Raw genomic sequence first — 111,148 nt, 5'->3', positions numbered from 1 at the left:
GTTGTACTTGGCCAACCGGTCCGAACGCGCCAGCGAGCCGGTCTTGATCTGACCGCAATTGGTCGCCACAGCCAGATCGGCGATAGTGGCATCCTCGGTCTCGCCCGACCGGTGGCTCATCACGTTGGTATAGCGTGCGCGGTGCGCCATATCGACGGCCCGCAGCGTCTCGGTCAATGATCCGATCTGGTTCACCTTCACCAGCATCGAGTTGGCGCAGCCCTTGGCGATCCCCTCGGCCAGACGCGCCGGGTTGGTCACGAAGAGGTCGTCGCCCACCAGTTGTACCTTGCCGCCCAGACGGTCGGTCAGCGCCTTCCAGCCTGCCCAGTCATCCTCGGCCATGCCATCCTCGATCGAGATGATCGGATAGTCGGCGACCAGGGCCGCCAGATAGTCGACATTCTCTTCGCTCGAGAGGGTTTTCCCTTCGCCAGCAAAGACATAATTGCCATCCTTGAAGTATTCGGTGGCCGCGCAGTCCAGCGCGAGGTGAATATCGTCACCCGGCTTGTAGCCTGCTTTCTCGATGGCCTTCAGGATGAAATCCAGCGCGTCCCGAGTGCTCGACAGGTTCGGCGCAAACCCGCCCTCGTCGCCCACACCGGTCGCCAGACCCGCCGCCGACAGCTCTTTCTTCAGCGTGTGGAACACCTCGGCGCCCATGCGCACGGCGTCGCGGATGTTTTCCGCCGCCACCGGCATGATCATGAATTCCTGGATGTCGATCGGGTTGTCGGCATGTTCGCCGCCATTGATGATATTCATCATCGGCACCGGCAGCACCCGCGCCGAAGTGCCCCCTACATAGCGATAGAGCGGCTGGGTGGTGAAATCCGCCGCCGCCTTGGCCACGGCCAGCGACACGCCCAGGATGGCGTTGGCGCCCAACCGTCCCTTGTTCTCGGTCCCGTCCAGTTCGATCATCGCGGCGTCGATGGCAACCTGCTCGGTCGCGTCAAACCCCACCAGTTCCTCGGCGATTTCGCCATTGACGGCAGCCACCGCCTCCAGCACGCCCTTGCCCAGGTAACGGCTCTTGTCGCCATCGCGGCGTTCCACCGCCTCATAGGCGCCGGTCGACGCGCCCGAGGGCACCGCGGCGCGGCCCATGGTGCCGTCTTCCAGAACCACGTCGACCTCGACGGTCGGATTGCCCCGGCTGTCCAGAATCTCGCGCGCGTGAATGTCGATGATGGTGCTCATGAAATCGGTCCCCGACTCTGCAATTGGATTGCCGCTCTCATAACAGCCGCAGGGCGAAAGTAAACCTCACCTGCTATCGCTAACACGCGCGAAAACGCGCAGTTAGGGCTAACAAATTGCTGTTTGCGCCAACAATCCACCGCGACCGCTCACCCCGCTGCAAAGGCCAGTTCCCGCGCCAGGCGCCGTTCGCGCAGAAAGGTGTAAAGCCCCGAGCCGATGATCAGCGCGCCGCCCGCCAGAGTGGGCCAATCAGGCCGCTCGCCAAACACCAGCACCCCGGCAAGCAGCGAGAACAACAGCCGCGTATAGCGGAACGGCGTCACGACCGAGGCCTCGCCCACCCGCATCGCGGTGACGATGCCGTAATAGCCCAGAACCCCGAACAGGATCGCGCCCGCATAGGGGCCCCAATGACCCGGCTCGACCGGAACCAGCGCAGTCCCTGAGACCAACAGTATCCCGCCCCCGCCAAGGATCAACGCCAGATAGGCCTGGAACGACACCACCGCCGAGGCTACATGCGCGTCGATCCGCCGGGTGATCAGATCGCGCGCCGCCACGCTGATGACCGAGGCCACGACAAGAAGCTGCGCAGGCTGGAACCCGGCCATGCCGGGGCGGATGATCATCAGGACTCCGACAAAGCCAACCGTGATGGCGCTCCAGCGGCGCCAGCCCACCTGTTCACCCAGAAACAGCGCCGCCCCCATCGTCACCACCAGCGGCATCGCCTGGAACACGGCCGCAACGGTGGACAGGTCGACCAGTGACAGAGCCGTGGCAAAGGTGAGCGCGCTTACCGCCTCGGTCGCGGCACGGATCAGCAGCAGGGGCGACCAGGCGGCGCGACTGAACACCCGCTTGCGCGTTGCCGCTGCCATGATCAGGAAGGTGGCGCCGCAGAACACGCCCAGCACCAGCAGGATCTGACCGATCGGCACCGTGACGGACAGTTTCTTGATGAACATGTCCTCGATCGAAAAAGCCGCCATCGCGGCGACAACCAGCAGGATGCCGTTTACGTTGTTCATAGGTCAAGGTCTCTCGCTGGCCGCAAGGGGCCGGGTCCACTTTCAGCCAAAGCGCATGCGCGCGGCCACGGCAAGCGCAATCGCGGCCCCCGTCATCAAAAGACGTGGACTGCCCCATCGCCCCCGGTGATGACGGGGTCACCCACGCCGCGCCTTCCCCTATGTCGATGAACCAATCCGCGCTATGCTAACGGCACGTGATGGCCCCCAATGGATTGGATTTGATATGACCCGACTTCTTTCCTATGCCGCGCTCTGCCTCGTGACCGCCACAACCGCCGAAGCTTGCCCCTGGGCAAGCGGCACCTTTGAATTCAGGGAACACGGCATCTACGGCAATTTCGCGGTCAATGGAGATTGCACCGAGCTGGTCTGGGACCGGCTGAGCAACGCGCCTGAGACCACGGCACTGGAGCGCAGCAAACATGGCTGGGCAGGCAAGCTCGCCAAGGCCGATGTCGAACTGCTGGACAATGGCGAAAACCTGCGGGTGACCGGCACCGGCGGCGCCATGCGTCAGGTCCGGGCCAAACCCGCAGACTGACGTCCCTTCATTTCGCCCAAAATACTCCGGGGGGCCTACAAAATTCGGCGAATTTTGTAGGCTGGGGGCAGCGCCCCCCTCCACCGTCGTCGAAATGCCTAGCCCTTGCGGATCGGCACGCCATATAGCTCCAGCTTGTGCCCCTTGAGACGATAGCCCAGCTTTTCGGCGATCCGTTCCTGAAGGGCCTCGATCTCGGGATCGCAGAACTCGATCACCGCGCCGGAATTCATGTCGATCAGGTGGTCGTGATGGTCGCGCTCGGCGTCCTCGTAGCGCGCCCGCCCGTCGCCGAATTCCAGCCGGTCGAGTATGCCCGCCTCCTCGAACAGTTTCACCGTCCGATAGACCGTGGCGATCGAGATCGCCGCATCCAGAGCCGAGGCGCGGGCATAGAGCTCCTCGACATCGGGGTGATCGTCGCTGTCTTCCAGCACGCGGGCGATGACCCGGCGTTGGCCGGTCATGCGCAGGCCCTTGGCCTCGCAACGGGCGATGATCGGTTGGGACATGGGGGCATCCTGTCTCGGCATTCGGGAATCCCGTTTACATGTTGTTGCGTCACAGGGCCAGCCGCGATTGGCGCAGGGCGGTTGACTTTTGCCGCGTGAACCGCCACATGGGCGCTAACGCCAACGTCCTCTGCCGCGTGAGCAGACAAGATAAGACGTGCGGGGCAAACCCGCCCGGCCCTCAAAGGAAGGGCCGCAACAGGACAGGCGCAACCGTTCCCACATTCACGCATGGGGCAAACCGCTGGACCGGTCCGGGGCATGAGGCTGCCGGATCCGAGGCTCCGCGGACCCGCTCGTGACGCCGTGCCATTTGGGGTGCGGTGCGAAAGGATTTTTGTGAGCGATTTTGACATGATGGGGCTCGATGACGCCCTGGTGAGCCGGCTGACCGCAATGGGCATCACCGAACCGACCCCGATTCAGGCCCGTGCCATCCCCGAGGCGCTGAACGGCCATGACGTGATGGGCCTGGCCCAGACCGGCACCGGCAAGACCGCCGCCTTTGGCGTGCCGCTGGTCACCCTGCTGGGCCGGGTTGGCCGCAAACCGGCGCGCGGCACCGTGCGCGGGCTGGTGCTGGCCCCGACCCGCGAACTGGCGCAACAGATCGCCGAGACGCTGAAGGCGCTGACCGAGGATACGCCACTCAAGGTGGCGATCGTGGTGGGCGGCGTGTCCATCAACCCGCAGATCAAGCGGCTGGAACGCGGCGTGGATATCCTCGTCGCCACCCCGGGCCGCCTGATGGACCTGATGGAGCGCCGCGCCGTCGATCTGGGCAGCTGTTCCTTCCTGGTGCTGGACGAGGCCGACCAGATGCTCGACCTCGGCTTCATCCACGCGCTGCGCAAGATCGCGGCGGTTCTGCCGAAAGAGCGCCAGACCATGCTGTTCTCGGCCACCATGCCCAAGCTGATGAACGAGATCGCGCAGAGCTATCTCAACAGCCCGCGACGGATCGAGGTCTCGCCCCCGGGCAAGGCCGCCGACAAGGTGACACAGGTGGTGCATTTCATCGCCAAGGCGGCCAAGACCGACTTGCTGATCGAATTGCTCGATACCCATCGCGACGAGCGCGCCATCGTGTTCGGCCGTACCAAATGGGGCTGCGAGAAACTGTCGAAGACGTTGGAAAAAGCCGGGTTCGCCACCGCCGCCGTGCATGGCAACAAGAGCCAGGGCCAGCGCGACCGCGCTATCGCCGCTTTCAAATCGGCGGATGTGCGGGTGCTGGTGGCCACCGACGTGGCCGCGCGCGGTCTGGACATCCCCGACGTGAAACATGTCTACAACTATGAACTTCCCAATGTGCCCGATGCCTATGTGCACCGGATCGGCCGCACCGCGCGGGCGGGCAAGGACGGCGCGGCGGTGGCCTTTTGCGCGCCTGACGAGATGGAGGAACTGGCCGCCATCCAAAAGGTGATGAAGGCGTCGATCCCGATCGCCTCGGGTCGCCCCTGGCAACCGATCGAGGATCCGGCCAAACCGGCGGCCCGCAAGGGCCCCGGCGGCAAACCCGGCAAGCCCGGCGGCGGCGGTGCCCGGCGCAACCGGCGCGGCGGCCGTGGCCGCACCGCGCGAAAGGCGGCCTGATCGCGCAGGGTGCCGCCCATCCGGCGGCACCGCCTCCCTCAGGCGCGTGGAATGTCAAACCCCGGCAGCGCCAGTTCAAAGCCTTCGAACCGGAAGCCTGGCGAGACGGTGCAGCTGACCAACGTATATTCACCCGTGCTTCGCGCCGCCTGCCACCAGCCCGACGGCACGATCAGCTGCGGCGCGCCCGCGTTCAGATCGGGCGTCAGCATGTGATCGCTGGCGGGGCCGGTATCGGACTCACTCATCGACAGGACCAGCGGCGCACCGGCATGCCAAAGCCAGATCTCGGTGGCATCGACTCGATGCCAATGGCTGCGCTCGCCCGATTTCAGCAGGAAATAGATGCAGGTGCCACTGGCACGGCCCGGATTCTGTGCAATCCAGGTCTGCCGGTACCAGCCACCCTCGGGGTGCGGTTCCAGCTCCAGTCGGCGGATGATGTCTTCGGCGCGCATATCTGCGGTCATGGGGTCCTCGCTTGGGGCTGGTCTTTTGTTCCGTCCAGCATATCTTGGCCCCATGACAATCGCGATCCCCTTCGACAACAGCTATGCCCGCCTGCCGGGTGGTTTCTATACCGCGCAGGCCCCCCAGCCGGTGCGCGCGCCACGCCTCGTTGCCTTCAACACCGATCTGGCCCGCCTTCTGGGCATCGCCCCCGGCGAGGTCGAGGAGATGGCGCAGGTCTTTGCCGGTAACGCCGTTCCGCAAGGCGCCGAGCCGCTGGCCCAGCTGTATTCCGGGCACCAGTTCGGCAATTACAACCCGCAACTGGGCGACGGGCGCGCGATCCTGTTGGGCGAGGTGCTGGGCAGCGACGGTATCCGCCGCGACATCCAGCTCAAAGGCGCGGGCCGCACGCCTTATTCACGGGGCGGCGACGGACGGGCCTGGCTTGGCCCGGTGCTGCGCGAATATGTGGTGAGCGAGGCTATGGCCGCGTTTGGCATCCCCACCACCCGCGCGCTGGCGGCGGTCGAAACCGGCGAGACGGTGCGGCGCGAGAGCGCCCTGCCCGGCGCGGTGCTGACACGGGTGGCGCAGAGCCATTTGCGGGTGGGCACGTTCCAGGTCTTTGCCGCACGCGGCGAGATTGCGTATCTGAAACGGCTGACGGATTACGCCATCGCCCGCCACTACCCAGAGACCCAAGGGCCTATGGGTCTGCTTGCGGCGGTACGCGATGCCCAGGCGCGGCTGATCGCGGCCTGGATGGGGGTGGGCTTCATCCACGGGGTGATGAATACCGACAACAGCTCGATCGCGGGCGAGACCATCGACTATGGTCCCTGCGCCTTTATGGATACCTATCACCCCGACACGGTCTATTCCTCGATCGACCGCTACGGGCGCTATGCCTATTCCAACCAACCCGATATCGCGGTCTGGAACCTGGCACAGCTGGCGACCGCACTGATCCAGCAGGCCGAGGACAAAGAGGCCGCCGTCGAAGAAGCCACTGAGATCGTGCATGCCATGCCCGCCCTGCTGGAGCGCGAGTGGTTACGCGTCTTTGCCGCCAAGATCGGCATTTCCGCCCCAAGGGAAACGGACAAACCGCTTGTGACCGATCTGCTCACCCGCATGGCACGCGAACAGGCCGATTTCACCAACACGTTCCGCACTCTTGGCAGCGATCGAGCACGCGATCATTTCACCGATCCCGTCGCCTATGACAGCTGGGCCGCGGATTGGCGACAGCGCATCACGCAAGAGGCCGCCCCCGAGGCGGTGATGCGCAGCATCAATCCCGCCTTCATCCCGCGCAATCACCGTATCGAACAGATGATCGCGGCGGCGGTCGAAGGCGACTATACCCTCTTCCAGCGGCTCAACACGGTACTTGCCCGCCCTTACGAGGATCAGCCCGATCATTTCGACCTGACCCGCCCGCCAACGACAAGCGAGATCGTCCCCGCCACGTTCTGCGGAACCTGATCCTTCGTTTCGCTCAAAATACTCCGGGGGGCCTACAAAATTCGACGAATTTTGTAGGCGGGGCAGCGCCCCGATGTCGCAATGCAGGTCATCACGTCTGCGCTACATGTAACAACCCGGTCCCCGAACGGGGACCGGGCCTGAACAGTCAAACCTTGCGCAAGGTTACATGCGCGAGGCGACGTTTTCCCAGTTCACCAGATTGTCGAGGAAGTTCGACAGGTACGCAGGGCGCTTGTTGCGGAAATCAATGTAATAGGAATGCTCCCACACATCACAGCCCAGCAGCGCGGTCTGACCAAAGCAGAGCGGGTTGACGCCGTTCTCGGTCTTGGTCACCGCTAGCGAACCGTCGGCATTCTTGACCAGCCAGCACCAGCCCGAACCGAACTGACCAGCACCTGCGGCGGAAAACTGCGACTTGAACTCGTCGACCGACCCAAAGCTCTCGACCAGCGCCTTTTCCAGTTCGCCCGGCATCGTGCTCTCGCCCGGGCCCATCATTTCCCAGAATTGGTTGTGGTTCCACAGCTGGCTGATGTTGTTGAAGATGCCGTTCTGCGCCACGGCGGTCTTGTTGTAGGTGCCGGTGATGATCTCTTCCATCGACTTCGATTCCCACTCGGTCCCGGCGATCAGCTTGTTGCCGTTGTCGACATAGGCCTTGTGGTGCAAGTCGTGGTGATATTCCAGCGTCTCGGCGCTCATGCCCTTGGAAGCCAGCGCATCATGTGCATAAGGAAGGTCGGGAAGTTCAAAAGCCATCTTGGCCCCCTGTTGAAATTTCTGTTGCGGTCCCAAGGTTACATGCTTCCCGGGCGGGCAGAGGTCAAGGGCCGAGACGGCAAAAGCGGGGTATTGGGCACATGTTCACCGGATTGCGCAAGATGGCCTATCGGGCGCGCGGCTATTATGTGGGCGCGCTGAATGGCGAGCCCTTCCGGCTTGATCCCTATCATTCCAAATTCTGGCGCAAGGCCACGGCGGGCGGATGGGAGCCCGAGACATTTACCGTTTTAGACCAATACCTGTCGCCTGATCGCGACTATGTCGATATCGGCGCCTGGATCGGGCCGACCGTCCTTTATGCCGCGCGCCGGGCGCGCCATGTCTGGTGTTTCGAACCCGATCCGGTGGCGCTGCGCCATCTCTTGTGGAACCTGGAGCTGAACGACATCCGCAATGTCTCGGCATTTGGCGTGGCGCTGTCGGACGGGTTCGGGCTGGCGCGCATGGCCTCGTTCGGGGGCGAGGCTGGGGATTCGATGACCTCACTGCTGGCTTCGGGGGCGCATGGCACAGAGGCTTTGACCATCGGCTGGGGCCAGTTTGCACAGACGGTCGACCTGTCGGGCGTCTCCTTGGTCAAGATGGATGTAGAGGGGGCCGAATTCGGCGTCGTGCCTACACTGACAGACTGGCTGCGCGCCCATCGTCCGGCCTTTTACTTGTCGACCCATGCACCGTTTCTGGAGGAAACGAAGCGCGCACCGGCAATGGCAGAGCTGGTGCGAGATCTGGCATTCTATTCCGAGGCCACCGACGAGACCGGCGCACGCGCCGACCTTATCGCACCCGAGGCACAAACCCGCTTTCGCAGTTTCCTGTTCAGCGGCTGAAGGGGTGGATCAGACGCCCCTTGGGAGCTTCGACCACTCAAAGGATCGTACAGAACACGCCGTCGCTCCAGATATCGCGGACGCAAATCCTCTCCTTTCCAGGCAAATGATCGCTCCGAAAAAAAGCCCGGCCCCCATCAGGGGCCGGGCATCTCAATCGCTGGCGAGAAAGCCGCCGAAGTGCTCAGAACATGCCGACAGCGCTTCCCGGTTGCGCGGCCACTTTCAGCAGCTTGAACACGTAATCGGCGACCGACCGGAAGCAGATGATGCAGAAGCTGCCATCCTCCTCCATCCAGAAGGCACCGGCCACCTGCGCCAGGCGCGAGCGGCGGAAATCGCCGGGGCCGAAGGCGCCCGGGGCGAAATCGACCGGGGCAAGCTTGGCCATCACCTCGCGCGCGTTTGCGCCCGAGACACGGAACATGGCGCGGGCATCCGACACGTCCACCGCCAAGCTGTGGGCGTCGCCCAAGGCCTTGGTCATGGCGGCCAGCTTGTCGCCGACCTCGGCATGGGGCACCAGCACCAGCAGCTCGTCGGGCGACATCCAGCACAGACCGCTTTGACCCGCCACATTGGCGCGGCGCTGGCCGGGCATGTCCTGCCCGGTGGCGCCGGTGGCCGCTGCGATGACCGGTTTCGAAGCCAGATCGCCCCGCAGTGTGATCATGCCTTGCAGGCCGCATTCCTCGACCCGCACGATGCCGTCATAGGCGGCACCCATCAATGCGCTGACAGGTTTAGACATTCTGTTTCGCCCCTTCCTTGTCATAGAAAACCGGGTCCACGATCTTGGCCTTGTAGGTCTTGCCGTCGGTGCCGGGGAATTCGACGATCTCGCCCATCCGGTCCGGCCCGTGCTGGATCAGGCCCATGGCGATGCCACGGCCCAGGTTCGCCGAGTAATAGGTCGAGGTGACCCGCCCGATCATGTTGCGCTGACCATTGGCGTTGACGCCCTCGCCCACCGCATAGGCGCCATCCGGCAGAACCGAGCCGTCGACCGTTTCCAGACCCACCAGTTTCCAGCGGTCGCGGTCGGCCATGTGGCTGCGTTCCTGCGCGCGCTTGCCCAGGTAATCGTCCTTTTTCTTGGACAGAGCCCAGTGCAGCCCCAGATCCTGCGGGATCACGGTGCCGTCGGTCTCGTCCCCGATCATGATGAAGCCCTTTTCGGCGCGCAGGATGTGCAGCGTCTCGGTGCCATAGGGCATGACGCCGAATTCCTTGCCCGCATCCACCAGCGCCTCCCAGAAGGCCAGACCCTGGCTTGCCGGAACCGCGATCTCGTAACTCAACTCGCCCGAGAACGAGATGCGATAGGCCCGCGCGTCGAACTCACCGATCCGCCCGTCGCGCCATTCCATGAAGGGCAGCGCCTCGGCCGACAGGTCCATGCCGCCGCCCGCTTTGGCGTTCAGCTTTTCCAGCACCTTGCGGGCCTTGGGGCCGACCACGGCGATCTGGGCATATTGCTCGGTCACGTTGGCGACATAGACTTTCCAGTCCCACCATTCGGTTTGCAGCCATTCCTCCATGTGACCATGGATGCGCTCGGCGCCGCCGGTGGTGGTGTGACAGAGGAACGTGTCCTCGTCGATCCGCGCCACCACGCCGTCATCGATGAGGAACCCGTTTTCCGAACACATCAGGCCATAGCGGCATTTGCCCGGTTTCAGCGTGCTCATCATGTTGGTGTAGAGCATGTCGAGGAACTTGCCCGCGTCCGGCCCCTTGACGATCAGCTTGCCCAGCGTCGAGGCATCGAGCAGGCCGAGGTTCTCGCGGGTGTTCTTGACCTCGCGATTGACCGCGTCATGCACGCTTTCGCCCGGACGGACATAGGCAAAGGGACGGCGCCACTGGCCGACCGGTTCCCAGTCGGCGCCATTGGCGTTGCTCCAGTCATAGATCGGCGTCTTGCGCACCGGCTGGAACACCTCGCCGCGCGCCTCGCCGCCGATGGCACCCATCGAGATCGGCGTGTAAGGCGGGCGGAAGGTGGTGGTGCCGACCTGCGGGATATCTGCATTCAACGCATCAGCAAGGATCGCCAGGCCGTTGATATTGCTCAACTTGCCCTGATCGGTCGCCATGCCCAGCGTGGTATAGCGCTTGGTATGCTCGACGCTTTCATACCCCTCGCGCGCGGCCAGCTGCACGTCCGAGACCTTCACGTCGTTCTGGAAGTCGAGCCAGGATTTCATCCGCAGCTGCACCTCGGCATTGGCGGGCATCAGCCAGACCGCTTCCATCGCGTTCTCGCCCTCGGCCGCGCCCTCGGGCGCCTTGGTGCGCTTGGGGGCAAAGCCCGCCGCCTTGGCCGCGGCCTTGCCCGCGGCATCGGCGTCGGCCATCACCTGATCCAGCGCCAAGGGGCCATTTGCGGACCCGGCAGCCACCACATAGCCCTTGCCATCAGCGCCCAGCGGCGGGCGGTCGGGATCGGGGCGGAAATGCGCATTGGCGCGGTCCCAGATCAGCTTGCCACCGCAATGGGACCACATATGCACCACCGGCGACCAACCGCCCGACATCGCGACCGCATCGGCCTCGACCTCTTCGCGGGCGCCGCCAACGCCGTCCTGGTTGCAGATCGAGATCTTCCTGACCCGCTTGCCGCCCTTGACCTTGGCAATCGCCTTGCCGGGATCGACCCGGATGCCCAGCGCGCGCGCTTCGTCGGCCAGCGCTCCGCCACCCTCCTTGCGGGCGTCGAGAATGCGCAGCACATCGACTCCGGCCTTTTTCAGGATGATCGCGGTGCGGTAAGCATCGTCATTGTTGGTGGCAACCACCACGCGCTGGCCCGGGGTCACGCCCCAGTTCACCACATAGTCGCGCATCGCGCCCGCCAGCATCACGCCGGGCACATCGTTGCCGGCAAAGGACAGCGGCCGTTCGATGGCTCCGGTGGCGCTGACGATCTGCTTGGCGCGGATCCGCCACAACCGGTGGCGCGGCCCGGGCACGCCGGGCGTATGGTCGGCCACCCGCTCGTATCCCAGCGCATAACCGTGGTCATAGACACCGGCGCCCATGGTGCGGGCGCGCAGGGTGACGTTGTCCATCGCCTCCAGCTCGGCCAGGGTGCGGCTCACCCATTCGTCGGGCGACAGGCCGTCAATGGTGCCGCCATCGACCGGCGCGCGGCCGCCCCAATGGGCGGTCTGCTCAATCAGCAGCACCCGCGCGCCGGAGCTTGCTGCCACCTTGGCTGCCTGCAACCCGGCCACGCCGCCGCCGATCACCAGGATATCGGTATGGACATGGAAATGCTCATAGGTATCGGCATCCACCAGCTCCTTGTTGGGCGCCTTGCCCAGACCGGCCGAGCGGCGGATGATCGGTTCATAGACATGTTTCCAGAACGGCGCCGGGTGGATGAACATCTTGTAGTAAAAGCCCGCCGGCAGAAAGCGCGACAGATAGGTGTTCACCGCCCCGATATCGAAATCGAGGTTCGGCCAATGGTTCTGGCTGGCGGCCTTGAGACCATCGAACAGCTCGGTCGTGGTGGCGCGCTGGTTCGGCTCGAACCGCGTCCCCTCACCCAGACCGACCAGCGCGTTGGGCTCTTCGGCACCGCTGGCCACCACCCCGCGCGGGCGGTGATACTTGAACGAACGGCCCATCATCATCTGGTCGTTGGCCAGCAGCGCCGAGGCGAGCGTATCGCCCTCATACCCGCGCATGGTGGTGCCGTTGAAGGTAAAGGTCACCTGTTTCGAACGGTCGATCAGGCGGCCCTGTTTCGCGAGACGGGTGCTCATCTTACGTGAACCTTTCGCAAGAGAAAGTCATGACAGAGGCGGACATCAGGAGAATTCCCTCCAGCTCCAGCCGGGACGTTTGGCGCTGATCGCGTCGCGGATTTCCTGCGGCGGGCCGCTGACCTGCGCCTTGTAGGTGCCGAACACTTCCAGCGTGGCGGTACAGCGGGCGGCATGGAACCACTTGCCGCAGCCCGAGGCATGGCGCCAGCGTTCCAGATGCACACCCTTGGGGTTTTCACGAGTGAACAGATAGCCATGAAGCTCGTCATCGCTCGAGCCCGGGCCAAAACGCTTCAGATGCGCTTCGCCGCCCGCGGCGAGTTCGGTTTCATCGGCCTCGACCCCGCAATAGGGACAGGTAAGGATCAGCATGTCTTCATCCTTTCGGCGGCAGGCCGGCCGCATGGGCCAGCGAGAATTCGGTCAGTTTTGCGCGCAGCGCGTCGTCTTCAAAGGCGCCGGCGTCCAGCTCCACCATGCCGCCCATCGGGCGGCCGGTGAACGAAAGCGGTTGCGCGCCCAGTTCCAGCGCCGCGCCCTCGCGCGCCTTGCCGGGGCGGTACATGGCGCCGTCGCGGGTGACGCCGCAGACCATGTTGCCATGCAACAGGAAACACAGCCCGCCGAACATCTTCTTTTCGGACAGGCCCGGCTCGACGCCCAGATCGGCGCGCATCGTCTCGGCCAGGGCTTCGGAATAGGCCATCACGCCCCCCTCGCGTCTGCGCGGCGATCAGAGTTTTCGACGAAAACTCTGCACAAGATCTTTCGGAGAAAAATCTTGGTCAATGCGCCACCCCTGCGGCCACGCTCTCGTCGATGAAGCGGCCTTCCTTGAAACGGTCGAGCGAGAAGGCCTCGGCCAGCGGCGAATGGCCCGTTGCCATCAACTGTGCCATGGCCCAGCCCGATCCGGGGATCGCCTTGAACCCGCCAGTGCCCCAGCCGCAGTTGATGAAGCAGCCGCCCAGCGGCGTTTTCGAGATGATGGGCGAGCGGTCGCCGGTCATATCCACGATGCCGCCCCATTGGCGCAGCATCTTGAGCCGGCTGATCATCGGGAAGGTCTCGACCAGGGCGCGCACGGTCTCCTCGATATGGTGGAAGCTGCCGCGCTGGGTAAAGTTGTTGAACCCGTCGGTGCCGCCGCCGATCACCATCTCGCCCTTGTCGGATTGCGACATGTAGCCATGCACCGTGTTGGCCATCACCACCACGTCCATGCAGGGTTTGATCGGCTCGGACACCAGCGCCTGAAGCGCCAGCGCCTCGACCGGCAGGCGGAAGCCCGCCATCTCGGCCAGCTGGCCGGAATGACCCGCCACCACGACGCCCAGCTTGCCGCAGTCGATCGACCCTTTGGTGGTATCGACACCGACGACCTGCCCGCCCTCGCGGCGCACGCCGGTGACCTCGCATTGCTGGATGATGTCCATGCCCATGGCCGAACAGGCCCGCGCATAGCCCCAGGCCACCGCATCGTGACGCGCGGTGCCGCCCCGCTCTTGCCAGAGCGCGCCCAGCACCGGGTAGCGCGGCCCGTGCAGGTTGATGATCGGCACGAGTTCCTTGACGCGCTCGGGGCTGATCCACTCGGTCTTGACCCCTTGCAGCGCGTTGGCGTGCGCGGTGCGCTTGTAGCCGCGGATCTCGTGCTGGGTCTGGGCCAGCATCATCACACCGCGCGGGCTGAACATCACGTTATAGTTCAGGTCCTGGCTCATCGTCTCGTAGAGCGAGCGGGCCTTTTCATAGATCGCCGCCGAAGGATCCTGGAGGTAGTTCGAGCGGATGATGGTGGTGTTGCGCCCGGTATTGCCGCCGCCCAGCCAGCCCTTCTCGATCACGGCCACATTCTGGATGCCGTAATTCTTGCCAAGGTAATAGGCGGTGGCAAGCCCGTGACCGCCAGCGCCGACGATGACGACGTCATAGCGCTTCTTGGGTTCGGGCGAGCGCCAGGCGCGCTCCCATCCGGTGTGATAACGCAGCGCTTCGCGCGCAACGGCAAAGGCGGAATAGTGCTTCATGTGCGAATCCGATCCGGTTCGTGACTTGGTGGCAGATATGCCGTGCCCCCCCAGCATAGCCCCGTCCCGGACCGCCGCAATATTGCGAGATTGCGACATGGCACCGCCTCGCGTCCTTTTGCCCCTTTTTTCAGCGCACAGGCAGGTCTAGATGAAGGGCAACAACGCGGAGCGCTCATGACATTCTGGATCCTCGTCACCCTGATGGCCCTGACCGTGGCGGCGCTGCTGGCGCTGTCGATGCTGCGCGCACGCGCTGCGGCGGAACCGGCGGCGGCCTATGACCTGCGTGTCTATCGCGATCAGCTTGCGGGCGTTGACCGCGATCTGGCGCGCGGCGTGATCGACGCCGCTGATGCCGAGCGCATCCGTACCGAGATCTCGCGCCGCATCCTGGCCGCCGATACCCAGATGCGCGCCGAGGCCGAAGGCGCCGGGCAGTCCCGCCGCAAGGTCGGGCTGGCGGCACTGGTTGGTGCGGTGGTGATCGTGGGCGGCACGATGACGCTCTACTCCCGGCTGGGCGCGCCGGGCTATGGCGACCTGCCGCTGCAACTGCGCCTCGACATTGCGCAAGCCAACCGCACCGACCGCCCCGGCCAGGCCGAGGCCGAAGCCCGTGTGCCACCGCAACCCGCGCTTCAGCTGGAACCGGGCTATGCCGATCTGCTGGAGAAACTGCGCGACACCGTGGCCCAGCGCCCCGACGATATCCAGGGCCATATGCTGTTGGCCCAGCATGAGGCCAATACCGGCAACTTCCAGGCGGCCTATGCCGCCAAGGGACGCGTGATCGCCCTGCTTCAGGGCGATGCCAGTCCGCAGGATTTCACCGAACAGGCCGAATTGATGATCCGCGCCGCCGGCGGCTATGTGTCACCCGAGGCCGAGGCGGTGCTGTTCGAGGCGCTGCGGCGTGACCCGGAATACGGGCCCGCGCGCTATTACTGGGGCACCATGCTGGCCCAGATCGGGCGGCCCGACCTGGCATTCAACACCTGGGCGCGCACGTTGCAGACCGCTCCGGCGGGCACCGCCTGGGGTCAGGCGATCCGCGATCAGATAGGCGAACTGGCGATGCGGGCCGGGGTCAACGACTATACCCCGCCTGCCCCACCGGCCGACACCGCCTCTCTGCCCGGCCCGCGGCGCGAGGATGTCGAAGCCGCCTCCGAGATGGACGCCGAGACCCGGGCTGAGATGATCCGGGGCATGGTGACCCGCCTGTCGACCCGGCTGGCCACCGAAGGCGGAACGCCGCAGGAATGGGGTCGCCTGATCGGCGCCCTTGCCGTGCTGGGCGAAACCGACCGCGCCCGCGCCATCCTGGAGGAGGCGCGTCAGGTCTATGGCGAAAGCGCGGATGCGCTGGTGCTGATCGAAAGCGCCGCGCAAAAGGCGGGGCTGGGCGAATGATCTGCGACACGGTCGAGGAATTCGCCGCCGCCCTGCCGCCGTTCAGTGCGCTGGCCGGGCTTGATCTGGGCGACAAGACCATTGGCGTTGCCGTATCCGACCGGATGCGCGGCGTGGCCACCCCGCTGGAAACCATCCGCCGCAAGAAGTTCGGACTGGATGCCAGCGCCCTGCTGGCAATTGTCGAGCAGCGCGAGATCGCCGGCATCGTTCTGGGCCTGCCCCGCAACATGGATGGCAGCGAGGGGCCGCGCTGTCAGTCGACCCGCGCCTTTGCCCGCAACCTGAGCCGCCTGACCGAGGTTCCGATCACCTTCTGGGACGAGCGCCTGAGCACGGTAGCGGCGGAAAAGGCACTGCTTGAGGCGGATACGACACGAAAGCGTCGCTCAGAGGTGATCGACCACGTCGCAGCGGCCTATATCTTGCAAGGGGCGCTGGATCGCCTGCGCAATCTCTAAGGGGCTTTGGCCGATGTCCGACATGGTCTGGAAACGCAACGAGGTCGACAGCCCCTGCATCCGCATCTGCGTGGTGCACCCGACCGAACGAATCTGCACGGGTTGTTTCCGCACCATCGACGAGATCTCGCGCTGGTCGCGGATGCAGCCCGAAGAGCGTCGCGCGATCATGGAAGAACTGCCAGGCCGCGCACCCCAGCTGCGCAAACGGCGAGGTGGTCGCGCCGCAAGACAGGCGCAGGACTAAGCCGCAGCGCTAGACCTGCGCAACCCAATCTTCGACGCCATTGCGCAGCTCGGGTCGGAAATAGACGATCATGCGACCATCCGGCCCTGCATCGGTTCCGTCTGCCCAAGGCGCGACCCCGTGCAGGCAATGACGGTGCAAGAGATAGGCCTCGCCCGGGCGTGCATGCAGGGCGATTCGAGGGCAGGTTTCGAACACTTCGCGCCGCGCCGCCTGATAGGCCTCGGTCACATCGACCCGGTGCCAGTCCTCAGGCGGGTGTCCCTCCATCGCGCGCGCCAGCGCCGGGCCCAGGATGCGGTGGCTGCCCTCCCACAGGATCAGCGGCGCGGCCTCGGGCGGCGCCTCGGTCAGCGGCAGGCCAAGGATCCAGCCATGCGGCTCGTCGACATGGCGGCGGCGGTCGGGGCCCTCGGGTTTCAACCCGTCCACATGCGCCGCCCCCCGGTTCAGGCGATAGCGAAACGCCGCCTCGCCCTCGCCCCGGCGCGGGCGGGGATAGCCGGGATAGGTCACCGAGACCTGACCGCGATGCAGCGGTAACATGCCCAGGTGACGGGTGATGAAGTCGATCGCCTGGCCCGCCAGCGGCGGACCGTCCCCCACCCGGCCCGTTTCGTCATTGTCCAATGCATCGACGCCGATGAACCAGGTCCCCTCGCAATCGAGCCATTGGGCATGGGCCGGGTCCGTCACCGCCCGCCGCGCGGCGGGCAGCACATGAGCGACCCAGTCCGCCAGCACCGGGTCGAACGGAAACCGCAGCCAGCCCCGGCGCAGAAACGCCTCTACCATCCCAGCGCCTTGCGCAGCATGTTGAGCGCAACCAACGTCAGGAACACCGCAAAGATGCGTTTCAGCGGCTTGGGGTCCATCGCATGGGCCAGTTTCACCCCCCAGGGGGTGGTGATCAGGGTCATGCAGATGACCACGCCAAAGGCCACCAGATTGACCGCCCCCACCGTCAGCGGCGGCCGCTGCGCCGGGTCGATCTGCAAGAACAGGAACCCCAGCACCGAAGGAACCGCGATAATCACGCCAAAGCCCGCGGCGGTGGCGACCGCGCGGTGAATGGGCGTGTTGTAAAGGCTCATCAGAGGCACGCCAAAGCTGCCGCCGCCAATCCCCATCAGTACCGACAGAAAGCCCACCATGGGCGACAGGATCAACCGGCGCGGACCGCCCGGCATCGCCTCGCCCAGCCGCCAATGGGCACGGCCCAGCCCCAGATAGGCGCCGATCACGATCCCCAGCACGCCAAACAGCGCCTGCAACGCGACCGAGCGCAGCGAGGCCGCCACCATCACCCCCAGAACCGCGCCCACCGCGATCCCCGGCCCCCAGCCGCGCAGGATATCCCAATCCACCGCGCCCTTCTTGTTATGGCTCAGGACCGAGCGCAGAGAGGTCACGATGATGGTGGCGAGCGAGGTGGCCAGACACATCTGCATCAACTGCGGCCCGCCATAGCCCAGCGTCTGGAACGCGTAGAAGAAGGCCGGGACCAGCACGATACCGCCCCCCACGCCCAGCAACCCCGCCAGCACCCCGGCCAGCGCACCGATGACGATCAGCAGGGCCAGCATCTGCATCAGCAGCATCATGTCGGGCATCGGTCGGTCTCCGCGCTTTGGTTCTGACAGGGGTACAACGCCAGCGTGGCAAGGAAAAGCGCTCTTGTGGGGCTATGAGCTTGTCCAGGGTCACATGAGTTTGACTGGAGCGTCATCGGCAGACTGCGTATGCAGCGCGAAATGAAGAATGGCCGCTTAGAGCCCAACCGGTGAATCCGGATTTTCTGCTGTGTGCGCTCGCAGCGTGAAATCCACCGAATGAGCGAAACACCTCATACCGCAACGCAGCCGAAGCAGCGGCCATTGATGCGCAGCGCAGCGAAGAAATCTGTGGCATGGAACAGGGTGCGGACTTGTCTGTCATTCATCTTTCGTTCTTCGCTGACGCAGTAACGCTTCTTGCTTGAGGCATGTCTATCGCTGCAATGCTGCCCATGTTGCAGAAGCGATCATTCCAATATGAATTGCACTGATCCTGCGCGGCTCGGTAGCGCGATCCGGAACGGTGTCAAAACACGAGAGAAAGGATACATGCCCACGACAAGTCACGCGCCAAGAGCAGCTTCGATAGTATCAAGGCCAGCGCATCTCATCTCTCCCGATGGCCTGTGCCAACGCCCGGCCTCTCCAGCGTTCAGAGATTGGCGACGGAAACCGCCGGGCGGCGCGCGAACCAGTCTGTCGCGTCTTCTAACTGGGCCGACAGGTTCAGCAGAATATCCTCTCGTGCCAGCGACGTCGCGATCTGCACACCGGCCGGCAGCCCCTCGACCAGGCCGGTGGGCACGGTGATCGCGGGTTGGCCCATCACGTTGAAAGGCGCGGTCGCGTTGAAGCGGCTGAAGAGCTCATCATAGAACCGCCGCGCGCTCCAGTCGGGATGGTTCTGTTCCAGCACGCCCAGCGGAATGGGCGGAGCGGCAAAGGGCGGCAGGATCACGGCATCGTAGCCTGCAAAGAACGCGCCCATCTGGTGACCGGTCATTCCCATGATCTGCACCGCTTCCATCATGTCTACCGCTGACATGGCCTGGCCGTCCTGGATCCCCTTCAATGTGCAGGTTTCGTACACATCCGTGCTGGCCGGAATACCAAAAGCCGTCGTGAGCGTCTGAGAGGCGGCGGCCAGCGTGGCCATCCAGAACCGGTGGTTCGCCCTGTGAACCTGTTCCTGGTCCGGTGGGATGTGGTCGATTTCCTCGACGTTGTGGCCAAGGTCGGCCAGAAGCTTTCCGACGCGAACGACCTCGGCCGAGATACCTGCATCGGTCGGGGCGGTGCCCTGAAAACCGGTTGGCGCGATGGCGATCCTGAGGCCCTGCATCGGGCGCTTAATGCTGTCGCCATAGGGCGTCTGCGGGTTTGCGAAAGGGATGAACGATCCCACCTTGGGGCCTGCAACCAGATCCAGAAGGGCGGCGGCATTCCGCGTCGTGCGGGTGACCGCGAATTCGTGCCCGAGCCCCAGTATGACAAGCTGGGCATCCGGGCCGAGCGGCGTGCGCCCCCGGCTGGGCTTGAGCCCGACAAGCCCGCAACAGGCGGCGGGGATACGGATGGACCCGCCGCCGTCATTGGCATGCGCTACGGGCACAACCCCGGCGGCCACGGCGGCTGAGGCACCACCGCTGGAGCCACCGGTGGTGCGGGACGGATCCCACGGGTTGCGGCTGGGCCCGGTGGCCAGGGACTCGGTCGTGGCGTTGAAACCGTATTCCGGTGTGGTGGTGCGCCCCAGAGTGTTCAGCCCCGCCGCCTTGAACCGCCGCATCAATTCACCATCATGCGGCGCGACATACACGTCGTTGCCCAGCAAACGCGTGCCCATCCCCTGCGGCACCCCCGCCGCCGTCATCATGATATCCTTGATCAGAAAGGGCACCCCGGCGAAAGCGCCGGAACTGTCACCGGCAATGGGCGGCTCGATGGCATCCACCATGAAATTCAGCTGCGGGTTCACGGCGGCAATACCGCGCCGCGTCGGTCAGCTCGTCCGCCGAAACCTCTTTGCGGGCGACCAGTTCGGCCAGTCCCGTGGCGTCATAAGAGGCGTATTCGCTCAGCTTCATGTTCATCTCTCCTGTCTCTGGGTCGAACGTTGTCGTTGCGTGGCGTTAGTCCGAGGCCTCGGCCTGGCCGAGCATTTCGACCATCCGGTCGCGCATGATGAATTTCTGTGGTTTGCCGGTGATGGTCATCGGCAGCTCCGTCACGATGCGGACATGACGGGGCACCTTGAAATGAGCGATTTGCCCCTGGCAATGGGCGCGCACGTCTTCGGCGGTGATCTCGCGACCTGGTTTGGCGACGACCCATGCACAGACCTCTTCGCCCATTCGTGCGTCGGGAATGCCAAAGACCTGGACCTCTTTGATGTCAGGATGGCCGAACAGGAACTCCTCGATCTCGCGCGGATAAACGTTCTCGCCGCCCCGGATGATCATATCCTTGACGCGCCCGGTGATCGTGCAGAACCCTTCCGCGTCCAGAACGGCGAGATCGCCGGTATGCATCCAGCCGTCGCGGATCGCCTCGGCGGTGCGTTCAGGGTCGTCCCAATAGCCCTGCATCACCGAATAGCCGCGCGTGCACAGCTCTCCCTGAACGCCCACGGGCACGGTCTGCCCGGTGTCATCGACGATCTTGACCTCCAAGTGGGGGTGGATCCGACCCACGGTTTCACACCGCTTGTCGGTGCTGTCGTCAACAAAGCTTTGAAAAGACACGGGCGAGGTTTCGGTCATGCCGTAACAGATCGTAACCTCGCCCATGTGCATCCGGTCGTTGACCTGTTTCATCACATCGACCGGACAGGGAGACCCCGCCATGATACCGGTGCGCAGCGACGACAGATCGCGCGGAGTTGCGGACAATTCCTGCAACATCGCCACGAACATGGTCGGCACACCATAAAGCGCCGTGCACCGTTCCGCCTCGACCGTGTCCAGCGTCTGTTCCGGGTCAAAGGCCTCGCCCGGAAACACCATCGTCGCGCCCTTGCTGACCGCCCCCAGCACGCCCATTACCATGCCGAAACAGTGATAGAGCGGCACCGGAATCGCGAGCCTGTCCCGCTCGGTCAGATTGATCCGGTCGGTCACGAACCGCGCGTTGTTGACGATGTTGCGATGCGTCAGCGTGGCCCCCTTGGGTTGGCCCGTCGTGCCCGAGGTGAACTGGATGTTGATCGGATCGTCCGGGTGCAGCACCTTGTCGAGTTCCGGCAGGCGGTCACGGTGTTCAGCGCCACCCTTGCGGGCAATTTCGCCAAACGCCCATTCACCGGATTGCGCCGTGTCATCGCCCATGACGATCACATGCCGCAGTTCGAGGAGCTTCTCTGCCCGCAGCCCGCCCTTCTCGCAATTTGCCAGCTCCGGTGCAAGGGTGCGGATCATCTCCAGATAGTCCGAGGTCTTGAACGCGGGCGCCAGCACCAGCGCCTTGCAGCCCACCTTGTTCAGGGCATATTCCAGTTCGCTCAGGCGATAGGCCGGGTTGATGTTGACGAGGATCACACCGATTCTTGCGGTGGCGAATTGCGTCAGAACCCATTCGATGCGGTTGGGCGACCAGATGCCCAGCCGGTCCCCCTTTTGGAGCCCAAGCGCCAGAAACCCGCAGGCAAGGTCATCCACCGCCTGCGCAAACGCGTCATAGCTTAGGCGCCTATCCGCAAAGATCAGCGCGTCACTCGCTCCGCCGCGCAGAGCAGCCTCGCGCAGCAATTGCGGGATCGTTGCGTCGGTAAGGTCCGGCTGGTGTCCCCCCTTAACATGAGAAAGACCATCCCGGGCAGCCAATACGGCAGCCTCGTTTTGCTTTGCCATCTCCTAAGCCTCCCAAGTTGTTTCGCCGCCGCACAACGACAGCGCGGCACGGGCCGTGTCGATTTCTTCTGGCGCAAGCGCCTCGAGGTCCCGGTCCAATACCACAATATCGGCCTGCATGCCCTGCGCGATCCGGCCCAGGCGGTGTTCATCGAACCCCGCGTATGCGCCACCTGCGGAATAGCCATACAAGGCCTCTGTCAGAGACAGTCGGTTGTCCGGGCAATCCGTGGTCCACCTTTGCCGAGTCATCGCGGCCTTGATGCCGCGCATCGGGTCTATGTCCAACACGGGCCAATCCGACGAAAAGGCAAGCGGGACACCGTCGTTCAAAAGGGCGCGCACCGGAAAGGCCTGCGGCCAGCGCCCCTCGCCAGCTTTGCTACGCCACGGCTCCAGCGGGAAATCCATGGCGCCCGGCGGATGCGGCGGCTGCATGGATGCCACGACGCCCAGTTCGCGCAGGCGATGGGCATCGGCAGGGTGCAAGAGCTCAATATGCTCGACTCTGTGTTGGCTGTCACGTGCGCCATTGGCCCTGCGCGGCCTCGTACCCATCCAGCACGCGCCGGACGGAAGCGTCACCGATAGCATGAACGCTGATTTGCACCCCCCGCCTGTCGGCTTCGATCGCGGCAGCGGCGAAATGCTCGGCCGAATGCAGGGCCTCACCACTCCAACCGGGGCGGTCGGCGTAATCGCCGACCAGAAAACCTGTGCCGCTGTCAATCACCCCGTCCATGAACATCTTGATCCGCCCTGACCGCAACCGGTCAGAGCGATAGGCTTCGTGCATCCAACTGGCCTCGTCCAGCGCGCTCAGCGGTTTTTCCGGCGTCAGGTGAAACAACACTTCGGTGCGGCAGATCAATTCGCCCCGCTCCTCCAGATCACGCAACAAGGCATGCTGATAGAGATTCCTGTCCAAATTGTGGAGGCTGGTGAAGCCGTAAGAGGCGCAGTATTCCAGCCCTTCCTTCATCACGCGAAGATCGTCATCGCGTTGGGCCGCGGTCAACCCGTCACCGGGTTCAAGCCCCATCAACCCGAGGTTTTCCCGCCCGCCGGAAGAGCGTAGCGACAAGACCGGATCAATCGCCGCCTGTTCGTGCAATTCGCCGGTGGCCGTGCCGTCGGAGGCCATGACAATTTCATTGCCCGTGGGCGGGTCGCGCCCTTGCAACACACCCGCACGCTCCAGCGCCGCCGTATTGGCCCAGGCGGTATGATGATCCCCCGCGATCAGGATCAACGGGCGGTCGCGCAGCACCTCATCCAGCAAGTGCCGTGTGGTGGCAACACCATCGCCAAACAGGGTATAATCCGCCGCCTTGCAGATCAGCAGCGCCGCATCGGGGTTGGCCGCCGCATAGGGATGCAACCTGTCCCGCAACGCCGCCGCCCCGCGCACAGTGTCGAGATGCAGCATACGCAGGCCAGCAGCCCCCAGGAAAAGATGCAAATGCGCCTCGACCATGCCGGGCATCACCGTGTTGCCCTGTGCGTCAAAGCGGCGTGTGTCGGGGCCTGCCATCGCCGCGATCTTGTCCCGCCCGCGCACCGCCAGGATTGCCCTGCCCCGCAGGGCGACGGCTTCGGCGCGCGGAGCGGCTGCATTCATGGTCAGCACTCGGCCGTTTTCGATGATGACATCGGCTTTGGTCATGGCTTCGACTCTTCTTCGTTTTTCGAAGCCTTTCGGCCCAGCATTTGGCGAAGCTGCCGCACTGACCCGGCCAGCCCCTTGGGCATCACCACGACAAATACAATCAGCGCTACACCGAGGATGAGATCACGTGCATCGCCCATACCCTTGGAAAATTCGATGATCAGCATCATCGTGCCCGCACCGATGATCGGCCTCCAGGTCGATCCGATGCCGCCGACGACGACCATCGACAACACGAACAGCAGCGTCGAGAAATCGAACAGGCTGGGCCCGGCGGCGCGGAAATGCCCGGCATAGGTCGCCCCGGCCAACCCGTTCAGAAAGGCCGAAATGGCAAAGGCGGCAATCTGGTATTTCCGGCGGTCGATGCCGCGACTGCTGGCATAGCCAACATTGTCGCGGATCGCGCGAAACGCCAGCCCCAGCCGCCCGTGGATGATCACGACGATGCCCAGGATCGTCACCGCAAAGGCCAGCAGAGCGACATAGTAATTCCCCAGAATCCATTTGCCCCGAAGCACTTTTCGGAACCCGAAATCCTCGAACTGCGAGAAACCCGCCGCCCCGCCGAACGTTTGCTGGCAAGAGTTGCGGACCATCGTGAAACACTCGGTCTCGGTGATGATCAGGACATGAACCATTCCAACGATGGCATAGGTCAGCAGGGCAGAATAGGCCCCCGTCAGGCGCAGGCAGGCCAGCCCGATGAAAAACGCAAGGATCGCCGAAACGATGGCTGCCAGCGGCAACGCCGCCCAGATCGAAACACCAAGATAGGAAGTGCTCATGGCGGCGGCATAGGCACCGGTGGCGAAGAACAGCATCTGGGCCAGTGAAAAGACGCCGGCATGCCCCATCAGCAGGTTCCAGTTCATTGCGACCATCGCCCAGAGAAAGAACAGGATAACCTCGCCCAAAAGGTATCGCTGCGTCATGATCAGGGGCAGCGCGGCAAAGCCCGCGACGATCAGCACCGACACCAGAAGATGCCGTTTCAAGGAATGTGACTGGTTCATAGACGCACCACCCTTTCGCGGCCAAACAGCCCTTGTGGCCGCCAGATCAGGAGGAGGATGACCAGCATCAGCATGGTCGGAAACCCGAACCGCCGCCGAAGTAACACCCGATCGCTGCCTCCAGCAGCGCGAGGCCAAAGGCGCAGACACCCGCGCCCCAGACATTGCCCAGCCCGGCGACCACGCAGATCACGAAGGCCTTCAGCAGTGGGTCATCCCCCATCTGCGGCGAAAGCGTCGACTGTGTCGAAATCATCAGCCCCGCGACCCCGGCCAGCATCCCCGCCAGTGCCATGACCTGCAAAAACTCCGTGTCGGCCTTGACCCCCATTAGCATCGCGGCTTCGCGGTTCATCGCCGTCGCCCGGATCGCCCGACCAAAGCGGGTGTTCATCAACAGCCACGCCGTCCCCAGGATCAACGTCAAGGCCACCGCAACATTGGTAAGCGCCTGAAGCGTGATGCTCACGCCGCCAAGCTGGGCAAGGCCCTCGACCCGGACGACCTGCGGATAGAGGTATCCGCCATAGATCTTGATCTCGATGTCCTGCAACACGACCCCAAGCCCTGCGGTCGCGACCATGACGTTCAATCCGAAATCCGGCGTGCCCAGCATGAAGCGCATAATCAGAAGATGCGTCAGCACACCGATCAACGCGCCTGCGACAATCGCGGCCACAAACCCCAGAACCAAGGGCAGTTGAGACGCATTCGCCGCCGAATAGGCGACATAGGCGCCCAGCGTCATGAACAGCCCATAGGTCATGTTGAACATGCCCAACGTGCCAAAGATCAGCGACAGCCCGACCGAGGCCAGCGCATACATCGCGCAAGGGTCACGCCGGTAAAGAAAATCTGGATGAGCACATCAATGGGTCAATGCCCTCCAAGATATGTCTTGAGAATGTCGCCCGAGTCCCGCGCCTCGGCGGCGCTGCCCTGCCAGACGATATGGCCAGCATCCATCAGGCAAAGCCGGTCCGCAAAAGGCATGAGTCGGCTTGGGTTTTCCTCGACCTCCAAAAACGCCTTGCCACGGCTGCGCAACTGGTCCAGCGCGACATAGATCTGTTCGATCACCAGCGGTGCAAGGCCCAGCGACGGCTCGTCCAGCATGATCAGCCGCGCATCCGACATCAGGCCACGCCCGATCTCCACCATGCGCCGTTCGCCCGCAGACAGGCCGCTGGCAAGTTGATTGCGCCGATCCTTCAACTTGGGGAACAGCTGATAGGCATCGGCCAGACGCTGGGCGATCTCGGCCTTGTCCGACGCCAGATAGGCGCCCATCAAAAGGTTGTCCTCCACCGTCATCTCGGTGAAAAGCTGATCGCCTTGCGGAACGTGAAGCAGACCGGCCTCGACGCGCTTTTGCACCGACATCCGGCTGACGTCCTGCCCTTCGAATGTGATCTTGCCTTGGCGAAGAGGAAGGTAGCCGGAAAGTGTTCGCAACAGTGTTGTCTTGCCGTGCCCGTTGGGGCCGGTCAACGCCAGCACGCCTTGCTGTGGAATCTCGATTGAAACGCCGTTTAGCACGGGCCGGTTCAAGTAGCCTGAAACCAGATTTTTACACGATAACAATTGGGTCATGCCGCGCCTCCAAGCCCGGCGCTGCCCAGGTAAACCTCGGCAACGGTCTTGTCATTGGCCAGCCCACCGGGCGTTCGGTCATAGATGATGCGGCCCAGATGCATCATGACTGCGCGGTCCGCGACCGCGGTCAGGAAACGCATGACATGTTCGATGAAAACCAGCGTCATGAAGCGTGATTTGAGCGTGAGCATCAGTTCGATCAATTCATCAATCTCGGGCGGCGTCAGGCCGCCAACGGGTTCGTCCAGCAACAGGATGTCCGGCTCGCTGATCAGGGCCATGGCGATCATCAGTTTCTTTCGCGCGAGGATGGGAATGCCCGCAACCGGTTCCGACGCGATGTCGGCCAGCCCGACCTCTTCCAGAAGCGCCTGTGTTGCCTGGCTGTCGGCCCGCGCCGTCAGCAGCCATCCCCCGGCGCCGCGGCGCCCTAAGGCGCGCGCGGTCAACAGGTTTTCAAACACTGTCATGTTGTCGAACCCGGAATTCAGTTGGAATGTCCGCGCCATGCCAAGCCGGCACAGACGATGCGGGGCAAGACCGGTAATATCCTGACCCTGCAAGCGAATTGTTCCGTCGGTGGTTCGCGTCAGCCCGCTGATCAGATCTGAAAAGTTGTTTTCCCCGCTCCGTTGGGGCCGCCGATGCCGATAACCTCGCCACGGTCGACGGCGAATTCCACCCCGTCGACCGCGGCAAGGGCTCCGTAGCGCTTGGTCACGCCACGGAGCTCGAGGAAGCCATGTGCATCTTCGGCCGTCAAAGCCTCAGCCCTTCAACCAGGGCGGCATCTTGAAGCCGGCCTTCTTGTAGGGCGGCGGGGCGATCAGCACGCCATCTTCCGCCTTGTCGAAGATCTGGCGGAAGATATGCGGCATGCCGAGGCTTGGGTCGTTGATTTCGGTCGGATTGCTCCAGGCCGATTGCGTATCGGCATGGAACGCATCGTCCCCACCGGCCCGCGATAGATCAGCGACCGCAGGCGGTCAGCAACAGCCTTGTTTTGCACATCGTCATAGGGCGCGCCCGGCCCACCGGCGAGAGCGGCGGCAATGGAATAGGCATAAAGCGCCGAATAGGTCTGTCAGCCGCTGGCAGTCGATGACAGATCGCCATGCCGTTCCTTGTAGGCCTTGGCGAAGGCGTCGCCCATTTCATCCTGCAAGGTGCCAAGCACTGTCGCGTAGGTCACACCGACCGAGTTGTCCCCTGCAATGTCGCGGAACGCGGCCAGCGAAGCGCCATATTGCAGATAGACAAGACTGTTCGTCGGGTCGGTCATGAACTGGTTCATGAACAGCGCCTGATCCTGCGGATAGAAGTGCGTGACGACGATCACCACCGGGGGATCGGCGCGCAGCTTGGCCAGGGTCGGTCCCCAGTCGGATACCGGAATGGCCACCGTTTCATTGAGCGAGACATCATAACCATATTCACCGGCCTCATCGCGGATGGCATTGGCGATGTTGACCGAATAGATGCCCGGCCCGGTGATGATCGCGATCATGTCGTTGGGTCGGCTGAATTCTCCATTGTCCTCGATATCCTTGAGGAACTTGAGGAAGCCGCCGCCATACAGCGTCTCGGGCGGATCGTACTGGAAGGTGCCCCAATACCGGTCGGGATCGGATTTCGCCAATTCGTTATGCACGGCCACGGTGTTGGCATGCATCGCGATGATTCCGGCATCGGCGGTCACGTCATGCAACGCGGTGCCGTTTTCCAGGTTATAGCCCGTAATCAGGGCGCTGGCGTTGTCCCGGTCGATCAGCCGCTGGGCGGACTGGATGACAACATCGCCCCCCTTGCTTTGCGTGTCGGCAAAGACCAGCTCGATCGGACGGCCGAGACATCATAGCCGCATGGCAATACGATCAGTTCGGGCGCGAATGCGTCAAGTGCTGGAATGACGATCTGTTCGAAGGCTTCGCGATAGGCGCCCGAACCCGAACCGGGTGGCAGCAGGACGTTGATATTGCTGTTGCCCGCGCCCTTGAGCCCGATACCGCCCGAATCCAGCGGAAAAAGGTTGTCCTGATGTAGCGATATGGTCAGCACGCCGGGATCGTCGAGGAGTATGGCCTCGGTTCCGTTGCCGTGATGCACATCCCAGTCCACAACGGCGATCCGCGTGAGACCATAGGTCTTCTGGACATGCCGAATGCCCAGAGCCGCATTGGCGAAAAGACAGAAGCCCATCGCCGCGATGGCTCCGCCCACTGCCAGGCGCGCAATCTCAAGACTGGCGGGACCAGCCGGGGTCAACTCGCCGGCATCGCCGCCACCCCGTTCGCAGACCGCCGACAGGTGATCGATATGACTCTGCGGGTGGACCGTCCGGATGACTTCGTCCGAAGCGGGTTCCGGCCTGACATGTGAAAGGTGGTCCCACAGACCGGTCGCCAGAACCAGGTTCTGAAGACGACGTTTGGTTTCAGGGTTCTCGAAATGCTCAGCTGGCTGAGCGGTCAGACTGGGGACCATAAACCCGCACCAATTCTGGGTATCATGCCAATAGTAGAGCTCGGATGTGATCAAGGCAGTGTTCCGCGCACAGGTCGTGTTCTTGTGATGCAGAACGCCATCCTCCCTCTGTCGGGCTTTCAGCGGGGAGAAGTTTCAACAATACTACCAGAGGAGTATTGCAGGCGGAAATCTATGGTGATTAGGAATTATTCCAGAACGGAGGACGAAAAGATCCTGCAAGGAAGTTCGAAAGAGTACGAATTCTTCGGTCGCCTGTGTGCCGTGCGAACGATGGACGAGTTCGCACGCGAGGTAGTGCCGTTCTGCCGCGAAGTCTTTTCGACGCAGAGTGTTCTGGTGCTCCGATTCCATCGCGCCGCCACGCCCGAGCCGCTTTTCAGATGGGTTATGGAAAACCGCCTGGAAGTACTGTTCGACCGCGACTACACCCAGTTCGATTATATGCTCGACCCGTTTTACAAGCTGGCCCTTGAAACCGAGAACTGGGTGGCGTGTCCGCTTCGGGAAATCGCGCCGGACCGCTTTGAAACAAGCGAATACTATTCCAAGTATTTCGGGCCGATGGGATTGGTCGACGACATGGGTTTCGTCGCCCGCCTCGATGACGACACTTCGGTGAACTTTTCAATCGGCCGACACTCCGGGAAACGCCGGTTCAGGGCCAGCGAGATCACTCGGTTCAGGGCATTGTCAACCGTGCTCGTGCCAAGCCTGCTATCGGTCCTGATCACGCCTACAAAGCGGGATGCCGATACTCCGATCTCGCTTGAACACCGCTTCTAATGGTTTCCCGGAGCGGAGAAGAACAAATCTCCGTTCGCGAGGCCGAAGTGGCAGCCCTGATCGTGCAGGGCCATTCCAGCCGTGCCGTCGGCTACAAGCTCGGGATATCAAGTAACACGGTCAAGGTGCACCGGCGCAATCTCTACAAGAAATTGAACATTTCATCTCAAAGCGAACTGTTCGGGTTGTTGACCCAAAATGCATGACTGAAAGTCAGGGATCTCGGTAAAGCGTTTCGAGATTGATTTCGGGGGCGGGTCGATCTCGACAATCCGGCGATATCAAAAAGTTACGAGTTCTGCAGAAGATCAGAGAATTTAACCTGCTTCGATGCACAAAAACCGCCTGCCCAGGGAGCGGGTTGTTCGGCAGATCAAATCGGATTGCCCGGCAGGAATTGGTTAAAGGTAGGCAATGCAGAAACGCTCTTTGATCAAAGCAAGGTCAAGTTTGCCGACCTTGTTTTGCCGGGACGTTTCGGCCCAATTCCCCAGGGGAAAACCAGCGGATCAGCTTTGCCTGCGTTTCTCTGACATTCTTCGGGTAGTGCGAAACGCCGCTTGGGCAATGCACCGTATCGCCGGGCCCAAGAGTGTAATGCGCATCACCGATCCTGACCTCAAGCTGTTCTTCGATGGTGTGAAAGGTCTGATCTTCTCATTTGTGATAGTGATCGGGATTGAACGCGCCCGGGGCGATGACGCCGTTGCTGATGACATGTTCGGCGTTCGTCGCGTCCCTGCCAACCACGAGCCTGGTGAACTCGTTCCCGGCCATCATTTAGTTCTTGCTGTTGTTCCGGCCGGTCAAGACGGTTTGTTTTCGCTTTCCGGCCTGCACGCGGTTATCGCTTCATCGCCTTGCGTTCAGGATGCGACAGCTCGAATATCTCTGCCAAGGCGCCCGGCGGCGCGTTTGAATTCGGATCGTGCCACGGCGCGACGGTGCACTTCGTCTGGCCCATCGGCCAACCGCAGCGCGCGTTGCGCGGCATACATCCACGCCAGCGGCGTATCTTCCGACACCCCCGCTCCGCCAAAGGCCTGAATGGCATCGTCGATCACCTTGGCCGCCATGTTGGGTGCGGCGATCTTGATCATCGCGATCTCGTCCTTTGCTGCCTTGTTCCCGACGGCGCCCATCATCCAGGCCGCCTTCAGGCAGATCAGGCGGGTCATCTCAATCTCGAGGCGCGCATTGGCCACGCGTTCCTCCCAAACCGAATGCATGCCGATGGCCTTGCCGAAGGCATTGCGCGTCAGCAGGCGCTCGGTCATCAACTCAAGCGCGCGCTCAGCCGCCCCGATCGAGCGCATGCAGTGGTGAATTCGCCCGGGGCCGAGCCGCCCCTGCGCAATCTCGAAACCGCGACCTTCACCCAGAAGCACGTTGGAAATCGGCACACGCACATCCGTCAGCGAGACCTCCATATGCCCGTGTGGGGCATCGTCATACCCGAAGACCGGCAGATACCGTTCGACAGTCACACCCGGCGTGTCGGCGGGAACCAGAACCATGGATTGCTGGGAGTGAACAGAGGCTTCCGGATCGGTCTTGCCCATCACGATGAAAATCTTGCAGCGCGGATCACCCGCGCCCGACGACCACCACTTGCGCCCGTTAATCACATACTCATCCCCCTCGCGACGGATGTTGCATTCGATGTTGGTTGCGTCAGACGAGGCCACATCGGGCTCTGTCATGAGAAAGCCAGAGCGGATCTCACCATCAAGAAGCGGGCGCAGCCAGCGGGATTTCTGGGCCTCGGTTCCGTAAAGAAAGAGGGTTTCCATGTTGCCGCTGTCCGGTGCGTTGCAATTGAACGCCTCAGGCGCAATGTGGCTGCGGCCTGTCAGCTCGGCCAGTGGCGCGTATTCCAGCACCGACAAGCCAGCACCAAACTCGACATCGGGCAGGAAGAGGTTCCACAGCCCTGCGGAACGGGCCTTGGCCTTCAGGTCTTCGATGATCGGCGGCACGTGCCAACGCGTGGTCGCGGCGCGGTGCTGCTCATGGTAAATCGCTTCGGCGGGGTAGACATGTTCTTCCATGAAGGCCGCAAGGCGTTCCTGAAACTCTTTCGCCTTGGCAGAAGGTGCAAAATCCATTGTGGTCCTCTTTTGTTTCCGGGCAGGGCTCAGCTGCGCGCGGCCAGTTCGGCAAGTTGCATCCGGTCGACCTTATCGACAGGCGTGCGCGGCATCGCGTCGATCACGCTGACCCGCTTGGGCACTTTGAAGTCGGCCAGCCGCGCTTTGCACCAGCCTGTGATGTCGTCACTGGTCAGTGGGGAGGCCAGCTCGACAAAGGCATGCCCTACCTGCCCCCATTGTTCGTCATCGACGCCGAGGACCGCCGCGGCACGGATGGCCGGGTGAGCCTCCAGTGCGATCTCGATCTCGCGCGGATAGACATTGAAGCCGCCGGATTTGTACATCTCCTTGCTGCGCCCGCAAAAGACAAGGTAACCATCGTCACGGATCTTGGCCAGATCGCCCGTATGCAGGAAACCATCGGCGGTGAACGCCGCCGCGCTGGCCTCGACGTTGCCGAGATAGCCCGCAAACGGGTGCGGGTGCCTGATCTGCACTTCACCCTCTTCGCCGTCAAGCAGGGGCTGGCCGCTCTCATCCGCGATCCTCAGCTCCAGCCGAGGGTCGGGTTTGCCGGTGGTGTTGAGCAGGATCTCGACATCCCGCGTCGGCGGCGTGAAGACGATGGGGCCGTTGCTTTCGGTCATCCCGTATTGCTGGGAGAAGACGGCATCCGTCGCATTCAACAGCTTACGCAAAACGGCCTCGTTGATCGGCCCCGCGCCCCAGCTGATCGCCTTGACCGAAGACAAGTCGGACGTTGCAAAATCCGGGTGCTCGACCAGCCGCGCCAACATCGCAGGCACCCCGCTTATGATCGCCAGCTTTTCCTCGAAAGCCGTCTTGAGCGTGGCGCCGGGATCAAATTGCTCGGACAGGATCATCTTGCCGCCCGACGCCATGGCAACGCCGATACCGCTGGCCAGTGCGCCGATATGGTTCACTGGCAGGTCAATCAGCTGTGTCGGCTCGGGCAGGTTGAAGCGGTCAGTGTGCAGCGTGTGCGAACGGAAAGCGAGACCGGCATGGGTGATTAGCGCCCCCTTCGGCTTGCCGGTTGAGCCCGAGGTATAGATCACCACCGACGGGCTGTCCGGTTCGAGCGTTCCGGAGGCCTCGCGCCACCGGCGCAGCACCTCATCGTATTGCAGCTTCTCGGGGAGAGCCTCGGGCGCGAAGGCAGGTGCAAAGCGCAGAACGCTGATACCTAGATCGGTCTCATGACTGGCCAGATCGTCCGCAAGGTCGCGCTTGCCGATGCGGGTCATCGACATTAGCACCTTCACGCCTGCGTCCGCGAGGATTTGCGCCTGCTCGCGGCGCTGATAGCGCGGGTTGATTCCCATCCACGTCGCGCCGATGAGCCAACAGGCAAGCAGCGACAGGATCGCTTCGGGACGGGGTGGAAACAAAGCCGCGACCCGATCGCCCTTCTGCACGCCCTTGGCAAACAGCACCTCTGCTAATGCGGCTGCATGCCCAGCCATGTCGCCAAAGGAGATGCGATGCGCACCAAACACCAGCGCTTCCTTGTCGGCCCCGGCCTCCAGAAACGGCTCCAGGGCATGAAGAAGCGATCTTGGGGGTCTCATGGTCATCCTCGTTTGTATGGCTCTCAGCCCGATTGCGCAGAAAGAAGGGCGTCCAGGTGCGTGTCGATGAAACCGGTCCAGACCTCGCCGCTTCGGAAGGTCGGGTTCGAGGTGATCGCGATCAGGAAATCGCGATTGGTCGCCAACCCCTCGACATGGGTCGCGCGCAAAGCCGCGTTGATCCGTTCCAGTGCCTCGTCGCGACTCTCGCCCCAGGCGATAATCTTGGCGATCATCGGGTCATAGAAAGGGGTAATCGTATCACCCTCGCGCACGCCAGTGTCCACACGGACTCCCTCCAACCCGTCAGGCAAGGAAAACCGCTCCAGCGTTCCAGGGGAAGGCAGGAATTTCTTTTCAGGGTTCTCCGCGTAAAGACGGCACTCGACGGCGTGCCCGTTTGGCGCACGACCTCCCAGGTCGTCGTAGATGTCATCGCCAGCAGCCAGCCGAAGTTGCGCGGCGACAAGATCGGTGCCCGTCACCAGCTCGCTGACCGGATGCTCGACCTGAATGCGGGTGTTCATCTCCAGGAAGAAGAATGCGCCGGTGTCGGCATCAAGCACGAACTCCACAGTGCCCGCGCCACTGTAATTCACCGCGCTCGCCAGTGCGCAGGCAACCTCACCCATGCGAACCACGATCGCGCGGTCAAGCTGGGGCGCGGGGCTTTCCTCGACCACTTTCTGAAAACGCCGCTGGAGCGAGCAATCGCGCTCGTGAAGATGTACGGCGCGGCCATCGCCAAAGCCGAACACCTGTATCTCGATATGCCGCGCGCGGGCGATGAACCGTTCGAGAAAGACCGAGCCGTCACCAAAGCTGCGCGCCGCGGCAGATTGCGTGCGTTCGGCGATCTTACGTAGCTTGGCCGGATCGTCCACGCGCTGCATCCCGATGCCGCCGCCGCCCGCCGTGGCCTTGACCAGAAGGGGAAAGCCGACAGCATCGCCCGCCGCTTCCAGCCCGTCCAATGCTCCCTCGGCAAAGCTCTCGGAACCGGGTAGAACAGGCACACCCGCCTTGATCGCAAGCGCGCGGGCACGGCCCTTGTCGCCCATATCCGCGATGGTGTCGGGTGCGGGGCCGATCCAAGTCAGGCCGGCATCCGCAACGGCGCGGGCAAAGGACGCGCTTTCCGACAGGAACCCATAGCCGGGGTGGATTGCCTCGCCCCCGGTTGCCTGGGCGGCTTCGATCAGTGCCTCGTGTTTGAGATAGCTCTGGGCCGCGGGCGGCGGGCCAAGGCACACGGCCTGATCGGCCATCTCGACATGCAGCGCCCCGGCATCGGCCTCGGAATAGACGGCGACCGTCTCGATCCCAAGCGATCGGGCCGCCCGGATGATACGGCAGGCAATTTCTCCTCGGTTGGCAATCAACAATCGCTTCATGGCGTCCTCACATCCGGAAGGTGCGGCCCTTGGGGCCAAGCTGATCGGCGATCAGTTTCCACGCGTCGTCCAGCCAGTCATTGAGCAGCGCGCGGGTGTCACGCGGGTCGATAATGTCGGGGATGCGAAACTTCTCGGCCGTCAGGAAGGGCGATTCCATGTGGAAGAAATGGCCCTCGATCTCGGCCAGCCGCGCGGCCCTAGCCTCTGGGTCGAGCGCATCGAGCTCCTTCTTGAACGCCGCTTCGGCCCCGCCATCCACCGGGATCGAGCCCCATCGGCCAGAGGGCCAGGCATAATGCAGGTTGATGCCCTGAACCCGGCCGAACGTGCTGCCGGCAAGCCCATAACAGCGCCGTGTGATGATCGCACACCACGGCACCTGGCTTTGCTCGATCGCCATGCAGACACGGACAGAGCCTTTCACCGCACCGCTACGTTCGGCGTCTGGCCCGACGATGGTTCCGGGCTGATCAACCATATGCACAATGGGCAGATGGAACGTGTCACACAGGTCGATGAAGGCTTCCATCTTGGCTGCCGAGGCTTTGGTCATCCCGCCGCCATATTGCATCGGATCGGTGGTGATCACGCCGACTGGGCGCCCACCAAGGCGCGCGAAACATGTAACGATCGAACGACCATAGCCCTTGGTCAGCTCAAAGACCGACCCCTTGTCGAACACCATGTCGAGAATTTTGCGGGATTTGTAGACCTTGCGCTTGTCGCGCGGGATGATCTCGATCAGCGCATCCTCGCGGCGATCCTTGGGATCGTCGCTTTCGATGACGGGCGGCATCTCATAGACGCTCGACGGCAGGTAAGACAGGAACTTGCGCACCATCTCAAAGGCCTCTTCCTCGCTCTTGGCCTCATTGCCCATCACGCCGCTTTCGCGGGTATGGATTTTCGAGCCGCCCAGATCCTCCTTGTCGACCTTGATACCCATGCCGCGTTCCACCACCGGCGGGCCACCGGCAAACACCTGGCTGGTGCCCTTGACCATGACCGAGTAATGCGCGGTGGCCGCCTTAATCGCGCCCAACCCGGCGCAGGGGCCAAGCGCCAGGCCGACAATGGGGATCGTGCCCATCATCCGGGCCAGGTTCCATGTCGGATAGGCCGGCAGCTTCGTCGCGGCGTTCTGGTCCAGGATCTTCACGCTGCCGCCGGCGCTTTCGACTAGCCGGATCAGCGGCATCCGCATCGCCTCGGCGTAGTTCTCGGCATAGATCCACTTCTCGGACACGGTCGCCTCGGACGAGCCGCCCCGGATCGTCCAGTCATCCCCGTCGATCGACACCTTGCGCCCGTCGATCGTGCCCGTGCCGATCACCGCATTGGCGGGCGTGACATCGACAAGGTTGTGATCCTTGTCATAGGTCGCCTTGCCGGTCAGCGCGCCAAGCTCGCGGAAGCTGCCTTCGTCGACCAGCATGTCGATCCGCTCGCGCACGGTCAGCCGGCCGGCATCGTGTTGGCGCTTGACCGCCTCTGGGCCGCCCAATGCCCGGGCGATCTCTCGGCGCCTGTTGATCTCGTCAACTTCCTTTTGCCAGCTCATGGTGCGCTCCGTGATGTCTCGTCATGTCCTGTATCCTCCGAGACTACACAAAATAAGATTGTTGACAATAAGAATGATTTGAAAAGAATGATTCCACCCTCCGCGCGCAGCCGACCGCTCGCGCGTCACTGGATCATGGAGTCAACCTGATGAGCGAAGAAACGATCGAATCCGAAATCGCCGGAACCGTCTGGAAAATCGAGGTGAAGGTCGGCGACACCGTCGAAGAAGAGGACGTTCTGATGATCCTCGAATCCATGAAAATGGAAATTCCCGCCGAAGCCACTTGCGACGGCACGGTTGCCGAAATCCTTGTGCAAGAGGGCGATGGCATTTCCGAGGGACAGGCGCTTGTGCGCATAACGCCGAGCTAATAGAGTCGGCCCGGCTGCATCTCGCAGGCGCAGGGACGCGGAAATGTATCAACAGACCACAGCACTTCACCGTGCCATGCTTGCCTCGCTCCGACCTTCACTGGCCGGAGGCAGCGAGGCCTTGTCGATCTCCGAGCAGATCGCCATGCAGCTCGCCGACGAGATCGTGAACGAGAAATACAACCCCAATGACCGCCTTCAGGAGATCGGAATTTCCGAACGCTACAAGGTCAGCCGTGGCCCCGTGCGCGAGGCGCTGCGCATCCTGGAAAATGCCGGTCTCGTGACAATCGCGCCCAGGCGCGGCGCGATCGTGACGCAGCTGTCCGTTGAAGAGGTTGCCGATGTGTTCGACATCCGCGCCGTCCTGTCCGGGCTGGGCGCGCGGCGGCTTGCCGAGACACGCAGCAAGGACGACATCAAGATGCTGGAGCGTCAGCTTTCCGAGCTCAAGAAGCTCGCCAAGAAGTCAGGTTCCACGGCGGCGGCGGATTACGTTCATGCCGTGGTCGAGTTCGGCCTGTCGATCAGCGAGGCGTCAGGTAACACGCGCCTCAACTCGCTGGTGACGCTGCTGTTCCACCAGACCCTGCGCTATTCGCGCTTGGGCTTGTCCTCGCCCGAGAGGCGCCAGAAGTCCTGCGAGAACTGGGCCGAACTGGTCGATCACATCGCACAGGGCCGTGGCGAGGCCGCCGAACAGACGGCGCGCCGCCTTGTCGAGCAATCCAAGGTTCACGCGATACACCTGCTGAAGGAAGAGACCGACGCGGCGACCGGCTAGATCCGGTAGAACCGTTCGGCCGTCCCGATCAGCATGTCCCGGCGCTCATCCTCGGAAAAGCCCGAGATCACCTCGTCATAGGCGCGCCACAGACGCCCGTAGTCCGACATCAGCTTGTCCACCGGAAAATTCGATCCGAACATGATCCGCGCCGAGCCGAAAGCCTCGATGCAATGCAGCGCAAATGGGCGGATGCTGTCTGTCGTCCAGTTGTTGTCGACCATGCCGAAGCCGCTGATCTTCATCGACACATTCGGAAGTTCGGCCAATCGCGTGACCGCTCTACGCCAGCTTTCGATGCTTGTCTCGTCACGTTCAGCAGGCATCAACGCATGGTCGATCACGACGGGCAGATCAGGCAGGCTTTTGGCGATACCCGTTAGCGCCTCGGCCTGATGGTGGTAAATCTGCGCATCAAAGCTCAGCCCCATGTCGCACAGGCGCCTCAACCCCACGGCCCAGTTCGGGTCGACCAGGTAATCCTGCGGTGCGCGGTTGAGTTTCGGGTCGTCGTGGCGATTCAGCACCTGTCGCACACCGCGAAACCGGCCGCTTTCCGCATGCGCGGCCAGCACATCCGCCACGTCGGGCGCCGAAAGATCTGCATAGCCTACTATCGCCGTCGGCAGGTTCTCCGAGCCGACTTCACCCGCCACGGCATCAAGCCAGCGCGTCTCGCCGATCGGGTTGGAAAAGTCAAAATTGGCCTGGACATGTACCGATTTGACGATGGTCAGGTCCGCATCCCGCGCATCGGCCAGCAAATCGGCGGGCGTGTAGTTGCGCATGATTGCCGCCGTGTCGCCCCAGCCGCGGTCGCCATGGTCTTGGATATACCAGGGATAGTTCGCGCCGTTCAGCTCGACATCCCAAAGGTGATGATGCGCGTCGATGAATTGCATGGTGTCTCCGCAAGATGCGAGGCCCGCCGGGAGGAAGCGGGCCCCGTGTTGATCCGGCTTACAGCGCGCCTGCCTCCTCGAGAAGCCCGATCAGCGCTGTCTGCCCCTGCTCTTCGAGAATGCGGCGTGCGAGCGCCGGATCATAGGTGCCTTTCACCGCAACCCAGGCTTCGACGGCTCCCTTGGACCATTCCGCGAGCTCGGCTTCGGTCGGAACATAGACGGACACCTTGTCCTGCATCGCGGCGATGGCTTCCTCTTGCCACGCCAGGTCATAATTCAGTGCTTCGCTGGCGATGTCGGCGGCCACCTTGTCGATGGCTTCCCTGGCCCAGTCGGGCAGTTCGTCATAGCGCTGTTTGCTCATCATGACCGGGCGACCGCTGTACGAGCTTTCCACGCGCGTGACGAACTTGGTCACCTCATAAAACTTGGCCGCCGAAACGAAGACGTCCTGCAAATACATGCCCTGCACCACGCCGGACTGCAGCCCCTCGTAGAGCGAGGCCCAGGCATAGGGAATGGGCACCGCGCCCCAGCCCTGCACCAGATTGAACTCGGTCGGGCTCTTGGTCACGCGGATCTTGAGTCCCTTGAGATCGGAGGGCACGCGAACCTCGCGCTCGGTGTTGACCACGTTGCGGAAGCCGCCCGATGAAACCGTTGCCAGCACGTGAATGCCCATCTCTTCGGCCGCTTGCTTGGCCAGTTCATCGCTCAGCCAGTCGCGCATGATGGTCTCGGCTTCCTGCTGCCCCTTGAACAGGTAAGGCAGGTTCAAGATGTCGAACGTCTTGCCGAACGCGCCCATGTTTCCGGCCGAAACGGTCGTCATGTCGATCTGGCCTAGACCCAATTGCTCCATGCACGCGGCTTCGCTGCACAGCGCGCCGCGCTGGTGAACCTCTAAATCGATCCGGCCATCCGAATACTTCTCGAGGTTCGGTTCGATCACTTCGGTCAGAAGCTTGCCGAAACCCCACGTCGGCTGGCCGGCCACGCCGAAGACCAGCTTGATCTCGGCTTCGGCCATGGCCGCGCCGGCGGTCAGGGCAGCCAGCGCGCCGCCCAAAAGCGTTGCTTTCATCTTTCCAAGTTTCATTTCATCCTCCTTGTCTTTGGTTTGGCGCGCCCTGTGCGCGCAGCCTTATGGAAATTCCTGATCGTCCATGTGCGGGGCCTCATCCAAGGGACGGAACAGCGACAGGATCGACGCCACCAGAATGCCCACGCCCGTGATCGGCAGGATCATCAGCGGATAGGATTTCGGAAGGTTGCCCAACTCCCAATAGGAGCCGAGAATGCGCGAGGCGGCCTCGTATCCCTTTGTCAACAAGAGCAATCCGAACCCGGCAAAGGCCACGGCCCAGAGCTTGCGGAACCAGCGCCCGTAGTGGGCCGGGATCAGCTGATAGAGCGCCTCCATGGCGATGTTGGAGCGTTCGCGCACCGCGATGATGAGACCGAGGAAAACCATCCAGACATTCGCGAACATGGCCAGCGTATCGCCCCAAAACGGCGGGTTCAGGAACACGGTGCGCATGACGACGGTATAGGCGATGAACGCCACCATCAGCACCAGCATCGCGCCGCAGATCACCGGCAGGATGCGCAGGATGATGAAATCCGCGCCGTCGGATATACGCTTCAGGACAGGCATCTCACAGGAACCCCAACAAAGCCGGAAGAAAGAGCGTCAGCGGCGCCAGAAAGAGCATCAGCAACAGCACCAGTATCTCGACCGCGAGGAACGGCAGCAGGGCCGCAGCGGATTGTTCGAGCCTGCACCCGGCGATGGCCGTGGCGGTGAAATAGCAGACTCCGACAGGCGGCGTGACCGTGCCCAGGAGGAAGCCGACGACGACCACCAACGCGGCCTGGACAGGTTCGTAGCCCGCGGTCTCGCAGGCGGCGACCAGCAAGGGGCCCAACACGATGATATTCGCCGCTGCATCCATGATCATCCCCGCCAGAAGGATCAGGCCCAACAACATGAGCGCGAAGAAGAACGGCGTTTCTGCGAAGCCGAGCAGCCAGTTCTGAAGCATTTCCAGCGCGCCCAGACGGGCCAGCAACCATGTGAACGGCCCCGCGGCCGCGATGATGACGAAGACGGATGCCGACATCCGGACCGTGCGGTTCAGGGCGGCAAGGAACGAGGCTAGGTCTAGATCACGATAAACCACCGTTCCCAGGATCAGCGCCACCAGCGCGGTGATCGCCCCGGCCTCGACCGAACTGAACCAGCCGCCGAAGATGCCGACCACGAGAATGAGCGGCACGCAGAGCGCCAGCGACGCGTCCCAGGCCGCGCTCAAAAACGCGCGGAACGTGAAGGGCTCGTCGCCGCGCTCATGATCCTTGACCTTGGCGATGATCCAGGCGGTCAGCATCAGCAGCAGACCGATCAGGATACCGGGCAGGATGCCGCCCGCGAACAGCGCGCCCACCGACAGGTTGACCGAACTGGCCAGAACGATCATCGCGATGCTGGGCGGGATGATTCCGCCGATCGTCGATCCGATAGCCGTGATCGCGGCGGCATAGGCGGGCGTGTAACCCTTGCGCTTCATGTCAGGGATCATGATCGTGCCGATGGTCGCAGTGTCGGCCACCGCGGATCCGTTCATGCCCGCAAAGAACATGCTGGCCACGATATTGACCTGCGCCAGCCCACCGCGCATCCGCCCCACGATTACGCGGCTCAGACGCATGATCCGTTGGGTCACCGAAGAGCCATTCATCAACTCGCCCGTCAGCATGAAGAACGGCACCGCCACGAGCGGGAAGTGCGCTATGCCCTCGTACATCTGATGTGGAACAGTCAGCAGCGGCGCGGCGTCGGTCAGCAGGATATAGATGGTCGGCATCAGGATCATCGCCAGCGCCACCGGCGCGCCGAGCAGCACAAGCAAGACAAAACAGACCACGAGCAGAACGATTTCCATCTGGCCCAATCCCTCCCCTTTCAACACGTCTCGCGAAGTCTGCGCCTGCCGCTTGCGAAGTGCCTTTGATGAGCCTAAAGTGGAAACATAAAGATTGTCAACAATATTGGCTCAGAGCCCGACCCGCCGGAAACCAACGCGAGGAACCATGATGAAAGCGCTGATCAGCAAGACCCCCGGAGGCCCCGACAGCCTCAGCCTGGAAAACATCGCAAAACCTGTTCCCGGCAAGGGAGAAGTGCGGATCGCCGTCAAGGCGGTCGGACTCAACTTCCCCGATCTTCTGATCATCCGCGACCTCTACCAGTTCAAGCCCCCCCGGCCCTTCGCGCCCGGCTCCGAACTGTCCGGCATCGTCGAGAGCACTGGCGAGGGCGTCACGCAGCTGAAGGCCGGCGACCGGGTTCTGGCCTTCTCAGGCTGGGGCGGACTGGCCGAGCAGGCCGTGGTTCCGGAAAGCAGGGTCTCCAGAATTCCCGACCAGATGTCATTCGAGGACGCCGCGGCCTTCATGATGACCTATGGCACCTCCTATCATGCGCTCAAGGATCGCGCGGGACTTGGTGCGGGGAAAACGCTTCTCGTGCTCGGCGCATCGGGCGGTGTCGGGCTGGCCGCGGTCGAGTTGGGAAAGGTCCTGGGCGCACGCGTGCTGGCGGCGGCATCGTCCGAGGAAAAGCTGCAAACCGCGCTTGATGCCGGGGCCGATGACGGTCTGGTCTATCCGCTGGGTGAGATCAACAAGAAAGAGCTTTCCACGCGCTTCAAGGAGCTGTGCGGCAAATCGGGCGCTGATGTCATCTATGATCCGGTCGGTGGCGACTACTCCGAACCCGCCCTGCGCGCGATCGCCTGGGAGGGACAGTTTCTGGTCGTCGGCTTCCCGGCGGGCATCGCCAAGCTGCCGATGAACCTGCCGCTGCTCAAGGCTTGCAGCGTCACCGGCGTTTTCTGGGGCGCCGCCGTCGAGCGCAATCCCTCGCGGCACGCCGAGGCAACGGCGGAGCTTTTCGACTTTTACGCGGAGGGCAAGGTGAAGCCAAAGGTCGAAGTGATGCAAGGGCTCGAGAACGCCGCAGCTGCGCTCGAGAAGCTGTCGCGGCGTAAGGTGCAGGGCAAGCTCGTCGTCGGCCTGGGCTGAGACGCGATGATGGTAAAGCCCCTGCACGAATTCGACTGCTCCGAGCTCGGCTCCTACCTTGCCGCGCATGTCGAGGGGTTCGGCGCGCTGGACGACATCGAGCGTTTTGGCGGCGGGCAATCCAACCCGACCTACAAGATCACCAGCGGTGCGCGCACTTTTGTTCTGCGCGCCAAGCCCCCGGGCAAACTGCTTGCGTCGGCGCATCAGATCGACCGCGAATACCGCGTGCTACGCGCCCTGTCCGATACACCTGTCCCGGTGCCACAGGTCTATTACCTGAGCGGAGAAGCCAGCCCGCTGGGAACGATGTTCTACGTGATGGAAATGCTCGATGGGCAGATCTTCTGGGACCCTGCCCTGCCAAAGCTGGCGCGTGACCGGCGCGGCGGCGTCTACACGCAACTGACTAGGACGCTCGCCGCCCTACACGATGTCGCCCCGACGCAGATGGGCCTGCGGGACTTCGGTGCTCCAGGTGACTACTTCGCGCGCCAACTGGCACGCTGGACCAAACAATATCGTGCCAGCACCGACGCAGAGAATCCTCTTATCAAACAGCTCATCGAATGGCTCGCGGAGCATCAACCCGAAGATGACGGACAGGTCAGCATCGTGCATGGCGACTTCCGGATCGACAATCTCGTCTTCTCCAAAGACGCCTCCCGCGTGATCGGCATTCTCGACTGGGAACTCAGCACCCTTGGTCATCCGATCGCCGATCTGGCCTATTTCTGCATGTGCCTGCGCCTGCCGCAGTCAGGCCTCGTGAAGGGCCTCGGATCGGCAAATCGCGATGACTTTGGCCTGCCCACCGAAGAGAGCATTGTCGCGCAGTATTGTGTGCAGCGCGGGATCGAGCCGCCAGCGTTCTGGACTTTCGCGCTGGCATTTTCGTTTTTTCGTCTTATCGCCATTGCAACCGGCGTACTGAAGCGCGCCCAGCAAGGGAATGCATCAAACCCCAGGGGAGAGGCAGAGACGAGGCGTGCCATTGAAACGTTGACCAAGCTCGCAGGCGAGGTGATTGCAGGTTAGCGTTCTTGCGAAAATGTCTGGGCAAGACTGACCCCACTAGCCACATGCCAATGCTGTTACTCCGAAATGAAACGGCTTTCCATTTCGACTTCCTGTTGCCGCATGAGCTTCCAGGCTGTTTTCATGTGATCCCTCATGATGGCTCGGGCCTTGTCGGCCTCGCCATTGCGTAGGGCAGCGATCAGTTGCTGTTGGTGGTCGCGCCCCTGTTTCCAAAGCTCGATGTTGGGCGGAGAATAGAGGCGGCGGTAAACCGTCAGATCTGTCAGCAAGTTCACCATGAAGTCGATAACAAACCCGAGAAGTGGGTTTTGAGACTGATTTGCAAGGATAGCGTGAAACCGCAGAGATGCGACATGCTGATCGCGTTCCTCATCAAGCGTTGCCGCGGGTTCGACGTATTCGGCTGTTGTTTTCTCAAGCAGGTCAAGAGTGCTTTGGGACAACTTGCCGGCAAGTGAGGCAGCCAGTTCCGGTTCCAGAGTCAGGCGAAGTTGGTAAATGTCGCCGATGGTCAGGTCCTTGAAATAGAAATAGTTGCCCAATAGAGCCTTGGCGCGCTGTTGGCTGACTTCGTGTACGAAGCTACCGCCGCCGGGCCCGGTGCGGGTCTTGATCAGCCCTTGCGCCTCGAGAATGCGCATCGCCTCGCGGATCGTGCCTTTTGCCATGCCAAAGCGTTCAATCAGCTCGGCCTCGCCGGGAAGGCGATCACCGGCCTGCAACCCCTGCTCCACAACCCAATCCTTGATCGCTTCGGCGACCTGCACGGGGCGGCTGATCTTGGGTTCAGCCTTCGAGCGGGTGGTGGCAGGCGGCAAGTTGATCTTCTCCCATTTCAGTCAGCTTTGGCTCATCGGCTCGGCAAATTTCCGTGGCGCGGGGGCAGCGGCCCGCGAAGGCACAGCCCGGCGGCGGATTGAGCGGATCCGGCAGCTCCGATCCTTTCTGCTCGGGCGCGGTCAGCGGTTTTCCAACCACCGGCGCGCTGTCCGCGAGAAGCCTTGTATAAGGGTGTCGGGGGTTTGCAAAGATATTCTCGGCGCGGCCGATCTCGACCACGGCGCCAAAATACAAGACGATAATCCGATCACTTACGGCCTCGACGACGGCAAGGTCATGGGTGATGAAAAGATAGGTCAGCCCGAATTGCGCCTTCAGGTCCGCCAGCAGGTTCAGCACCTGCGCCTGCACCGACACATCCAGCGCCGAGACCGGCTCATCGAGAATGATGATCCGTGGATTGGCCGCCAGCGCCCGGGCGATACCGATCCGCTGCGCCTGCCCGCCGGAAAACTCGTGCGGGTAGCGGTCAAGAAACTCTTCGCGCAGGTTTACGCTAGCAAAAATCTCGCTGATGCGCTTGTCCCGCTCGGGTTTTTGCATCCGGTAGAGCCGCCTGAGCGGCGCCTCCATCACCTGACATATCGTCTTGCGCGGGTTGAGCGAGCTTTGTGGGTCCTGGAACACATACTGGATCAGCTTGCCGAACTCTGCCGGATCGGCATTGTCCAGCGCGCGCCCCTCGATCTCTATCGAGCCTTCGCTCGGCTCCAATAGCCCCACGAGCATCCGTGCCAAAGTGGATTTTCCGCAGCCAGATTCGCCGACCACGCCGAGCGTCTCGCCGGTGGCCACCTCAAAGCTCATGGGCCGCACCGCACGCACCCCGGGCGGAGCCGGACCGAAGATCGGCTTTTTCAAAGGGAAGGTCTTGGCGAGATTGGTGACTTTGAGCGCGGGCATCAGACGGCCACCTCCGGGTAGAGGCAGCGCACGGCGCGGGGCGCGGTGCCTTTCAGTGTAACATCCCCGGCGCGGCAGTTCTCCTGCGCCTTGTCGCAGCGTGGGGCAAAGGCACAGCCCTCGGGCAGGTTGTCGACTACTGGCGGCAGGCCGGGAATGGCGGCCAATGCGCGCCGCCCGCCCCCCAGCTCGGGCACACAGGCAATCAGGCGTTTGGTGTAGGGATGGGCGGGCGCCTTGAGAACGGCCTGCGTCGGCCCTTCCTCCACAATCCGCCCGGCATACATGACCGCCACCCGGTCACACAGCTGTGCCACGACCCCGAAGTCATGGGTGATGAAGATGATCGCCAGCCCCCGGTCGCGGCGCAGGTCATCCAAGAGCGACAGGATCTGCGCCTGCACGGTGACATCGAGTGCTGTTGTCGGTTCGTCCGCGATAATCACGTCGGGTTCGTTGGCCAACGCCATTGCGATTCCGACCCGCTGGCGCATGCCGCCGGACATTTCGTGCGGGTAATTGTCCACCCGCGCCTCGGCATTGGGGATGCGCACGTCTTGCAAAAGCCGGATGGCACGAGCGCGGGCCTCGGCATTCGAAACCTTGTGATGCGACTGAATCGCCTCGGCCAGTTGCTGGCCGACCCGGTAGAGCGGGTGCAGGGTCGAGAGCGGGTCCTGGAAGATATAGGCCACCCGGTCGCCGCGTTTCTGGCGCAGAGTTTCATAGCGCGCACCGATCAGGTCTTCGCCCTGAAAGCGCACCGCGCCGCCTGTGATCACCCCGGGCGGAGAGGCGACAAGACCCATGACGCTGAGTGCCGTGACGGATTTACCCGAGCCGGATTCACCGATGACACCCAAACATTCACCGGCTTTCACGGCCAACGACACGCCCCCCACGGCCCGGTAAATCCGGTTACCGACATGGAACTGGGTTTCCAGCTCCTGAATGGCCAGAAGGTCATCCGTCTCTTCGGGTATTTCTCCCTGCCGTTCGACCAATGTCGTGGCACGCGGTCGGCTGAGTGCGCCCGAGCGCAGGCGCGGGTCAAGCGCATCGCGAACCCCGTCACCCAGAAGATTGATCGACATGACGATGAGGAAAATCATTGTCCCCGGAACGATCGAGGTATGCGGATGCGAGATCATCGCCGAGCGCGCCTCGCCCAACATCGAGCCCAGATCGGCCTGCGGCGGTTGCGAGCCGAGGCCAAGGAACGATAGGCCCGCCGTTTCAAGGATCATCCATCCCACGGTGGTGGACATGGCAATGACGATGACAGGCAAGACATTGGGCAGCAGTTCGGTCAGGATGATGCGGCCATGCCCCATACCCGCCAGTCGCGCCGCGTCGATGAACTCGCGCCCTGCGAGGCCCACGGTGATGCCCCGGATGTTGCGCGCGAAGAAGGGCACATTGACGGCCGCGACCGCGATCAGCGCGTTCATCAGCCCGGGGCCAAGCGCGGCGACGATGGCAAGCGCCAGCAGGATATAGGGAAACGCCATCAACATATCGACGCCGCGCATGATGATGTTGTCGGTGCGCCCGCCGAAATAGCCCGCGATGATCCCGATGGCCGAGCCGATGGTGGCGGCGATCAGCGCCGCAGCAATACCGATCGCAAGGCTCAGGCGGGTGCCATGGAGCAATCGGCTGAGCAGGTCTCGGCCCAGATGGTCGGTGCCCAGCAGATGCCCCTCGGTGAACGGGCGTTTGAACCGGTCTGCGGTGGCGGTCACATCCGGGTCCTGCAGCGGCAGGAAGGGCGTGAGCAGAACCAGCAGAAGGATCGCGCCGAGCACGACCGCCCCCATGGCGGCCAGACGGTTGCGGAACAGAAGCTTGAGAAAGAGGTTCATGTCTTGATCCTCGGATCAAGCAGGCTTTGCGCCACGTCCACCGCGATGTTGAACAGAACATAGCAGGCGGCCACGAAAACCACACCGCCCTGCACCAACAGGAGATCGCGCTTAAGGATCGCATCAACCAGCATGCGGCCGACCCCGGGCCATTGGAACACGATTTCGATATAGACCGCGCCCGACAGGACAAAGCCTGCCTGAATGCCAAGCACGGGGATGATCGACACCATCGCCGCACGCAAGGCATGGCCCATGATCACGCGCCGTTCGGGCACGCCCTTGGCGCGGGCGGTGCGGATGTAATCCTGGCGCAGCACTTCGAGCATGGCAGAGCGGGAAAGCCGCGCGATGACGCCCGTCGCAACCGCCGCCAGCGCAAGCGCGGGCATGATCAGGTGTTTGAGCAGGTCGGGCAAGTCTCCGCCGCCGTAGATCGCATACATGCCAGACACTGGCAGCCAGCGCAGGTTCACCGCGAAGAGAAGGATCATCATCATGCCAAGAAAAAAGGACGGCACCGAGATGCCGACAAGAACCACGAATGTGATCGCCTTGTCGCCCAAGCCATACTGGCGCGCAGCGGAAACCACCCCAGCAAGGATTCCAAGCAGCGCGCACAGGACAAAAGCGGTGCCCGCCAGGATCATCGTGGCATTGAACCGTTCGAGGATTTCGTCAAGCACGGGCCGGTTGAGCGAGAAGGAACGCCCGAAATCGCCGGTCAGCATATTGCCGAGCCAGATGACGTAACGCTGGACCATTGGCTTGTCGAGGCCAAGGTCGCGGTTCAGCTTTTCTACATTTTCAGGGGTGGCGTATGAGCCAAGGATCGCAGTTGCCGGATCGCCGGGAATGAGCGACATGATCAGGAAAACGATGATCGTGATGCCCAGAAGAACGGGTATGGCCGAGATCAGACGTTTAATTATGTAGCCGCCCATCTGTGCCCCCCGACTGGTTTGTTTCCGGGGCCGGCAACAACCGGCCCCGAAACTACAGGATTAGTTTTTCACGACGCCTTGCAGGTGCAACAGGAACGACGGCTCAAGGCCGAAATTCTCGACCCGGTCACTTGTCACAGCGTTCTGTTTCCAGTTGGCCACGAACACCCAAGGAGCATCTTCCTGCACGATGGTCTGCATCTCGCGGTATAGCCGTGCGCGCTCGTCCTGATCAGTCGCCGTACGGGCCGCTTCAAGCAGTTCGTCCACCTTCGGGTTGGCGTAATAGCCCGAGTTGAAGCCACCTTTGTCGGGCCATGCTTCTGACCGAAGCGCCAGATAGGGCAGCGTGTCCGGATCGTTGGTCATCCATGCCATTTCGGCCATGTCCGCTTTGCCCTCGAGCCCCGGGTTCACCTCGCCCAGGAACGTGTTCCATTCGTAGGTTTCGATCTTCACGTTCAGACCCACGGCCTGAAGATCGGCTTGAATGGCGGTGCCCATGGGCACCGGGTCAAGCATGCCCGAACCACCCTCGGTCACGAAAAAGGTCAGTTCCGCACCCTCGGCACCCGCTTCGGCGATGAGCGCCTTGGCTTTTTCAGGGTCATAGGGATAGGGATCAAGCGCCTCGTTGTAAGCCCAGGCAAAGGCTGGCGGCGTCGGACCTGCGGCAACGGTGGCCGTACCTTCCAGCACGTCGTTGACGATCGCTTCCTTGTTGATCGCGTAGTTCGCAGCCTGGCGCACACGCTTGTCAGCAAACGGGCCTTCCTTGGCGTTCAGGATCAGGAACCACACATGCGGGCCGGCCTGTTCGGCGACGCTGAAGCCATCGCCCTGGAACTGACCCAGCGACGTGGGCGGCACTTCGACCATCATGTCGATGCCGCCTGCTAGCATCTCCGCAACACGGGTGTTGGCGTCGGTGATCGGGCGAAAGACCACGGCCTGCGTGCCCGCCACTTCACCCCAATAGGCGTCATTGCGCTCTACCACGACAGCTTCGTTCGAGCGCCATTCGGCAAACTTGAACGGTCCGGTGCCAGAGGGGTTACGCCCGAACTCCTTGCCATGCGCTTCGACCGCTGCAGGCGAAACCATCAGGCCCGTGGGATAGGCGAGGTTCGACAGGAACGGCGCATATGGTGCGTTGAGCGTGAACTTGACCGTCATGTCGTCGACGGCTTCGGTCTTTTCGACCGCACCGAAGAAAAACGACAGCGGGAATGGCCCCGTGTCGTGGAAAGGGTGATTCTCATCCAGCATCCGGTCGAAGTTGAACTTCACCGCCTCCGCGTTGAAGGGCGTTCCATCGTGGAAGCTGACACCCTCACGCAACGTGAAGGTGTATTCGGTGCCATCCTCGCTGATGTCCCAGCCGGTCGCCAGCGCCGGCTCCACTTCGAGAGTGCCGGATTTGTAGCGGGTCAATCCCTCGTAAACATTCACTAGAATTCGAAAATCATTGACCGCAGTCACGGCTGCCGGGTCCAGCGATTTCGGCTCGGCAATCTGGCCGACGATCAACACACCGGGGGGTGTCTGTGCGCTAGCCGATCCGCTCAGCCCCCCTGCGACAAGCGCCGCCCCGACAGCGGCCATCAGGCCGCGGCGGGACCAGGATAATGGTGTCATCTCTTGTTCTCCCTGTTGATGTTCTGCACTGATAATTATCATGATAAATTGCAATCGTCAATTTATCATGATAAATGAAGAGGGATTGGCTAAGGTGAGACATGACTTTTTCAATTCTTGCACATGACCCCGAAACCGGTGCCATCGGAGGCGCCGCAGCAACCGGCAGCCTCTGCGTCGGCGGTTGGGTGCTTCGCGGTGATCTGAACGCGGGCATGTCCGCAAGCCAGGGCGCGGCACCCTCGACCTTCTGGGGCGAAGAGGTGCTGCAACACCTGCGCGACGGATCGCACCCCGATGACGCGGTAAACCATGTTACGTCCAAAGACAGCGGTCGCGCCTACCGGCAGCTTGCCGCGATGGACCTGCTTGGCAATGCGGCCGCTTTTACCGGTTCGGAAAATCAGGACTTCAAAGGCAGTGTCACATTCGCCAGCGGCATCGCGTCAGGCAACATGCTGGGCGATAACTCGGTTCTTGGAGCGATGACCGAGGCCTTTGTCACTTCGGACCTGACTTTCGAGCGCCGTCTGCTGGCAGCGCTCATAGCGGCCGAGGGTGCGGGAAGCGATTTCCGTGGTCTCTTGTCCGCCGCGATGCTAGTGCTGCATCCTGATCGCCCGCCCGTGACCTTGCGGATCGACTACCATCCCGACAACCCGATCGGCGCTTTGGAACAACTCTATCAGAAAGCCACAACTGGCGACTATGCCGATTGGGCCAGGCAGGTGCCAGTTCTGTCAGACAAGGAGCGTATCCTTGACTGACTGGGGCGCACGGGCCCAGGCAATACTGAAAGACCTCGCGGCCTGCTCGGAAGCCGGGCCGGGCGTGACCCGCCTGCCATTTACGTCCGAACATCGCGCGGCTTGCGATCTGCTCCGGTCACATATGGAAGCGGCAGCCCTGACCGTCACTCTCGACGACGCCGGAACTCTGGTCGGCAGGTACGAAGGCCCGCCGGGCTCGAAAACCCTCTTGATGGGGTCACATCAGGATTCGGTGCGGGAAGGCGGCGCTTATGACGGGATAATGGGAGTCGTGCTCCCTCTTCTGGCGCTTGCAAAACTGCGCGCGGATGCGGTGCATCTGCCGTTTTCCGTCGAGGCGCTTGCCTTTGCGGATGAAGAGGGCGTCCGTTTTCCAACGGCATTGGTCGGATCCCGTGCGCTGGCGGGAACCTTCGACCCAGCGGTGCTGTCGATGCAGGATGCAAAGGGCGTCACCTTGCGCGACGCGATGACCTCTTTTGGATTGAACCCCGACCGGATCGGCGCACTGAGGCGCGACCCCGCAGACGTGATCGGGTTTGTTGAAACACATATCGAGCAGGGTCCGGTTCTTGAAGACGCGGCGCAGGCCATTGGCGTCGTCACCGCGATCTGCGGGATTGAGCGCCACCAGATCGTGGTAACCGGGGAAACTGGCCACGCAGGCACGCTGCCCATGTCCGGGCGTCGCGACGCACTTGTCGTAGCCGCCGCCATCGTCACCGAAGTTGACCGGTTGGGGCAAACCATCCCCGACCTGCGCGCGACTGTCGGTGCGTTATCCGTCGAACCAAACGTCGTTAACGCCGTGCCGCGCCGCGTGACCCTGACTGCCGAATTCCGGTCGCCTGACGACGCGACCCGCCGCAATACCGGCGCAATACTGCACCGGTATGCTCAGGAACTGGCAGCGCAAAAACAGCTGACAATAAAGGCCGAAAGGACGTATTCCCAGGTTGCCCAGCCATGCGACGGCGCGCTGTCCGCGCAGCTGCTCCAAGCCGCCCGGCAGGCCGAAGAGCATAGCCCGCTTCTGCCATCTGGTGCGACCCATGACGCATCTGCCCTGGCCGACCTTTGCCCGATCGCCATGTTGTTTGTCAGGTGCCGTGACGGGGTCAGCCACAAACCCGAAGAATTTGCCTCCGCGGGTGACATGGGTTCGGCGATTGCAGCTCTTGCCGCTTTTTTGCGGACATTGAACCCTCAAACTCACTAGAGCCGGGACCTTTCTAAACTGTATCCCACTGCATGAAGCTACAGGACCAGGCCGGGCCATATGGTTGGTCGACTTACCCCATATCGCGATCGCAGAATTCAATCTGCAGAGTAGGTATATTTGAAGATCCACTGGAAATGACAAGATTGGTGGTCCGGTTCGGTGAAATGTGTGGCATCACCGAAAGGATGCCGCCGCAAATGCAGTGTATTGCTGCAAGAGCATTGGCGTGTCAGCTCAGGACTGTTTCGTCCGCAAACCAGACTTATTGAGTAGACGATGGCCTGGCGCTGGAGCCACGGGGCCGGAGCGAGTTTACGATCGAAAACACAATCCTTGGCAACAGAGGCATTCAGGGCGCATACCTTACCTACAACTAATAAGGGCGGGGTTTCCCCCGCCCTTTTCATCGAAACCTCAGCCAGTTAGCTGAACTTCTTGATCTCGCCCGACTTGAGCCGCGACAGGTAGGAGTCGAGCTCTTTCTTGACGATCGGCATCAGCAGATAGAGTGCGATGATGTTGACAACCGCCATGGCAAAGATCGCCGCATCCGAGAAGTCGATGACCGGGCCCAGGCTGGCCGACGCGCCGATCACCACGAAGATGCAGAAGATCACCTTGAACACCAGTTCCTTGGTCTGGCCTTCGCCGAACAGGAAGGTCCAGGCCTTGAGGCCGTAATAGGACCAGCTGATCATGGTCGAGAAGGCAAACAGGATCACCGCGATGGCCAGGATGTACTTGAAGAACGGGAAGGCCGAGGAGAAGGCCGCCGAAGTCAGAGCCACGCCCTTGTTGCCGTCCACGGTCTGGATGGTGCTTGCGCCCTCGTCCAGCAGGTAGAGGCCGGTATTGGGATCGCTGACCAACTGACCGGTGATGATGATCACCAGCGCGGTCATGGTGCAGATCACCACGGTGTCGATGAACGGTTCCAGCAGCGACACGAAGCCTTCGGTGATCGGCTCCTTGGTGCGCACCGCCGAGTGGGCGATGGCAGCCGAACCCACGCCCGCCTCGTTCGAGAAGGCGGCCCGCTTGAAGCCCTGGATCAGCGCGCCGACCATGCCACCGGCGATGCCCAGCCCGGTAAAGGCGCCGGCAAAGATCTGGCCGAATGCCCAGCCGATCATGTCCGCGTTCATCAGGATGATGACCAGCGCGGTGGCCACATAGAGCACGCCCATGAACGGCACGACCTTTTCGGTCACGCTGGCGATGGATTTCAGGCCGCCGACGATCACGGCAAAGACGATACCGGCAAAGATCAGACCGGTGATCCAGCCCGGGAACTCACCCACAACATTGGTGATCTGCGCATGCGCCTGGTTGGCCTGGAACATGTTGCCGCCACCAAAGGCGCCCAGGATACAGAAGATCGAGAACAGGATGGCCAGGAACTTGCCCGCCGGAATGCCGCGCTCTTCAAAGCCCTTGGTCATGTAATACATCGGGCCGCCCGAAACGGTGCCGTCCGCGTATTCGTTGCGATATTTCACACCAAGCGTACATTCGGTGAATTTCGACGCCATGCCCATCAGGCCGGCGAGGATCATCCAGAAGGTCGCGCCCGGACCGCCAATGCCCACGGCAACGGCCACACCGGCGATGTTGCCCAGACCCACGGTACCCGACAGCGCGGTGGCCAGCGCCTGGAAATGGCTGACCTCGCCCGCGTCATTGGGGTCGGAATAGTCGCCCTTGACCAGCGAGATGGAATGCGGAAACGCCCGGAACTGGATGAACCCGAAATAGAGCGTGAACACCGTGGCGGCGATCACCAGCCACATCACGATCCAGGGAAAGGAAGTGCCGGGAAAGGGGCTGAAGATGAAATTGACGAACCAGCCGGTCGAGCTTGCGAAGATCTGATTGACCTTCTCGTCGATGGACTGGGCCAGGACCGGTGCCGCGCTCAGCATGGCCACGGGCGCGGCCAGTGCCGCGGCTTTGATGGATGTGTTCATGATATCCCTCGTCTGTTGGCCGTTTACGGCACGATCGTGCAAGGCACGGGGGCGCATTGTGCGAGCGTTCCGGCAACCGAGCCGAAAACACGCGCGGCCAGGCCGCTTTCACCCTGACGTGCGATGAAGATTTGTGCCGCACCGCTCTTGGTGGCGATGTCACACAGCGTGTCGGCGACCTGCCCGTAGCGAATCGCGGTCTCGACCTCGACGCCGCTGCTGGCCAGTTCCGCCTTGAGCGGGGCCAGGATCGCGGTTTCAGCGCGCGCCATTTCCTCGGCGCGGCGCTTGTGGCGCTCTTCGATCTCGGTCGGGGTCAGGAACGAGTAGGGCGACCATTCCAGAACATGTGCGACGATGATCGAGGCTCCGCCAGCCTTCGCCCGCTCCATGGCGAAGTCGAGCGCCCTGCGGGACGCCGCGCTGCCGTCGTAGCCGACGACGAATTTGGTTGTCATGTCTTCCTCCCTGGGAATGCTGCGCGTCTTTCTGACGCACTTGTAAAGTACACCACAGATCAGGCGATTTGTTTCGAAAATTCCTTGTCAGTCGGAAAATTTTCGGAAAAAATCCTAATCTGAATGACGAAGTGAGAAAATTTCCGATGGATAGCCTAGACAAGAAGATTCTTTCCGTCTTGCAGCAGGACGGCCAGATCTCGATGTCGGCCCTGTCCGAGCGGATCGGGCTGTCGTTATCGGCGTGTCACCGGCGCGTCAAGCTGATGGAGGCAGAGGGCATCATCCGCAACTATGCCGCCCAGATCGACCGCCAGACCGTGGGGCTGGAGGTGCAGGTCTTTATCGAGGTGAAACTGAATTCGCAACGGCGCGAGGACCTGGAAGCCTTTGAAAAGGCGATCCTGTCGATGCCCGAGATTCTGGAATGTCACATGATCACCGGCGAGTTCGATTTCCTGATCCGGGTCTGTGTGCAGTCCCCCGCCGATTACGAGGCGCTTTACCGCAGCTCGCTGTCGGCCATCCCGGCAGTGTCTCAGATGAAGACGCTGCTCAGCCTGTCGACGGTCAAGGAGTTTCGCGGCTATCACCTGCGCTGACGCCTCCGGGCGTTACCCGTCCCGTCCGGGCTCTGCCGGGTTGCTGGAGAAGAGCGCGATCTTGTTGCCCTGCGGATCACGCAGATAGCCCACATAGAACCGCGGCCCGTAATCGGGACGAAACCCCGGTTGCCCCTCGTCCGCGCCGCCCGCGACAAGGGCCGCGGCATGCAACGCGCGCACCTGCGCCTGATTGCTGGCCTCAAAGGCAACCATGGCCCCGTTACCCGCCGAGGCCGCACCACCGTCAAAGGGCGGTTTGACGTAGAAATCCGGAAAGACAGGGACCTGTCCCGGCGCCACCGGCAGCGCATAGCTGAGACCCTCGGGGCCCTCTTTCAGACCATAGCCCAGCGCCGGCAGGAAGGCCGAATAGAACCGTTTCGCGGCAGCGATGTCATCGGCGCCAACGGTGACATAGGCAATCATTGCATCCTCCCTTTTCCCAAGGTCGCGGCGCTTACCCGGTGACCTGTTCCAGCGCCGCCTCGACCAGCTCTGGCCCGGCGCCCGGGCGCACCGCGCCTTCGGACAGCATCCGCCGCCAGCCGCGCGCCCCCGGGCGCCCGGCAAACAGGCCCAGCATGTGCCGGGTCACCTGATGCAGCCGCCCGCCCGTGGCCAGATGCGCCTCGATATAGGGCAGCATGGCGCGCACCACCGTCACAGGGTCGCTGGCCTCGCCTGCGCCATAGATCAGCGGATCGGCCTGGCACAGGATATCGGCGGGCTGATGATAGGCCGCCCGCCCGATCATCACCCCATCCAGCCCCGCATCCAGATGCGCCCGCGCCGCCGCGAGCGTGTCGATGCCACCATTGATCGAGATATGCAGTTCGGGAAACCGCGCCTTCATCCGGTGCACCAGATCGTAGTCAAGCGGCGGGATGTCCCGGTTCTCCTTGGGACTCAGCCCCTGCAACCAGGCCTTGCGCGCATGGATGATGACCCGCTGGCACCCTGCCCCGGCGATCTGTTCCAGGAAATCGGGCAGCACGGTCTCGGGGTCCTGATCGTCGACCCCGATCCGGCATTTGACCGTCACCTCGACATCGACCGCCGCGCGCATGGCGGCGACACATTCGGCCACCAGCCCGGGATGTTTCATCAGCACCGCGCCGAATGTCCCTGACTGCACCCTGTCCGAGGGACAGCCGCAGTTGAGATTGATCTCGTCATACCTCGCCTCGGCCCCCAACCGCGCCGCCTGCGCCAGTTCCTCGGGGTCCGAGCCGCCCAGTTGCAGGGCCACCGGGTGTTCTTCAGGACTGTACTCCAGCAGATGAAGCGCCCCCCCGCGCACCAGGGCCGGCGCGGTCACCATCTCGGTATAAAGCAACACCTCGCGGCTCAGCAGCCGGTGCAGGTAACGGCAATGCCGGTCCGTCCAGTCCATCATGGGTGCGACAGACAGGCGGGCCGCCTTGGAAACCAAGGAGTTTTCTGTCTTTTCAGCCACCATCGTTGAACTTCGCGACCACGTTATTGAACCCTATTTTGCGGGATTTTCCGACGTTTATTAGTTCTTTGCATACCCACTAGCAGCTTGGCATACGAGAGGCCCATATTATTGGACTGCCAAAAACAAGGAGTGGGAAATAATGGGCACTATCGTAGAGCGCAAGAACAAATCTGGCACCAAGTACCGAGCACAGGTCATCAAGAAAACATGGAGAGATCGTTCTTCGCAAATCAGCGACTTTCGCGCGAAAAACGACTGCTGCGGCATTCCTTTCTCGCGACCATACTGGTCGCGGTGCGGTGTGCCGTGAGAGCGGTTGCGTCTATTAATATTGTCTTCTCTTCTCCGTGCTCGGCGGCCAAACCGACCATAATTCGCGCGAATATGCCCTTCTCGCTCCAACGCCTCCACCGGCTGGAGAGCCGTCTTGTGTGACCCAAAGCTTCCGAGGCGTCTCGCCAGCGCAATCCATTGCGATTGACAAAGATAATCCCGCTCAATACCCGCCTGTCATCGATCCGGTACTTGCCATGCGACTTCGGGAAAAGGGGCGAGCCTGGCCATTTGCTCGTCGGTACGCCAACAAAGGTCGCTCATGTCACCGCTCCGTTTGCCCGGCCGTGAATCATGCAGCCCACTCAAAATCAAAGCATCCTGACCCTAGGGATACAGAGGCGACGGTAGCACCGAGCCATTTTGACGGTGAGAGATCAATGCTCCATCTCGCGAAGCCGCATGCGGAGAATACTCTCCTAGGGCAAGTAGCGGGGGGCAACCAACCGTAACCCCTATGTCAGAAACAGGTGAAACCACACGCCTATTTCGCCGCAGCCTTTTCCAGCGCCGGGCGGATGGTGCTGTCGATCACCCTTTCGGTAATCGGCCCGGCAAAGCGCAGCATGATGGTGCCGTCGCCTGCAATTACATAGGTCTCGGGTACGCCGTAGACGCCCCAGTCAAGGGCGGTGCGCCCCTGCTCGTCACGGCCCAGCGCGACAAAGGGATTGCCCAGTTCGTCCAGAAAGCCCTGCGCGTTTTCCACCTTGTCCTTGTAGTTGATGCCGTAGATCGGGATGCCCTCGCCCGCGAGCTTTTCAAGGCTGGGATGTTCGGCCCGACAAGGCGCGCACCAGCTGGCCCAGTAATTGACCAGCTTCACCGTTCCGTCGCGCATCGTCGCATCGTCAAAGCCCGGTGCGCCGGGAAAGGCGGTCAGCACCAGCGGCGGCGCGGGTTGCCCCTCGCGCGCCGAGGGCAGCGCCTCGGGATCATCGCGGAACATGCCGACGGCGGCCAGCAGAACGAAGGCGCCGAAAATCAGCGGCGGCGCCACCATCAGCGGCGAAATCCTAGCCATTGCGCGACATCCTCTGTTCGATCTTTTCCATTTCGGCGCGCAGTTTGCGGCCGCGCCGCAGGCTGAGCACCACCAGACCGATCAGCAGCACCAGCGAGGCGCCATAGGCGCTCAGCACCGTGGCGGCATATTTGCCCAGATCGGGGATCATCCGTTTGCCCTTTCCCGTGCGATGAGCGCCTTGATCCGGCGCGCCCGGATCTCGGTTCCGGTGCGGTAAAAGACCAGCGTCACGAACAACAACCCAAAGCCCAGCAGACACAGAAGCAGCGGATAGGCATAGACATTGCTCACCTTCTCCTCGGTATCGGTGCCACTGACCGCGCCCGCACGCAGCACCGAGGCCCCTTGATGCAGGCCTTGGTTCCAGAAATAGACCGCATAGCGGCTGAGCACCGCAAAGACCGAGCCTACCAGGCACAGGACCGAGGTCAGGTCGGCGGCGGTATCGCCATCCTCGATCGCCTCCCACAGGGCCATGTAGCCGAGATAGAACAGAAACAGCACCAGGAACGAGGTCAGGCGCGGATCCCATTCCCACCAGGTGCCCCACATGGGCTGGCCCCAGATCGCCCCGGTGATCAGCGCGATCAGCGTCATCACCGTGCCCACGGGCGCCGCCGCGCGCGCCGCCAGCGCGCTGACATGGTGGCGCCGGATCAGCCAGACCAGCGAGGTCACCAGCATCATGAACCAGACGCTGGTGGCCAGAAAGGCCGAGGGCACATGGATATAGATGATCTTGACGGTGGACCCCTGCTTGTAATCGTCAGGGGTGAAGAAAAAGCCCCAGACCAGACCACCCACAAGGGTGATCGCGGTCAGCACCCACAGCGCGGGCAGGACCCGCTCGGTCAGGGCCAGGAACTTGCGCGGGTTGGCATATTCCCAGAGCGCGTTGAGTCTCGTCGATATCGTCATGGGTCCTATCTAGTGCGAAGCGGGGCGGTTCTCAATTGACTTGCGTCAACGCAGATTGACGCGGAGGACGGCGGCGCTGGCAAAGGGGAGCAGAGCGATGACGGCGGCGGTGATCCCCGCCAGCATCAGAAGCGGCGTGGCCACCTCCATCCCTGCCGCACCGCGCCGCGCCACCTCGGCGCCAAAGATCAGCGTGGGCACGTAGAGCGGCAGCACCAGCAGCGACAGCAGCAACCCGCCGCGCTTCAACCCCACGGTCAGCGCGGCGCCGAACGTGCCCACCACGCTCAGCGCCGGTGTCCCCAGCAAGAGCGAGACCACCAGCCAGACAAAGCCGGGGGCGGGCAGGTTCAGAAGCACCCCCAGCACCGGCGCGGCCAGCACCAGCGGCAGGCCGGTGGTCAGCCAATGGGCCAGCGCCTTCATCGTCACCACCGATTCCAGCGGCAGCGGCGCGGTGGCCAGCAGGTCGAGCGTGCCGTCCTCCCAATCGAGCGCCAACAGGCGGTCGAGCGACAGGAGGCAGGCCAGAAGCGCCCCCAGCCACAGCACCCCCGGCGCGATCGAGGACAACAGCGCCGATTGTGGCCCCACCGAAAACGGCACCAGAACGGTGACGATCAGGAAAAACGCCAGCCCCAGGCCAAAGCCGCCCCCGGCCCGAAAGGCCAGTACCAGATCGCGTTTCAACAGGGCGATCACAGGAAATCTCCATCCGGGTCGTCAAGCGGCGCCGGGCGGGTGCGATAGGGACCGACATCCAGAACCTCGCCGTCCAACCCCAGGTCGATATGAGTGGCGATCAGGGCCGACCCGCCCTGCCCCAGATGCGCGCGTACCGCATCGGCGAACATCGCCACCGCGTCGCGGTCAAGCGAGACGGTGGGCTCGTCCAGCATCCAGATGGGGCGCCCGGTCACCAACAGCCGCGCCAGACCCAGCCGCCGCTTCTGCCCCGCCGACAGATTGCCCGCGTGACGCTCGGCCAGGTCGCCCAGCGCAAAGGCATCGAGCGCCGGGGCAATATCGCGCCCGCCAAAGACGGCAGCCCAGAACAGCAGGTTCTCGGTCACGCTGAGCGTGGGTTTCAACCCGTCGGAATGGCCCGCATAGGCGATCCGGTCCTCGGCGCCCTCAATCTGGCCCGCCAGCGGCGGTTGCAACCCAGCCAGCGTGCGCAGCAGCGTGGTCTTGCCCGCGCCGTTGGGGCCGCGCAGGATCAGCGCGCGGCCAGGGGCGAGCGCGAAGTTCAGCCCCTCGAGCACGGGAATGCCGCCGCGGGCAATGGCAAGATCGGTGACGGTGAGTGTCATGCTCCTCGCTTATCCCATTGGCGCGGGGGGCAAAAGGCGGGATTTGCCGCATCACCCGCAACGCGTGGCCTTGCGGGCGGGAGCGAGGGGCGCCGCCCCTCGCACTCCCCGGAGTATTTGTGGCGAAATGAAGCGCAGGGTCAGACCGGGAGCGCGGCCAGCGCGATGCGGCGGCCCTCGCCCAGGAGCACGTTATAGGTGCGGCAGGCAGCGGGCGAGGTCATCGCCTCGACCCCCAGTCCGACCTGTTCGAGGCTCTGGCGCAGGGCCTGCGGGATATGGGCAACCTCGGCACCGGTGCCGATAAAGAGCACATCGACCCGCCCCGCCAGCGCCAGCAGCGGGGCGATGTCACTGTAGCCAGTCCAGGGCGCGGGGCCGTCGGGGCCGGTCAGCAGCGCGCCTTGATGAACCTCGCCGCCGATGCGGAAGAAACCCGGCCCGTAGCCATCGACCGGGCGGGCACCGGAATAGGTCACTTCGGTCAGGCGCATGGTCACTCTCCCAGGGTCCAGAATGGCAGCCCCGCCAGCGCCGCGCCCAGGATCAGCCCATAGGCGGCAAGGCGATAGGCCCGCTCGTATCCCGGCACAAATAGCGCCGCGCCCAGCATCGTGCCAAGCATATTCGGCACGATCAGCGCCAGTCCGGTGACGATCCAGGCCGGATCAAGCCGCCCCGCCAGCCCCATCATCGCCAGCACCATCCAGTCATAGCCGAAGAGGTAGAAAGTGATATTGGCCCGGATCGCCGCCGCCGGTTTGGGGCTGGTCATATAGACAAATATCACCGGCGGACCGGGCAGGCCCGCCACCCCGCCCAGAAAGCCGGAAGCGGCGCCGGTGGCGGTCACGGCGCCGGGTCGCAGCGCGCCGTGATAGCGCCAGCCCAGCACCAGCCCGGCCAGCATGGTCAGCGACACGCCCGAGACCAGCAGGCGGAACAGGCCCGGTTCGAGCAGGAACAGCATGTAGAGCCCCAAAGGCAGGGCCACCGCCGCCCCGAGCAATAGCCGCGCCAGATCTCCCCGGTCAACATGCCGGGCGGCACGCGGCAGCATCGGCAGCGGACCGACGATATCGGTCAGCACCAGCGTGGTGATCGCGGCCACCGGCCCCAGCACGATCCCCGCCAGCGGCAGATAGATCAGCGCAGTACCGAAACCCGCAAAGCCGCGGGTGCAGCCGGCCAGAAAGGCCGCACCGATCAGCAGGGCGATTTCAGGAGTGGAAAGGGCGAGGAGCGGTTCCATTGCGGGCAGCCTGCCCCGATCCCGACCGCGCCTCTAGCGCCAAGACGGGACCGGGAATGGCGCCAGTTCTCAGGCGTCGATATCGGCGAACTGGTTGCCCGAAGTATTGGTGGGCTTGGACCAGTCGCGCTTGACGCCCAGCCACAGCAGGATGGTCGAGGCCACGAAGATCGAGGAATAGGTCCCCACCACGATGCCCCAGATCATCGCAAAGACAAAGCCGCGGATCACGTCGCCGCCCAGCACGTAGAGCGAGATCAGCGCCAGCAGCGTGGTGATCGAGGTCATCAGGGTCCGGCTCATCGTCTCGTTGATCGAGAGGTTCAAGACCTCTTTCAGATCCTTCTGCTTGTATTTGCGCAGGTTCTCGCGGACCCGGTCGAACACCACCACGGTATCGTTCAGCGAATAGCCGACGATGGTCAGCAGCGCGGCGATGATGGCCAGGTCAAAGCGGATCTGAAGTTCGGAGAAGATGCCGATGGTCAGCACCACGTCATGCACCAGCGCGGCCACGGCACCCAGGGCGAACTGCCATTCGAAGCGCAGCCAGATATAGACCAGCACCGCCAGGATCGCGAGACCCACCGCCAGAATCGCGGTCTGGATCAGCTCTCCCGACACCTTGGGACCGACCGATTCGACCGAGACGAACTTGATGTCCGGGGCGACGCCGCGCAGCGCGTCCTGCACCTTGGCAATGGTTTCGGCCTTGACCGCCTCGGCCTCGTCCTGGGCCTGGATGCGGATCATGGCCACGTTCTCGTCAGGGCCGAAGGTGGGGTCGAACACCTCGGTGATCGAGACATCGCCCAGCCCCAGCGGGTCGAGCGCGCCGCGATAGGCGCCCACATCCACGGCCTGGGTGCTTTCGGTGCGCACCGTGGTGCCGCCGCGAAAGTCGATACCGAAATTCAGGCCCTGGATCAGGAACGAGGCAAAGCCGATCACGACCATCAGGGCCGAGATGCCCAGCCAGACCCGCCAGCGCTTGAAGAAATCGAACGTCGTATCGTCAGCAATGAGTTTCAGGCGCATGTCAGACCTCGATCGTCTTGGGACGGCGGCGTTCGAACCAGGTCACCACCAGCAGGCGGGTGACAAAGATCGCGGTGAAGACCGAGGTGAGAATGCCCAGCCCCAGCGTTATGGCAAAACCCCGAACCGGACCCGAGCCCATGGCGAACAGGATCACCGCCGTGATGAAGGTGGTGATGTTGGCGTCCAGAATGGCGCTGAGCGCCTTTTCGTACCCCAGTTCGATGGCCCGTGCCGGGCCTTTGGCGGTTTTCAGCTCTTCGCGGATCCGCTCGAAGATCAGCACATTGGCGTCCACCGCCATGCCGACCGTCAGAACGATGCCCGCGATGCCCGGCAGGGTCAGCGTGGCGCCGATCACCGACAACAGGCCAAACAGAAGGCCCACGTTCACGACCAGCGCGATATTGGCGAAGATGCCGAACAGGCCATAGCTGGCCCACATGAAGCCCAGCACCGCCACGAATGCGACCACGGTCGCGACCTTGCCCGCGTCGATGCTGTCCTGCCCCAGTTCCGGGCCGATGGTCCGTTCCTCAAGGAATTCCAGCCCCGCAGGCAGGGCGCCGGCGCGCAGGAGCACCGCCAGATTGGTGCTTTCCTCGACGGTGAAATTGCCGGTGATGATGCCCGAGCCGCCGGGGATGTGGCTCTGGATGACCGGGGCGCTGATCACCTCGCCATCCAGTGTGATGGCGAAGGGCGCGCCGACATTGTCGCGGGTGTAATCGCCAAACTTGCGCGCGCCAGAGGTATTGAAGCGGAAGTTGACCGCCGGGCGGCCGTTCTGGTCAAAGGCGGGCTGGGCGTCGACCAGTTCCTCGCCGGTGACCACGGGGGCGGATTCGATGGTGTAGAACACGCCCTCCTGATCCAGCGATGGCGCCAGTTTCTCGCCCACGCTGACACGGGCATTGGCATCGGTGCCGCGCGAGACAACCGGGTTGAAGGTCAGCTGGGCGGTGGTGCCGATGATCTCTTTCAGTTCCGAGGCACTGCCGATGCCGGGCACCTGGATCAGGATGCGGTCGGCGCCCTGACGCTGGATGGTGGGTTCGCGGGTGCCGACCTCGTCGATGCGGCGGCGCACGATTTCCAGCGCCTGGCGCACGGTGCGGTCATCGGTGGCAAGGCGCTCGGCCTCGCTGAGGGTCACGACGATCTCGTCCCCCTCACCGCGTACCTCGATATCGTTCGATCCGGCCCCGGTCAGGGTCTGGATCGGGCGGGCCAGCCCACGCACCAGTTCCAGCGCGCGGCTCATGCCCTCGGGCTGGCTGATCTTGACCCGGATCTCGTCGGGTTTCGAAGGCTGCTTGCGGATGGTGCCGACAGTCGCCCGCGCGTCACGCAGGGTGTTGCGGATTTCCGGCCACATGGCGTCCATCCGGGCGGCATAGACATCCGAAACCTTCACTTCGGCCAGCAGATGCGCACCGCCCCGCAGGTCGAGCCCCAGATTGACCAGCGAGGACGGCATCCAGCCGGGCCACTGCCCCGCCGCCGCCGTCAGTTCGGGCGTTTCGCCGCGCAGCTCGATCGCGGCGCGGGCGTCGTTGCTCTGTTCAACGCGGGTATAGAACGCGTTCGGCAGGGCCAGAACCAGCCCGCCGATACAGACAAGCCAGATCAGGACCCGTTTCCAGGTATCTATTTGCAGCATGACCCTGCCTTTTTTCGCCTCGGTCGGCTTACTTCGCCGGTTCGGTCTTGTTCAGCACCTGCGCGATGGTGGACTTGACCACGCGCACCTTGACGCCCTCGGCGATCTCGACCTCAAGCTCGCCGTCTTCCTTGACCTTGGCGACCTTACCGATCAGCCCGCCCTGGGTGATCACCTGATCGCCGCGACGCAGGGCGCTGACCATGGCCTGATGTTCCTTGACCTTCTTCTGCTGCGGCCGGATCAACAGGAAATACATGATCGCGAAGATCAGGATAAGCGGGAGAAACTGGGCGATTGCGCCACCATCCATGGGACATTCCTTTGTGCTGAGTGACGGGGAGCGGCCCCGCGAAATTTCCGGGAACCTATGCGCAGAACCACCGCTTTGCAAGTCAAGCGCGAAAGCGGATTTTTTGCCGATACTGCCCACTGGTCAGGTTGTCTCATGCGAGTATAGTCAAAGCAGAAGCAACGAGGAAAACCAACCATGTATCGACTGTTGGTGATAGCAGTACTTGTTATCCAGTACCTCTGTACATCCTTGGTTTCAGCTCAGGAAACGTCGGCGCCGGCTCAATCCTCTCAGGGAATATTTCAGGCCCCGGTGATCCTTGACGGGTCCCAACTGTTCCTGCTGCGCGGCGTGACTGGTTTGCCTGCTGAACGGCGCGCGCTCAGGGTTCATGAACGACTTGTACAGGTCGCCACGGCATCCGATTCCGCAACCGTCGACATTGAAAAGAGAAAAGAGCGCTTTGGTTATGTCATCTATGCCGATGGCGTCGAAATCCTGACCGTTACGCAAGCCGACGCCTCTCTTGAAAAGATCGACATAGAACTTTTGACCGATGTTCAAGCAAAGGTCATCAACGACGCGATCTTGACCTACAGATCCGAGCGATCAGACGAAGCCAGGATCGAAGGGGCGATCTATGCCATGGGCTGGACGCTGGCCTTTGCGCTTTTCACCTTTCTGGGTGCCCTTCTGCGTCGCTTCCTCAACACTCGGATCACCAAGCTGGTTCACCGAAACCTGGCCGAAGTCGAATCCGCCACCAAGGCACATGTCCGCGCCGATGCCATTGCCGCACTGATCCGGTTCGGGATCAGCTTCATCCTGTTGGTGATCTTTTTCCTGGGTGTTTACTATTATCTTTCGTTCGTTCTGCTGTCGTTTGCCGAAACGCGCTATGTCGCCCAGTTGCTGCTGACCTATGTGACACGGCCGGTTCTGAACATCGTCCTGGGGTTCATTAACTATCTTCCCAATCTCGTCACGCTTCTGATCATCGCGGCAGTCACCCAGTATATCATTCGCGGCCTGCGCATCTTCTTCGAAGCGGTCGAGGCGGGAAGTTTCGAAATCGGAAACTTCGAACGTCACTGGGTCATCCCCACTTTCAACCTCATAAGAGCGGCCTTGATCCTGATCGCGTTGGTGTTTTCGTTTCCCTACATTCCCGGGTCCGAATCTGCCGCGTTTCAGGGGCTGACCATTCTCGTAGGCGCGATGCTGTCGCTTGGATCGAACTCGGTGATGAACAATCTGATCTCTGGACTTTTCGTGATCTACCGCCGGTCCACGTCGATCGGGGATCGCATTCAGATCGGAGATCACCTTGGGGATGTCGTCGAAATAAAGCTGATGGAAACGCATCTGCGCTCGACAAAGAACGAACTGATCTCGATTCCCAACGCCCAGCTGCTGAATTCCGAGGTCGTCAACTACACCAAGCACTCGGAGAGCAGCGGCGTGATTCTGCATACGACTGTTGGAATCGGCTACGAGGAACCTGCGGAGAAGGTCGAGGCGATGTTGATCGAAGCGGCGCGACGCACCGACGGCCTCAGGATGCGCCCGGAACCATTTGTGCTCTGGACGGCGTTGGCGGATTACGCAGTCAACTATGAGATCAATGCCCATACGACTCGGGGCTCGAACATTCCGCGCATCAAGTCGGAGCTGCACCGCAATATCTTTGACGTATTCACCGAAAACGGTGTTCAGATCATGACGCCATCTTATGAAGCGGATCCGGAGGTGCCAAAGATTCCGACTGAAAAATGGAGCGGGAAACTGGCCCACGAGGCGTCAAAAGCCGACCAAGCCTGACCGTCGGGGATGGTTTGGAAGCCGGCTGGAAAACTCGCTGCAACCCGGTGACGGACATGATTTTGACCAGGGCCTGAACGGATACCGGCCTTTCTCGAGGGCCCAAATGAAATTCATTGCAACAGTCATCGAATCGGTGCCTTGTTGCGATGCGCGCGCCGCGGCGCGCGGGGAGGCAGGGAGTACGCCCCCCTTATCCCAGACCGGAACGCGGCCCGGCCATCCTTTACAGAAGGAACAGGCGCATGATGATGGTGCGCTGCTATCTCGCCCCCTCCGAAATCGAAGGGCTGGGGGTATTCTGCCATGACGACATCGCCCGGGGCGACAAGGTCTGGCGCCATGACAAGATGCTCGACATCACCTTTCCCGAAAGCAAGCTCGACAATGTCGAACCGCATGTGAAGGAATTCCTGGAGCGTTACAGCTATCCCGATATCAACCGGCCCGGATACCTCATCCTGGAAAGCGACGAGGGCCGGTTCATGAACCATTCGATGTATCCCAATCTGGATTTCTCGGATGGGATCTGGGGCGTGGCGCTGACCGATATTCCGGCGGGCACCGAGCTGACCTGCGACTATGCCGATTTCCTGACCGGCGTGATCCACATGCAGCCGCCGCGCCACAAGATCGCGGCCCCCCGCGTCGCCTTCAGCTGAGCCGGGCCGCAAGGTCAACCGGGGGCCGGGAGCAACACCCGGCCCCTTTCTCTGTCGGCAAGCCGGCGGGGGCGCTACACCCCGGCGCGCGGATGGTGCATAACCGGGCCAGTGAATCACCCAGTCCAAGGACCAGACCCATGCACGACATCCGCGCCATCCGCGAGAACCCCGCCGCATTCGACGCCGCGCTTTCGCGCCGTGGGAACGCGCCGGTGTCGTCGGACATCCTGGCCCTGGACGAAGCCCGCCGGGGCAAGATCCTGGCCGCCGAGACCGCTCAGGCCGAACAGAACAAGGCCAGCAAGGAAGTCGGCGCCGCCAAGGCACGCGGCGACGAGGCCGAATTCGAGCGCCTGCGCACGCTGGTGGCCGAGAAAAAGGCCGAGATCGCCGCGATGCAGGCCGAGGCCAAGGAACTGGACACCCAGTTGACCGACCTGCTTGCGGGCCTGCCCAACCTGCCCGCCGAGGACGTCCCGCAAGGGGCGGACGAGGAAGACAACGTGGAACTGCACCGCTGGGGTACCCCGCGCCAGATGGATTTCGCGCCCAAGGAACATTTCGACCTTGCCTCGGTTCAGGACGGCATGGATTTCGAGACCGCCGCCAAACTGTCGGGCGCGCGGTTCGTGCTGCTTTCGGGCGCCGTGGCCCGTATCCACCGGGCGCTGGCGCAATTCATGCTCGACACCCACAGCGAACAGAACGGGTTGACCGAGGTGAACGGTCCGGTGCTGGTCCTGTCCGAGATGATGTATGGCACCGGCCAGCTGCCGAAATTCGGCGAAGACAGCTATCAGACCCGCGAGGGCTGGTGGCTGATCCCCACCTCCGAAGTATCGCTGACCAATATCGTGAACGGCGCGACCATTGCCGAGGATTATCTGCCGCGCCGCTATACCGCCCATTCGCTGTGCTTCCGCTCCGAGGCGGGCTCGGCCGGCAAGGATACCCGCGGCATGCTGCGCCAGCACCAGTTCGAAAAGGTCGAAATGGTCTCGGTCACCCATCCCGATCACTCGGACGCTGAACAGAAACGCATGCTGCGCTGCGCCGAGGGCATTCTCGAGGCGCTGGGGATCCCCTATCGCACCATCGTGTTGTGCACCGGCGACATGGGGTTCGGCGCCCGGCGCACCTATGACATCGAGGCCTGGCTGCCCGGCCAGAACACCTATCGCGAGATCAGCTCGGTCTCGACCTGCGGCGATTTTCAGGCCCGCCGCATGAATGCGCGGTTCAAACCCGCCGACGGCGGCAAGCCGCAATTCGTGCATACGCTGAACGGCTCGGGCCTGGCGGTGGGCCGCTGCCTGATCGCGGTGCTGGAGAACGGCCAGAACGCGGACGGTTCGGTCACCCTGCCCCAGGCGCTGGCTCCCTATCTGGGCGGCAAGCTGACGCTGAACACGGACGGCACCCTGAGCTGATCTCAGGGAACCACACCAGACCGGAACGAGGCGAAGAAGTTACTTCTTCGCCTTTTTCTTTGCCTTCTTCTTGTCCTTGTCGGACTTCTTCTTGCCGGACTTCTTCTTGCCGGACTTCTTCTTGTCCGACTTCTTCTTGACCTTGGCTTCGGCCTTGCGGATTTTCTCTTCGAAATCCTTTTTCTTCTGCTTGGCCTTCTCTGCCTTTGCCGCTGCCTTGGCCTTTTTGCGGGCCTTGGCGTCGGCCTCGGCCTGTTCGGCCAGGGCCGCTGCCTCGCCCGCCCGGACCTCGGCCTCGCTTGCCTCGTCACGGGGGGACGCGGGCTTGGCGGGTGCCGACTGCGGGGGGGCCGCGGTGGCGGGTTTGGCCCGGACAGGGTCGGACTTCTTTGCCGTTGCGCCGCGCCCGGCAACCGGGCGGCGCGTGCGAGAGGTTCGCCCTGCCGGTTTGCGGGCCGGTGCGGGGCTGGCAGCCGGTGCGGCGGTTTTCGACGGAGGCGCCGATACCAGCGCCTGCGCTGCGGCATGAATGGCCTTGGCCCTGAGCGCGCCGATGCGCGGCAGGTTCATCAACCGTTCGATGCTGGCGGCGGCAACCGCCTCGGCACTGTCAAACCCGTTCTCGGCCAGCATTCTTGCCAATGCCGGGCCAACGCCCTCGATCTTCTTGACAGGGGTCATGTCAAACTTCCTTTGCCTCCCGTTTGTCAAAGATTACTCGTTGTATACACAATCTGTCTTTCCTCCGTGCCCCCTTCTTGCGGCATACGTGGTCTAGCCGGTCACCGTCTCGACCACGTCCGCGCGTCTCGGAAAGGGCACCAGGCAACGGGCGTCCTCATCCCAGAGCTTGAGGTTCAGCGCGGCCACCGCCTCGGTAAAGCGTATGCGGCGCGGCGCGTATTCGGGCGGCAGGTTGTAATGGCAGGCCCGCAGCCGATAGGACGGGATGCGCGCGTTGAAATGATGGATATCGTGCAGGGTGATACAGGCCACGGCCATATCGAACCACCAGCCGAAATCCAGCGCCGACGACCCCTGCAACGCCGCCAGCTGCGGGTCCAGATCGGGGCGGCGGTCCCAATAGGTATCCTCGAAATTATGCTGGAGATAGACGAGGAACACCCCGATCATCCCGCCCAGAAAGGAAAAGCCCAGCCAGACCAAAAGACCGGTCATCCCCGCCAGCGCCCAGAGCAGGGCCAGAAAGACGACAATGGAAAGATTGTGCAGCAGCACCCCGCGCGCCCCGAACCGGGTCGCGTTCTTGGGCCAGCGGTAGCGGATGAAATAGGTGAACGCCGCCCCCAGCGGGATCAGGATGAACGGGTTGCGATAGAGCCGATAGGCGAGCCGCGTGCGCCAGTCGGCCCCCCGCCATTCCCGCAGGGTCATGGTGTGGATCTCGCCGGTCTCGCGGTGTTCCAGATTGCCCACCCCCGCATGATGCAGGTTGTGGTTCTGCTTCATTACCTCGAAGGGCGCAAATGTGAAGGGCGAGAGGACGTGACCGGCCAGTTCGTTCTGCGTGCGCGTCTCGAACAGGGAGTGGTGGCCGCAATCATGTTGCAGCACGTAAAGCCGCACAGCCGCAAAGGCAAAGACCACCCCGGCGGGCACCAGCACATACCAGCGATCCACATGGGTGATCGCCAGAGAGAGCGCGGTGAAATAAACCGCGAATGTCCCGAAATAGCTCAAAGCGGCAAGGCGGTTGTCCTGCACCGCGTATTGACGTGTGTATGCTCTCAGATCCATCTCCGCACCGCTCCCTCGGATGGCCGGGTTCTCTTGCAACAGACGACTTGGGTGCGCGACGCAGGAATGACAAGCGCGCCGCGACAAAGAAACCTTTGCGTACATAGTGATAGCGCCGCAAGCGGGTATTTGTCACCCGCTGCGACAATAAGCATCGCATGCTGGCATGCGTCTGCGACCTAGCCGCGCGACTTGAGGTGCTTGGTCAGGGCGCCGGCATTCTTCTTGCGCCGGCCCTTGTAGGGGTTCTTGTCCCCCTGCCCGCGCAGTGTCAGGCGGATCGGCGTGCCCGGCATGTCGAAATCGGCGCGCAGACCGTTGACCAGATAGCGCGAATAGCTTTCGGGCATCTTGTCGGGATGGCTGCACATCACCACGAATCCCGGCGGCCGGGTCTTGGCCTGGGTCATATAGCGCAGCTTGATCCGCTTGCCCTGCGGCGCGGGCGGCGGATGCTGTTCCAGCATGCCGATCAGCCAGCGGTTCAGAGCGGCGGTGGGAATGCGGCGGTTCCAGACCGCATGGGCGCGCAGGATCGCGGCATGCAGACGATCGAGCCCGCGCCCGGTCTTGGCCGACACGGTGACCAGCGGCGCACCGCGCAGCTGCGGCAAGAGCCGGTCAAAGCTTTCCTTCAACTCGCGCAGCTTGTCCTGCTTGTTTTCCTCGACATCCCATTTGTTGACCGCGATCACCACCGCACGGCCTTCACGCTCGGCCAGGTCCGCAATCCGCAGGTCCTGCTGTTCAAAGGGGATGGCCGCGTCGAGCAGCACCACCACGACCTCGGCAAACTTGACCGCGCGCAGCCCGTCCGAGACCGAGAGCTTTTCCAGCTTTTCCTGCACCTTGGCCTTCTTGCGCATGCCGGCGGTGTCGAAAATCCGCATCGGCGTGCCGTCCCAGTCGATCTGGAGCGAGATGGCATCACGGGTAATCCCCGCCTCGGGACCGGTCAGCAGACGCTCTTCGCCCAGGATGCGGTTGATCAGGGTCGATTTTCCCGCATTGGGACGGCCCACCACAGCAACCTGAAGCGGCTTGTCTGCGGTGATGACGGGAGCCTCCTGCACGCCGCCCTCGGCGACTTCTTCTTCCTCCTCGGGGTCGAGGTCGACGTCGGTTTCAGGCGCCTGCTCTTCGGCGGTCTTCTCCATCTTGTCGGCCAGCGGCATCAGGATGGCATAGAGATCGTTCAGCCCCTCGCCGTGTTCGGCGCTGAGCCGGATCGGCTCGCCCAACCCCAGCCCATAGGCCTCGATCACGCCGGCATCGGCGGCCGCGCCCTCGGCCTTGTTGGCGGCCAGGATCACGTGCGCCGAGCGGCGACGCAGGATATCGGCGAAGATCTCGTCATTGGGGGTCACGCCCGCACGGGCGTCGATCATGAACAGGCAGATATCGGCCATGTCCACCGCCCGCTCGGTCAGCCGCCGCATCCGGCCCTGCAGACTGTCGTCGGTGGCGTTTTCCAGCCCGGCGGTGTCGATCACCGTAAAGCGCAGATCGCCCAGCCGCGCCTGCCCTTCGCGCAGGTCGCGGGTCACGCCCGGCTGGTCGTCGACCAGCGCCAGCCGTTTGCCGACCAGACGGTTGAACAGGGTGGATTTGCCCACATTGGGCCGCCCCACGATGGCGAGGGTCAGAGACATGGCACTCTACTTTTCTAGACTCAGACGCGCCCTATAGCGCGTCCGCGCGTCAACGGAAAGCGTGCAGTTGGCCCGTGGCCCCCACGACATAAAGGGTATTGCCCGCCACCACCGGCCCGGTGGTGGCCCCGCCCGGCACCTCGACCCGGCTGATCATCGCCCCATCCTCGGGGTTGTAGAGCCGCAGATAGCCGTCATTCGAGGCGACGATTACCCGCCCACCGGCCAGAACCGGGCCGTAATGAGCATAGCTGGCGCCGCGCTTCTTGGGCTTGTCCTTGACGAAACCGGGCAGGTCCTGGGCCCAGATCACGCTGCCGTCGCTGGCGTCGAGGCGGACGATCTGGCTGCGGTCGCTGACCAGGAACACGCTGTCACCCGCCGGCCAGACCGGTCCCAGCGCGCCTTCGGTCGCGGTCCAAAGCCGCTCGCCATTGTCGGCGCGAAACGCCACGGTACGGCCCGAATGGTTGCCCGCGTAGACGGTCGACCCCTGGATCACCGGGCTGCCGGTGACATCGCCGATCCGCGCCGCCGCGCGGCCCTTGCGCTGACCCGAGACCGAGGCCGCCCAACGGCGCACCCCGCCGTTGCGGAAACTGCCGATCAGGTCGCCCGAGCCAAAGGCAAAGATCACCAGGTCCGAGGTCATCGCCGGCGCCGGCGCGCCCAGGACGTTGCCGACGCTGGGCGTGGCCTGAACCTGCCAGGCGATGCGCCCGTCCTTGATGTTGATGGCCCAGCCGGTATCGTCTCCGGCCACCAGATAGAGCAGCCCGTCGCGGATGGTCGGCGTGCCCGAACCGGTCGCGTTCAGCTTCTGCTGCCAGCGCACCGCGCCGGATTTGGCGTCGAGCGCGGTCAACATGCCATAGCCGGACGAGACATAGAGAATGCCATCGGCATAGGCCATGCCACCGCCGGTGGCCTGTCCCTCGTCCTCGCCCGGCGGCACCAGATCGGTCTGCCAGGCCAGCCCGCCACCCGGCGTCACGCCCGAGACGCGGGCGGCGCTGTCGAGCGTATAGATCAGCCCGCCCGCCACCACCGGATCGGCGGTGATGCGCTGACGCTTTTCATCACCCGATCCGATCGGCGTCGACCAGATCCGTTGTGGCGTGCTGCGCAGGGCGGGATGGGCGGTGCGGAACGCCTCGGTGCCCGGCGCCTGTGCCCAGGTGCTGTTGGCCTGTTGTGCCGGCAGGCGGATGGCGCGGCCCTGATTGACCACCGCGTCGGTGGCACCGGGGCGGATATCCTCGCGCTCACCGGGCAGGATCACCTCGGGTTCGGCACAGGCCGAGAGCAGCAGCAGCGCGCTGCCCATCAGGGATGCCCCAATCCGGGAGAAAGAGCTGGTCACCATGGTCGAATTCGCCTGTCTTTCGTTTTCTCTTTGCCGCCGCGCGGCGCTGTCCGTGTCCCGGGCTCAGCCCTGGCGGGTGGGCAACGGTGCGGGTTCGGCGCCCAGCGCCACCATCAACTGAGTTGCGCGCTGTTGCAAGTCTGTGCTGACCTCGGCGTCCTCGCGAATGGATTGCAGCCGGGCCAGTGCGGCCTCGGTGTCGCCTTCGGCGATGTCGATCAACGCCAGTTGTTCCAGCGCCAGAAGGCGCAGCGGTGCGCCGGGCAGCGCTAGGGCCTCGAAACGCTGACGGCGGTCGCCCACAGACAGAGTGTCGGCCTGCAAAAGCAACGCTTTGAACGAAGCAATCTCGCGATAGATCGAAGGTAAATCACCTTGCACTGCAAGGCTCTCAAGCCGGCTGATGGCAGCGGTCTTGTCACCCTTGCCGGTTTCGGCCGCCGCCGACAGCAGCGCCAGAACCGCCGCACCACCTGTGCTGTCGGGTTCAATCCCCTCGAGCGCCTCGGCGCGAGCGGCGGCATCGTTGGAGGATAGCGCCGCAATCACCGCGTCGCCCAGGGCCTCTGCCTTGGCGGTCGCCTGGGCCTTGGAATACTCGTTCCAGCCCGCGCCGCCGACGATGGCCAGCACCGCCACCCCGCCGATCCAGCCCCAGCGCTTGAGCAGCAGGAACATGCGATCGCGGCGAACCTCTTCGGTGACCTCGTCAATGAAACTGTCGGTGTCGCTCATGCCTGGCCCCTGCCCTGTTGTCCTGACCTTTTCCGGTTCCGGCCTCTCATACCGCGCGCCACGCGGCAAGCCAAGAGGCGGCAGACTTGCATTTTTCTTGCCCATTTGCCCCAATGGGGCGAAAAATCAAATGAACTGAGCGGTTCAGTATGGACAAGACGTTACGGAAACCCCATGTCTCTGCGCAAACGGCTCGGGATGCGCATTTAACCCGGGTCGGACTGAAGAAAGGCATTTGATGCGACTGGTACCCTTCCTAACGGCGATCTTGGTAACCGTCACACTTTACATGATGGTTTTCGAACGCGAGACACTGATGGTCTTTGCTAAAGCCGAGTCCGCCAGTCAGGCCGTAACGGCCAGTCCGCCTGCCGCTGATACCGCCGGTGCCGCTTTTGCCGATACTGCTGCTATCGGAGTGGTCGTGCTCCGCTCGCAGGCGACCGAGATCGACAGCGCGGTGGTGCTGCGCGGCCAGACCCGCGCCATACGCCAGGTCGAAGTACGGGCCGAGACCACCGGAGCAGTAATTTCGGAACCCAAGCGCAAGGGTAGCTTTGTCGAGGCCGGCAATCTGCTGTGTGAACTCGACCCCGGCACCCGCCCCGCCAGCCTGGCCGAGGCACGCGCGCGCAAGGCGCAGGCCGAAAGCTCGATGCCCGAGGCCGAGGCGCGGTTGGACGAGGCCAAGGCGCGGCTGAAAGAGGCGCGCATCAACGACAATGCCGCTCAGAAACTGGCCGAGACCGGTTATGCCTCGGAAACCCGCCGCGTATCGACCGAGGCCGCGGTCCGGTCGGCCGAGGCCGGGATCAAGGCCGCCGAGGCGGGGCTGGAAACCAGCCGCGCCAGCATCGAGGCCGCCACCGCCGCCGTGGCCGCCGCCCAGCGCGAGATTGACCGACTGACCATCGAGGCCCCGTTTCAGGGCCTCTTGGAAAGCGACACCGCCGAGCTGGGCAGCCTGCTGCAACCCGGCGCGCTTTGCGCCACCATCATCCAGCTCGACCCGATCAAGGTGGTGGGCTTCATCCCCGAGACAGAGGTGAACCGGGTGCAGGTCGGTGCGCTGGCCGGGGCCGAACTGGCCACCGGGCTTCAGGTGCAGGGTCGTGTCACATTCCTCAGCCGCTCGGCGGACGCGACCACCCGCACCTTCGAGGTCGAGATCACCGTCGCCAATCCCGAACTGCTGATCCGCGATGGCCAGACCGCGACAATCGCGATCTCGTCCGACGGGGCCAAGGCGCACCGGCTGCCGCAATCGGCGCTGACGCTGAACAACGAGGGTGAGTTGGGCGTGCGTACCGTCGAAGAGGGGAACAAGGTTGGCTTTGTCCCGGTTGAACTGGTGCGCGACACCCCGACCGGCATCTGGGTGACCGGCCTGCCCGAACAGGCCAATGTAATCGTGGTCGGTCAGGATTTCGTGACCGAGGGGGTCATCGTAACGCCGACCTGGCGGGAGGCTTCTGAATGACCGGTATCGTCGACTGGGCCGCGTCCCGGGCGCGGATGGTTCTGGCCTTTATCGCCATCTCTCTGCTGATCGGCGGCTTTGCCTATGTGAGCCTACCCAAGGAGGGCGAGCCGGATATCGAGATCCCGGCGCTCTTCGTGTCGGTCAGCTTTCCCGGCATTTCCGCCGAGGATAGCGAAAGCCTTCTGGTCAAGCCGATGGAGACCGAGCTGGCCGATCTGGACGGGCTGAAGAAGATGTCGGCCACCGCTGCCGAGAACTATGCCGGCGTGGCGCTGGAGTTCGAGTTCGGCTGGGACAAGACCGCTATCACCGCCGATGTGCGCGACGCGATGAACACCGCCCAGGCCAGTTTCCCCGACGGGGCCGAGCAATATACGCTGACCGAGATCAACTTTTCAGAATTTCCTATCGTCATCGTCAACCTGACCGGTTCGGTGCCCGAGCGTACCATGGCGCGGGTTGCCAAAGACTTGCAGGACGATCTGGAATCGCTCGACTCGGTGCTCGAAGCCGGGATTGCTGGCAATCGCGACGAAATGCTTGAGGTGATCATCGACCCGCTGCGGCTCGAGGCCTATAACGTCACCGCGCTCGAGCTGATCAACGTGGTGCAGAACAACAACCAGTTGATCGCGGCGGGTGAGATCGAGAGCGAACAGGGCGCCTTCGCGGTCAAGATCCCCTCGTCGTTCAAAACTGCACGCGATGTCTATGACCTGCCGATCAAGGTCAATGGCGACCGGGTGGTGCGGCTGGGCGAACTGGCGCAGATCAACTACACCTTCGAAGACCGCAAGGGCACCGCGCGGTTTGACGGCGAGAACACCGTCGCGCTGCAAGTGGTCAAGCGCAAGGGCTTCAACCTGATCGACACGGTCGAACAGGTGAAGGAGACCGTGGCCAAGGCCCGCGCCGCCTGGCCGCCCGAATTGCAGGCCGCCGTTCAGATGGGCACCTCGAACGACCAGAGCCGGGTCGTGGGCTCGATGGTCAGCCAGCTCGAAGGCTCGGTCCTGACCGCGATCGCGCTGGTGATGATCGTGGTGCTGGCCAGTCTGGGCAGCCGCGCCGCCCTGCTGGTGGGCTTTGCCATCCCGACCTCGTTCCTGCTGTGTTTCGCCTTTCTGGCGGCGATGGGCGTGTCGATCTCGAACATCGTGATGTTCGGTCTGATCCTGGCGGTGGGCATGTTGGTCGACGGGGCCATTGTGGTGGTGGAATATGCCGACAAGCGGATCAAGGACGGCATCGGCCCGATGCATGCCTATGTCGAAGCGGCGCAGCGGATGTTCTGGCCGGTGGTCTCGTCCACGGCGACCACACTCTGCGCCTTTCTGCCGATGCTGTTCTGGCCGGGCGTGCCGGGTGAGTTCATGGGGATGCTGCCGGTCACGCTGATCTTCGTGCTGTCAGCCTCGCTGGTGGTGGCTTTGATCTATCTGCCGGTGATGGGCGGCGTTTCGGGACGCATCAGCCGGTTGTTCAACCGCATGTCCGACTGGCTGCGCGCACGCACGCCCTGGGTGGTGCGCGCGGCCCTGGTTCCGCCCGCGCTCTACGGCATGTTCCTGGGTGCGATGCAGCTGTTGAACCCCGCCTATCTGCTGCCGACCGGAGCGCCGGGCGGGACGCTTGTCGGCGCTGTGCTGTTCCTCATGTCGGCCTTTGCGGCCTCGGTCACGCTGGGCGCGGCCCGGATCGAGATGCCCCAGCGTCGTGTCGCCGCCCCCGGCGGGCACACGCCCTTTGGCCATGTGATCAAGTTCATCGCCGGCAACCCGGTAATGCCCATCGTTTCGATCTTTGTGGTGTTCTTCGCCGTTTATCAGGTGGTGTTCGTCATCTTCCCCGAGCGCTCTCTGGGGGTCGAATTCTTTGTCGAAAGCGAACCGGAACAGGCCACCACCTATGTCCGCGCGCGGGGCAACCTGTCGCTGGCGGAAAAGGACGTTCTGGTGCGCCAGGCCGAAGAGGTGATCGCGGCCCATCCGGCGGTGGTCAACGTGTTTGCCTTTGCAGGCGAAGGCGGGTTGAACCAGAACAACGGCGGCGCCCAGGCGCCCGCCGATACCGTCGGCCAGATCCAGTTCGAGATCATCCCGTGGGAGGACCGCCCAACCGAGACCCACCCGCTGAGCGGCTGGCTGGGTAGCCGGCTGAGCGCCTGGCTGGGTTTCGAGGAAGAGGTGGTTGCCGCCGAATATGACGGCGATTTCGTGCTGGAACAGCTGAGCAACGAACTGGCAAAACTGCCCGGCATGGTGGCCGAGATCGAAGCGCTGGGCCGTGGCCCGGCCTCAGCCAAGCCCGTCCATCTGCGCATCAAGGGCGACGATTGGAACACGCTGCTGGCCACCACCGGCCAAGCGCGCGCGAAATTCGAAGAAACGGCAGGCCTGATCAAGATCGACGATAACCTCCCCCTGCCCGGCATCGACTGGCAGATCGACGTGGACGTGGCCAAGGCGGGCCGCTTCGGCGCCGATGTGGCCACCGTGGGCGCCATGGTGCAGCTGGTCACGCGCGGCGTGTTGCTGGGCGAATACCGCCCCGCCGATGCCGATGACGAGATCGAGATCCGCGTCCGCCTGCCGGAAAAGGACCGGGTGCTGAGCACGCTCGACACGCTCAAGGTGCGAACGCCCGAGGGGCTGGTGCCGCTGTCGAACTTCATCAGCCGCAAACCGGTCGAGAAACTGGCCAAGATCAACCGCGTCGATCAGAAACGCTATTTCGACGTCAAGGCGGATGTGGAGCCGGGCCTGTTCAAACTGGTCTCTGCCGACGATCCGCAGGTGGAACTGGCCGTGCTGCGCGCGCTGCCGCAAGGGGTGACGCCAACCGGCGAGGTGTTAACCCGCCCCGCTGATGGCGCACTGTTCCAGATCGTGAGCATTGGCGGCTTCGAAAGCGCCGCCGCCGCACGCGACGCCGTCGACACCGGCAACGCACGCTTTGCACCGATCAATGCCAACGAGCGTATTCTCACCCTGACCCAGTGGTTGGAGACCGACCCGTTCGGCCCGGCGGTGGAATGGGAATGGACCGGCGATCAGGAGGACGAGAAGGAAAGCCAGGAATTCCTGTCCAAGGCCTTTGCCGCGGCGCTGGGGCTGATGTTCATCATCCTGCTGGCGCAGTTCAACAGCTTCTACAACTCGGTGCTGGTGCTGCTGGCGGTGATCCTCAGCACCACGGGCGTGCTGATCGGCATGATGGTGATGGGCCAGCCCTTCTCGGTGATCATGACCGGCACCGGCATCGTCGCGCTGGCCGGGATCGTTGTGAACAACAATATCGTGCTGATCGACACCTATCAGGAATACAGCCGCTACATGCCCCGGATCGAGGCCATCGTGCGCACCGCAGAGGCGCGGATCCGGCCTGTGTTGCTGACCACGATCACCACCATGGCGGGCCTGACGCCGATGATGTTCGGGCTCAGCCTCGATTTCATCAATGGTGGCTATTCGATCGACAGCCCCACCGCGCTGTGGTGGAAACAGCTGGCAACGGCGGTGGTGTTCGGCCTGGGTATCGCCACCGTGCTGACCCTTGTGGTGACACCCTCCCTGCTGGCGCTCCGCGTCTGGGCATCGACCTATCTGGTGATGATCGGGCGCGGCCTGGCACGGATCACAGCAGGACGCTCCAGCCGCATCGCCCGCGATATGATCCTGCGCCGCTCGGCCAAGCGGCTGAAGGCGACCGAGATCATCTGGGACCCGATGCTTGCCCCCACGCCGCCGCAGATCGCGTCGGAGCAGCCGCTTAAGGCCGCGGAATAAGCGCCTCTGCGCGGCGAGTCGCTGTCGGTGTAACGCTGCTACTCCGCTCGAAATACCGACTCGACCGCGAGCCTGAGACCAGCAACTGACCACAAATTGGGCGCAATCCTCAGCTTTTACGGTCGATCGTTTCCAGTTTCTCTGCGAATTTCGGAAAAACCATCTCGAAACATGGCAAAATCTTGCAAAGATTGAGGCAAAATAGCATTCTTTCCCTCAACATTGATATGATCCGGCATGAGAAGGAAACCTGCACAATGTTCAGTAAGAGTTTCGCTGTTGCGAGTGCCGCTCTCTCGGCACTGGTTCTGACAACACAAACCGCGTCCGCGCAGACCTTTAGCTGGTCGGACTGGTGGGGTGGCTGGAGCTATGGCGGCGGGAGCGGCAGTAGTGGTGGCACCAGTTCCGCTGTACCTGAGATCGACGCGTCCACCGGGGCGTTGGCCCTCGCAGCCGTTGCGGCAGGCTTGCTGCTTGCGCGCGAGTTGCGCCGCCGCAAGACCCGCTAAACGCACGCTTCAGATCAACGACCAGTCGCCGGTGATCAGCGCAGTCAGCGCGATAATGCCATTGGCGACTGCGTGAGCCGCGACGGCGTCGCTCAGACGTCCCTTGCGCATAGCGATCCAGGCAAAGATAAGACCAGCCAATCCGGCCTCGACCACCCGTCCGTGCAGCAGAGCAAATGAAAGGCTGGTGACTACCACCGCCAGCGCCCTCTGCCACGGTGCCGGGCCATTCAGCAGCCGTAATAAATATTCTCTGAAGAATGCTTCTTCGATCACCGGCACCAACAAAGTTGTGCCGAGGATTCGGCACAACACCCAGCCCGCCAGCGCCGCGCCGGTCAGGTCTGACAGACCCGCAGGTGCAGGGCCGCCACGAAAGGTCAGGAGCCAGCCCACTCCCACCGCCACCCCGGCCAAAAGGGCTATGGGGTCCAACCGCCGGTCGAAAGCGAGCAGCGGCTTGCGGAACAGCCACAGTGCCACGGCCATCAAAGCGACCTGAAGCGGATATCCAAGCGCCGGAGATTGCCAGAGGCTCTGCACCAGCAGGCCCGACAGCATGAAAACGATGAATGGCGCGATCAGCGCCGCATTGGTGTCATGGCGAAAGGCAGTGCGCGGCTCTGACCTCGGTGCCACAACACTCGCCCGGTGCAACGAAGGTCGCGACTGCACCACCCAGATCACCCCCAGCGCCAACAGGGTAAAGAACAGCCAGCCGGCAAAGCTGTGAAACCCGTTCACCGCCAATTCCGGAGAAATCCGTGCCCCGATGGCGATCAGCGCAGCGATGCGCAACACGTTGAACACCCAGCTGACCAGCAATGCCAACGGAAAAACGATCAACCAGAACCGGCCCAAGCGTAGCGTGTCACGCATCAGAACCGAGTATATCACGAAAAATCCGGTGGTTAGGGCAAAACCCTCGATCCCCGAACAGGTGCCCGCCATTTCGACAAAAAAGTCCTCGGTACCAATGGTGGCCACCTCTGGCGTCAGCACCACGTGAAAGCCCAGTGCCGCCAGCACCACCGCCACCCCATAGAAGGTGGCCAGGATCAGGCCGCGAAATGCCCACCAGAACGGCGCCAGCGCATCGGCCAGATCAGGGATCAACGCCGCCACCAGCACCACCAGCGCGAGACCTGCGCCACCCTCACGCAGCAGACCGAACATTTGGCGGCGCGGCACCAGCAGGAACAGCGCGCCCGTTGTCGCCAGAACCGCCCCCGCCAGCAGCGTGGTCAGATGCGCCTGGAAATCTGCGTTCAGACTGGCCGGATCCGCCCTGAGCCAGGGCACAAAAATCAGGCCCAACCCGATCAGATGCACCGCCCACCAGCGCCGCGCCTCGCTATCGGCGGTGTCGGCGGCGCTTATCAGACGGCGGCGCAGATGCGGGCGGAACCAGATGAACAGGCCCAGACCGATGCCGACACAGAGGATACGGATGGTCGCGCTGCGCAGCGCGCGGCAGGCGGTCTCGATTTCGGTCAGGCGGCATTCGACCGAGGAAAAAATCTGAAAGATCAGGACGATGGCCAGCATCTCCAGAGCAAAAAGAACCGTCAGCTTATAAAATTGGTGCCGCAACGCCGCGTCGATCCTCGTAACGCGCCCGCAACCCACGGGCGCGTCATAGCTATCGCGCGAAAAGGGCATCACTGTGAAGGACAAATGACACTTCCATGGCGCTAGGGGCAGCTTAGGCGGCCTCGTCCTCGCCCGCCTGCTGGCGCGTCCAGAGCTGGGCATAGCGCCCGCCGCGCGACAAGAGCGCGTCATGGGTGCCCTGCTCGACGATCTCGCCCTTTTCCAGCACCACGATCTTGTCGGCCTCGGCGATGGTGCTGAGGCGATGGGCGATGGTGATCACCGTGCGCCCCTCGCCCGCAAGGGCCAGCGCTTCCTTGATCTCCTGCTCGGTCTCGGTATCCAGCGCGCTGGTTGCCTCATCCAGCAGCAGGATCGGTGGGTTCTTGAGCAGGGTGCGGGCGATGCCCACCCGCTGTTTCTCTCCCCCCGACAGTTTCAGCCCGCGCTCACCCACCTTGGTGTCATACCCTTCGGGCAGCGAGGCGATGAAGTCGTGGATCTGGGCTGCACGCGCCACCGCTTCGACATCGGCCTGGGTGGCGTTCTCGCGACCATAGGCGATGTTGTAACGGATGGTGTCGTTGAACAGCACCGTGTCCTGCGGCACCACGCCGATGGCGTCATGCAGGCTGGTCTGGGTCACATCCCGGATGTCCTGCCCGTCGATGCACAGCGCGCCGCCGGTCACATCATAGAACCGGAACAACAGCCGCCCGATGGTCGACTTGCCCGAGCCGGTGGCCCCAACGATGGCCACGGTCTGTCCCGCCGGCACGTCGAGTGTCACGCCCTTGAGGATCTCGCGATCCGCCTCATAGCCGAAGCGCACATCCGTCAAAGTGATCGCGCCGCCGCTGACCTTGAGCGGCGCGGCACCGGGTTTGTCGCTGACCTCGGCGGGCTGTTCCAGCAGGTCGAACATCTCGCCCATATCGACCAGCGCCTGCCGGATCTCGCGATAGACGGTGCCCAGAAAGTTGAGCGGAACGGTGATCTGGATCATATAGGCGTTGACCATGACGAAATCGCCCACGGTGAGTTGCCCCGCCTGTACCCCCAGCGCTGCCAGCACCATGACCCCGATCAGGCCGCAGGTGATCAGGAAAGATTGGCCAAAGTTGAGAAACGCCAATGAATACGAGGTCTTGAGCGCCGCGCTGGCATAGGCCTGCATCGACTGGTCATAGCGGTTCGCCTCCCGTTCCTCGGCGCCGAAATACTTGACCGTCTCGAAATTCAGCAGGCTGTCGATGGCGCGCTGGTTGGCCTCGGTATCCTGATCGTTCATCTCGCGGCGCAGTTTGACCCGCCATTCGGTCACCGCGAAGGTGAACCAGATATAAAGCGCGATGGTTCCCACCACCACGGCCAGATACCAGACATCGAACAGGTACATCAGGATTGCTGCCACCAGCACCAGTTCCAGGATCAGCGGCCCAATGGAAAACAGCATGAAGCGCAAGAGGAACTCGACCCCCTTGACCCCGCGCTCGATGATCCGGCTCAGCCCTCCGGTCTTGCGGGTGATGTGATAGCGCATCGACAGCCGGTGGATATGGCGAAAGGTCTCCAGCGCCAGCGCCCGCAGCGCCCTTTGCCCAACCGGCGCGAACAGCACGTCACGCAACTGCTGGAACCCCACTGTCATCATCCGTGCCACGCCATAGGCCACGGTCAACCCGACCGCGCCCAGTGCTAGCGGCGGCACACCCTCGCCCGCCAGCGCGTCGACCGCGCCCTTGTAGAGGATGGGGGTATAGACCGCGATCAGCTTGGCCAGCACCAGCATCGCTAAGGCCACCACCACCCGGCGTTTCACCCATCCCTCGCCCTCGGGCCAGAGATAGGGCGCCACCCGGCGCAGGGTGCGCCAGCCCGAGCGGCGCTCGGCGGATGCGGTCTGATCCGCCGGGGCGGTGTGTGCCAGTCGTCTCATCACGTACCCTCGTTGCGGTCAGAGCGTCGGTTCGGGGTAACCCCTGGAGCGTGGCGGCACAAGGCCGCCGCTTACTCGGGCACGGTAAAGACCTGGCCGGGATAGATCAGGTCGGGGTCGCGGATCGCATCGCGATTGGCCTCGAATACCTTGACGTAGAGCACGCCATCGCCATAGCGCTCGCGTGAAATCGCCCAGAGCGTATCGCCCTTCTGCACGGTGACCGCGCGCACCGGTGGCTGTTGGGGTGTGGTGCCCGGCTCTGCCGCAGGCTGGGCCGGGCGCAGCACCTCGGGCGCCTCGCGCTTGAACGGGGTTTCCAGCCGGCTCAGCACCGCCCCCTGCGCATCCAGCTCGTCCAGCCGCAGCGTATAGACACCGGGCGCGATATCCACGATCTCGCCGCGCCATTTGCCCAGCGCATCGGCGGTCATGTCGGCCACCGCGCGATTGTCGAAATAGGCCCGGATCAGCGAGCCGACATTGGCGCGGCCCGCAAGGCGCACATTGCCCGCATCGTTATACCCGATCGTATCCAGCGCCACCCGGAGGGATTCCGCGGTCTGGGGTTGCTCGGCGGGCTGGACCAGTTCCACCCCGCTCTCGTCCGAGCGCAGCACCGCCACGCGGGCGGGCGTTTCGGGCGTGGCGGCGGGTTGTGGCGCCTCGGCGGTCTGCTGTTCGGCGGTCTGTTCGGTGGCAGGCTGTTCGCTGACAGCCGGTTCGGTTGCGGCGGGCGTGGCCGGATCCGCTGTTGCCTCGGTGGTCTGTTCCGGTAAGGCGGGCTGCGGTGCGGGCTGGGGCGCCTCGGCCGTTTCAGCCGGTTCCGGCTCCGGCGCGGGCGCAGGGGCTGTCGCCTCGGCACTCGCGATCACAGGTGTTTCGGCCGCATCCTCTGCGGGCACTTCGGCGCGCGCGGTATCGGTGGCGGGCGCCGGTTCGGCTTCGCTTGCCGCTGGTGCGGGCTCGGGCGCGGCTTTTGCAGTCTCGACCGGTTGCGCTTCGGGCTTGACCTCGGCAGGTTCGGGTTGCGCCTCGGGCGTGGCCTCGGCAAGCTCGACGGGTTCGGGCTGCACCTCGGGCGTGGCCTCGGCAAGCTCGACGGGCTCGGGCTGCGCCTCGGGCGTGGCCTCGGCAACCGCGACCGGCTGCGGTTCGGGCAGCGCGGCAAGGATGTAATCGCCAGACAGCGCCTCTTGCCCGTCGCGGGCGGCGCGCAGGGTCAGAACGCGGGCGGCGGCGCTGAACGGCACCGTCAGGAACTCGGCGAATTTGCCATCGCGGGGCACCTCGAAATCATGCAGTGCCGCGCCATCCAGCAGCACCGCGATTCGCGCGCCTGCGGGCGCGGTACCCGAAAGCAGCGCGGTGCCGTCGGGCTCGACAAAGATCTGATCCAGGACCGGCGCACCAAGCACGGCCAGCTGTTCCGCTGTCTCAACCGGAGCGGCGGCTGCTTCGGGCGCGGCCTCGCTCTCTGCTTCGGCGGTGGCTTCCGGTTCCGGCGTGGCGGTCTCGGCTGTGGCCTCGGGTTCCGCAACAGGCGCGGCTGCGACCTCTGGCGCGGGGTCGGACTTGGCTTCAGCCGTTGGCTCGACCGCTGCAACCGCGGGGTTTTCCTCTTTTTCTTCAGAATCTTGTGGAGCATTGGCCACAACGGAAACCGGCGCTGCCGGATCCTGCCTGCCGCCGATCACCCCACCAAAATAGAGCCCGGCCACCCCGGCCACCAGAACGCCCCCCGCAACGACTGCCCAGCCAATACCGCCAAGCCCCCCGGTTCCGGTTTCTCCTGCCATGTCCGTCCTTCCCCATTCACGGATCAGACTCACGGTCCGGTCCGTCCCATCACGGTTGAGCCGCCCCGCCGTTCCCGATATCAGAGCCCCATCTCTCTGTTCACGGAATCCCGGAAAGGCCGCTCATGACCGTCAAATCCGTTTGTATCTATTGCGGATCGCGCGCCGGAGCAATGCCCGCCTATGCCGAGGCGGCCCGCCGGATGGGCGCCTTGCTGGCCGAGGCCGGCTGGCGGCTGGTCTATGGCGCCGGCGATGTGGGCCTGATGGGAGAAGTCGCGCGCGCCGCCCAGGCCGCCGGCGGCGAGACCTTTGGCGTGATCCCCGTGCACCTGCTGCGGCGCGAGGTCGGCAAGACCGATCTGAGCACCTTCGTCGTCACCGAAACCATGCACGAGCGCAAGAAGGTGATGATCATGAACGCCGACGCGGTGGTGGTACTGCCTGGCGGCCCCGGCTCGCTGGACGAGTTGTTCGAGGCGCTGACCTGGCGCCAGTTGGGCCTGCATGACAAGCCCATCCTGGTGATGAATGTGGACGGTTACTGGGACCCGTTGCGCACATTGATCGAGCGCACGGTGGACCAGGGCTTTGCCGATGCCTCGCTGGCGGATTACCTGACCTGGGTCGACAGGCCCGAAACCGCCATGGCGGCCCTGCGCGCCGCCCTGTCCTGACGGACCAGCGACAGCGAGAACACCGCCACCGCCCCCCAGATCAGCGCAAAGGCGATGCCGTGCCAGCGTGTGAAGGGCTCGCCAAAGATCACCACCGCGCACATGAATTGCAGGGTCGGGTTGATATATTGCAGCACGCCCACCGTCGACAGCGGCACCCGGCGCGCGGCATAGCTGAACAGGATCAGCGGGATCGCCGTCAGCGGCCCCGATCCGATCAACAGAAGAGAGGTGGCCAGATCGCCGCCAAACGCCCCCTGCCCGCGCAGATGGAACCAGGCCAGCACCGACAGGAACAGCGGCATCATGATCACGATCTCGGCCGTGACCGAGATCACCGGCCCCAGCGGCAGGAATTTCTTGACCGCGCCATAGAGCGCAAAGCTGCATGACAGGATCAGCGCCACCCAGGGTGCCACGCCCAGCCCCCAGGTCAGCAGGGCAACCGCCAGCGCCGCCAGCACCACTGCCAGCCATTGTCCGCCGCTCAGCCGCTCGCCGAACCAGAATCGTCCGATGAGCACCGCGATCAGCGGAAAGATGTAATAGCCCATCGAGGCCTCGGTGGCGTGTCCTAGCTGGATCGACAGGATGAAGACGAACCAGTTGAGCGAGATCATCACCGCCGCCAGCGCGATCAGCCCGGTCTGGCGCGGCCCGGCATAGGCGCGGCGCAACTCTCCCAGCCGCCCCTGCATCGCCAGATAGACACCGAACAGCAGGACAGACCAGAACGTGCGATGCGACAGCACCTCGGGCGGGGGCACATGCGCGAGCAGCTTGTAATAGAGCGGCGAAAGACCCCAGACCAGACAGGTCCCGATCATCGCCAGAATACCGCGCCCGCGCTCGTCCATGCCCTGCCCCGCCCCTGCCTGTTTACCGCGCGGTGATGCCCCGCCCGGCACCGCTTGGCAAGCGCGAGTTGTGTCTCAGTCGGTCCAGTCCAGATGGCGGCGGCCCGGGTCCATGAAATGCTCGACCATGACCGGGGTTGCCAGCGCATAGGCCTCTTCCAGCGGCAGGTCCAGATGCCGGTCCAGCGTTTCAAGCCCGCGCCGCAGCGGAGCCTGGTTGCGCGCCGCCAGCGTGCCTGCCAGATCGGCCACATGCGCTGCCAGCGCCGCCTCGGGCAGGATACGGTTGATCAGCCCCGCCGCCAGCGCCCAATCGGCGTCATAGGTGGCCCCGCTCAGCGCCATCTCGGTAACCGCGCGGCGCCCGATCACCCGTGACACGGCCACCGCGGGCGTGGTGCAAAACCCGCCATTCTGCACCCCGGGCAGGCAGAATCGCGCAGCAGGAGAGGCATAGGCCAGATCGCAGGCCGCCATCAGTTGCAGACCGGCGGCGGTTGCGATCCCCTCGACCATGGCGATGGTGGGCTTGGGGCAGCGCGCCAGATCCAGCATCAGCGCGCTGCACGCCTCAAACAGGTCGGTGACGAAGGCCCGCCCCTCGTCCGGGTCGGCCCGGTGACGCGCGATTTCCTTCAGGTCGTGGCCCGCACAAAAGATGCGCCCCGGCCCGTGAATCACCATCACATGGACCCGGTCATCTGCCATTGCTCGCCGCACCGTCTCATGCAGCGCCTCGATCATCGCCCGCGACAATGGATGGGCCGGCGCCCGGCCCAGCGTCAGAGTCAAAACCCCGGCCTCCAGTGTCCTGCCCACCAGTGGTTCCTGCGGCATCTCGATCATGCACTCTACCTCCAGGTCGCAGAATGCCCTCTGCAACTCCACCTGGCCAGCCCCTTCATTTTGCTCAAAAGAACTCCGGTGGAGGTGAAAGACTCCTCGATCTCATTGTCTGAGGCAGCACCCATGCCCTGCCCAGCTCAGCGCCTGTTGATCAGCACGATCCCCGCCGCCACCAGTCCCAGCGCCAGCCACACCAAAAGCCCCACCTGCTCGCCCAACAGCAGCCAGCCCAGTATCACCGCCAGCACCGGCGACAGAAAGCTGAACGAGGCAACGCCGTTGGCCCGGTAAACGGCCAGCAGCCGGAACCAGATCAGGAAGCCCAGGCCCACCACGCCAACCGCCTGAAACATCAGGCCGGCCCAATGCAGCAGCTCGGGCGTGCGCAGGGTCTCACCCGTCAGCGGCGCCAGCAACAGCAGCAGCGGCGCCGAGATCACCAGCTGGCTCATCAGCTGCATCTCTGCCGGTACCTGACCCAGCGGTGTCAGCCGCACCCCCAGCGCGATCGCCGCCCAGCACATGGCAGCAAACATGGCCAGCACGTCGCCCAAAAGGCTTACATGTGCGGCATCGCGCTCTATCAGCGCCAGCACCACCCCGCCCATGGCCAGCACCAGCCCCAGCACCCGCATGCCCGAAAGCCGTTCGCCAGGCAGCAGCAGATGTCCGCCCAGCGCCAGCCAGACCGGCATCGAATAGAACAGGATCGAGACTCGCGAGACCGAGGTCAGATCAAGCGCGGCAAACAGCGCCATGAACTCGACGGTAAAGAGCAGCCCGGTGATCAGCGCCCCCATAAGGGCCGCGCGCGGAAATGCGATGGGTTTGCGCAACAGGCGCATCCAGACCAGCACAAAGACCAGCGCCAGGGTTGAGCGCAGCCCGGCCTGGAACAGCGGGCCAAAGCCACCGCCAGTGATCTTGATCACCACCTGATTGAAGGCCAACAGCGCGGCAATGCCAATCAGGGCGGCCGCTCCGGCCGCATCGACGGGACGTTTCTCTTCCATCCGCCCACAGGAAGGCCGGGTCCTGCACATGTCAAGCAGATCCCGCGAACGGCCCCTTGCACCCCGCCGCGCGCTGCCGCATGACGGGGGACAGGATCCATGACGCAAACGATGACGATAGCCCCGACGCTGCGCCTTGCCAGCTACAACATCCAGAAATGCGTGGGCCTCGACCTGCGCCGCCAGCCGCGCCGTATCCTTCAGGTACTGGGGGCGCTCGGCGCCGATATCGCCGTGCTGCAAGAGGCCGACAAACGCCTGCCGCCGCGTCCCGCCGCCCTGCCGCATTTCGTGCTGGAGGAGGCCGGCTGGAACGTGGTGGACCTGGGCGGCGCCGGATCGCTGGGCTGGCACGGCAATGCGGTGATCTGGAAGGGCGCCGGCATCACCCAGCTTGCGAGCGCCCATCACGACCTGCCGGGATTCGAGCCGCGCGGCGCGGTGCGGGTCGAGTTCGATACCCCAATCGGATCGCTGCGGGTTCTGGGCCTGCATCTTGGCCTGCTCGCGGCCTCGCGCCGGGACCAGATCGTGCATCTCGCCCACGATCTGGAGCGGTTGCCGCCGATGCCCACGGTCTGGGCCGGCGATTTCAACGAATGGTCGCGCCAGCCGGTGCTGGACCATCTGGCGCCGATGCTGCGCTTCCTTCCGGCCCGGCCCAGCTTTCCGGCGCCGCGTCCGCTGGGGGCTTTGGACCGGATCGCGCACAGCCCGGAGCTGAGTGCCGTTGCGCATGGCGTCTTTGCCGAGCGTCCCGCCCCCATCGCCTCGGATCACCTGCCGGTCTGGGCCGATCTCACGCGTCCGGACTGACAACCCTCAAACGGCGCACAGGCTTCTTTCTGCTCGGACATTTTTCCCGGGGGGGCGAAAAAATTCGACGAATTTTTTCAGCAGCACCCCGTCATGCCTCATCCGGCAGGCTGACGATGCCGCCGCCCACCAGCGCGCCCACACCAGTGGTGCCGGGGCACGAGGTCGGCAGGCCGCGCGCCACCCGCACCGCCAGATAGGCGAAGGCCTGCGCCTCGAGCATGTCGCCGTCCAGACCAACACTTTCGACCGGTTCAACCGGACAATCCAGCGAGACTTGCAACATCTCCATCAGCACCGGGTTATGCCGCCCGCCGCCGGTGACCAGCACTCGCGCAGGCGGACGCGGGCAATGTTCCATCCCCTGCGCCACCGCTGCCGCGCACATACCCGTCAGCGTCGCCACCGCGTCGCTGTCGCTGAGCTCGGACACCAGCCCGATCATCTCGGCAAAATCATTTCGGTCCAGCGACTTGGGCGGCATTCTTGCAAAATAGGGCTCGGCCAGGAACAGCTCCAGCGCGCCGGTCTCCACGGTCCCGCCGCGCGCCACCGCGCCGCCCTCGTCCATCGGCAGACCCAGCCGCGCCTGCATCAGATCGTTGACCGGCGCATTGGCCGGACCGGTGTCAAAGGCCAACAGAGCGCCGGGCACCTCGGGCCGGTCAAAACCCGGGTCCACATAGGTCAGGTTGCCCACTCCACCGAGGTTCAGAAAACACAAGGGCTCGGTTGCGCCGATCCACTTGGCACAGGCAAAATGAAAGAACGGCGCCAAAGGCGCGCCCTCTCCGCCCAGTTGAACATCGTCGCTGCGGAAATCCCAGACCACCGGCCGCCCCAGGGCGGCGGCAAGGGCCGCGCCATCGCCAACTTGCAATGTACCCCGCCCGCGCGGCTCATGCGCCAGGGTCTGGCCGTGAAACCCCACCAGATCGACGCCCTCGAACCCGGCCAGCGCCTGCACATGGGCCCGCGTCACAAGATCGCCCGCCGCCTCGACCTCTGGCCCGGCCCAACGCCCCAGCCCGGCGCGCAGCACGCTGCGTTCCTCCGCCGAATAGGCGCGGTACCCCACCGGCCCAAACCCAAAAATCGTCAGACCATCGGTCTCGACCACCGCCGCATCGACCCCGTCCAGCGACGTGCCCGACATCGCCCCCAGCGCCGTGACCGGCCCCTCTCGCCCGATGGCCCTCTTCATGGCCTTTTCCTTTGTTCAACTGCCGCCTATAAGTGCCCCGCAATCCAACCCCGAGGCAAGACATGACCTACCATCCCAAATCGGATTTCATCGCGGTGATGATGGAGCGCGGCTTTCTCGCCGACTGCACCGATTACCAGGGCCTCGACGAGGCGCTGATCAAGGGATGCCAGCCCGGCTATATCGGCTTTGACGCCACCGCCAAATCGCTGCATGTGGGCAGCCTGATCCAGATCATGATGCTGCGCTGGCTGCAAAAGACCGGGCACAAGCCGATCACGCTGATGGGCGGCGGCACCACCAAGGTGGGCGACCCATCTTTCCGCGCCGACGAACGCCCGCTGCTGACGCCCGCCCAGATCGACGAGAATATCGCCGGGATCCGCAAGGTATTCGCCGCCTATATCGACTATGACAGTGGCGCCGAGAACGCGGCACTGATGCTCAACAATGACGAATGGCTGGCCGATCTGAACTATCTCGATTTCCTGCGCGATATCGGGCGGCACTTCTCGGTCAACCGGATGCTCAGCTTCGAGAGCGTGAAATCCCGCCTTGACCGCGAACAGTCGCTCAGCTTCCTCGAATTCAACTACATGATCCTGCAAGCCTATGATTTCATGGAGCTGAACCGCCGCTATGGCTGCATCCTGCAAATGGGCGGCTCGGACCAGTGGGGCAATATCGTCAACGGCATCGACCTGACCCGCCGGGTGATCGATCACGAGGTCTATGGCCTCACCTCGCCGCTGCTGACCACCTCTGACGGCAAGAAGATGGGCAAGAGCCAGGACGGTGCCGTCTGGCTCAACCCCGACATGCGGTCGCCTTACGAATTCTGGCAGTTCTGGCGCAACACCACCGATGCCGATGTGGGCCGGTTCCTCAAGCTCTATACCGAGCTTCCGGTGGACGAATGCGACCGCCTGGGTGCCCTGGCGGGCTCCGAGATCAACGCCGCCAAGGTGATCCTCGCGAACGAGGTCACCGCCCTTTGTCACGGGGCCGAGGCGGCGGCGGCGGCCGAGGCCACCGCCCGTGAAGTGTTCGAAAAGGGCGGTATCGGCAACGACCTGCCCACGCTGACGCTGGGCGCCGCCGACCTGCCCGCCTCCATCGTGCAGCTGATCGTCAAGACCGGCCTTGCCAAATCCGGCAAGGAGGCCAAGCGCCTTATCGCCGAGGACGGCGCCCGTCTGAACGACGCGCCGCTGACCGATGCGGGGATGATGATCGAGGCGGGTGACCTCACCCAGCCGATCAAGCTCAGCGCCGGCAAGAAACGTCACGCGCTGGTACAGCTGGCGTAAAACAACCGCCCCTTCATTTCGCCCCAAATACTCCGGGGGTGAGGCCCGCAAGGGCCGAGGGGGCAGCGCCCCCTTGCCCCGACGGGGCTCAGAACAGGGCCATACCCCCCAAACCCAGCAGCAGCACAGCGGACAGGATCGCCGCCAGCAAGGCGGTGACCGCCCGCGTCGGTCTCGGGGCGGCGATCCCCTGGCCAAATACCCGTTTCATACACGCATTAACCCGGTCTTAGGTTTCAAACCGGTTAATCGCGCCATGTGCGACACCCCCGCCCCCGATGCGCCCCCCTTGCAGCAAAGCGCCGAATTCGCCGCCGCACTGGCGCTTTGCGGCCAGCGGGCGGCGCGACTGGATGACGGAACACTGGTGCTGACTCGGCGCATTGGCGGGCTGCCCATCGCCCTGCTCAGCCGTGCCCGGCTTGCCCCGCCGACCCTGCCCGGCCTGCTCGCCCGCGCCGGGTTGCGCCGCAGCCTGATCCTGATGAACCCGGACACACCCTGCCCGGGTCTCGATCGGCTGGGGGCGGTGCCATTGATCACCCCGGCCCATGTGGCTGAACTGGATCTCACCGGCGATCTGATGGCGGGGCTGCAACAGAAATGGCGCAACCGCCTGCGCCATGCCCGCGGCCAGGGCCTGCGCGTGACCCAAGGCCCGCTGCCGCTGGACCCCGCGCATTGGCTGCTCATCGCCGAGGCCGCGCAACAACGCGCACGCGGCTATCGCAACTGGCCCATCGCCCTGACGCTGGCCCATGCGCGCGCCAATCCCGGCGCGGCGCAGCTGTTCACAGCCCACCAAAGCGGCACCCCCGTCGCGGGCCTGTTGATCCTGCGCCATGGTACAGCCGCCAGCTATCACATCGGCCACAGCACCCCGGCGGGCCGGGCCGCCAGCGCCCAGACCCTGCTGATGTGGCAGGCGATGACATGGCTCGCGGCCCAAGGCGCGACCCGGCTTGACCTCGGCCCGGTGGAGACCGAGCAGACCCCCGGCCTGACCCGGTTCAAGCTGGGCACCGGCGCCCGCGCCCGCCCCCTCGGCGGCACCTGGGCCTGGTGGCCGCCTATGGGCAAAACGTTGCGTCCGCTGGCCTGGCTCGACCGCAGGCGCATGCAACAAAGCTGGACAGACGCCCCCGCCCCGGATTATTGAACATATGTTCATATCAGGGAGAGGCCCATGCAACTCGACACAACCGCAGCCGTGATCACCGGCGGCGCCTCCGGTCTGGGCGAGGCAACCGCCCGCTTTTTCGCCGAGAACGGCGCGCAGGTGACTATCCTCGACCGCGATGCCGAACGCGGTGAGAAGGTCGCCGCCGAGATCGGCGGGCATTTTGCCCAGACCGACGTGACCAGCGAGGACTCGGTCGCCGCCGCCATCGCCCACGCCATGGAGAAGATGGGCAAGATCACCGCCGCGGTGAACTGCGCCGGTATCGCCTATGGCATCAAGACGGTGGGCAAGGAAGGCGCGCATCCCCTGGACGCCTTCCAGCGCACCATCGACATCAACCTGGTCGGCAGCTTCAACGTCGCGCGCCTGGCCGCCGTCGAGATGGCAAAGAACGAACCCGAACCGGATGGCGCGCGCGGCGTGATCATCAACACCGCCTCGGTCGCGGCCTTTGACGGGCAAAAGGGCCAGGTGGCCTATTCCGCCTCCAAGGGTGGCGTTGTGGGCATGACCCTGCCGATGGCGCGCGATCTGGCCTCGACCGGGATTCGGGTGATGACCATCGCACCCGGCATCTTCCTGACGCCGATGCTGATGGGCCTGCCTGAAGAGGTGCGCGCAGGTCTGGCCGCCGATGTGCCGAATCCCGCCCGCCTGGGAGACCCGCGCGAATACGGCCGTCTGGCCGGGTTCATCGTCGAGATGGGCTATCTCAACGGCGAGGTGATCCGCCTCGACGGCGCGCTGCGGATGCGCTGAGCCTTTGGCCCGTGGCCGGGCTTACCCGGCCTCGGCCTTTTCTTCCAGCGTCAGCCATTCCTCTTCGGCGGCAGAGAGTTTCTCTTGCCGCTGCACCAGCGCTTCGGTCGCTTTCTGGAACTTGACCGGCTCACGGGTATAAAGCTCGGGGTCGGCCATCAGTTCCTGCAACTTGGCAATCTCGGCTTCAAGTCGGGCGATCTCGGCCGGCAGCGCCTCGAGCCGGTGCTTTTCCGAGAAGGTGAGGCCCGATTTCGGCTTCACCTCTTGCTTTGCCTTTGGCGCAGAAGGTTTTGATTTCACATCTTCTTTCGGCGCATCCTCGCCCCGTTGCGCGCGATAGTCCGTCCAGCCTCCGGCATAGACCACGGCGCGGCCATCCCCCTCCATTGCAACCGTGGTAGTGGCGACGCGGTCGAGGAAATCGCGGTCGTGGCTGACCAGCAGCACGGTGCCGTCGTAATCGTCCAGAATTTCCTGCAACAGGTCGAGCGTCTCCACATCCAGGTCGTTGGTCGGTTCGTCCAGCACCAGCACATTCGAGGGTTTCGCCATCAGCCGCGCCAGCAACAGCCGCGCCTTTTCACCGCCCGAGAGCGACTTCACCGCCGCCCGCGCCTGGCGTTCGTCGAACAAGAAATCCTTGAGATAGGCGACCACATGTTTGGGCTGGCCGCGTACCATGACCTGATCGGCCTTGCCCGACACGCGCATCTCGGGGTCGCTGGTCAGGCTGTCCCACAGGCTCATCTCGGGGTCGAGCTGGGCGCGGGTCTGGTCGAATACCGCGATCTCCAGATTGGTGCCCAGCCGAACGGTGCCGCTGTCCGGTTCGACCTGGCCCAGCAGCATCTTGAGCACGGTGGTCTTGCCCACCCCATTGGGACCGACAAAGGCGACCCGGTCGCTGCGCAACACGGTCAGGTCCAGCCCGCGCAGGATGGGCTTGCCATCGAACGCCTTGGTCAGGCCCTGCGCCTCGATCACCTTGCGGCCCGATTTCGGACCCGCATCCAGCGACATCGCCGCCGTGCCCTGACGCTTGATCTGCGAGGCGCGTTCGGCCCGCAACGCCTGAAGCGCGCGCACCCGGCCCTGGTTGCGCTTGCGCCGGGCGCTGATGCCTTCGACCGCCCAGCGGCTTTCGGATTTGATCAGCCGGTTCAGCTTGTGCCGGGCGGTGTCCTCATCCTCCCAGACCTTGTCACGCCAAGCCTCGAAATCCTCGAACCCGCGCTCTTGCCGACGCACCATTCCCCTGTCGATCCAAAGGGTTGCACGCGTCAGTGCACGCAAAAACGCACGGTCGTGCGAGATCAGGACAAAGGCGGCGCGGGTGGCCGATAGCTCGCGCTCGAGCCAGCCGATTGCCTCGATATCCAGATGGTTGGTCGGCTCGTCCAGCAACATCAGCTCGGGCGCCTCGGCCATCAGCTTGGCCAGCGCGGCGCGGCGCCGCTCGCCGCCCGAGGCGGTCTCGACCGCGCGGGCGGGGTCGAATTTCAGCCCCTCACCGGCGCGCTCGACCTTGTAAAGCTCGCCCGGCTCCAGCCCGCTCGCGGCGTAATCGCCCAGCGTGGCAAACCCGGTCATGGTCGGGTCCTGCTCCATGTATCCGACCGACTTGCCGGGCGGGATCACGATCTCGCCCGCGTCGGGTTCGACCAGCCCGGCCATCACCTTCATCAGGGTGGATTTGCCCGACCCGTTGCGCCCGACAAGCGCCACGCGGTCGCCCGGCTGAACCACCAGATCGAGATCGGAAAATACCGGCTCGCCGCCGAAGGTCAGCGAGATACCGGTCATCTGCAACAGAGGAATACGTGCCATGCCCGCCAGCTAAACCGCGCCCCGCATGGCGTCAACGCCCCTTGTGTGCCCTCCAGGCTCAGGACCCAACAATCCTGAGCCTAGCCCGCCACTGCCCGCAACAGCCGCTTGCGGGCGGGCGGGATCGCGCCGATCTCGAGCCCGGTAAACACATGCAGCGTGTTCATCTGCCGGTCCACCACCGCGTGGTCGCTGACCCAGCCGCCCATCAGCAGATAGGTCCTTAGCAGCGGCGGCATGCGCAGCATCGCCTTCTTGGCGTCGGGCTTGCGCCGCAGGCGGGCGGCGAATCGGAACACGTCGGGCGCCTTGACCCGCGGCAGCCAGCGCTTGGGCGCCAGATGACGGTGCTTCAGCATCGCGAAGGCATCAAGATAATCGGCCGTCTCGGTCCCGGCGAAAGAAGAGCAGCCAAACAGCATCTGCACCCCGGTGCGGTCGACAAAGGCGGTCATAGCCCCCCAGGCCACGCGCAGGATATCGGCGTCGTGATGATCGGGATGGATGCAGAACCGGCCCATCTCGACCATGCGGCCCTCGAAGCTTTGCAGCCCCGCCAACTCGTAGAATTGCGCCGAATAGCTGCGCCCGATCTCGGCACCGCCCTCCATCGTCAGCATGCGAAAGCAGCAGACCAGCGCAGCGCCCTGTCGCATGTCCTCGACCAGAATGTGGTCGCAGAGAGAGTCGAACCGGTCCCGGTCGGGTGTCGCGGTACGAAAGGCCCGTGTCCGCAGCGCCTGAGCCGCGGCGATATCCGCAGGCCCCTGCGCCAGACGCGCGCGATAGCGGCCTTTGCTCAACAGTACGGTATCCGGCATCACGCGGCCCTCCACTGAACAGGTCAAACCTAGTGGGCCGACCCCTAGCACACAAGATGTGACGCCGGGGTGACAGGTCTTGCCGATCAGTTGATCACGTTGGCGGGGTTGAAACTGCCCAAGTTGCCCAGCAGCTGGCGGATAAAGGTCTTGTCCTCGACGCTGGAGCTGGTCACGCGCCGTTCCAGAGGGATGACCCGCCCGTCTTCCAGCCCGTAGCGCTCGATATTGCGGACCACGCCGCGCTGGTCAAAGCTGATCGCCACCAGTTCGCGCGAGACAACCTGCGGCGCGCGGGCGCCGTAATGGCGCATGCGACTGGCCACATAGTAATAGCCGCTTTCGTTCAACAGACCCGAGGAACTGGGGGTGCCCACGGCCTCGACCACGCTGTCGCGGGTATCGACACCGACCTGGATCGCGGCCAGCTCCTCGGCAGTGGGTACATAGCCGTGATTGCGGTAGATGGCGGTACAGGCGGTCAGCGCACCGACGGTGAGGCCAATAGCCACGATGCGGAACACCGGTTTCAGCAGCCCTGCGGTCTTTGACATTCCTGCCCCCTTGCCTTGGCCTTGCGCGCCTTTTATCCCGATTACAGAAACCTTTGCTCCGGTTCAACAGACGAAAGCGCACCAATGTCCGACGAAACCGTGTTGCGGGTCGCAGATCTGCCACAAAACAGCGTTACCGCCTTCGACCTGCGCCCCGGTCCTGCCCGACTGGCCGAGATCGCCCAGGATCTGGGTCTGGACGGCCTGCGCAAGCTGCGATTCAGCGGCACGATCCGGGCCGAGGGCAAGCGGGACTGGCGGCTTGAGGCCGAGTTGGGCGCCACCGTGATCCAGCCCTGCGTCGTCACGCTGGACCCGGTCACCACCCGCATCGACACCCGGCTGACCCGGCTGTTTCTTGCCGATTGGACCGAGCCGGACGCGGAAGAGGCCGAAATGGCCACCGAGGATGACGAGGCCGAACCGCTGCGCGCGACCATCGACCTGGACGCCGTAATGAGCGAGGCACTCGCGCTGAATCTGCCCGCCTATCCCCGCAAAGAGGGCGTCGAGCTGGGCCAGGCGGGCTTCACCGAGCCGGGAAAACAGGCAATGACGGACGAGGAAACCCGCCCCTTTGCCGGGCTGGCCGCGCTGCGCGAAACCCTCAAAAAAGACTCATGACAAGGGCGGTGAAACCTGCCATAGGGAGCGGTCAGAAAAACCCCTTGAACGTGGCGAGAATCGCAGTATTTTCGCGCGCTCAATCGGATTTAGGGTTGGACAATGCGAAGGCCGCGGCCTAAACGCTCGTCACGCCTTCTGGGAAACGAAGAATGAAACCGGCCTGCGGCGCTGTCTGCGGCCCTTAGTTAAGACAAAGGTTGAGACAATGGCTGTCCAACAGAACAAAGTATCCAAATCGCGTCGCAACATGCGCCGTGCGCATGACGCCCTGGTTGCTGCCAACCCGAACGAATGTGGCAATTGCGGCGAGCTGAAGCGCCCGCACCACGTCTGCGCCGCCTGCGGCCACTACGACGACCGCGAGGTTGTTGCCCAGGCCGACGAGATCGAGCTGGACGAAGACGCGGCCTAAGCCCGATCTGGAGCAGGCCACGGCATGACGGCTCAACCCGATCAGACCGGCAGTGCGTCCGGACAGATCATCATCTCGGTTGACGCCATGGGCGGGGACGCGGGTCCCTCGGTCGTGGTGGCAGGCATTGCGAAATCGGCAAAGAAGAATCCCGAAGTGGGGTTCATTCTGCACGGCCCCGAAGACAGGCTGAGAAAGCTGGTCGCCAAGCGGCGCGTTCTGGACGGACGCGTCGTTTTTCGTGATTGCGCCGATGTGGTCACGATGGAGGACAAGCCCAGCCAGGTCGTGCGCAACGGCAAGAACACCTCGATGTGGTCGACGCTGGAATCGGTGCGCAGTGGCGAAGCCGCCGGCGCGGTCAGCTGCGGCAATACCGGGGCGCTGATGGCGCTCAGCATGTTGCGGTTGCGGCGTTTGCCGGGGGTGACCCGCCCGGCCATTGCGATTCTATTCCCCTCGGGCAATCCGCAGGGGTTCAACGTGCTGCTGGACGCGGGTGCCGATATCCGCGCCGATGCCCGCGACCTGCTGCAATATGCGCTGATGGGCGCCTCCTATGCCCGCAACGGCATGAACCTGCCCCGCCCCCGTGTCGGCCTGCTCAACGTCGGGACCGAGGAACACAAGGGCAAGGCCGAGCTGAAAGAGGCGCAGGCCCTGATCGCCGATTATGCCGAACGCGCCAATTACGAATTCGTAGGATTCGTCGAAGGCAGCGACATCCCCGGCAAGCGCTGTGACGTGATCGTGACCGACGGGTTCACCGGCAATGTTGCGATCAAGACCGGCGAAGGCACCGCCCGCATGATCGGCTCGCTGTTGCGCGAGGCCTTCAAATACTCGCCGCTGTCGCGGCTGGCCTCGCTGCTCGCGGTGACCTCGCTCCAGCGGCTCAGCAAGCGGATCGACCCGCGCCGCGTGAATGGCGGCGTATTCCTGGGGCTGAACGGTACCGTGATCAAGTCGCATGGCAGCGCCGATGCCACCGGTATCTCGGCGGCGGTCAAGCTTGCGTTCACTCTCGCGCAATCAGGTTTTGCTGAGCGGCTGGCTGCCCGGGTTGCATCCGCCGCCGCCCTTACCCAAGATGAACCAGCCCCAGCCGGGGCCCAGGCAGAAGAACAAGAAAGCAGGTAAAATCAATGGCAGGCCGCGCAGTTGTCAGAGGTGTCGGGCACTATCTTCCCGAACAGATCGTTCCCAACGCGGCATTCGAGAAAACCCTGGATACGACCGACGAATGGATTCGGACCCGGTCGGGGATCGAACGGCGCCATTTCGCCGCCAAGGACGAGACGACATCGGACCTTGCCACCCGTGCCGCAGAGGCCGCGCTGGCCGATGCTGGGATGACCGCCGACCAACTGGATGCCATCGTTCTGGCAACTTCGACCGCCGACCTCACTTTTCCGTCGGCGGCCACGATGGTTCAGGCGCGGCTGGGGATGACCAATGGCTATGCCTTTGACGTACAAGCGGTTTGCGCGGGATTCGTCTATGCGCTGAGCAACGCCAACGCACTGATCGTGTCGGGTCAGGCCAAGCGGGTACTGGTGATCGGCGCCGAAACCTTCAGCCGGATCATGGACTGGACCGATCGTTCGACCTGCGTGCTGTTCGGTGATGGCGCCGGCGCGCTGGTGCTGGAATATGAAGAGGCCGCAGGCACCCCGCAGGACCGGGGGATCCTGTCGGTCGATCTGAATTCCGACGGCCGCTACAAGGACCTGCTTTACGTCGATGGAGGCGTGTCGACCCAGACCACCGGCCATCTGCGCATGCAGGGCAACCAGGTTTTCCGCCATGCTGTCGAGAAGCTGGCCCAGACCGCCGAGACCGCTCTGGGCAAGGCCGGGCTGAGCAGCGCCGATGTGGACTGGATCGTGCCGCATCAGGCCAATATCCGTATCATCCAGGGTACCGCCAAGAAGATGGGCCTGCCGATGGACAAGGTCGTGGTGACGGTGCAGGACCATGGCAACACCTCGGCCGCCTCGATTCCGCTGGCGCTGTCGGTGGGCAAGGCGCGCGGCCAGATCAAGACCGGCGATCTGGTCGTGACCGAAGCAATCGGCGGCGGCCTGGCCTGGGGTGCGGTGGTTCTGCGCTGGTAGCGGCCTATCCTGCGCTTTGCAATTCATTGATATTGACAGGGAATTTCCTGACCCCCTATGCTTTGTCAGCAACAGGGGGTCGGCATGAGTGACAAAACTCTCACAAGGATGGATTTGAGCGAGGCGGTTTTCCGCGAAGTGGGCCTGTCGCGCAATGAAAGCGCACAGCTGGTGGAAAGCATGCTGAACCACATGTCCGACGCGCTGGTGCGCGGCGAACAGGTGAAGATCTCGTCCTTCGGCACCTTCAGCGTGCGGGACAAATCCGCCCGGATCGGGCGCAATCCCAAGACCGGCGAGGAAGTCCCGATCCAGCCGCGCCGGGTCCTGACCTTTCGCCCTTCGCACCTGATGAAGGAGCGGGTTGCCGCCGGAAACCGCAAGTAAATCAAAGGGTCCGTTTTCATGAGCAAATCGCCCGACGCCTTTCGCACCATCTCGGAAGTCGCGGAATGGCTGGGGGTGCAGGCCCATGTACTGCGGTTCTGGGAAAGCAAGTTCAGCCAGGTCAAACCGGTCAAGCGTGCCGGTGGGCGCCGTTATTACCGGCCCGCGGACATGCAGTTGCTGGGTGGCATCAAAAAGCTGCTGCATGACGATGGCATGACCATCAAGGGCGTGCAGAAACTGTTGCGAGAACAGGGCGTCGCCCATGTTTCGGGCCAATCGCAGGATCTGGAGGATTCGGCCTCTCCGAGCCCGCAAAGTGGCGGCAACGTGGTCCGGTTCAATGCCCAGCCCTCTGACAGGGACAGCGCCATACAGTTCGACATGGACCTGGGCGAACCTGTCCCGACCGAGGTTCTGCAAAAGATCGTCGCCGATTCGTCCCCCGCCCCGTCTGAGGACGACGAAGAGGACGAGACCCCCGGAGATGTCGAGATTCTGTCTGCGCCCGAGCCGGCTGTGGACCCTGTTCAGAACAAGACCCCCGAGGATGCGGTCGAAGACACCCCCCCGCAAGAGGCCGACGCACCGCCCCGTCCACTTGCCATCGAAGTGGCCGATGTCCCCGCCGACGATGACATCGAGGCAGAGCCGGGCCTGCTGACGGCACTTGCTGAAATCCACGACCTGCCCGCCGCTGCGCAGTCCGGCATCCTTCCTCTGGCCACCAAGTTGCAGAGCTGGCTGGACCGGCAGGCGGGATAAGAAAAAAGGGTATGTTTTCCTCTTGCCCCTGCCGGGAAAACCGGTATGAACACCACATCGTCGGGCTATGGCGCAGCCTGGTAGCGCGTCCGTCTGGGGGACGGAAGGTCGCAGGTTCGAGTCCTGCTAGCCCGACCAAATCACACCGACGTAACGAAAAAATGGCAGACCAGGGCCTCTGGACCGCGGAGGGAACGGGATGACCGGCGTGTGCCCGAACCAGCAGATCGAGGCAATGATCGCAGGCGGAGAAATCCGTGCCGAACCGCCGGTTCTGCCTGAACAGATCCAACCCGCCAGCCTGGATTTGCGCCTGGGCGCCGTGGCGTATCGCGTCCGGGCCTCGTTTCTGGCGGGGGCCGGCCACAGCGTTGCCGACCGTCTGGCCGAGTTCGAGATGCACCGGATCGACCTCAGTCAGGGCGCGGTTCTGGAAAAGGGCTGCGTCTATCTGGTGCCGCTGATGGAATCGCTGGCCCTGCCCGCTGAAATCAACGCCGTTGCCAATGCCAAAAGCTCGACCGGACGGCTGGACCTCTTGACCCGGACCATCACCGATGGCGGCACCGAATTCGACCGTATTCCTGCGGGCTACACCGGCCCGCTTTATGCAGAAATCTGCCCCCGCTCGTTTTCCGTGCTGGTGCGGCCCGGAATGCGGTTGAACCAGATCCGGTTCCGGCGCGGTCAGGCGGTGCTGGACGATACCGCCCTGCGCGCGCTGCATGCCGAGATGCCGCTGGTCGATGGCCCGGCCGTCATTCAGGACGGTCTTGGCTTCTCGGTCGATCTGCGCCTGCCGGGCAGCGATCTGGTGGGATATCGGGCCAAGCCGCATACCGGTGTCATCGACCTGGAGCGGATCGGCGCTTATGATCCGGCGGAATACTGGGAGGAGGTACGCAGCCGAGATGGCCGCATCATTCTCGATCCCGGTGCGTTCTACATCCTCGTGAGCCGCGAGGCGGTGCATATCCCGCCGCTCTATGCCGCCGAAATGGCGCCCTATCTGGCCATGGTGGGAGAATTCAGGGTACATTACGCGGGCTTCTTCGATCCCGGTTTCGGCCATGCGCAGGCCGGAGGCGCCGGTTCGCGCGGGGTGCTTGAGGTGCGCTGTCACGAAGCGCCATTCGTGCTGGAGCACGGGCAGATCGTTGGACGGCTGGTCTATGAAAAGATGGCCGAACAGCCCACCCAGCTATACGGCGCGGGCATCGCGTCGAATTATCAGGGCCAGGGGCTGAAGCTGTCGAAACACTTCAAGACCCCCCAATAACCCTCTGGCACTACAGCTCTTGTTCGTTTCGAGCCGCGCGACGCGCCTGGCGCATCTGACGGATCCGCTCGCGCTCGGGATCGGGTTCCGGTTGGTGTTGCGGCGGCGGAGCCTTGCGCGATTTGCGCCCCAGATTCGACATCGCGTCAAAGCCCGCATTGACGCCGCCATTCACCGCCCGGCGCACCACCGTGCGGACGATCATGTCGATCAGCTGGTTCACGTTCATGATTTTTTCCTCTTTGCTGCCCGGGCAGAGACATAGCATCGAATTTGGGAAATTTCAGGGCCTCGGCATCAATCTTCTTCAAAAAGCTCGGATTGACCTTCGTTCTCCTCGCCCTCTTCACGGGCCTCGGCAATCGGCAAGGCGCCCGGCGGGGGGCGGTTTTCCAGCAACCCGGCGGCGCGCAGTTCTTTCAGTCCCGGCAGGTCGCGGGCGCTTTCCAGCCCGAAATGGTCCAGGAAATGCGGCGTCACCACAAAGGTGACCGGGCGGCCCGGTGTCATCCGGCGGCGGCCCAGACGGATCCACTCCATCTCCAGCAACTGGTCGATGGTGCCCCGGCTGACCGAGACGCCCCGGATCTCTTCGATCTCGGTCCGGGTCACCGGCTGGTGGTAGGCGATGATCGCCAGCGTCTCGATCGCCGCGCGCGACAGTTTGCGGGTCTCGACCGTTTCCTTCTGCATCAGAAAGCCGAGGTCGGGCGCGGTGCGGATGGCCCAGCCCTCGCCCACCTGCACCACCCGCACGCCGCGCCCCTCGTAGCGTTTGCGCAGCATTTCAAGCGCCCGGGCCGGGTCGCTGCCATGGGGCATGCGCGCGGCCAGATCGCCAACACCCACCGGATCGGGGCTGGCAAACAGCACCGCCTCGACCATGCGTTCCTGTTCCGCCAGCGGCGGCGCCTCGAACAGGCTTTCGGTGCTTTCCTCGGGCGCGTCACTCATGTCTCGGTATCTTTCTTGCGCAGGTGGATCGGGGCGAAGAGCTCGCTTTGCCGGATTTCCAGTTGGCCCTCCTTGACCAGCTGCAACGAGGCGGCAAAAGTCGCCGCCGTGGCCGAGCGGCGGCGCACCGGGTCCTTGCCCCAGCCTTCGGGCAGATAGCTGGCCATGTCCGTCCAGCTGCCGGCGAAGCCGATCAGCCCGCGCATCCGTTCCAGCGCCTGTTCCATCGTATAGACCTTGTCGCGATCCATCACGAAGGGGCGGAATTCGTCGCGGGTGCGGATGCGGGCATAGGCCTGCATCAGGTCCAGCAGCGAGGCGGAATAGGTCACGGTGCGGATACGGGCGATATCCTCGCCCTTGCCCCGGCGGAAAAAGTCGCGCCCCAGCTGGTCGCGCCCCATCAGCCGCGCGGCGGCATCGCGCATCGCCTGCAAACGCTCCAGCTGAAAGGCCAGATGCGCAGCCAGTTCCTCGCCCGAGGGGCCGTCCTCGTCGGGGTCGGGGGGCAAGAGCAGGCGGGATTTCAGAAAGGCCAGCCAGGCCGCCATCACCAGGTAATCGGCGGCCAGTTCGATGCGCAGCGCCTTGGCGCGTTCGACAAAGGCCAGGTATTGCCGTGCCAGTTCCAGCACCGAGATCTTGCGCAGATCCACCTTTTGCGTGCGCGACAGGGTCAAGAGCAGGTCCAGCGGCCCCTCGAACCCGTCCACATCGACGATCAGCGCCTCGGCGGCCAGCCGGTCGGCAACCGAGGTCGGTTCTTCGCTGAAAAGGTTATCCGTCATACACCTGCCCGCCCATGAGGCGAGATAGTTCCGCCTCGGCGGCAGGGATGTCAAGTTCCCCCGGCGGCTGACGCAGGGCCAGCGCCCGTTCTGCTCGCGCCTGGGCCTCGGCACGCATCCGGCCAGCAGCCCCGGCAGCGGCGGCGCGCTCGGCCAGGGTCTGATTGCAGACCAGCGCCACGTCGCATCCGGCGGCCAGCGCCTGTGCGGTCTTGTCGGCGATCGAGCCTGCCAGCGCCTTCATCGAGATATCGTCGGTCATGATCAGGCCCTGAAACCCGATCCGTTCGCGGATCAGCGCCATCATCACCGGCGAGATGGTGGCGGGGCGCGGGTCGATCCGGTCATAGACCAGATGCGCCGTCATCCCCATCGGCATATCGTTCAACGCGCGAAACGGGGCAAAGTCGGTGCTATCCAGCGCCTCGGCCCCAAGCGCCACATGCGGCAGGTCATGGTGGCTGTCCAGCGTGGCGCGGCCATGGCCGGGCATATGTTTGACCACCGGCAGCACGCCGCCGTCCAGATGCCCCTGCGCCACGGCACGGCCCAGCCGGGCCACGGTTTCCGGGTCAGAGCCGTAACAGCGGTTGCGCAGGAACGGATGGGTGTCGTCGCGCGCCAGATCGAGCATCGGGGCGCAGTTGCTGTCGATCCCCACCGCGCGCAGCTCATGCGCGATCAGCCGGGCGCGCAGATACATCGCGCGCTCGGCGCCTGTGCCAGCCCGCGCCACATGATCGAGCGGGGGGAGCCAGTTGCGTGCCAGCGGCGGGCGCAGACGCTGCACCCGGCCACCTTCCTGATCGACGGTGATCACGCAGTCGCGGCCCACCGCATCGCGCATCTCTGCGCACAGCGCGCGGACCTGATCGGCGCTGTCGACATTGCGGGCAAACAGGATGAAGCCAAATGGATCGGCCTCGCGAAACAGGGCCTTTTCATCGGCGCTAAGCCTCAGCCCCTCGGCATCGAGGATGGTGGCGCCATAGCTCACCGGGTGGTGACCGGGATACAGTCGGCGCGCTCGGCCACCAGAACCGAGCAGAAATGCCGGGCCTCGGCAAGATCGTCGAACCCGGCGGCGCGCAGGCGATAGAAAGTGCGCCCGCCGCTCGAGGCCTCCTGGATCACCCGCTGCTTGCCGTCGAGATATTCACCAAACCGGCCATTCAGCCGGTCCCATTCCGCCCGCGCGATCTCGGGGCTGTCATAGGCGCCCAGCTGGGCCAGGCGTGTGCCCACCGGCAGGCTGGCCGGGTCCAGATCCACCGCGGTGGCGGCGCCAACAGCGGCGGTCACTGCCGCGTTCATGGCCGCGCGTGCCTCGATCTCGGCCGGAACCGAGCGCTGCGGCCGGGTCTGGGGACGCAGCGACCGGGCAACGCCGGGTTCGTCCACCAGTGCAAGTTGCGGGTTCTCGGCCAGCAGGTCGGCCGGGTCGATGGCGGGCAAAGGTTCGGGCTGTTCGATCGAGGCGGTGCGGCTGGCGCCCTCGTCCAGCAGGGCGCTCTCGCGCGCGTCCAGCGGCGCGGTGCCTTCGGTCAGTTCCGCCACCAGCCTGTCGATATCGCCATTGCGAAACGCCTCGACGGCTTCGGGATCGGCCGCATCGACCTCAAGCGAAGCAGGGGTCGGACGCAACTCGTCCATCGGCAGGTCCTCTTCGCTTAGCGACACAGGGCGCGGCGCCAGAACCAGACGGTCGGCGGGCGGCGCGGCGCTGCCCGCGGCGGCCACGGTGTTGACGGCAAGGCCCTGATGATCGGCGGGGGTACCACCGGGTTTGTCAGGCTGGATGCGCATCGGCCCCTCGACCGCGCGCACGACCGGGACACCGCTGACATCGCGCATCACCAGCTTGTAGCCCCAGATACCGATGCCCACGACCAGCGCCAACGATCCGACCGCACCCGCCACGCTGATCGCGCGGGCAAGACCCGGTCGCGCGGGTGCATGACCGTAATCTTCGCCCATGTCCTCGGCAAGGGCCTCGTCCTCGACGTCCAGCCCCATGCCAGGCATCTGATAGCTATACTGCACCTGGTTCGGGTTCACGTGACCCGTGTAATCGAAACTCGCCATATCCGCCTCACTGCCCTGTCGCGCAATTCGTTGATCACGCGAAGGAATTTCTTGAAACTGCCTCGGCCGACGGTTTGGGCGGTGTTATTTCGAGTTACCGCATCTCCTCCGCCGGAGTGACGCCAAGAATAGCAAGACCGGCTGAAATCACAACCGCCACCGAACGGGCCAGCGCGATTTTTGCCTGGCTTGTGCCTTCATCACCATCCTGGATGAATCTGAGCTCGACCAGATCGTTGCCGCGGTTCCAGAGCGCGTGAAAATCTCCTGCAAGCTCATAGAGATAGAAGGCGATCCGATGCGGCTCGTTGGTGCGGGCCGCGATCTCGACCAGACGTGGCCATTCTGCCAGTTTACGCATGACGGCCAGTTCCGCTTCGTGGCCCAAAAGGCCCAGATCGGCCGCGCGCAGCGCCGCATCCGAGGTGTCGATCCCCGCCTCGGCAGCCCGCCGCAACACCGATGAGACCCGCGCATGGGCGTATTGCACGTAGAACACCGGGTTTTCGCGGCTCTGCTCCAGCACCTTGTCAAAATCGAAATCCAGCGGCGCATCGTTCTTGCGGGTCAGCATGACAAAGCGCGTCACATCCGGACCAACCTGTTCGACCACGTCGCGCAGGGTGACGAAGTTGCCTGCCCGTTTCGACATCTTGAACGGCTCGCCATTCTTCCACAGCTTGACCAGCTGACACAGCTTGATGTCGAGCGGCACACGCCCGTCCGACAGGGCCGAAACGGCGGCCTTCATCCGTTTGACATAGCCGCCATGATCGGCGCCAAACACATCAATAAGCGCGTCGAAGCCCCTGGAAACCTTGTCATAATGATAAGCGATATCGGGGGCGAAATAGGTCCATGCGCCATCCGATTTCATGATCGGCCGGTCCACGTCATCGCCATGTTCGGTGGATTTGAACAGGGTCTGCTCGCGCGGCTCCCAATCCTCGGGCAGCTTGCCCTTGGGCGGCTCCAGCGTGCCGCGATAGATCAGCCCCTTGGCGCGCAGACTGTCGATCGCCGCCTCGATCCGGCCCGTGCCATAGAGCGACTTTTCCGAATAGAACACATCCATCTGAACCCCGAGCTGGGCCAGATCGGCGCGGATCAGATCCATCATCGCATCGGTGGCAAAGTTGCGGATGTCCTCCAGCCAGACCTCTTCGGGTTGGCCGACATAGGCGTCGCCCACCTTGTCCTTGAGCGCCTGACCGACCTCGACCAGGTACTCGCCGGGATAGGTGCCATCGGCAAACTCCACCGCCTGGCCATGCGCCTCGAGATAGCGCAGATAGACCGAGCGGGCGAGCACGTCGACCTGGGCGCCGCCATCGTTGATGTAATATTCGCGCGTCACCTGATAGCCGGCGTAATCCAGCAGGCTGGCCAGCGCATCACCGAACACCGCGCCCCTTGTGTGGCCCACATGCAGCGGGCCGGTGGGGTTGGCGCTGACATATTCCACGTTGACCTTCTTGCCCTGCCCCATGTCCGAGCGGCCATAGGCGGTGCCGTCTTGCAGCACGGTGCCGACGACCCGCTGCCAGACGGGGGCGGCCAGGGTAAGGTTGAGAAAGCCGGGCCCGGCCACTTCGGCCTTGGCCACGCGGTCATCGGCGGCCAGCCGGGTGGCCAGCGCCTCGGCGATGTCGCGGGGTTTCTGGCCGGCGGGCTTGGCCAGCACCATGGCGGCGTTGGTGGCCATGTCGCCATGGGCGGCATCGCGCGGCGGTTCGACCGCCACATTGGCGAAATCGAGACCCTGGGGCAGCGCGCCCTCGGCCTGCATCTGGTCCAGCGCCTCCAGAACGAGGCCGCGCATCTCGGTAAAGAGGTTCATCTCGGCATCCTTTTGCTTGACTGGCGGTTTACCACGCAAACCGCCAAGGTCAATGCAGCCCGGCGCGCGCGTCAGTGCCGGATCGGTTCGCTACCCGTCAGCCGCGCATGGTCCTGCAAGGCAAAGCGGTCGGTCATGCCCGAGACATAATCGGACACGATCCGCGCCAGCGCGGTCTCGTCCGGGGCGGCGTCGATTTCACCATGCCAGTGTTTCGGCATTTGCCGGGGATCGTTCAGATAGATCGGAAAGAGTTCCTCGACCACCCGCGCCACCTGTTCGCGCACCACCATGACCGAAGGCGCGCGATACATGCGGGTGAACAAAAAGGCCCTGATCTGGCGCAGATCGGACCAGAGCGCATCCGAAAACCGGATCACCGGGCGGCCCAGATGGCGGATATCCTCAACGCTTTCGGCCCCCGACCCGGCCAGCGCCGCGCGCGACGTGTCGATCACATCGGCCACCATCACGCCGAACACCCGCCTCAGCGCCTCGTGCCTCCGGCGATAGGCATCGGTATCGGGATAGGTGCGGTCGACCTCGGCATAACAGTCGCCGACAATGGGCAGTTCGGCGATCTCGTCATCACTGAACAGCCCGGCGCGCAACCCGTCATGCAGGTCGTGATTGTTATAGGCGATATCGTCGGACAGGGCGGCCACCTGCGCCTCGGCGCTGGCATGGGTGGCCAATTCCAGATCAAAGGCGGCGTTGCATTCCGCCAGCGCCCAGGGCAGCGGCCCGGTGACCGGGCCGTTATGCTTGGCAATCGCCTCAAGCGTTTCCCAGGTCAGGTTCAGCCCGTCAAAGGCGGCGTAATGCCGTTCCAGCCGGGTGACGATGCGAATGGCCTGGGCGTTGTGGTCGAACCCGCCATAGGGTTCCATCAGCGCGTGCAGCGCATCCTCGCCGGTATGGCCAAAGGGCGTGTGGCCCAGATCATGGGCCAGCGCCACCGCCTCGGTCAGTTCCGGGTTCAGCCCCAGCGCCCCCGCGATAGTGCGCGCCACCTGCGCCACCTCGATCGAATGGGTCAGCCGGGTGCGATAACTGTCACCCTCATGTTCGACAAAGACCTGGGTCTTGTGCTTCAGCCTGCGAAAGGCGCTGGCATGGATGATCCGGTCGCGATCACGCTGGAAACAGGAGCGAAAGCCGCTTTCCTCTTCGGCCACCAGCCGCCCGCGCGCGCGGCCCGGATCCGAGGCAAACCCCGCTCTTTTCAATGGTCTCGTCCTTGTCGCCTGTCCCTGCCCCCTCTATATTGCAGGCTGCACCGGAAAGAAACCGTGGAGACCGCGATGCGCCTGCCCCCCAAAGTGACTGACCGCGCCTTTGCCCGGCTCGCCGAGATCGGCGCCGCGGATCAGGGCCAGGCGCTGCGCGTTGCGGTCGAAGGCGGCGGCTGTTCCGGCTTTCAGTACGAGATCGCCTTGGACGAACCCAAGTCCGACGATCTGGTGCTCGAAGGCCAGGGTCAGCGGGTGGTGGTCGACGCGGTATCGCTGCCGTTTCTGGAAAACGCCGTCATCGACTTTTCCGAAGAGCTGATCGGCGCCCGTTTCGTGATCGACAATCCGAACGCCACCGCCTCTTGCGGCTGCGGCACCTCGTTCTCGATCTGAACCTCAGGGATCGGTGCGCAGGCTCAGCTCCTCCTGCGCGCGCGTCGGGGTCATCTGATCCCAGATCAGATAGAGGCCCGAAACCATCACGATGGCAGCACCCAGCCAGGTCATCGGCGCGGGCCATTCGCCAAAGGCCAGCGCGCCCAGCGCCACCATCCAGACGAATTGCAGGTTCAACAGCGGCGTGACCACATAGGCCGCCAGCAGCCTGAGCGCGATCACCAGCAGCCAGCGCGCCAGGAACAACAGCGCTGCATAGGCCCCGACCCAGGCCAGATCCAGCATCGGCATCGGCACCCAGACAAAGGGCAGCGCCGCCGCCATGCTGAGCCCCAGCGCCAGGTTCGGATAGAATACCTGCGCCAGCGCGTTGCTTTCATGGCGGCCGATATAGCGCGACAGGATCAGAGAGAAGGTGCCCGTCACCACCCCGCCCAGCGCCCAGAGATGCCCCGCCCCGATGGCGCCGATGCCACCCGGCATCAGGCAAAGCACGCCCACAAATCCCGCCACCAGCGCGGCCCAGGCCGCCGGGCGGGCATGTTCGTCCAGCATCAGCCCCGACATCAGCGCCGCCACGATCGGCATCAGACCGATAAAGACAAAGACATCTGCAAAAGGCAGCAGCCGGAAGGTATGAAAGAAGCAGAGCGAGGCCACCACCGTTGCCAATGCCCGCAGCGCCATGGCGCGGGGGCAGACGGTTCTGAGCGCCCGCGTCCGGTTACCCCGCGCCGCCGCGAGGCTGATCGCTGCAACGATGAACCCCGAGATCGCGTAAAGCTGTGGCGCCGCATACCCTTGTGCGATGAGCTTGGTGATCGCGTCTGCCGACGAGATCACCGCGGTGTAGGCCAGAACCAGCCCTCCCCCTGTCAGGGCCAACCTCATACCGCCACCCGTAACAGTCCAGTGCGAGCAAAGCCGGCAAAGAAAGCGTCAAACCGGGGGCTGCTGGCCTCGGCCGCGCTCAGGATATCGTGGCCGGTCTCGGAGAGTTGTGCCGCGATTTGCGGACGCATCGAGCCCCAGTCACCGCTGCGTGCGGCGCCCATACGATAGATGCATTCGGAAATCTCTCGTAGCGGCCCGCCCCAATCGGTCGCCCGATGGAACGAGACCGGGCCTTGTGCCACGGCCTGATCAGGCGCGCCTCGCCCTGCCGCCAACCCGGCCCAGGCACATACCAGATACTCGTGATAATCGTCCCGCATCTCTGCCTGCGCTCCACTAAAAAGGGTAAAACCCCCTAACGCGCCCGCCAGCCAATCTTCCCAGATCGGCGAGGGCGTCGCTCCAGCATAGCGCATTGCGACACAGATTTCCGCTAAAAGATCCGCATTTTGCTCGAGATAGGCCAAAAGACCTGCAAATTCGAGGCTGACAAGCGCCTCGGCAGGTAGGTCCGGCGCACGCCGCCCATACTCGGAAAGGTAGAAAACGATATGGGTCAGCTCATAGGCCGCCTTCTTGTTGGGCAGAGCAAAGGTTTCTGAGCGGGCGATGAAATCATGTAAGCGGTCGGTCAGACCTGCGTCGCGCGACGTAAACTCGATGCCGCGTCGTGCCAGCAGGCGGCGCGCCTCGGCGCGTTGCAGATCCGACAGCTCGGCCTCGGGTAAGCCCTGCCCGGCCACCCATTCGGCCAGTTCGACGCCCATCTCGCCCGTCATCCCCAGATCCTCCAGATCTAGGCACAGTGACAACAGGAAGCGATAGTATTGGGGAAAAAAGCGCAGCCGTTCAGGCAACTCGCGGTAAAAGGTCAGATGCGGAGCCAAGGCCTCTTCGCCCGGCGCCTGGCCGGTACATTCCAATATATTCAGAAGCTCTGCGTTCTCCTTGAGCCAGAATACGTCGTCCCCAAAACGGCGATGGCTTGCAAAACCTTCGATCAGTGCCGCGAGCCCCCGAAGGGGCCCGAATCTTGGACGCCGGGCGTTCAGATGGATTACGTTCGACATGAGAATTCTCCCCTGTTTCGCGGCGCCCAACAAACGCCCGGCCTCTGTCTTGCCTTCGCTTAGCTGCCCGACGAGAACATCCGAGTACCTTCGCCCAGCTTGACCGCAACCGCGCCCACTTTCTCGCAGCTGGTCGAGAACATCTGAACGCCCTCGCCCGTGGCGGTGTCGGCGCCCGAGGCCTGGCAGCTGGTCGAGAACA

110 protein-coding genes, 1 tRNA gene and 3 pseudogenes (1 of these 114 cut by a window edge) are annotated in these 111,148 nt (G+C 63.6%); 36 read left to right on the top strand and 78 right to left on the bottom strand.

The genetic code is table 11. The features are described 5' to 3' along the window. Nucleotides 1–1,206 carry the 5' portion of a phosphopyruvate hydratase gene (eno, locus tag MB818_RS00550; protein WP_234136397.1) on the bottom strand. It extends 72 nt beyond the left edge of the window, so 1,206 of the gene's 1,278 nt are visible here — the first part of the coding sequence; it begins with the start codon at nucleotides 1,204–1,206; its stop codon lies beyond the left edge, outside the window. Nucleotides 1,207–1,355: 149 nt separating this feature from the next. Then, nucleotides 1,356–2,240 (bottom strand): DMT family transporter, encoded by an 885-nt coding sequence (locus MB818_RS00545; protein ID WP_234162404.1) that lies wholly within the window; start codon nucleotides 2,238–2,240, stop codon nucleotides 1,356–1,358. Between the two features lie 226 nt (nucleotides 2,241–2,466). Between MB818_RS00545 and MB818_RS00540 the strand changes: the two genes are divergently transcribed. Continuing rightward, nucleotides 2,467–2,784 (top strand): hypothetical protein, encoded by a 318-nt coding sequence (locus tag MB818_RS00540; protein WP_234166300.1) that lies wholly within the window; start codon nucleotides 2,467–2,469, stop codon nucleotides 2,782–2,784. Nucleotides 2,785–2,882: 98 nt separating this feature from the next. Here MB818_RS00540 and MB818_RS00535 read toward each other — a convergent pair whose 3' ends face one another. After that, the gene (locus tag MB818_RS00535; RefSeq protein WP_234136394.1) at nucleotides 2,883–3,296 is read right to left on the bottom strand and encodes a Fur family transcriptional regulator; all 414 of its coding nucleotides are present in this window, start codon (nucleotides 3,294–3,296) and stop codon (nucleotides 2,883–2,885) included. A gap of 339 nt (nucleotides 3,297–3,635) precedes the next feature. Here MB818_RS00535 and MB818_RS00530 point away from each other — a divergent pair, with 339 nt between their 5' ends. Continuing rightward, the gene (locus MB818_RS00530; RefSeq protein ID WP_234175964.1) at nucleotides 3,636–4,895 is read left to right on the top strand and encodes a DEAD/DEAH box helicase; all 1,260 of its coding nucleotides are present in this window, start codon (nucleotides 3,636–3,638) and stop codon (nucleotides 4,893–4,895) included. Between the two features lie 38 nt (nucleotides 4,896–4,933). Here the strand turns inward: MB818_RS00530 and MB818_RS00525 are convergent, their stop codons facing one another. Next, the gene (locus tag MB818_RS00525; RefSeq protein WP_234215982.1) at nucleotides 4,934–5,353 is read right to left on the bottom strand and encodes a cupin domain-containing protein; all 420 of its coding nucleotides are present in this window, start codon (nucleotides 5,351–5,353) and stop codon (nucleotides 4,934–4,936) included. A 64-nt stretch (nucleotides 5,354–5,417) separates the two neighbouring features. Here MB818_RS00525 and MB818_RS00520 point away from each other — a divergent pair, with 64 nt between their 5' ends. Then, nucleotides 5,418–6,836, top strand: coding sequence for a protein adenylyltransferase SelO (locus MB818_RS00520; RefSeq protein WP_234215890.1), 1,419 nt, complete (start codon nucleotides 5,418–5,420; stop codon nucleotides 6,834–6,836). A gap of 165 nt (nucleotides 6,837–7,001) precedes the next feature. Here MB818_RS00520 and MB818_RS00515 read toward each other — a convergent pair whose 3' ends face one another. Continuing rightward, nucleotides 7,002–7,601 (bottom strand): superoxide dismutase, encoded by a 600-nt coding sequence (locus MB818_RS00515; RefSeq protein WP_234136391.1) that lies wholly within the window; start codon nucleotides 7,599–7,601, stop codon nucleotides 7,002–7,004. Between the two features lie 101 nt (nucleotides 7,602–7,702). On the opposite strand from MB818_RS00515, the gene MB818_RS00510 reads away from it, so the two are divergent. Further along, the gene (locus MB818_RS00510) at nucleotides 7,703–8,455 is read left to right on the top strand and encodes an FkbM family methyltransferase (RefSeq protein ID WP_238903464.1); all 753 of its coding nucleotides are present in this window, start codon (nucleotides 7,703–7,705) and stop codon (nucleotides 8,453–8,455) included. 184 nt (nucleotides 8,456–8,639) lie between these two features. Here the strand turns inward: MB818_RS00510 and MB818_RS00505 are convergent, their stop codons facing one another. From MB818_RS00505 to MB818_RS00485, 5 genes are all read right to left on the bottom strand, one after another. Then, the gene (locus MB818_RS00505) at nucleotides 8,640–9,206 is read right to left on the bottom strand and encodes a sarcosine oxidase subunit gamma (protein ID WP_234136389.1); all 567 of its coding nucleotides are present in this window, start codon (nucleotides 9,204–9,206) and stop codon (nucleotides 8,640–8,642) included. Next, complete coding sequence (locus MB818_RS00500) at nucleotides 9,199–12,231, bottom strand: sarcosine oxidase subunit alpha family protein (protein ID WP_238903462.1); 3,033 nt, start codon at nucleotides 12,229–12,231, stop codon at nucleotides 9,199–9,201. The genes MB818_RS00505 and MB818_RS00500 overlap by 8 nt, the downstream gene beginning before the upstream one ends. Before the next feature lie 45 nt (nucleotides 12,232–12,276). After that, entirely contained in the window at nucleotides 12,277–12,606 is a 330-nt protein-coding gene (locus tag MB818_RS00495; RefSeq protein WP_234143834.1) for a sarcosine oxidase subunit delta, read from the bottom strand. A gap of 4 nt (nucleotides 12,607–12,610) precedes the next feature. Continuing rightward, nucleotides 12,611–12,940: a TfoX/Sxy family protein gene (locus MB818_RS00490; protein ID WP_234136386.1), complete on the bottom strand. Its 330-nt coding sequence runs from the start codon at nucleotides 12,938–12,940 to the stop codon at nucleotides 12,611–12,613. Between the two features lie 79 nt (nucleotides 12,941–13,019). Continuing rightward, nucleotides 13,020–14,264: a sarcosine oxidase subunit beta family protein gene (locus MB818_RS00485; protein WP_234136385.1), complete on the bottom strand. Its 1,245-nt coding sequence runs from the start codon at nucleotides 14,262–14,264 to the stop codon at nucleotides 13,020–13,022. A gap of 177 nt (nucleotides 14,265–14,441) precedes the next feature. Here MB818_RS00485 and ccmI point away from each other — a divergent pair, with 177 nt between their 5' ends. Genes ccmI through MB818_RS00470 form a run of 3 tightly spaced genes read left to right on the top strand, consistent with a single transcriptional unit; the run spans nucleotide 14,442 to nucleotide 16,388 of the window. After that, nucleotides 14,442–15,680 carry a c-type cytochrome biogenesis protein CcmI gene (gene ccmI, locus MB818_RS00480; RefSeq protein WP_234136384.1) on the top strand — a complete coding sequence of 413 codons (1,239 nt, stop codon included), beginning with the start codon at nucleotides 14,442–14,444 and terminating at the stop codon, nucleotides 15,678–15,680. Further along, entirely contained in the window at nucleotides 15,677–16,141 is a 465-nt protein-coding gene (gene ruvX, locus MB818_RS00475) for a Holliday junction resolvase RuvX (protein ID WP_234136383.1), read from the top strand. Before ccmI ends, ruvX begins: the two co-directional genes overlap by 4 nt. A gap of 13 nt (nucleotides 16,142–16,154) precedes the next feature. Then, nucleotides 16,155–16,388 (top strand): DUF1289 domain-containing protein, encoded by a 234-nt coding sequence (locus MB818_RS00470; RefSeq protein WP_234136382.1) that lies wholly within the window; start codon nucleotides 16,155–16,157, stop codon nucleotides 16,386–16,388. A 9-nt stretch (nucleotides 16,389–16,397) separates the two neighbouring features. Here the strand turns inward: MB818_RS00470 and MB818_RS00465 are convergent, their stop codons facing one another. From MB818_RS00465 to MB818_RS00410, 13 genes and pseudogenes are all read right to left on the bottom strand, one after another. Next, entirely contained in the window at nucleotides 16,398–17,183 is a 786-nt protein-coding gene (locus tag MB818_RS00465; RefSeq protein ID WP_238903460.1) for a hypothetical protein, read from the bottom strand. Next, nucleotides 17,177–18,001, bottom strand: a complete 825-nt coding sequence (locus MB818_RS00460; RefSeq protein WP_234136380.1) for a sulfite exporter TauE/SafE family protein — start codon at nucleotides 17,999–18,001, stop codon at nucleotides 17,177–17,179. Before MB818_RS00460 ends, MB818_RS00465 begins: the two co-directional genes overlap by 7 nt. Before the next feature lie 595 nt (nucleotides 18,002–18,596). Then, on the bottom strand, nucleotides 18,597–19,901 hold the full coding sequence (locus MB818_RS00455; protein ID WP_238903459.1) for an amidase: 1,305 nt from the start codon (nucleotides 19,899–19,901) through the stop codon (nucleotides 18,597–18,599). Continuing rightward, complete coding sequence (locus MB818_RS00450; RefSeq protein ID WP_234136378.1) at nucleotides 19,867–20,031, bottom strand: hypothetical protein; 165 nt, start codon at nucleotides 20,029–20,031, stop codon at nucleotides 19,867–19,869. Before MB818_RS00450 ends, MB818_RS00455 begins: the two co-directional genes overlap by 35 nt. Nucleotides 20,032–20,076: 45 nt before the next feature. Then, nucleotides 20,077–21,792 carry an AMP-binding protein gene (locus MB818_RS00445; protein WP_238903457.1) on the bottom strand — a complete coding sequence of 572 codons (1,716 nt, stop codon included), beginning with the start codon at nucleotides 21,790–21,792 and terminating at the stop codon, nucleotides 20,077–20,079. Between the two features lie 3 nt (nucleotides 21,793–21,795). Next, nucleotides 21,796–23,269, bottom strand: a pseudogene (locus MB818_RS00440) (amidohydrolase). Nucleotides 23,270–23,454: 185 nt separating this feature from the next. Continuing rightward, a complete protein-coding gene (locus MB818_RS00435) occupies nucleotides 23,455–24,477 on the bottom strand; it encodes a branched-chain amino acid ABC transporter permease (protein WP_234136376.1) in 1,023 nt (340 codons plus the stop codon). A 67-nt stretch (nucleotides 24,478–24,544) separates the two neighbouring features. After that, the gene (locus tag MB818_RS00430) at nucleotides 24,545–25,303 is read right to left on the bottom strand and encodes a branched-chain amino acid ABC transporter permease (RefSeq protein WP_234136375.1); all 759 of its coding nucleotides are present in this window, start codon (nucleotides 25,301–25,303) and stop codon (nucleotides 24,545–24,547) included. A 50-nt stretch (nucleotides 25,304–25,353) separates the two neighbouring features. Further along, nucleotides 25,354–26,016 carry an ABC transporter ATP-binding protein gene (locus tag MB818_RS00425; RefSeq protein ID WP_238903449.1) on the bottom strand — a complete coding sequence of 221 codons (663 nt, stop codon included), beginning with the start codon at nucleotides 26,014–26,016 and terminating at the stop codon, nucleotides 25,354–25,356. Nucleotides 26,017–26,066: 50 nt separating this feature from the next. Next, a complete protein-coding gene (locus tag MB818_RS00420) occupies nucleotides 26,067–26,636 on the bottom strand; it encodes an ATP-binding cassette domain-containing protein (protein ID WP_255699784.1) in 570 nt (189 codons plus the stop codon). A 38-nt stretch (nucleotides 26,637–26,674) separates the two neighbouring features. Then, nucleotides 26,675–26,836: an ATP-binding cassette domain-containing protein gene (locus MB818_RS21935; RefSeq protein ID WP_255699783.1), complete on the bottom strand. Its 162-nt coding sequence runs from the start codon at nucleotides 26,834–26,836 to the stop codon at nucleotides 26,675–26,677. 321 nt (nucleotides 26,837–27,157) lie between these two features. Continuing rightward, the gene (locus MB818_RS00415) at nucleotides 27,158–27,862 is read right to left on the bottom strand and encodes an ABC transporter substrate-binding protein (RefSeq protein WP_238903997.1); all 705 of its coding nucleotides are present in this window, start codon (nucleotides 27,860–27,862) and stop codon (nucleotides 27,158–27,160) included. Continuing rightward, the gene (locus tag MB818_RS00410; protein ID WP_234175993.1) at nucleotides 27,841–28,611 is read right to left on the bottom strand and encodes an arginase family protein; all 771 of its coding nucleotides are present in this window, start codon (nucleotides 28,609–28,611) and stop codon (nucleotides 27,841–27,843) included. Before MB818_RS00410 ends, MB818_RS00415 begins: the two co-directional genes overlap by 22 nt. A 219-nt stretch (nucleotides 28,612–28,830) precedes the next feature. On the opposite strand from MB818_RS00410, the gene MB818_RS00405 reads away from it, so the two are divergent. Together MB818_RS00405 and MB818_RS00400 are read left to right on the top strand one after the other, a co-directional pair. Then, entirely contained in the window at nucleotides 28,831–29,343 is a 513-nt protein-coding gene (locus MB818_RS00405) for a hypothetical protein (RefSeq protein WP_234166282.1), read from the top strand. Continuing rightward, on the top strand, nucleotides 29,343–29,549 hold the full coding sequence (locus MB818_RS00400) for a LuxR C-terminal-related transcriptional regulator (protein WP_234237207.1): 207 nt from the start codon (nucleotides 29,343–29,345) through the stop codon (nucleotides 29,547–29,549). Before MB818_RS00405 ends, MB818_RS00400 begins: the two co-directional genes overlap by 1 nt. A gap of 238 nt (nucleotides 29,550–29,787) precedes the next feature. On the opposite strand, the pseudogene MB818_RS22030 reads toward MB818_RS00400, so the two are convergent. The 6 genes and pseudogenes from MB818_RS22030 to MB818_RS00380 all read right to left on the bottom strand — a co-directional run. Next, nucleotides 29,788–29,982, bottom strand: a pseudogene (locus MB818_RS22030) (cupin domain-containing protein); the annotation flags it as partial. Between the two features lie 18 nt (nucleotides 29,983–30,000). Then, nucleotides 30,001–30,123 carry a hypothetical protein gene (locus MB818_RS21930; protein WP_255699781.1) on the bottom strand — a complete coding sequence of 41 codons (123 nt, stop codon included), beginning with the start codon at nucleotides 30,121–30,123 and terminating at the stop codon, nucleotides 30,001–30,003. A gap of 86 nt (nucleotides 30,124–30,209) precedes the next feature. Beyond that, nucleotides 30,210–31,451 carry an acyl-CoA dehydrogenase family protein gene (locus MB818_RS00395; protein ID WP_238903447.1) on the bottom strand — a complete coding sequence of 414 codons (1,242 nt, stop codon included), beginning with the start codon at nucleotides 31,449–31,451 and terminating at the stop codon, nucleotides 30,210–30,212. A gap of 29 nt (nucleotides 31,452–31,480) precedes the next feature. Continuing rightward, nucleotides 31,481–33,028, bottom strand: coding sequence for a class I adenylate-forming enzyme family protein (locus MB818_RS00390; RefSeq protein ID WP_234136367.1), 1,548 nt, complete (start codon nucleotides 33,026–33,028; stop codon nucleotides 31,481–31,483). Nucleotides 33,029–33,051: 23 nt separating this feature from the next. Then, nucleotides 33,052–34,422, bottom strand: coding sequence for an acetyl-CoA carboxylase biotin carboxylase subunit (locus MB818_RS00385; RefSeq protein ID WP_234136366.1), 1,371 nt, complete (start codon nucleotides 34,420–34,422; stop codon nucleotides 33,052–33,054). Nucleotides 34,423–34,429: 7 nt separating this feature from the next. Then, nucleotides 34,430–35,986 (bottom strand): acyl-CoA carboxylase subunit beta, encoded by a 1,557-nt coding sequence (locus MB818_RS00380; RefSeq protein ID WP_234136365.1) that lies wholly within the window; start codon nucleotides 35,984–35,986, stop codon nucleotides 34,430–34,432. A gap of 149 nt (nucleotides 35,987–36,135) precedes the next feature. Between MB818_RS00380 and MB818_RS00375 the strand changes: the two genes are divergently transcribed. Both MB818_RS00375 and MB818_RS00370 read left to right on the top strand, forming a co-directional pair. Beyond that, nucleotides 36,136–36,360, top strand: coding sequence for an acyl-CoA carboxylase biotin carboxyl carrier protein subunit (locus MB818_RS00375; protein WP_234136364.1), 225 nt, complete (start codon nucleotides 36,136–36,138; stop codon nucleotides 36,358–36,360). A 43-nt stretch (nucleotides 36,361–36,403) separates the two neighbouring features. Next, nucleotides 36,404–37,144, top strand: a complete 741-nt coding sequence (locus MB818_RS00370) for a GntR family transcriptional regulator (protein ID WP_234136363.1) — start codon at nucleotides 36,404–36,406, stop codon at nucleotides 37,142–37,144. On the opposite strand, the gene MB818_RS00365 is transcribed toward MB818_RS00370, so the two are convergent. Genes MB818_RS00365 through MB818_RS00350 form a run of 4 tightly spaced genes read right to left on the bottom strand, consistent with a single transcriptional unit; the run spans nucleotide 37,141 to nucleotide 40,994 of the window. Continuing rightward, entirely contained in the window at nucleotides 37,141–38,046 is a 906-nt protein-coding gene (locus tag MB818_RS00365) for an amidohydrolase family protein (RefSeq protein ID WP_234166279.1), read from the bottom strand. The genes MB818_RS00370 and MB818_RS00365 overlap by 4 nt on opposite strands. A 58-nt stretch (nucleotides 38,047–38,104) precedes the next feature. Then, nucleotides 38,105–39,148 (bottom strand): TRAP transporter substrate-binding protein, encoded by a 1,044-nt coding sequence (locus MB818_RS00360; RefSeq protein ID WP_234162396.1) that lies wholly within the window; start codon nucleotides 39,146–39,148, stop codon nucleotides 38,105–38,107. 45 nt (nucleotides 39,149–39,193) lie between these two features. Beyond that, nucleotides 39,194–39,706: a TRAP transporter small permease gene (locus MB818_RS00355; protein ID WP_234136360.1), complete on the bottom strand. Its 513-nt coding sequence runs from the start codon at nucleotides 39,704–39,706 to the stop codon at nucleotides 39,194–39,196. Between the two features lies 1 nt (nucleotide 39,707). Next, complete coding sequence (locus MB818_RS00350) at nucleotides 39,708–40,994, bottom strand: TRAP transporter large permease (protein ID WP_238903446.1); 1,287 nt, start codon at nucleotides 40,992–40,994, stop codon at nucleotides 39,708–39,710. 151 nt (nucleotides 40,995–41,145) lie between these two features. On the opposite strand from MB818_RS00350, the gene MB818_RS00345 reads away from it, so the two are divergent. Further along, nucleotides 41,146–42,135, top strand: coding sequence for an NADPH:quinone oxidoreductase family protein (locus MB818_RS00345; RefSeq protein ID WP_234136358.1), 990 nt, complete (start codon nucleotides 41,146–41,148; stop codon nucleotides 42,133–42,135). A gap of 9 nt (nucleotides 42,136–42,144) precedes the next feature. Continuing rightward, complete coding sequence (locus tag MB818_RS00340; protein WP_238903444.1) at nucleotides 42,145–43,173, top strand: phosphotransferase; 1,029 nt, start codon at nucleotides 42,145–42,147, stop codon at nucleotides 43,171–43,173. Between the two features lie 56 nt (nucleotides 43,174–43,229). Here the strand turns inward: MB818_RS00340 and MB818_RS00335 are convergent, their stop codons facing one another. Genes MB818_RS00335 through MB818_RS00315 form a run of 5 tightly spaced genes read right to left on the bottom strand, consistent with a single transcriptional unit; the run spans nucleotide 43,230 to nucleotide 49,366 of the window. Then, nucleotides 43,230–43,943, bottom strand: a complete 714-nt coding sequence (locus MB818_RS00335; RefSeq protein ID WP_234137010.1) for a FadR/GntR family transcriptional regulator — start codon at nucleotides 43,941–43,943, stop codon at nucleotides 43,230–43,232. A gap of 19 nt (nucleotides 43,944–43,962) precedes the next feature. After that, nucleotides 43,963–44,919 (bottom strand): ABC transporter ATP-binding protein, encoded by a 957-nt coding sequence (locus MB818_RS00330; protein WP_439653262.1) that lies wholly within the window; start codon nucleotides 44,917–44,919, stop codon nucleotides 43,963–43,965. Further along, a complete protein-coding gene (locus tag MB818_RS00325) occupies nucleotides 44,919–46,784 on the bottom strand; it encodes a dipeptide/oligopeptide/nickel ABC transporter permease/ATP-binding protein (protein ID WP_234175999.1) in 1,866 nt (621 codons plus the stop codon). Before MB818_RS00325 ends, MB818_RS00330 begins: the two co-directional genes overlap by 1 nt. Then, a complete protein-coding gene (locus MB818_RS00320) occupies nucleotides 46,781–47,728 on the bottom strand; it encodes an ABC transporter permease (RefSeq protein WP_234136355.1) in 948 nt (315 codons plus the stop codon). The genes MB818_RS00325 and MB818_RS00320 overlap by 4 nt, the downstream gene beginning before the upstream one ends. Nucleotides 47,729–47,788: 60 nt before the next feature. Continuing rightward, complete coding sequence (locus MB818_RS00315; RefSeq protein WP_234176000.1) at nucleotides 47,789–49,366, bottom strand: ABC transporter substrate-binding protein; 1,578 nt, start codon at nucleotides 49,364–49,366, stop codon at nucleotides 47,789–47,791. 101 nt (nucleotides 49,367–49,467) lie between these two features. Between MB818_RS00315 and MB818_RS00310 the strand changes: the two genes are divergently transcribed. Together MB818_RS00310 and MB818_RS00305 are read left to right on the top strand one after the other, a co-directional pair. After that, a complete protein-coding gene (locus MB818_RS00310) occupies nucleotides 49,468–50,133 on the top strand; it encodes a DUF1028 domain-containing protein (RefSeq protein ID WP_234136353.1) in 666 nt (221 codons plus the stop codon). Further along, on the top strand, nucleotides 50,126–51,355 hold the full coding sequence (locus MB818_RS00305) for a Zn-dependent hydrolase (protein ID WP_234136352.1): 1,230 nt from the start codon (nucleotides 50,126–50,128) through the stop codon (nucleotides 51,353–51,355). Before MB818_RS00310 ends, MB818_RS00305 begins: the two co-directional genes overlap by 8 nt. Nucleotides 51,356–51,780: 425 nt before the next feature. Here the strand turns inward: MB818_RS00305 and MB818_RS00300 are convergent, their stop codons facing one another. Together MB818_RS00300 and MB818_RS00295 are read right to left on the bottom strand one after the other, a co-directional pair. Beyond that, nucleotides 51,781–53,325 (bottom strand): alanine/glycine:cation symporter family protein, encoded by a 1,545-nt coding sequence (locus MB818_RS00300; RefSeq protein ID WP_234136351.1) that lies wholly within the window; start codon nucleotides 53,323–53,325, stop codon nucleotides 51,781–51,783. A gap of 23 nt (nucleotides 53,326–53,348) precedes the next feature. Beyond that, a complete protein-coding gene (locus MB818_RS00295) occupies nucleotides 53,349–53,783 on the bottom strand; it encodes a universal stress protein (RefSeq protein ID WP_234136350.1) in 435 nt (144 codons plus the stop codon). Nucleotides 53,784–53,929: 146 nt separating this feature from the next. On the opposite strand from MB818_RS00295, the gene MB818_RS00290 reads away from it, so the two are divergent. Continuing rightward, nucleotides 53,930–54,385: an Lrp/AsnC family transcriptional regulator gene (locus tag MB818_RS00290; protein WP_234136349.1), complete on the top strand. Its 456-nt coding sequence runs from the start codon at nucleotides 53,930–53,932 to the stop codon at nucleotides 54,383–54,385. Between the two features lie 12 nt (nucleotides 54,386–54,397). On the opposite strand, the gene MB818_RS00285 is transcribed toward MB818_RS00290, so the two are convergent. From MB818_RS00285 to yajC, 13 genes and pseudogenes are all read right to left on the bottom strand, one after another. After that, nucleotides 54,398–54,814, bottom strand: coding sequence for a VOC family protein (locus MB818_RS00285; protein ID WP_238903442.1), 417 nt, complete (start codon nucleotides 54,812–54,814; stop codon nucleotides 54,398–54,400). A gap of 31 nt (nucleotides 54,815–54,845) precedes the next feature. Then, nucleotides 54,846–55,847, bottom strand: a complete 1,002-nt coding sequence (dusA, locus tag MB818_RS00280) for a tRNA dihydrouridine(20/20a) synthase DusA (protein ID WP_255699780.1) — start codon at nucleotides 55,845–55,847, stop codon at nucleotides 54,846–54,848. A 242-nt stretch (nucleotides 55,848–56,089) separates the two neighbouring features. Continuing rightward, nucleotides 56,090–56,444: pseudogene (locus tag MB818_RS00275) on the bottom strand (transposase); the annotation flags it as partial. Between the two features lie 220 nt (nucleotides 56,445–56,664). Next, on the bottom strand, nucleotides 56,665–57,204 hold the full coding sequence (locus MB818_RS00270; RefSeq protein WP_234136346.1) for a DsbE family thiol:disulfide interchange protein: 540 nt from the start codon (nucleotides 57,202–57,204) through the stop codon (nucleotides 56,665–56,667). Next, nucleotides 57,197–57,355, bottom strand: coding sequence for a heme exporter protein CcmD (gene ccmD / locus MB818_RS00265; RefSeq protein ID WP_234136345.1), 159 nt, complete (start codon nucleotides 57,353–57,355; stop codon nucleotides 57,197–57,199). Before ccmD ends, MB818_RS00270 begins: the two co-directional genes overlap by 8 nt. Next, nucleotides 57,352–58,125: a heme ABC transporter permease CcmC gene (ccmC, locus tag MB818_RS00260; protein ID WP_234136344.1), complete on the bottom strand. Its 774-nt coding sequence runs from the start codon at nucleotides 58,123–58,125 to the stop codon at nucleotides 57,352–57,354. The genes ccmD and ccmC overlap by 4 nt, the downstream gene beginning before the upstream one ends. Before the next feature lie 45 nt (nucleotides 58,126–58,170). Further along, nucleotides 58,171–58,827, bottom strand: coding sequence for a heme exporter protein CcmB (ccmB, locus tag MB818_RS00255; protein ID WP_234136343.1), 657 nt, complete (start codon nucleotides 58,825–58,827; stop codon nucleotides 58,171–58,173). Then, a complete protein-coding gene (gene ccmA, locus MB818_RS00250; RefSeq protein ID WP_238903438.1) occupies nucleotides 58,824–59,438 on the bottom strand; it encodes a heme ABC exporter ATP-binding protein CcmA in 615 nt (204 codons plus the stop codon). The genes ccmB and ccmA overlap by 4 nt, the downstream gene beginning before the upstream one ends. 140 nt (nucleotides 59,439–59,578) lie before the next feature. Next, nucleotides 59,579–59,932: an Mth938-like domain-containing protein gene (locus tag MB818_RS00245; RefSeq protein ID WP_238903436.1), complete on the bottom strand. Its 354-nt coding sequence runs from the start codon at nucleotides 59,930–59,932 to the stop codon at nucleotides 59,579–59,581. Between the two features lie 2 nt (nucleotides 59,933–59,934). Next, entirely contained in the window at nucleotides 59,935–60,690 is a 756-nt protein-coding gene (locus MB818_RS00240) for a sulfite exporter TauE/SafE family protein (RefSeq protein WP_238903434.1), read from the bottom strand. Between the two features lie 69 nt (nucleotides 60,691–60,759). Next, on the bottom strand, nucleotides 60,760–61,728 hold the full coding sequence (secF, locus tag MB818_RS00235; protein WP_234136339.1) for a protein translocase subunit SecF: 969 nt from the start codon (nucleotides 61,726–61,728) through the stop codon (nucleotides 60,760–60,762). Between the two features lies 1 nt (nucleotide 61,729). After that, nucleotides 61,730–63,391, bottom strand: coding sequence for a protein translocase subunit SecD (gene secD, locus MB818_RS00230; protein ID WP_238903432.1), 1,662 nt, complete (start codon nucleotides 63,389–63,391; stop codon nucleotides 61,730–61,732). Between the two features lie 28 nt (nucleotides 63,392–63,419). Further along, nucleotides 63,420–63,704, bottom strand: coding sequence for a preprotein translocase subunit YajC (gene yajC / locus MB818_RS00225; protein WP_234136337.1), 285 nt, complete (start codon nucleotides 63,702–63,704; stop codon nucleotides 63,420–63,422). Between the two features lie 177 nt (nucleotides 63,705–63,881). Here yajC and MB818_RS00220 point away from each other — a divergent pair, with 177 nt between their 5' ends. From MB818_RS00220 to serS, 3 genes are all read left to right on the top strand, one after another. Beyond that, on the top strand, nucleotides 63,882–65,507 hold the full coding sequence (locus MB818_RS00220; RefSeq protein ID WP_238903430.1) for a mechanosensitive ion channel family protein: 1,626 nt from the start codon (nucleotides 63,882–63,884) through the stop codon (nucleotides 65,505–65,507). A 245-nt stretch (nucleotides 65,508–65,752) separates the two neighbouring features. Further along, on the top strand, nucleotides 65,753–66,169 hold the full coding sequence (locus tag MB818_RS00215; RefSeq protein ID WP_234136335.1) for an SET domain-containing protein: 417 nt from the start codon (nucleotides 65,753–65,755) through the stop codon (nucleotides 66,167–66,169). A 140-nt stretch (nucleotides 66,170–66,309) separates the two neighbouring features. Continuing rightward, entirely contained in the window at nucleotides 66,310–67,602 is a 1,293-nt protein-coding gene (gene serS / locus MB818_RS00210) for a serine--tRNA ligase (RefSeq protein ID WP_238903428.1), read from the top strand. 39 nt (nucleotides 67,603–67,641) lie between these two features. Here serS and MB818_RS00205 read toward each other — a convergent pair whose 3' ends face one another. From MB818_RS00205 to MB818_RS00185, 5 genes are all read right to left on the bottom strand, one after another. Beyond that, on the bottom strand, nucleotides 67,642–68,283 hold the full coding sequence (locus tag MB818_RS00205) for a helix-hairpin-helix domain-containing protein (RefSeq protein WP_238903426.1): 642 nt from the start codon (nucleotides 68,281–68,283) through the stop codon (nucleotides 67,642–67,644). Between the two features lie 93 nt (nucleotides 68,284–68,376). After that, entirely contained in the window at nucleotides 68,377–69,360 is a 984-nt protein-coding gene (locus MB818_RS00200; protein ID WP_234143852.1) for a fatty acid desaturase, read from the bottom strand. A gap of 179 nt (nucleotides 69,361–69,539) precedes the next feature. Then, nucleotides 69,540–71,012, bottom strand: coding sequence for a ribosome biogenesis GTPase Der (gene der, locus MB818_RS00195; RefSeq protein WP_238903424.1), 1,473 nt, complete (start codon nucleotides 71,010–71,012; stop codon nucleotides 69,540–69,542). 49 nt (nucleotides 71,013–71,061) lie between these two features. Next, nucleotides 71,062–72,339 (bottom strand): PQQ-like beta-propeller repeat protein, encoded by a 1,278-nt coding sequence (locus MB818_RS00190; protein ID WP_238903423.1) that lies wholly within the window; start codon nucleotides 72,337–72,339, stop codon nucleotides 71,062–71,064. Nucleotides 72,340–72,441: 102 nt separating this feature from the next. Next, nucleotides 72,442–73,113, bottom strand: a complete 672-nt coding sequence (locus MB818_RS00185; protein ID WP_238903421.1) for a tetratricopeptide repeat protein — start codon at nucleotides 73,111–73,113, stop codon at nucleotides 72,442–72,444. Between the two features lie 238 nt (nucleotides 73,114–73,351). On the opposite strand from MB818_RS00185, the gene MB818_RS00180 reads away from it, so the two are divergent. From MB818_RS00180 to MB818_RS00170, 3 genes are all read left to right on the top strand, one after another. Continuing rightward, complete coding sequence (locus MB818_RS00180) at nucleotides 73,352–74,593, top strand: efflux RND transporter periplasmic adaptor subunit (RefSeq protein ID WP_238903419.1); 1,242 nt, start codon at nucleotides 73,352–73,354, stop codon at nucleotides 74,591–74,593. Further along, entirely contained in the window at nucleotides 74,590–78,384 is a 3,795-nt protein-coding gene (locus MB818_RS00175) for an efflux RND transporter permease subunit (protein WP_234215908.1), read from the top strand. The genes MB818_RS00180 and MB818_RS00175 overlap by 4 nt, the downstream gene beginning before the upstream one ends. 257 nt (nucleotides 78,385–78,641) lie before the next feature. Beyond that, on the top strand, nucleotides 78,642–78,896 hold the full coding sequence (locus tag MB818_RS00170; RefSeq protein ID WP_234136326.1) for a VPEID-CTERM sorting domain-containing protein: 255 nt from the start codon (nucleotides 78,642–78,644) through the stop codon (nucleotides 78,894–78,896). 9 nt (nucleotides 78,897–78,905) lie between these two features. On the opposite strand, the gene xrtE is transcribed toward MB818_RS00170, so the two are convergent. From xrtE to MB818_RS00155, 3 genes are all read right to left on the bottom strand, one after another. Next, nucleotides 78,906–80,489: an exosortase E/protease, VPEID-CTERM system gene (gene xrtE, locus MB818_RS00165; protein ID WP_439653261.1), complete on the bottom strand. Its 1,584-nt coding sequence runs from the start codon at nucleotides 80,487–80,489 to the stop codon at nucleotides 78,906–78,908. 112 nt (nucleotides 80,490–80,601) lie between these two features. Next, nucleotides 80,602–82,428: an ABCB family ABC transporter ATP-binding protein/permease gene (locus MB818_RS00160; RefSeq protein WP_234162388.1), complete on the bottom strand. Its 1,827-nt coding sequence runs from the start codon at nucleotides 82,426–82,428 to the stop codon at nucleotides 80,602–80,604. A gap of 71 nt (nucleotides 82,429–82,499) precedes the next feature. Then, nucleotides 82,500–84,227: a LysM peptidoglycan-binding domain-containing protein gene (locus tag MB818_RS00155; RefSeq protein ID WP_238903417.1), complete on the bottom strand. Its 1,728-nt coding sequence runs from the start codon at nucleotides 84,225–84,227 to the stop codon at nucleotides 82,500–82,502. A 125-nt stretch (nucleotides 84,228–84,352) separates the two neighbouring features. Here MB818_RS00155 and MB818_RS00150 point away from each other — a divergent pair, with 125 nt between their 5' ends. Then, nucleotides 84,353–84,904, top strand: a complete 552-nt coding sequence (locus MB818_RS00150; protein ID WP_238903415.1) for an LOG family protein — start codon at nucleotides 84,353–84,355, stop codon at nucleotides 84,902–84,904. On the opposite strand, the gene rarD is transcribed toward MB818_RS00150, so the two are convergent. From rarD to MB818_RS00135, 3 genes are all read right to left on the bottom strand, one after another. Continuing rightward, nucleotides 84,841–85,761, bottom strand: a complete 921-nt coding sequence (gene rarD / locus MB818_RS00145) for an EamA family transporter RarD (protein ID WP_234136321.1) — start codon at nucleotides 85,759–85,761, stop codon at nucleotides 84,841–84,843. The genes MB818_RS00150 and rarD overlap by 64 nt on opposite strands. Nucleotides 85,762–85,836: 75 nt before the next feature. After that, entirely contained in the window at nucleotides 85,837–86,607 is a 771-nt protein-coding gene (locus tag MB818_RS00140; protein WP_234215911.1) for an enoyl-CoA hydratase-related protein, read from the bottom strand. A 137-nt stretch (nucleotides 86,608–86,744) separates the two neighbouring features. Further along, on the bottom strand, nucleotides 86,745–87,620 hold the full coding sequence (locus MB818_RS00135; RefSeq protein ID WP_234166252.1) for a DMT family transporter: 876 nt from the start codon (nucleotides 87,618–87,620) through the stop codon (nucleotides 86,745–86,747). A 99-nt stretch (nucleotides 87,621–87,719) separates the two neighbouring features. On the opposite strand from MB818_RS00135, the gene MB818_RS00130 reads away from it, so the two are divergent. Beyond that, a complete protein-coding gene (locus MB818_RS00130; protein ID WP_238903413.1) occupies nucleotides 87,720–88,436 on the top strand; it encodes an endonuclease/exonuclease/phosphatase family protein in 717 nt (238 codons plus the stop codon). Between the two features lie 91 nt (nucleotides 88,437–88,527). Here MB818_RS00130 and MB818_RS00125 read toward each other — a convergent pair whose 3' ends face one another. Then, nucleotides 88,528–89,640 (bottom strand): anhydro-N-acetylmuramic acid kinase, encoded by a 1,113-nt coding sequence (locus MB818_RS00125; RefSeq protein WP_238903411.1) that lies wholly within the window; start codon nucleotides 89,638–89,640, stop codon nucleotides 88,528–88,530. Between the two features lie 62 nt (nucleotides 89,641–89,702). Between MB818_RS00125 and tyrS the strand changes: the two genes are divergently transcribed. After that, nucleotides 89,703–90,950 carry a tyrosine--tRNA ligase gene (tyrS, locus tag MB818_RS00120; RefSeq protein ID WP_238903409.1) on the top strand — a complete coding sequence of 416 codons (1,248 nt, stop codon included), beginning with the start codon at nucleotides 89,703–89,705 and terminating at the stop codon, nucleotides 90,948–90,950. An 88-nt stretch (nucleotides 90,951–91,038) separates the two neighbouring features. Here tyrS and MB818_RS21925 read toward each other — a convergent pair whose 3' ends face one another. After that, on the bottom strand, nucleotides 91,039–91,161 hold the full coding sequence (locus tag MB818_RS21925; RefSeq protein WP_255699775.1) for a hypothetical protein: 123 nt from the start codon (nucleotides 91,159–91,161) through the stop codon (nucleotides 91,039–91,041). A 45-nt stretch (nucleotides 91,162–91,206) separates the two neighbouring features. Here MB818_RS21925 and MB818_RS00115 point away from each other — a divergent pair, with 45 nt between their 5' ends. Both MB818_RS00115 and MB818_RS00110 read left to right on the top strand, forming a co-directional pair. Beyond that, on the top strand, nucleotides 91,207–92,109 hold the full coding sequence (locus MB818_RS00115) for a GNAT family N-acetyltransferase (protein ID WP_238903408.1): 903 nt from the start codon (nucleotides 91,207–91,209) through the stop codon (nucleotides 92,107–92,109). A 27-nt stretch (nucleotides 92,110–92,136) separates the two neighbouring features. Beyond that, entirely contained in the window at nucleotides 92,137–92,892 is a 756-nt protein-coding gene (locus tag MB818_RS00110; protein WP_238903406.1) for a 3-hydroxyacyl-CoA dehydrogenase, read from the top strand. Nucleotides 92,893–92,913: 21 nt separating this feature from the next. Here the strand turns inward: MB818_RS00110 and MB818_RS00105 are convergent, their stop codons facing one another. The 3 genes from MB818_RS00105 to MB818_RS00095 all read right to left on the bottom strand — a co-directional run bounded on the left by MB818_RS00105 (nucleotide 92,914) and on the right by MB818_RS00095 (nucleotide 96,097). Further along, nucleotides 92,914–94,722 carry an ABC-F family ATP-binding cassette domain-containing protein gene (locus MB818_RS00105; protein WP_238903404.1) on the bottom strand — a complete coding sequence of 603 codons (1,809 nt, stop codon included), beginning with the start codon at nucleotides 94,720–94,722 and terminating at the stop codon, nucleotides 92,914–92,916. 80 nt (nucleotides 94,723–94,802) lie between these two features. Further along, nucleotides 94,803–95,543, bottom strand: a complete 741-nt coding sequence (locus tag MB818_RS00100; RefSeq protein ID WP_234136312.1) for a GNAT family N-acetyltransferase — start codon at nucleotides 95,541–95,543, stop codon at nucleotides 94,803–94,805. Nucleotides 95,544–95,629: 86 nt separating this feature from the next. Then, on the bottom strand, nucleotides 95,630–96,097 hold the full coding sequence (locus MB818_RS00095) for an outer membrane protein assembly factor BamE (protein WP_234136311.1): 468 nt from the start codon (nucleotides 96,095–96,097) through the stop codon (nucleotides 95,630–95,632). A gap of 84 nt (nucleotides 96,098–96,181) precedes the next feature. Here MB818_RS00095 and MB818_RS00090 point away from each other — a divergent pair, with 84 nt between their 5' ends. The 8 genes from MB818_RS00090 (at nucleotide 96,182) to MB818_RS00055 (ending at nucleotide 101,684) form a co-directional block, all read left to right on the top strand. Beyond that, nucleotides 96,182–96,721, top strand: a complete 540-nt coding sequence (locus MB818_RS00090) for a YceD family protein (RefSeq protein ID WP_234136310.1) — start codon at nucleotides 96,182–96,184, stop codon at nucleotides 96,719–96,721. 208 nt (nucleotides 96,722–96,929) lie between these two features. Beyond that, nucleotides 96,930–97,136, top strand: a complete 207-nt coding sequence (rpmF, locus tag MB818_RS00085) for a 50S ribosomal protein L32 (protein WP_011048200.1) — start codon at nucleotides 96,930–96,932, stop codon at nucleotides 97,134–97,136. A gap of 24 nt (nucleotides 97,137–97,160) precedes the next feature. Next, nucleotides 97,161–98,276, top strand: a complete 1,116-nt coding sequence (gene plsX, locus MB818_RS00080; protein WP_234136309.1) for a phosphate acyltransferase PlsX — start codon at nucleotides 97,161–97,163, stop codon at nucleotides 98,274–98,276. A 5-nt stretch (nucleotides 98,277–98,281) separates the two neighbouring features. Continuing rightward, nucleotides 98,282–99,253 carry a beta-ketoacyl-ACP synthase III gene (locus tag MB818_RS00075; RefSeq protein WP_234136308.1) on the top strand — a complete coding sequence of 324 codons (972 nt, stop codon included), beginning with the start codon at nucleotides 98,282–98,284 and terminating at the stop codon, nucleotides 99,251–99,253. Between the two features lie 84 nt (nucleotides 99,254–99,337). After that, nucleotides 99,338–99,640 carry an integration host factor subunit alpha gene (gene ihfA / locus MB818_RS00070; RefSeq protein WP_234136307.1) on the top strand — a complete coding sequence of 101 codons (303 nt, stop codon included), beginning with the start codon at nucleotides 99,338–99,340 and terminating at the stop codon, nucleotides 99,638–99,640. 18 nt (nucleotides 99,641–99,658) lie between these two features. After that, nucleotides 99,659–100,405, top strand: a complete 747-nt coding sequence (locus MB818_RS00065) for a MerR family transcriptional regulator (protein ID WP_238903402.1) — start codon at nucleotides 99,659–99,661, stop codon at nucleotides 100,403–100,405. Nucleotides 100,406–100,466: 61 nt separating this feature from the next. Beyond that, nucleotides 100,467–100,543, top strand: a tRNA-Pro gene (locus MB818_RS00060). A gap of 61 nt (nucleotides 100,544–100,604) precedes the next feature. Then, nucleotides 100,605–101,684, top strand: coding sequence for a 2'-deoxycytidine 5'-triphosphate deaminase (locus MB818_RS00055; RefSeq protein ID WP_234170939.1), 1,080 nt, complete (start codon nucleotides 100,605–100,607; stop codon nucleotides 101,682–101,684). A 10-nt stretch (nucleotides 101,685–101,694) separates the two neighbouring features. Here the strand turns inward: MB818_RS00055 and MB818_RS00050 are convergent, their stop codons facing one another. From MB818_RS00050 to MB818_RS00020, 7 genes are all read right to left on the bottom strand, one after another. Then, nucleotides 101,695–101,913, bottom strand: coding sequence for a hypothetical protein (locus MB818_RS00050; RefSeq protein WP_234136304.1), 219 nt, complete (start codon nucleotides 101,911–101,913; stop codon nucleotides 101,695–101,697). Between the two features lie 68 nt (nucleotides 101,914–101,981). Then, nucleotides 101,982–102,638 (bottom strand): SMC-Scp complex subunit ScpB, encoded by a 657-nt coding sequence (gene scpB / locus MB818_RS00045; protein ID WP_238903395.1) that lies wholly within the window; start codon nucleotides 102,636–102,638, stop codon nucleotides 101,982–101,984. Next, nucleotides 102,635–103,426 carry a segregation and condensation protein A gene (locus MB818_RS00040; RefSeq protein ID WP_238903393.1) on the bottom strand — a complete coding sequence of 264 codons (792 nt, stop codon included), beginning with the start codon at nucleotides 103,424–103,426 and terminating at the stop codon, nucleotides 102,635–102,637. The genes scpB and MB818_RS00040 overlap by 4 nt, the downstream gene beginning before the upstream one ends. Beyond that, on the bottom strand, nucleotides 103,416–104,423 hold the full coding sequence (gene nagZ / locus MB818_RS00035; protein WP_238903392.1) for a beta-N-acetylhexosaminidase: 1,008 nt from the start codon (nucleotides 104,421–104,423) through the stop codon (nucleotides 103,416–103,418). The genes MB818_RS00040 and nagZ overlap by 11 nt, the downstream gene beginning before the upstream one ends. Then, nucleotides 104,420–105,511, bottom strand: a complete 1,092-nt coding sequence (locus MB818_RS00030) for an SPOR domain-containing protein (RefSeq protein WP_238903390.1) — start codon at nucleotides 105,509–105,511, stop codon at nucleotides 104,420–104,422. The genes nagZ and MB818_RS00030 overlap by 4 nt, the downstream gene beginning before the upstream one ends. Nucleotides 105,512–105,605: 94 nt before the next feature. Then, complete coding sequence (gene argS, locus MB818_RS00025) at nucleotides 105,606–107,351, bottom strand: arginine--tRNA ligase (protein ID WP_234136299.1); 1,746 nt, start codon at nucleotides 107,349–107,351, stop codon at nucleotides 105,606–105,608. Nucleotides 107,352–107,422: 71 nt separating this feature from the next. Continuing rightward, nucleotides 107,423–108,580 carry a deoxyguanosinetriphosphate triphosphohydrolase gene (locus tag MB818_RS00020; protein ID WP_234145451.1) on the bottom strand — a complete coding sequence of 386 codons (1,158 nt, stop codon included), beginning with the start codon at nucleotides 108,578–108,580 and terminating at the stop codon, nucleotides 107,423–107,425. Between the two features lie 75 nt (nucleotides 108,581–108,655). Between MB818_RS00020 and MB818_RS00015 the strand changes: the two genes are divergently transcribed. After that, nucleotides 108,656–108,979, top strand: coding sequence for a HesB/IscA family protein (locus MB818_RS00015; protein WP_234136297.1), 324 nt, complete (start codon nucleotides 108,656–108,658; stop codon nucleotides 108,977–108,979). A gap of 3 nt (nucleotides 108,980–108,982) precedes the next feature. Here MB818_RS00015 and MB818_RS00010 read toward each other — a convergent pair whose 3' ends face one another. Continuing rightward, entirely contained in the window at nucleotides 108,983–109,873 is an 891-nt protein-coding gene (locus MB818_RS00010; protein WP_234136296.1) for a DMT family transporter, read from the bottom strand. Continuing rightward, the gene (locus tag MB818_RS00005; protein ID WP_238903388.1) at nucleotides 109,870–110,946 is read right to left on the bottom strand and encodes a DUF6902 family protein; all 1,077 of its coding nucleotides are present in this window, start codon (nucleotides 110,944–110,946) and stop codon (nucleotides 109,870–109,872) included. The genes MB818_RS00010 and MB818_RS00005 overlap by 4 nt, the downstream gene beginning before the upstream one ends. Nucleotides 110,947–111,148: the final 202 nt, after the last annotated feature.

This window comes from Ruegeria alba (assembly GCF_022321465.1).
GTDB lineage: Bacteria > Pseudomonadota > Alphaproteobacteria > Rhodobacterales > Rhodobacteraceae > Ruegeria_B > Ruegeria_B alba.
Note: the sequence above shows the minus strand (reverse complement) of the source record. Positions and strands in the feature narration are given on the sequence as shown.

Bases quoted from the DNA above. Each gene is read 5' to 3' on its own strand.
- MB818_RS00310 (WP_234136353.1), top strand. From the start codon at position 49,468: ATGACTTTTTCAATTCTTGCACATGACCCCGAAACCGGTGCCATCGGA.
- MB818_RS00110 (WP_238903406.1), top strand. From the start codon at position 92,137: ATGCAACTCGACACAACCGCAGCCGTGATCACCGGCGGCGCCTCCGGT.
- MB818_RS00040 (WP_238903393.1), bottom strand. From the start codon at position 103,426: ATGACGGATAACCTTTTCAGCGAAGAACCGACCTCGGTTGCCGACCGG.
- MB818_RS00290 (WP_234136349.1), top strand. From the start codon at position 53,930: ATGGATAGCCTAGACAAGAAGATTCTTTCCGTCTTGCAGCAGGACGGC.
- argS (WP_234136299.1), bottom strand. From the start codon at position 107,351: ATGAACCTCTTTACCGAGATGCGCGGCCTCGTTCTGGAGGCGCTGGAC.
- MB818_RS00450 (WP_234136378.1), bottom strand. From the start codon at position 20,031: ATGAAGCTGAGCGAATACGCCTCTTATGACGCCACGGGACTGGCCGAA.
- plsX (WP_234136309.1), top strand. From the start codon at position 97,161: ATGACGGCTCAACCCGATCAGACCGGCAGTGCGTCCGGACAGATCATC.
- MB818_RS00095 (WP_234136311.1), bottom strand. From the start codon at position 96,097: ATGTCAAAGACCGCAGGGCTGCTGAAACCGGTGTTCCGCATCGTGGCT.
- MB818_RS00320 (WP_234136355.1), bottom strand. From the start codon at position 47,728: ATGGGCGGCTACATAATTAAACGTCTGATCTCGGCCATACCCGTTCTT.
- MB818_RS00150 (WP_238903415.1), top strand. From the start codon at position 84,353: ATGACCGTCAAATCCGTTTGTATCTATTGCGGATCGCGCGCCGGAGCA.
- MB818_RS00270 (WP_234136346.1), bottom strand. From the start codon at position 57,204: ATGGCTAGGATTTCGCCGCTGATGGTGGCGCCGCCGCTGATTTTCGGC.
- ccmI (WP_234136384.1), top strand. From the start codon at position 14,442: ATGACATTCTGGATCCTCGTCACCCTGATGGCCCTGACCGTGGCGGCG.
- MB818_RS00465 (WP_238903460.1), bottom strand. From the start codon at position 17,183: ATGGTAGAGGCGTTTCTGCGCCGGGGCTGGCTGCGGTTTCCGTTCGAC.
- MB818_RS00130 (WP_238903413.1), top strand. From the start codon at position 87,720: ATGACGCAAACGATGACGATAGCCCCGACGCTGCGCCTTGCCAGCTAC.
- ccmD (WP_234136345.1), bottom strand. From the start codon at position 57,355: ATGATCCCCGATCTGGGCAAATATGCCGCCACGGTGCTGAGCGCCTAT.
- rpmF (WP_011048200.1), top strand. From the start codon at position 96,930: ATGGCTGTCCAACAGAACAAAGTATCCAAATCGCGTCGCAACATGCGC.
- MB818_RS00365 (WP_234166279.1), bottom strand. From the start codon at position 38,046: ATGCAATTCATCGACGCGCATCATCACCTTTGGGATGTCGAGCTGAAC.
- MB818_RS00405 (WP_234166282.1), top strand. From the start codon at position 28,831: ATGGACGAGTTCGCACGCGAGGTAGTGCCGTTCTGCCGCGAAGTCTTT.
- MB818_RS00215 (WP_234136335.1), top strand. From the start codon at position 65,753: ATGATGATGGTGCGCTGCTATCTCGCCCCCTCCGAAATCGAAGGGCTG.
- MB818_RS00435 (WP_234136376.1), bottom strand. From the start codon at position 24,477: ATGAACCAGTCACATTCCTTGAAACGGCATCTTCTGGTGTCGGTGCTG.
- serS (WP_238903428.1), top strand. From the start codon at position 66,310: ATGCACGACATCCGCGCCATCCGCGAGAACCCCGCCGCATTCGACGCC.
- MB818_RS00325 (WP_234175999.1), bottom strand. From the start codon at position 46,784: ATGAACCTCTTTCTCAAGCTTCTGTTCCGCAACCGTCTGGCCGCCATG.
- MB818_RS00395 (WP_238903447.1), bottom strand. From the start codon at position 31,451: ATGGATTTTGCACCTTCTGCCAAGGCGAAAGAGTTTCAGGAACGCCTT.
- secD (WP_238903432.1), bottom strand. From the start codon at position 63,391: ATGCTGCAAATAGATACCTGGAAACGGGTCCTGATCTGGCTTGTCTGT.
- MB818_RS00390 (WP_234136367.1), bottom strand. From the start codon at position 33,028: ATGAGACCCCCAAGATCGCTTCTTCATGCCCTGGAGCCGTTTCTGGAG.
- MB818_RS00515 (WP_234136391.1), bottom strand. From the start codon at position 7,601: ATGGCTTTTGAACTTCCCGACCTTCCTTATGCACATGATGCGCTGGCT.
- MB818_RS00495 (WP_234143834.1), bottom strand. From the start codon at position 12,606: ATGCTGATCCTTACCTGTCCCTATTGCGGGGTCGAGGCCGATGAAACC.
- MB818_RS00400 (WP_234237207.1), top strand. From the start codon at position 29,343: ATGGTTTCCCGGAGCGGAGAAGAACAAATCTCCGTTCGCGAGGCCGAA.
- MB818_RS00315 (WP_234176000.1), bottom strand. From the start codon at position 49,366: ATGACACCATTATCCTGGTCCCGCCGCGGCCTGATGGCCGCTGTCGGG.
- MB818_RS00180 (WP_238903419.1), top strand. From the start codon at position 73,352: ATGCGACTGGTACCCTTCCTAACGGCGATCTTGGTAACCGTCACACTT.
- MB818_RS00300 (WP_234136351.1), bottom strand. From the start codon at position 53,325: ATGAACACATCCATCAAAGCCGCGGCACTGGCCGCGCCCGTGGCCATG.
- MB818_RS00075 (WP_234136308.1), top strand. From the start codon at position 98,282: ATGGCAGGCCGCGCAGTTGTCAGAGGTGTCGGGCACTATCTTCCCGAA.
- MB818_RS00445 (WP_238903457.1), bottom strand. From the start codon at position 21,792: ATGGCAAAGCAAAACGAGGCTGCCGTATTGGCTGCCCGGGATGGTCTT.
- der (WP_238903424.1), bottom strand. From the start codon at position 71,012: ATGTCTCTGACCCTCGCCATCGTGGGGCGGCCCAATGTGGGCAAATCC.
- MB818_RS00090 (WP_234136310.1), top strand. From the start codon at position 96,182: ATGTCCGACGAAACCGTGTTGCGGGTCGCAGATCTGCCACAAAACAGC.
- MB818_RS00055 (WP_234170939.1), top strand. From the start codon at position 100,605: ATGACCGGCGTGTGCCCGAACCAGCAGATCGAGGCAATGATCGCAGGC.
- ccmC (WP_234136344.1), bottom strand. From the start codon at position 58,125: ATGACGATATCGACGAGACTCAACGCGCTCTGGGAATATGCCAACCCG.
- MB818_RS00385 (WP_234136366.1), bottom strand. From the start codon at position 34,422: ATGAAGCGATTGTTGATTGCCAACCGAGGAGAAATTGCCTGCCGTATC.
- MB818_RS00490 (WP_234136386.1), bottom strand. From the start codon at position 12,940: ATGGCCTATTCCGAAGCCCTGGCCGAGACGATGCGCGCCGATCTGGGC.
- MB818_RS00485 (WP_234136385.1), bottom strand. From the start codon at position 14,264: ATGAAGCACTATTCCGCCTTTGCCGTTGCGCGCGAAGCGCTGCGTTAT.
- MB818_RS00200 (WP_234143852.1), bottom strand. From the start codon at position 69,360: ATGGATCTGAGAGCATACACACGTCAATACGCGGTGCAGGACAACCGC.
- MB818_RS00525 (WP_234215982.1), bottom strand. From the start codon at position 5,353: ATGCGCGCCGAAGACATCATCCGCCGACTGGAGCTGGAACCGCACCCC.
- MB818_RS00295 (WP_234136350.1), bottom strand. From the start codon at position 53,783: ATGACAACCAAATTCGTCGTCGGCTACGACGGCAGCGCGGCGTCCCGC.
- yajC (WP_234136337.1), bottom strand. From the start codon at position 63,704: ATGGATGGTGGCGCAATCGCCCAGTTTCTCCCGCTTATCCTGATCTTC.
- MB818_RS00285 (WP_238903442.1), bottom strand. From the start codon at position 54,814: ATGATTGCCTATGTCACCGTTGGCGCCGATGACATCGCTGCCGCGAAA.
- MB818_RS00005 (WP_238903388.1), bottom strand. From the start codon at position 110,946: ATGTCGAACGTAATCCATCTGAACGCCCGGCGTCCAAGATTCGGGCCC.
- MB818_RS00505 (WP_234136389.1), bottom strand. From the start codon at position 9,206: ATGTCTAAACCTGTCAGCGCATTGATGGGTGCCGCCTATGACGGCATC.
- MB818_RS00510 (WP_238903464.1), top strand. From the start codon at position 7,703: ATGTTCACCGGATTGCGCAAGATGGCCTATCGGGCGCGCGGCTATTAT.
- MB818_RS00030 (WP_238903390.1), bottom strand. From the start codon at position 105,511: ATGGCGAGTTTCGATTACACGGGTCACGTGAACCCGAACCAGGTGCAG.
- MB818_RS00430 (WP_234136375.1), bottom strand. From the start codon at position 25,303: ATGTATGCGCTGGCCTCGGTCGGGCTGTCGCTGATCTTTGGCACGTTG.
- MB818_RS00065 (WP_238903402.1), top strand. From the start codon at position 99,659: ATGAGCAAATCGCCCGACGCCTTTCGCACCATCTCGGAAGTCGCGGAA.
- MB818_RS00340 (WP_238903444.1), top strand. From the start codon at position 42,145: ATGGTAAAGCCCCTGCACGAATTCGACTGCTCCGAGCTCGGCTCCTAC.
- MB818_RS00370 (WP_234136363.1), top strand. From the start codon at position 36,404: ATGTATCAACAGACCACAGCACTTCACCGTGCCATGCTTGCCTCGCTC.
- ruvX (WP_234136383.1), top strand. From the start codon at position 15,677: ATGATCTGCGACACGGTCGAGGAATTCGCCGCCGCCCTGCCGCCGTTC.
- MB818_RS00545 (WP_234162404.1), bottom strand. From the start codon at position 2,240: ATGAACAACGTAAACGGCATCCTGCTGGTTGTCGCCGCGATGGCGGCT.
- MB818_RS00345 (WP_234136358.1), top strand. From the start codon at position 41,146: ATGAAAGCGCTGATCAGCAAGACCCCCGGAGGCCCCGACAGCCTCAGC.
- tyrS (WP_238903409.1), top strand. From the start codon at position 89,703: ATGACCTACCATCCCAAATCGGATTTCATCGCGGTGATGATGGAGCGC.
- MB818_RS00520 (WP_234215890.1), top strand. From the start codon at position 5,418: ATGACAATCGCGATCCCCTTCGACAACAGCTATGCCCGCCTGCCGGGT.
- MB818_RS00125 (WP_238903411.1), bottom strand. From the start codon at position 89,640: ATGAAGAGGGCCATCGGGCGAGAGGGGCCGGTCACGGCGCTGGGGGCG.
- MB818_RS00190 (WP_238903423.1), bottom strand. From the start codon at position 72,339: ATGGGCAGCGCGCTGCTGCTGCTCTCGGCCTGTGCCGAACCCGAGGTG.
- MB818_RS00205 (WP_238903426.1), bottom strand. From the start codon at position 68,283: ATGACCCCTGTCAAGAAGATCGAGGGCGTTGGCCCGGCATTGGCAAGA.
- MB818_RS00535 (WP_234136394.1), bottom strand. From the start codon at position 3,296: ATGTCCCAACCGATCATCGCCCGTTGCGAGGCCAAGGGCCTGCGCATG.
- MB818_RS00185 (WP_238903421.1), bottom strand. From the start codon at position 73,113: ATGAGCGACACCGACAGTTTCATTGACGAGGTCACCGAAGAGGTTCGC.
- MB818_RS00470 (WP_234136382.1), top strand. From the start codon at position 16,155: ATGTCCGACATGGTCTGGAAACGCAACGAGGTCGACAGCCCCTGCATC.
- MB818_RS00375 (WP_234136364.1), top strand. From the start codon at position 36,136: ATGAGCGAAGAAACGATCGAATCCGAAATCGCCGGAACCGTCTGGAAA.
- MB818_RS00105 (WP_238903404.1), bottom strand. From the start codon at position 94,722: ATGGCACGTATTCCTCTGTTGCAGATGACCGGTATCTCGCTGACCTTC.
- MB818_RS00380 (WP_234136365.1), bottom strand. From the start codon at position 35,986: ATGAGCTGGCAAAAGGAAGTTGACGAGATCAACAGGCGCCGAGAGATC.
- MB818_RS00460 (WP_234136380.1), bottom strand. From the start codon at position 18,001: ATGCCCGACATGATGCTGCTGATGCAGATGCTGGCCCTGCTGATCGTC.
- MB818_RS00355 (WP_234136360.1), bottom strand. From the start codon at position 39,706: ATGCCTGTCCTGAAGCGTATATCCGACGGCGCGGATTTCATCATCCTG.
- MB818_RS00350 (WP_238903446.1), bottom strand. From the start codon at position 40,994: ATGGAAATCGTTCTGCTCGTGGTCTGTTTTGTCTTGCTTGTGCTGCTC.
- MB818_RS00050 (WP_234136304.1), bottom strand. From the start codon at position 101,913: ATGAACGTGAACCAGCTGATCGACATGATCGTCCGCACGGTGGTGCGC.
- MB818_RS00100 (WP_234136312.1), bottom strand. From the start codon at position 95,543: ATGCCGGATACCGTACTGTTGAGCAAAGGCCGCTATCGCGCGCGTCTG.
- MB818_RS00360 (WP_234162396.1), bottom strand. From the start codon at position 39,148: ATGAAACTTGGAAAGATGAAAGCAACGCTTTTGGGCGGCGCGCTGGCT.
- MB818_RS00540 (WP_234166300.1), top strand. From the start codon at position 2,467: ATGACCCGACTTCTTTCCTATGCCGCGCTCTGCCTCGTGACCGCCACA.
- MB818_RS00155 (WP_238903417.1), bottom strand. From the start codon at position 84,227: ATGGCAGGAGAAACCGGAACCGGGGGGCTTGGCGGTATTGGCTGGGCA.
- MB818_RS00245 (WP_238903436.1), bottom strand. From the start codon at position 59,932: ATGCGCCTGACCGAAGTGACCTATTCCGGTGCCCGCCCGGTCGATGGC.
- MB818_RS00115 (WP_238903408.1), top strand. From the start codon at position 91,207: ATGTGCGACACCCCCGCCCCCGATGCGCCCCCCTTGCAGCAAAGCGCC.
- MB818_RS00135 (WP_234166252.1), bottom strand. From the start codon at position 87,620: ATGGAAGAGAAACGTCCCGTCGATGCGGCCGGAGCGGCCGCCCTGATT.
- MB818_RS00455 (WP_238903459.1), bottom strand. From the start codon at position 19,901: ATGGTGGATGCCATCGAGCCGCCCATTGCCGGTGACAGTTCCGGCGCT.
- secF (WP_234136339.1), bottom strand. From the start codon at position 61,728: ATGCGCCTGAAACTCATTGCTGACGATACGACGTTCGATTTCTTCAAG.
- MB818_RS00140 (WP_234215911.1), bottom strand. From the start codon at position 86,607: ATGATCGAGATGCCGCAGGAACCACTGGTGGGCAGGACACTGGAGGCC.
- ihfA (WP_234136307.1), top strand. From the start codon at position 99,338: ATGAGTGACAAAACTCTCACAAGGATGGATTTGAGCGAGGCGGTTTTC.
- MB818_RS21925 (WP_255699775.1), bottom strand. From the start codon at position 91,161: ATGAAACGGGTATTTGGCCAGGGGATCGCCGCCCCGAGACCGACGCGG.
- MB818_RS00240 (WP_238903434.1), bottom strand. From the start codon at position 60,690: ATGGAACCGCTCCTCGCCCTTTCCACTCCTGAAATCGCCCTGCTGATC.
- dusA (WP_255699780.1), bottom strand. From the start codon at position 55,847: ATGGTGGCTGAAAAGACAGAAAACTCCTTGGTTTCCAAGGCGGCCCGC.
- MB818_RS21930 (WP_255699781.1), bottom strand. From the start codon at position 30,123: ATGATGGCCGGGAACGAGTTCACCAGGCTCGTGGTTGGCAGGGACGCG.
- MB818_RS00170 (WP_234136326.1), top strand. From the start codon at position 78,642: ATGTTCAGTAAGAGTTTCGCTGTTGCGAGTGCCGCTCTCTCGGCACTG.
- MB818_RS00160 (WP_234162388.1), bottom strand. From the start codon at position 82,428: ATGAGACGACTGGCACACACCGCCCCGGCGGATCAGACCGCATCCGCC.
- MB818_RS00010 (WP_234136296.1), bottom strand. From the start codon at position 109,873: ATGAGGTTGGCCCTGACAGGGGGAGGGCTGGTTCTGGCCTACACCGCG.
- MB818_RS00175 (WP_234215908.1), top strand. From the start codon at position 74,590: ATGACCGGTATCGTCGACTGGGCCGCGTCCCGGGCGCGGATGGTTCTG.
- scpB (WP_238903395.1), bottom strand. From the start codon at position 102,638: ATGAGTGACGCGCCCGAGGAAAGCACCGAAAGCCTGTTCGAGGCGCCG.
- MB818_RS00330 (WP_439653262.1), bottom strand. From the start codon at position 44,919: ATGCCCGCGCTCAAAGTCACCAATCTCGCCAAGACCTTCCCTTTGAAA.
- MB818_RS00500 (WP_238903462.1), bottom strand. From the start codon at position 12,231: ATGAGCACCCGTCTCGCGAAACAGGGCCGCCTGATCGACCGTTCGAAA.
- ccmA (WP_238903438.1), bottom strand. From the start codon at position 59,438: ATGACACTCACCGTCACCGATCTTGCCATTGCCCGCGGCGGCATTCCC.
- MB818_RS00015 (WP_234136297.1), top strand. From the start codon at position 108,656: ATGCGCCTGCCCCCCAAAGTGACTGACCGCGCCTTTGCCCGGCTCGCC.
- MB818_RS00220 (WP_238903430.1), top strand. From the start codon at position 63,882: ATGTATCGACTGTTGGTGATAGCAGTACTTGTTATCCAGTACCTCTGT.
- rarD (WP_234136321.1), bottom strand. From the start codon at position 85,761: ATGGACGAGCGCGGGCGCGGTATTCTGGCGATGATCGGGACCTGTCTG.